At 65.6% G+C, this 111,619-nt stretch carries 98 protein-coding genes, 1 tRNA gene, 1 other RNA gene and 1 pseudogene; 43 read left to right on the top strand and 58 right to left on the bottom strand.

Translation table 11 applies throughout. From position 1 onward, the window contains the following. Positions 1-108 precede the first annotated feature (108 nt). The 6 genes from QNO00_RS04240 (at position 109) to QNO00_RS17355 (ending at position 7,490) form a co-directional block, all read left to right on the top strand. Positions 109-708: a GDSL-type esterase/lipase family protein gene (locus QNO00_RS04240; protein ID WP_229965164.1), complete on the top strand. Its 600-nt coding sequence runs from the start codon at positions 109-111 to the stop codon at positions 706-708. Positions 709-1,092: 384 nt separating this feature from the next. Next, complete coding sequence (locus tag QNO00_RS04245) at positions 1,093-2,847, top strand: ABC transporter family substrate-binding protein (RefSeq protein ID WP_229965163.1); 1,755 nt, start codon at positions 1,093-1,095, stop codon at positions 2,845-2,847. 110 nt (positions 2,848-2,957) lie between these two features. Next, the gene (locus QNO00_RS04250) at positions 2,958-4,490 is read left to right on the top strand and encodes an ABC transporter permease (protein ID WP_229965162.1); all 1,533 of its coding nucleotides are present in this window, start codon (positions 2,958-2,960) and stop codon (positions 4,488-4,490) included. A 12-nt stretch (positions 4,491-4,502) separates the two neighbouring features. Further along, a complete protein-coding gene (locus tag QNO00_RS04255) occupies positions 4,503-5,540 on the top strand; it encodes an ABC transporter permease (RefSeq protein WP_229965161.1) in 1,038 nt (345 codons plus the stop codon). After that, the gene (locus QNO00_RS04260) at positions 5,537-7,324 is read left to right on the top strand and encodes a dipeptide ABC transporter ATP-binding protein (RefSeq protein ID WP_284023736.1); all 1,788 of its coding nucleotides are present in this window, start codon (positions 5,537-5,539) and stop codon (positions 7,322-7,324) included. Before QNO00_RS04255 ends, QNO00_RS04260 begins: the two co-directional genes overlap by 4 nt. A gap of 91 nt (positions 7,325-7,415) precedes the next feature. Then, the gene (locus QNO00_RS17355; protein ID WP_369299106.1) at positions 7,416-7,490 is read left to right on the top strand and encodes a 50S ribosomal protein bL37; all 75 of its coding nucleotides are present in this window, start codon (positions 7,416-7,418) and stop codon (positions 7,488-7,490) included. A gap of 96 nt (positions 7,491-7,586) precedes the next feature. Here the strand turns inward: QNO00_RS17355 and rsrA are convergent, their stop codons facing one another. Then, on the bottom strand, positions 7,587-7,847 hold the full coding sequence (gene rsrA / locus QNO00_RS04265) for a mycothiol system anti-sigma-R factor (protein ID WP_229965159.1): 261 nt from the start codon (positions 7,845-7,847) through the stop codon (positions 7,587-7,589). Next, positions 7,844-8,683 (bottom strand): sigma-70 family RNA polymerase sigma factor, encoded by an 840-nt coding sequence (locus QNO00_RS04270; RefSeq protein WP_269439144.1) that lies wholly within the window; start codon positions 8,681-8,683, stop codon positions 7,844-7,846. The genes rsrA and QNO00_RS04270 overlap by 4 nt, the downstream gene beginning before the upstream one ends. A 201-nt stretch (positions 8,684-8,884) precedes the next feature. Between QNO00_RS04270 and QNO00_RS04275 the strand changes: the two genes are divergently transcribed. From QNO00_RS04275 to QNO00_RS04310, 8 genes are all read left to right on the top strand, one after another. Further along, positions 8,885-9,466 carry a DoxX family protein gene (locus QNO00_RS04275; protein ID WP_229965157.1) on the top strand — a complete coding sequence of 194 codons (582 nt, stop codon included), beginning with the start codon at positions 8,885-8,887 and terminating at the stop codon, positions 9,464-9,466. Positions 9,467-9,470: 4 nt separating this feature from the next. Further along, positions 9,471-10,835, top strand: coding sequence for a 3-phosphoshikimate 1-carboxyvinyltransferase (aroA, locus tag QNO00_RS04280; RefSeq protein ID WP_284023737.1), 1,365 nt, complete (start codon positions 9,471-9,473; stop codon positions 10,833-10,835). Continuing rightward, positions 10,835-11,950, top strand: a complete 1,116-nt coding sequence (gene rsgA / locus QNO00_RS04285; protein WP_284023738.1) for a ribosome small subunit-dependent GTPase A — start codon at positions 10,835-10,837, stop codon at positions 11,948-11,950. The genes aroA and rsgA overlap by 1 nt, the downstream gene beginning before the upstream one ends. 112 nt (positions 11,951-12,062) lie before the next feature. Further along, entirely contained in the window at positions 12,063-12,872 is an 810-nt protein-coding gene (gene hisN, locus QNO00_RS04290) for a histidinol-phosphatase (RefSeq protein ID WP_229965154.1), read from the top strand. Between the two features lie 2 nt (positions 12,873-12,874). Beyond that, complete coding sequence (locus QNO00_RS04295) at positions 12,875-13,690, top strand: class I SAM-dependent methyltransferase (protein WP_284023739.1); 816 nt, start codon at positions 12,875-12,877, stop codon at positions 13,688-13,690. Beyond that, entirely contained in the window at positions 13,687-14,163 is a 477-nt protein-coding gene (locus tag QNO00_RS04300) for a fluoride efflux transporter FluC (protein WP_284023740.1), read from the top strand. The genes QNO00_RS04295 and QNO00_RS04300 overlap by 4 nt, the downstream gene beginning before the upstream one ends. Beyond that, entirely contained in the window at positions 14,160-14,531 is a 372-nt protein-coding gene (locus QNO00_RS04305; RefSeq protein ID WP_229965151.1) for a fluoride efflux transporter FluC, read from the top strand. The genes QNO00_RS04300 and QNO00_RS04305 overlap by 4 nt, the downstream gene beginning before the upstream one ends. A 152-nt stretch (positions 14,532-14,683) precedes the next feature. Next, positions 14,684-15,796: a carboxylate-amine ligase gene (locus tag QNO00_RS04310; protein WP_284023741.1), complete on the top strand. Its 1,113-nt coding sequence runs from the start codon at positions 14,684-14,686 to the stop codon at positions 15,794-15,796. Positions 15,797-15,889: 93 nt separating this feature from the next. On the opposite strand, the gene QNO00_RS04315 is transcribed toward QNO00_RS04310, so the two are convergent. Next, the gene (locus QNO00_RS04315) at positions 15,890-16,336 is read right to left on the bottom strand and encodes a YrdB family protein (RefSeq protein WP_284023742.1); all 447 of its coding nucleotides are present in this window, start codon (positions 16,334-16,336) and stop codon (positions 15,890-15,892) included. A gap of 35 nt (positions 16,337-16,371) precedes the next feature. Then, on the bottom strand, positions 16,372-18,081 hold the full coding sequence (locus QNO00_RS04320; protein WP_284023743.1) for a glycoside hydrolase family 13 protein: 1,710 nt from the start codon (positions 18,079-18,081) through the stop codon (positions 16,372-16,374). Between the two features lie 252 nt (positions 18,082-18,333). Between QNO00_RS04320 and QNO00_RS04325 the strand changes: the two genes are divergently transcribed. Beyond that, positions 18,334-18,825, top strand: coding sequence for a DUF1269 domain-containing protein (locus QNO00_RS04325; protein WP_229965147.1), 492 nt, complete (start codon positions 18,334-18,336; stop codon positions 18,823-18,825). A 201-nt stretch (positions 18,826-19,026) separates the two neighbouring features. Continuing rightward, positions 19,027-19,344, top strand: coding sequence for a hypothetical protein (locus tag QNO00_RS04330; RefSeq protein ID WP_331461757.1), 318 nt, complete (start codon positions 19,027-19,029; stop codon positions 19,342-19,344). Positions 19,345-19,422: 78 nt separating this feature from the next. Here the strand turns inward: QNO00_RS04330 and QNO00_RS04335 are convergent, their stop codons facing one another. From QNO00_RS04335 to prfB, 9 genes are all read right to left on the bottom strand, one after another. Next, complete coding sequence (locus tag QNO00_RS04335) at positions 19,423-20,058, bottom strand: uracil-DNA glycosylase family protein (RefSeq protein ID WP_229965145.1); 636 nt, start codon at positions 20,056-20,058, stop codon at positions 19,423-19,425. Between the two features lie 341 nt (positions 20,059-20,399). Further along, positions 20,400-20,769: a transfer-messenger RNA gene (gene ssrA / locus QNO00_RS04340) on the bottom strand. A 77-nt stretch (positions 20,770-20,846) separates the two neighbouring features. After that, positions 20,847-21,209, bottom strand: a complete 363-nt coding sequence (locus QNO00_RS04345) for a hypothetical protein (RefSeq protein ID WP_229965144.1) — start codon at positions 21,207-21,209, stop codon at positions 20,847-20,849. Further along, positions 21,209-21,682, bottom strand: a complete 474-nt coding sequence (smpB, locus tag QNO00_RS04350; protein WP_229965143.1) for an SsrA-binding protein SmpB — start codon at positions 21,680-21,682, stop codon at positions 21,209-21,211. The genes QNO00_RS04345 and smpB overlap by 1 nt, the downstream gene beginning before the upstream one ends. A 42-nt stretch (positions 21,683-21,724) precedes the next feature. Next, positions 21,725-23,131 carry a peptidoglycan DD-metalloendopeptidase family protein gene (locus tag QNO00_RS04355; RefSeq protein ID WP_284023744.1) on the bottom strand — a complete coding sequence of 469 codons (1,407 nt, stop codon included), beginning with the start codon at positions 23,129-23,131 and terminating at the stop codon, positions 21,725-21,727. Between the two features lie 53 nt (positions 23,132-23,184). Beyond that, complete coding sequence (gene ftsX, locus QNO00_RS04360; RefSeq protein ID WP_284023745.1) at positions 23,185-24,096, bottom strand: permease-like cell division protein FtsX; 912 nt, start codon at positions 24,094-24,096, stop codon at positions 23,185-23,187. Continuing rightward, positions 24,093-24,887, bottom strand: coding sequence for a cell division ATP-binding protein FtsE (ftsE, locus tag QNO00_RS04365; protein ID WP_284023746.1), 795 nt, complete (start codon positions 24,885-24,887; stop codon positions 24,093-24,095). The genes ftsX and ftsE overlap by 4 nt, the downstream gene beginning before the upstream one ends. Before the next feature lie 175 nt (positions 24,888-25,062). Further along, the gene (locus QNO00_RS04370) at positions 25,063-25,926 is read right to left on the bottom strand and encodes a 3-hydroxybutyrate dehydrogenase (protein ID WP_284023747.1); all 864 of its coding nucleotides are present in this window, start codon (positions 25,924-25,926) and stop codon (positions 25,063-25,065) included. 106 nt (positions 25,927-26,032) lie between these two features. Beyond that, positions 26,033-27,151: a peptide chain release factor 2 gene (gene prfB, locus QNO00_RS04375; protein WP_229965138.1), complete on the bottom strand. Its 1,119-nt coding sequence runs from the start codon at positions 27,149-27,151 to the stop codon at positions 26,033-26,035. 175 nt (positions 27,152-27,326) lie between these two features. Between prfB and QNO00_RS04380 the strand changes: the two genes are divergently transcribed. Further along, a complete protein-coding gene (locus tag QNO00_RS04380) occupies positions 27,327-27,650 on the top strand; it encodes a hypothetical protein (RefSeq protein ID WP_284023748.1) in 324 nt (107 codons plus the stop codon). A gap of 13 nt (positions 27,651-27,663) precedes the next feature. On the opposite strand, the gene QNO00_RS04385 is transcribed toward QNO00_RS04380, so the two are convergent. From QNO00_RS04385 to rfbA, 12 genes are all read right to left on the bottom strand, one after another. Then, the gene (locus tag QNO00_RS04385) at positions 27,664-28,149 is read right to left on the bottom strand and encodes a pilus assembly protein TadG-related protein (protein WP_284023749.1); all 486 of its coding nucleotides are present in this window, start codon (positions 28,147-28,149) and stop codon (positions 27,664-27,666) included. Then, positions 28,146-28,616 (bottom strand): hypothetical protein, encoded by a 471-nt coding sequence (locus tag QNO00_RS04390; protein ID WP_284023750.1) that lies wholly within the window; start codon positions 28,614-28,616, stop codon positions 28,146-28,148. The genes QNO00_RS04385 and QNO00_RS04390 overlap by 4 nt, the downstream gene beginning before the upstream one ends. Beyond that, positions 28,591-28,944 (bottom strand): TadE family protein, encoded by a 354-nt coding sequence (locus tag QNO00_RS04395; protein ID WP_502863104.1) that lies wholly within the window; start codon positions 28,942-28,944, stop codon positions 28,591-28,593. The genes QNO00_RS04390 and QNO00_RS04395 overlap by 26 nt, the downstream gene beginning before the upstream one ends. Positions 28,945-29,045: 101 nt before the next feature. Next, positions 29,046-29,270 (bottom strand): hypothetical protein, encoded by a 225-nt coding sequence (locus QNO00_RS04400; protein ID WP_229965134.1) that lies wholly within the window; start codon positions 29,268-29,270, stop codon positions 29,046-29,048. A 25-nt stretch (positions 29,271-29,295) separates the two neighbouring features. Next, positions 29,296-30,237, bottom strand: a complete 942-nt coding sequence (locus QNO00_RS04405) for a type II secretion system F family protein (RefSeq protein ID WP_284023752.1) — start codon at positions 30,235-30,237, stop codon at positions 29,296-29,298. Further along, positions 30,234-31,088, bottom strand: coding sequence for a type II secretion system F family protein (locus QNO00_RS04410; RefSeq protein ID WP_229965132.1), 855 nt, complete (start codon positions 31,086-31,088; stop codon positions 30,234-30,236). Before QNO00_RS04410 ends, QNO00_RS04405 begins: the two co-directional genes overlap by 4 nt. Further along, entirely contained in the window at positions 31,085-32,311 is a 1,227-nt protein-coding gene (locus QNO00_RS04415) for a TadA family conjugal transfer-associated ATPase (RefSeq protein ID WP_229965131.1), read from the bottom strand. The genes QNO00_RS04410 and QNO00_RS04415 overlap by 4 nt, the downstream gene beginning before the upstream one ends. A gap of 175 nt (positions 32,312-32,486) precedes the next feature. Next, on the bottom strand, positions 32,487-33,488 hold the full coding sequence (locus tag QNO00_RS04420; RefSeq protein ID WP_284023753.1) for a D-alanyl-D-alanine carboxypeptidase family protein: 1,002 nt from the start codon (positions 33,486-33,488) through the stop codon (positions 32,487-32,489). Between the two features lie 184 nt (positions 33,489-33,672). Then, on the bottom strand, positions 33,673-34,884 hold the full coding sequence (locus tag QNO00_RS04425; protein ID WP_229965129.1) for a glycosyltransferase family 2 protein: 1,212 nt from the start codon (positions 34,882-34,884) through the stop codon (positions 33,673-33,675). Between the two features lie 31 nt (positions 34,885-34,915). Then, entirely contained in the window at positions 34,916-35,344 is a 429-nt protein-coding gene (locus QNO00_RS04430; protein WP_284023754.1) for a hypothetical protein, read from the bottom strand. 396 nt (positions 35,345-35,740) lie between these two features. Beyond that, positions 35,741-36,832 (bottom strand): acyltransferase family protein, encoded by a 1,092-nt coding sequence (locus QNO00_RS04435; RefSeq protein WP_284023755.1) that lies wholly within the window; start codon positions 36,830-36,832, stop codon positions 35,741-35,743. A gap of 178 nt (positions 36,833-37,010) precedes the next feature. Beyond that, on the bottom strand, positions 37,011-37,877 hold the full coding sequence (gene rfbA / locus QNO00_RS04440; protein WP_229965126.1) for a glucose-1-phosphate thymidylyltransferase RfbA: 867 nt from the start codon (positions 37,875-37,877) through the stop codon (positions 37,011-37,013). 56 nt (positions 37,878-37,933) lie between these two features. Here rfbA and rfbB point away from each other — a divergent pair, with 56 nt between their 5' ends. Genes rfbB through QNO00_RS04460 form a run of 4 tightly spaced genes read left to right on the top strand, consistent with a single transcriptional unit; the run spans position 37,934 to position 41,463 of the window. Further along, a complete protein-coding gene (gene rfbB, locus QNO00_RS04445; protein ID WP_229965125.1) occupies positions 37,934-38,932 on the top strand; it encodes a dTDP-glucose 4,6-dehydratase in 999 nt (332 codons plus the stop codon). A 2-nt stretch (positions 38,933-38,934) separates the two neighbouring features. Further along, the gene (locus QNO00_RS04450) at positions 38,935-40,377 is read left to right on the top strand and encodes a sugar nucleotide-binding protein (protein ID WP_229965124.1); all 1,443 of its coding nucleotides are present in this window, start codon (positions 38,935-38,937) and stop codon (positions 40,375-40,377) included. Positions 40,378-40,381: 4 nt separating this feature from the next. After that, the gene (locus QNO00_RS04455) at positions 40,382-41,047 is read left to right on the top strand and encodes a glycosyltransferase family 2 protein (RefSeq protein WP_284023756.1); all 666 of its coding nucleotides are present in this window, start codon (positions 40,382-40,384) and stop codon (positions 41,045-41,047) included. Positions 41,048-41,052: 5 nt separating this feature from the next. Further along, positions 41,053-41,463 (top strand): DUF2304 domain-containing protein, encoded by a 411-nt coding sequence (locus tag QNO00_RS04460; protein ID WP_229965122.1) that lies wholly within the window; start codon positions 41,053-41,055, stop codon positions 41,461-41,463. 92 nt (positions 41,464-41,555) lie between these two features. Here the strand turns inward: QNO00_RS04460 and QNO00_RS04465 are convergent, their stop codons facing one another. Continuing rightward, positions 41,556-42,440, bottom strand: coding sequence for a glycosyltransferase family 2 protein (locus QNO00_RS04465; protein ID WP_229965121.1), 885 nt, complete (start codon positions 42,438-42,440; stop codon positions 41,556-41,558). A gap of 179 nt (positions 42,441-42,619) precedes the next feature. On the opposite strand from QNO00_RS04465, the gene QNO00_RS04470 reads away from it, so the two are divergent. After that, positions 42,620-43,399, top strand: coding sequence for a glycosyltransferase (locus QNO00_RS04470; RefSeq protein WP_229965120.1), 780 nt, complete (start codon positions 42,620-42,622; stop codon positions 43,397-43,399). A gap of 116 nt (positions 43,400-43,515) precedes the next feature. Here QNO00_RS04470 and QNO00_RS04475 read toward each other — a convergent pair whose 3' ends face one another. Together QNO00_RS04475 and QNO00_RS04480 are read right to left on the bottom strand one after the other, a co-directional pair. Continuing rightward, entirely contained in the window at positions 43,516-44,439 is a 924-nt protein-coding gene (locus QNO00_RS04475; protein ID WP_284023757.1) for a glycosyltransferase, read from the bottom strand. Between the two features lie 60 nt (positions 44,440-44,499). Further along, positions 44,500-45,405 (bottom strand): glycosyltransferase family 2 protein, encoded by a 906-nt coding sequence (locus QNO00_RS04480; protein ID WP_284023758.1) that lies wholly within the window; start codon positions 45,403-45,405, stop codon positions 44,500-44,502. A gap of 177 nt (positions 45,406-45,582) precedes the next feature. On the opposite strand from QNO00_RS04480, the gene QNO00_RS04485 reads away from it, so the two are divergent. Both QNO00_RS04485 and QNO00_RS04490 read left to right on the top strand, forming a co-directional pair. Further along, the gene (locus QNO00_RS04485; protein ID WP_284023759.1) at positions 45,583-46,854 is read left to right on the top strand and encodes a lipopolysaccharide biosynthesis protein; all 1,272 of its coding nucleotides are present in this window, start codon (positions 45,583-45,585) and stop codon (positions 46,852-46,854) included. Positions 46,855-46,976: 122 nt separating this feature from the next. Continuing rightward, positions 46,977-48,971, top strand: a complete 1,995-nt coding sequence (locus QNO00_RS04490; RefSeq protein ID WP_284023760.1) for a DUF6541 family protein — start codon at positions 46,977-46,979, stop codon at positions 48,969-48,971. 166 nt (positions 48,972-49,137) lie between these two features. Here QNO00_RS04490 and QNO00_RS04495 read toward each other — a convergent pair whose 3' ends face one another. From QNO00_RS04495 to QNO00_RS04520, 6 genes and pseudogenes are all read right to left on the bottom strand, one after another. Further along, positions 49,138-49,869, bottom strand: coding sequence for an ABC transporter ATP-binding protein (locus QNO00_RS04495; protein WP_284023761.1), 732 nt, complete (start codon positions 49,867-49,869; stop codon positions 49,138-49,140). 2 nt (positions 49,870-49,871) lie between these two features. After that, positions 49,872-50,741, bottom strand: a complete 870-nt coding sequence (locus QNO00_RS04500; protein WP_229965114.1) for an ABC transporter permease — start codon at positions 50,739-50,741, stop codon at positions 49,872-49,874. A gap of 2 nt (positions 50,742-50,743) precedes the next feature. After that, the gene (locus tag QNO00_RS04505) at positions 50,744-52,780 is read right to left on the bottom strand and encodes a glycosyltransferase (RefSeq protein WP_229965113.1); all 2,037 of its coding nucleotides are present in this window, start codon (positions 52,778-52,780) and stop codon (positions 50,744-50,746) included. After that, positions 52,777-53,970 (bottom strand): annotated as a pseudogene (gene glf, locus QNO00_RS04510) (UDP-galactopyranose mutase); the annotation flags it as partial. The pseudogene glf and the gene QNO00_RS04505, both read right to left, overlap by 4 nt. A gap of 100 nt (positions 53,971-54,070) precedes the next feature. Further along, positions 54,071-56,077, bottom strand: a complete 2,007-nt coding sequence (locus QNO00_RS04515) for an acyltransferase family protein (protein ID WP_284023762.1) — start codon at positions 56,075-56,077, stop codon at positions 54,071-54,073. A gap of 384 nt (positions 56,078-56,461) precedes the next feature. Next, entirely contained in the window at positions 56,462-56,899 is a 438-nt protein-coding gene (locus QNO00_RS04520) for a hypothetical protein (RefSeq protein WP_229965110.1), read from the bottom strand. Positions 56,900-57,147: 248 nt separating this feature from the next. On the opposite strand from QNO00_RS04520, the gene QNO00_RS04525 reads away from it, so the two are divergent. Further along, the gene (locus tag QNO00_RS04525; RefSeq protein ID WP_104052537.1) at positions 57,148-57,396 is read left to right on the top strand and encodes a WhiB family transcriptional regulator; all 249 of its coding nucleotides are present in this window, start codon (positions 57,148-57,150) and stop codon (positions 57,394-57,396) included. Between the two features lie 194 nt (positions 57,397-57,590). On the opposite strand, the gene QNO00_RS04530 is transcribed toward QNO00_RS04525, so the two are convergent. The 4 genes from QNO00_RS04530 to QNO00_RS04545 all read right to left on the bottom strand — a co-directional run bounded on the left by QNO00_RS04530 (position 57,591) and on the right by QNO00_RS04545 (position 66,046). Further along, positions 57,591-59,072 carry a sensor histidine kinase gene (locus tag QNO00_RS04530; RefSeq protein WP_284023763.1) on the bottom strand — a complete coding sequence of 494 codons (1,482 nt, stop codon included), beginning with the start codon at positions 59,070-59,072 and terminating at the stop codon, positions 57,591-57,593. 21 nt (positions 59,073-59,093) lie between these two features. Further along, entirely contained in the window at positions 59,094-63,941 is a 4,848-nt protein-coding gene (locus QNO00_RS04535) for an NAD-glutamate dehydrogenase (protein WP_284023764.1), read from the bottom strand. 84 nt (positions 63,942-64,025) lie between these two features. Continuing rightward, positions 64,026-65,402, bottom strand: coding sequence for a CpaE/TadZ family protein (locus QNO00_RS04540; protein WP_284023765.1), 1,377 nt, complete (start codon positions 65,400-65,402; stop codon positions 64,026-64,028). Then, positions 65,399-66,046, bottom strand: a complete 648-nt coding sequence (locus QNO00_RS04545; RefSeq protein ID WP_284023766.1) for a CpaB family protein — start codon at positions 66,044-66,046, stop codon at positions 65,399-65,401. Before QNO00_RS04545 ends, QNO00_RS04540 begins: the two co-directional genes overlap by 4 nt. Positions 66,047-66,266: 220 nt before the next feature. Here QNO00_RS04545 and QNO00_RS04550 point away from each other — a divergent pair, with 220 nt between their 5' ends. Beyond that, the gene (locus QNO00_RS04550; RefSeq protein WP_229965105.1) at positions 66,267-66,500 is read left to right on the top strand and encodes a helix-turn-helix domain-containing protein; all 234 of its coding nucleotides are present in this window, start codon (positions 66,267-66,269) and stop codon (positions 66,498-66,500) included. A 51-nt stretch (positions 66,501-66,551) separates the two neighbouring features. On the opposite strand, the gene QNO00_RS04555 is transcribed toward QNO00_RS04550, so the two are convergent. After that, positions 66,552-67,103, bottom strand: a complete 552-nt coding sequence (locus tag QNO00_RS04555) for a hypothetical protein (protein ID WP_284023767.1) — start codon at positions 67,101-67,103, stop codon at positions 66,552-66,554. Between the two features lie 296 nt (positions 67,104-67,399). On the opposite strand from QNO00_RS04555, the gene QNO00_RS04560 reads away from it, so the two are divergent. Both QNO00_RS04560 and QNO00_RS04565 read left to right on the top strand, forming a co-directional pair. Next, positions 67,400-68,206, top strand: coding sequence for a LysM peptidoglycan-binding domain-containing protein (locus tag QNO00_RS04560; protein ID WP_284023768.1), 807 nt, complete (start codon positions 67,400-67,402; stop codon positions 68,204-68,206). 147 nt (positions 68,207-68,353) lie between these two features. After that, positions 68,354-68,980 carry an Rv3235 family protein gene (locus QNO00_RS04565; RefSeq protein WP_284023769.1) on the top strand — a complete coding sequence of 209 codons (627 nt, stop codon included), beginning with the start codon at positions 68,354-68,356 and terminating at the stop codon, positions 68,978-68,980. A 22-nt stretch (positions 68,981-69,002) separates the two neighbouring features. Here QNO00_RS04565 and secA read toward each other — a convergent pair whose 3' ends face one another. From secA to mtrA, 8 genes are all read right to left on the bottom strand, one after another. Continuing rightward, on the bottom strand, positions 69,003-71,804 hold the full coding sequence (gene secA, locus QNO00_RS04570; protein WP_284023770.1) for a preprotein translocase subunit SecA: 2,802 nt from the start codon (positions 71,802-71,804) through the stop codon (positions 69,003-69,005). A 91-nt stretch (positions 71,805-71,895) separates the two neighbouring features. Next, entirely contained in the window at positions 71,896-73,104 is a 1,209-nt protein-coding gene (locus QNO00_RS04575; RefSeq protein ID WP_284023771.1) for a winged helix-turn-helix domain-containing protein, read from the bottom strand. 212 nt (positions 73,105-73,316) lie between these two features. Then, a complete protein-coding gene (locus QNO00_RS04580) occupies positions 73,317-74,825 on the bottom strand; it encodes an HNH endonuclease signature motif containing protein (RefSeq protein ID WP_284023772.1) in 1,509 nt (502 codons plus the stop codon). Positions 74,826-75,516: 691 nt separating this feature from the next. After that, complete coding sequence (gene hpf, locus QNO00_RS04585) at positions 75,517-76,233, bottom strand: ribosome hibernation-promoting factor, HPF/YfiA family (RefSeq protein ID WP_229965097.1); 717 nt, start codon at positions 76,231-76,233, stop codon at positions 75,517-75,519. A 170-nt stretch (positions 76,234-76,403) separates the two neighbouring features. Continuing rightward, a complete protein-coding gene (locus QNO00_RS04590; protein ID WP_284023773.1) occupies positions 76,404-77,288 on the bottom strand; it encodes a ComF family protein in 885 nt (294 codons plus the stop codon). Between the two features lie 147 nt (positions 77,289-77,435). Then, entirely contained in the window at positions 77,436-79,199 is a 1,764-nt protein-coding gene (locus QNO00_RS04595) for an LpqB family beta-propeller domain-containing protein (RefSeq protein WP_284023774.1), read from the bottom strand. Beyond that, a complete protein-coding gene (gene mtrB, locus QNO00_RS04600; RefSeq protein ID WP_284023775.1) occupies positions 79,189-80,931 on the bottom strand; it encodes an MtrAB system histidine kinase MtrB in 1,743 nt (580 codons plus the stop codon). Before mtrB ends, QNO00_RS04595 begins: the two co-directional genes overlap by 11 nt. Further along, entirely contained in the window at positions 80,903-81,580 is a 678-nt protein-coding gene (mtrA, locus tag QNO00_RS04605; RefSeq protein WP_229965093.1) for an MtrAB system response regulator MtrA, read from the bottom strand. The genes mtrB and mtrA overlap by 29 nt, the downstream gene beginning before the upstream one ends. Before the next feature lie 263 nt (positions 81,581-81,843). On the opposite strand from mtrA, the gene QNO00_RS04610 reads away from it, so the two are divergent. Genes QNO00_RS04610 through QNO00_RS04635 form a run of 6 tightly spaced genes read left to right on the top strand, consistent with a single transcriptional unit; the run spans position 81,844 to position 88,220 of the window. Continuing rightward, the gene (locus QNO00_RS04610; protein WP_284023776.1) at positions 81,844-83,253 is read left to right on the top strand and encodes a DUF7847 domain-containing protein; all 1,410 of its coding nucleotides are present in this window, start codon (positions 81,844-81,846) and stop codon (positions 83,251-83,253) included. Continuing rightward, entirely contained in the window at positions 83,250-83,921 is a 672-nt protein-coding gene (locus tag QNO00_RS04615) for a DUF4129 domain-containing protein (RefSeq protein ID WP_284023777.1), read from the top strand. The genes QNO00_RS04610 and QNO00_RS04615 overlap by 4 nt, the downstream gene beginning before the upstream one ends. Next, positions 83,918-85,123, top strand: coding sequence for a DUF4350 domain-containing protein (locus QNO00_RS04620; protein ID WP_284023778.1), 1,206 nt, complete (start codon positions 83,918-83,920; stop codon positions 85,121-85,123). Before QNO00_RS04615 ends, QNO00_RS04620 begins: the two co-directional genes overlap by 4 nt. After that, positions 85,120-86,196 (top strand): AAA family ATPase, encoded by a 1,077-nt coding sequence (locus QNO00_RS04625; protein WP_284023779.1) that lies wholly within the window; start codon positions 85,120-85,122, stop codon positions 86,194-86,196. The genes QNO00_RS04620 and QNO00_RS04625 overlap by 4 nt, the downstream gene beginning before the upstream one ends. 12 nt (positions 86,197-86,208) lie before the next feature. Beyond that, positions 86,209-87,501 carry a DUF58 domain-containing protein gene (locus QNO00_RS04630; RefSeq protein ID WP_284023780.1) on the top strand — a complete coding sequence of 431 codons (1,293 nt, stop codon included), beginning with the start codon at positions 86,209-86,211 and terminating at the stop codon, positions 87,499-87,501. A gap of 5 nt (positions 87,502-87,506) precedes the next feature. Then, positions 87,507-88,220, top strand: a complete 714-nt coding sequence (locus tag QNO00_RS04635) for a DUF4166 domain-containing protein (protein ID WP_284023781.1) — start codon at positions 87,507-87,509, stop codon at positions 88,218-88,220. A gap of 18 nt (positions 88,221-88,238) precedes the next feature. On the opposite strand, the gene QNO00_RS04640 is transcribed toward QNO00_RS04635, so the two are convergent. The 4 genes from QNO00_RS04640 to QNO00_RS04655 form a co-directional block, all read right to left on the bottom strand. After that, positions 88,239-89,360, bottom strand: coding sequence for a uroporphyrinogen decarboxylase/cobalamine-independent methonine synthase family protein (locus QNO00_RS04640; protein WP_284023782.1), 1,122 nt, complete (start codon positions 89,358-89,360; stop codon positions 88,239-88,241). After that, positions 89,344-89,724 (bottom strand): chorismate mutase, encoded by a 381-nt coding sequence (locus QNO00_RS04645; RefSeq protein ID WP_229965085.1) that lies wholly within the window; start codon positions 89,722-89,724, stop codon positions 89,344-89,346. Before QNO00_RS04645 ends, QNO00_RS04640 begins: the two co-directional genes overlap by 17 nt. A 94-nt stretch (positions 89,725-89,818) precedes the next feature. Further along, positions 89,819-90,973, bottom strand: coding sequence for a tRNA 2-thiouridine(34) synthase MnmA (gene mnmA / locus QNO00_RS04650; protein ID WP_229965084.1), 1,155 nt, complete (start codon positions 90,971-90,973; stop codon positions 89,819-89,821). Then, the gene (locus QNO00_RS04655) at positions 90,970-92,232 is read right to left on the bottom strand and encodes a cysteine desulfurase family protein (protein WP_284023783.1); all 1,263 of its coding nucleotides are present in this window, start codon (positions 92,230-92,232) and stop codon (positions 90,970-90,972) included. Before QNO00_RS04655 ends, mnmA begins: the two co-directional genes overlap by 4 nt. Before the next feature lie 102 nt (positions 92,233-92,334). Between QNO00_RS04655 and QNO00_RS04660 the strand changes: the two genes are divergently transcribed. The 6 genes from QNO00_RS04660 (at position 92,335) to QNO00_RS04685 (ending at position 97,243) form a co-directional block, all read left to right on the top strand. Further along, on the top strand, positions 92,335-93,084 hold the full coding sequence (locus tag QNO00_RS04660) for a nucleoside/nucleotide kinase family protein (protein WP_284023794.1): 750 nt from the start codon (positions 92,335-92,337) through the stop codon (positions 93,082-93,084). Positions 93,085-93,325: 241 nt separating this feature from the next. Further along, positions 93,326-94,288 carry a J domain-containing protein gene (locus tag QNO00_RS04665; protein WP_284023784.1) on the top strand — a complete coding sequence of 321 codons (963 nt, stop codon included), beginning with the start codon at positions 93,326-93,328 and terminating at the stop codon, positions 94,286-94,288. A 21-nt stretch (positions 94,289-94,309) separates the two neighbouring features. After that, complete coding sequence (locus QNO00_RS04670; protein WP_229965081.1) at positions 94,310-94,777, top strand: tRNA (cytidine(34)-2'-O)-methyltransferase; 468 nt, start codon at positions 94,310-94,312, stop codon at positions 94,775-94,777. Positions 94,778-94,786: 9 nt separating this feature from the next. Then, on the top strand, positions 94,787-95,587 hold the full coding sequence (locus tag QNO00_RS04675) for a class I SAM-dependent methyltransferase (protein WP_284023785.1): 801 nt from the start codon (positions 94,787-94,789) through the stop codon (positions 95,585-95,587). 191 nt (positions 95,588-95,778) lie between these two features. Continuing rightward, on the top strand, positions 95,779-96,441 hold the full coding sequence (gene sigK / locus QNO00_RS04680) for an ECF RNA polymerase sigma factor SigK (protein ID WP_284023787.1): 663 nt from the start codon (positions 95,779-95,781) through the stop codon (positions 96,439-96,441). After that, entirely contained in the window at positions 96,422-97,243 is an 822-nt protein-coding gene (locus QNO00_RS04685; protein ID WP_284023788.1) for an anti-sigma factor, read from the top strand. Before sigK ends, QNO00_RS04685 begins: the two co-directional genes overlap by 20 nt. A 129-nt stretch (positions 97,244-97,372) precedes the next feature. Here QNO00_RS04685 and QNO00_RS04690 read toward each other — a convergent pair whose 3' ends face one another. The 4 genes from QNO00_RS04690 to QNO00_RS04705 all read right to left on the bottom strand — a co-directional run bounded on the left by QNO00_RS04690 (position 97,373) and on the right by QNO00_RS04705 (position 101,728). Continuing rightward, complete coding sequence (locus tag QNO00_RS04690) at positions 97,373-98,158, bottom strand: PIG-L deacetylase family protein (RefSeq protein WP_284023789.1); 786 nt, start codon at positions 98,156-98,158, stop codon at positions 97,373-97,375. 4 nt (positions 98,159-98,162) lie between these two features. Next, positions 98,163-99,107 carry an electron transfer flavoprotein subunit alpha/FixB family protein gene (locus QNO00_RS04695; protein WP_229965076.1) on the bottom strand — a complete coding sequence of 315 codons (945 nt, stop codon included), beginning with the start codon at positions 99,105-99,107 and terminating at the stop codon, positions 98,163-98,165. Positions 99,108-99,163: 56 nt separating this feature from the next. Beyond that, positions 99,164-100,003: an electron transfer flavoprotein subunit beta/FixA family protein gene (locus QNO00_RS04700; RefSeq protein ID WP_284023790.1), complete on the bottom strand. Its 840-nt coding sequence runs from the start codon at positions 100,001-100,003 to the stop codon at positions 99,164-99,166. A 213-nt stretch (positions 100,004-100,216) separates the two neighbouring features. Beyond that, complete coding sequence (locus QNO00_RS04705; RefSeq protein WP_284023791.1) at positions 100,217-101,728, bottom strand: S1C family serine protease; 1,512 nt, start codon at positions 101,726-101,728, stop codon at positions 100,217-100,219. 256 nt (positions 101,729-101,984) lie between these two features. Here QNO00_RS04705 and QNO00_RS04710 point away from each other — a divergent pair, with 256 nt between their 5' ends. Together QNO00_RS04710 and QNO00_RS04715 are read left to right on the top strand one after the other, a co-directional pair. Then, the gene (locus tag QNO00_RS04710) at positions 101,985-104,027 is read left to right on the top strand and encodes a TPM domain-containing protein (protein WP_229965073.1); all 2,043 of its coding nucleotides are present in this window, start codon (positions 101,985-101,987) and stop codon (positions 104,025-104,027) included. A 69-nt stretch (positions 104,028-104,096) separates the two neighbouring features. After that, the gene (locus QNO00_RS04715) at positions 104,097-104,837 is read left to right on the top strand and encodes a PspA/IM30 family protein (RefSeq protein WP_229965072.1); all 741 of its coding nucleotides are present in this window, start codon (positions 104,097-104,099) and stop codon (positions 104,835-104,837) included. 247 nt (positions 104,838-105,084) lie between these two features. Here the strand turns inward: QNO00_RS04715 and QNO00_RS04720 are convergent. From QNO00_RS04720 to QNO00_RS04730, 3 genes are all read right to left on the bottom strand, one after another. Then, positions 105,085-105,161, bottom strand: a tRNA-Met gene (locus QNO00_RS04720). Between the two features lie 63 nt (positions 105,162-105,224). Next, positions 105,225-108,239 (bottom strand): UPF0182 family membrane protein, encoded by a 3,015-nt coding sequence (locus QNO00_RS04725; protein WP_502863100.1) that lies wholly within the window; start codon positions 108,237-108,239, stop codon positions 105,225-105,227. A gap of 235 nt (positions 108,240-108,474) precedes the next feature. Next, positions 108,475-109,689: a YlbL family protein gene (locus QNO00_RS04730; RefSeq protein ID WP_284023792.1), complete on the bottom strand. Its 1,215-nt coding sequence runs from the start codon at positions 109,687-109,689 to the stop codon at positions 108,475-108,477. Between the two features lie 313 nt (positions 109,690-110,002). On the opposite strand from QNO00_RS04730, the gene QNO00_RS04735 reads away from it, so the two are divergent. Continuing rightward, entirely contained in the window at positions 110,003-111,511 is a 1,509-nt protein-coding gene (locus QNO00_RS04735; protein ID WP_284023793.1) for a zinc-dependent metalloprotease, read from the top strand. The last annotated feature ends 108 nt before the right edge of the window (positions 111,512-111,619 follow it).

Genomic DNA, 111,619 nt, shown 5'->3' on the forward strand with positions numbered 1-111,619 from the left:
CCGCCACCCAATCGTTGTAAATCCCCCCCTACCCCCCCCGGCGGCGTTGGGGGGGGGGGGGCGCGGGGGCCCCCCCACCCCGTTTTTTGTGACCGGAGAAGGTGACTAGTGGAACAACGCAAAATCAGGCTTGCAGCCGTTGGGGACGAGCTGCTGGCCGGGCACGGAGACCCGCGGGCCCTGGGCTGGCTGGGCCGAGTCTTGGCCCGCACCACGCCCGAAAACGTGAGCGTTCAGGCGTACGCACTGGCTGCGCCCCAGGAGGGGACTGAATCCCTCGCCAACCGCTGGCTGCAGGAAGCGGGACGCCGGTTCGATGACCGCTGCGAGAACCGCTTGGTAATCGGGCTGTCGGACCGCGACCTTGACCTTGGCTTGTCGACGGCGCGCAGCCGCCTCAACCTCGCCAATATCCTGGACGGTGCGGCGCAGATGAACATTAAAGTCTTCGTTGTGGGCCCCCCGCCCTGCCTGGATGCTGAGCGGAACCGCCGAATTTCGGATTTGTCCGCTGCTTTCGGCGACGTGACGACACGGCGCAAGCATGTGTATGTGGACACCCTCACCCCGCTGCTGAATCACGAGCAGTGGCGCACCGATCTGGCTTCCAACGGCGGCACTCCCGGGCAGGCAGGTTACGGCCTGATCGCCTGGCTGGTCCTGCACCGCGGGTGGTACCGCTGGCTGGACCTGCCGGAAATGAACTGAGCGGCAAGGCTTTACCGGACATCCTGAGAGGACATCCGAATAAGCCGTATTGAAATGAGGGCCCCGGCAGCAGCCGAGGGCCCTCGTTTCGTTAAGACAAACTGTGCCCGTGACACGGCACCCTTGACGCACACCGCGCCGTTGCGACACGCCCGCAGAACAGCGGGTGGAAACTCCGCGGCGCAGGCTCCGGCGACGCCCTGACATGGTCCTGCACCGCTTTTCCCCAAGCCGCTCAGGTAACGATCGGTTAACATCCGCTAACAGTTTGCACACTGGAAACAAATAGTGGCTAGTCTTTCGGACATGTGGCGGTCATCACGGCCGCTTTGGGGGAGCCGCCGATGGTGGTTCCTGACGACTCATCCTCAGTTAGGACTACGAATGCGTACAAAGCGCACGGCAACTCTTGCCGCACTTTCCGTGGGAGCGCTCTTCCTTGGCGCCTGCGGTTCAGCCGGAGGCGGCGAAACCGCCGAATCCGACACCACGGAGGACGCCAACCTCGCGTCGTCCATTTCCGTAGCCATTAGCCAGGCGCCGGACTTCTACAACGGCGGAACGTCCAAGTCCAACAGCGTGTACAACACCTACGTGGACAACCTGGTGCACAGCAACTTCTCGGAGTACAGCCCCGAAGGCGTCATCCGCAACGAGGAGTTCGGCACCTTCGAAAAGGTCAGTGATGATCCCCTGACCGTGAAGTACACCATCAACGAGGACGCCGTATGGTCCGACGGCACGCCGATCGACTTCGACGACGTCCTGCTGAACTGGGCGGCTTTCTCCGGCAAGGTCCTGGAGGGCGAAGCCGAAATCTTCGAGCCCTCCTCCAACAACGGCTACGAATACCTGTCGATGCCCGAGGGCGAAGCCGGGTCCAAGGAGTTCGAGTACGTCTACGAGACTCCGTACGCCGACTGGGAAAACGTGATGATCGGTTCCCTCATGCCCGCCCATATCGCGGCTGAGCAGGGCGGACTGAGCGTTGAAAACGACGGCGAGGCACTCGTCGCCGCGATCCAGGACAACGACCTGGCTTCCCTGAAGCCTGTTGCCGAGTTCTGGAACACCGGCTGGGGTTATGCCGAGGGCCTCCCCTCGCTTCCCGATGCAGCACTGATCCCCTCCTCCGGCCCGTACATTCTGGACAACGCAGCCGGCGGAAACCTGACGCTGACCAAGAATGAGAATTACTGGGGCGAAGAGCGCCAGGGTGCCACGGAGAGCATTGTCTTCAAGACCATCGAGGACACCGAAGCCGTGCAGGCGCTGCAGAACGGTGACGTGGACATCATTGAACCGTCCGGTCCCACCGGTGACACCAAGGACCAGATCGAAGCCATCGGTGAGTCGGTCTCCCTGCTTACCGGTACGGGCATGACGTTCACCCACATTGACCTGGACCAGTCCGAAAACGGCGTGTTCAAGGACCTCAAGGTCCGCCAGGCGTTCTCCAAGTGCGTTCCGCGCCAGGACATCGTGGACAAGTTCGTCAAGCCGGTCGACCCGGAGGCCACCGTGCTGAACCTGCGCGACTTCCAGCAGTCGCAGCCGGAATACGACGAAGTTCTTGAAGCAGCCCCGTCCGCCAGCGAATACGACGAGGTTGACCTCGAAGGCGCCAAGGCGCTGATGGAAGAGGCCGGCAAGACCGAGCCCGTTGACGTCCGTATGCTGTTCTCGTCGGCAAGCCAGGTGCGCGCCGATATCACTGCCCTGATCAAGGATTCCTGCGACCAGGCCGGCTTCAACATCATCGCCACCCCCGACGCCGAGTGGACCGCGAAGCTCGATGAGCTCGGCTCCTGGGATGCCGCACTCTTCGGCTGGTCCGGTTCAGGCCTGGTAGCCAGCGCACAGTCGATCTACGACTCCGAGGGCGTCCAGAACTACGGCAAGTTCAAGAGCGAAAAGGTCGACGAGCTGTGGGACGAAATTGCCCGCACCACTGAAGCCGACAAGGTGCTGGAGCTGAAGAAGGAACTCGAAGAGGAACTGGCCAAGGACGTCTACAACGTCGTTCTTTACACCCAGGCCGACATTGTTGCCCACAACTCCGGCATGGAGAACGTGGAGTACAACCCCACTCAGAGCGGCGTGACATGGAACGCCTTCAAGTGGACCAAGCAGGCCTAACCAAGGCCTCGCGCCTCAACGGTTAGAAGCCGGGATGGGCAGACCAGTGGTCTGCCCATCCCGGCTTTGTGCCGCAACGGCTTTTCGTACCATCCCCATAGGAGCCTTCGGTGTTCTTCTTCATCCTTAAAAGAGCGGTGACCTCGTTCTTCATCCTGCTCGCAGCCACCGTGCTGATGTTCGTCCTGGCCGTCAACTCGGGAGATCCCCTCCAAGAATTCTTCGAACTGCAAAGCGCTGAACGCGACGCACGCATCGCCCAGACCACTGCGGCGCTCCACCTGGACGAACCCGTGGCGGTTCGTTACCTGCTGTGGCTGCAGGAAGTGGGCCGGTGCATCATTCCCGGGGGCGCCGAGTGCACGCTGGGCCTGAACCGGGCCGGCAATCCCGTCATCGAACAGCTGCAGACCGCCATCGGCTCGACGTTCCGGCTCGTTGTTGTCGCCACCCTCGTCGCCCTTTTCCTCGGTGTTGCGATCGGCCTGGTCACCGCCCTGCGCCAGTACAGCGTCTTCGATTACTCCATCACCTTCGTTGCTTTCCTGCTCTTCTCCATGCCGCTGTTCTGGCTCTCCACCCTGCTCAAGCAGTACCTGGCGATCAACCTGAACACCTGGCTCTCCAATCCCCAAATGTCGTATCTGGGCATAGCAGGCATAGGACTGGTTGCCGGAATCGTCGGGGCCGTAGCCCTCGGCGGAGACCGGCGGCGCCGTCTGCGTGTCTTCGCCATTGTTGCCGTTGGCACCTCGGTCACGTTCTATCTGCTGCTCATCTCGAACTGGTTCAAAACACCGGGGCTGGGCCCGATTGGCCTGTTCTTCACGGCTTTTGGCCTGGCACTTGGCATCACGGCCATGCTGGCGGGCTTCCGCCGGCGCCGCATCCTGGTCGCCGCACTTGCCACGGCAGCCGCCGGATTCATCGGATACCTGGTGACCCAGCCTCTGATGGAAGACCCGAGCTGGACCATCATCGCCGGGCTTGCGGTCCTGACGGTGCTCGTATCACTGGCCATCGGCCACTTCGTCGGCGGACCCTATGCCAAGCAGACCCGCAACCTCACGGCAGTCATCGGCCTGAGCATCGGCTTCTTCGTCTTCATCGACGCACTCCTCGGTGCCTACCCCTCCCTGTCCCGTAAAAATGGCGGCCGTCCTATTCCCACCACCGGCTCATCGACGCCGAACCTGGAGGGCACCTTCTGGGAAATCAACCTGGATTACGCCCTGTACCTGGTACTGCCCACGATCGCCATCATGCTGATCTCTTTCGCCACGTACACCAGGTACACGCGTGCCAGCATGCTCGAAGTCATGAACCAGGACTACGTCCGGACGGCACGGGCCAAGGGCCTGAACGAACGGTCAGTGGTTGTCAAGCATGCCTTCCGCAATGCGATGATCCCCATCACCACCCTGATGGCGTTCGATTTCGCCGGAGTCCTCGGCGGTGCCGTGATCACGGAAGCCGTGTTCGGCTGGAGCGGCATGGGCAGGATGTTTACGGATGGCCTGCACGACGTCGATCCGAACGTGATCATGGCGTTCTTCCTGGTGACCGGCGTAGCCGCGGTGACCTTCAACATGCTGGCCGACATCGCGTACGCGTTCCTCGACCCGCGCATTAGCCTGAACTGATAGGCGGACATCATGACTGAAAAAATCCCGTCCGGAACCACCGGCAGCAGTCCGGAACTGACGAGCATGACTCTGGAAAGCCAGCGAACGAACATCGCAGACTCGCCCGCAACCCGGGCAGTGACTGCCGATCCGGAGATTACCGCCGCAAAAAGCCAGGGCCAGCTGGTCAGGGAGAGGTTCTTCCGCCACAAGGGTGCCCTCGCCGGCATGAGCGGACTGATCTTCATCGTCCTGCTGGCCTTCACCTCGATCGGACTCTCCGTGGGGCCGATCCGCATCCCCGGCTGGTGGCCGCATACCTTCTCGTCGGTCATGCCGATGGAAGACGGCGGAGCCCCCACACTGTCCTGGACCGGACTGGGAAACCATCCTTTCGGCCAGGACACCCTGGGACGAGACTACTTCGCCATGACCATGCGCGGGGCCCAGATTTCCCTGACCATCGCCTTCATCGTCGGCATTGTGGGCACCGCAGTCGGGACCGTCATCGGCGCCCTGGCCGGCTACTTCCGCGGCTTTACTGAAGCGGTCCTGATGCGCTTCACCGACGTCATCATCACCATCCCCCTGCTCGTCGTGGCCGCAGTGCTTGCCAGCATCGTCTCGGACTTCGGCATCGTGGTCTTTGCGGTCTTCCTTGGCCTGCTGACGTGGACCAACCTGGCCCGCATCGTCCGCGGCGAGTTCCTCTCCCTGCGGGAGAAGGAGTTTGTCGAGGCGGCCAAATCCGTCGGCGCAAGCTCGAGCCGCATCATCTTCAAGCACATCCTGCCCAACACCGTGGGCGTCATCATTGTGTCCGCGACGCTGGCGATTTCCGGCGCCATCCTGCTGGAGACCGCGCTGAGCTTCCTAGGTTTGGGCGTGCAGCCGCCGGACACCTCACTGGGCAAACTCATCAATGAGAACCGGGCGGCCATGACCACCCGCCCCTGGCTCTTCTTCTGGCCAGGCCTCTTCATCGTGGCCATTGCCCTCACCGTGAACTTCATCGGCGACGGCCTCCGGGATGCGTTTGATCCCCGACAGACAAGGAACAAGGCATGAGCTCGGCACCCCTGTACAGCGACGTCAGCCCCCTGGCATCCACGGCCCCGATCCTGGAAGTAGCGGGCCTCGGGGTCGAATTCAACGTGGACAGCAAATGGGTCATGGCGGCCGAGGATGTCTCGTTCACGGTCCATCCCGGCGAGATCCTGGCGATTGTGGGCGAGTCGGGTTCCGGCAAGAGCATGTCGTCCATGGCCCTGCTGGGCCTGCTGCCGGGCAACGGCCGGTCCACCGGCAGCGCCAAGCTGCAGGGCAAGGAGCTGATCGGTGTCCCGCAGTCCGCCCTCCGGAAAATCCGCGGAAACGATATCGCCATGATTTTCCAGGAACCCATGACGGCGCTTAATCCTGTCCTGACGGTGGGCGAACAAATCAAGGAGATCATCGAACAGCACACTGATGCTTCGCCGGCCCAGGCAAAGGCCCGGGCCCTTGAGCTGCTGCGCATGGTGGAAATCCCCGAACCGGAGCGGCGCTACGATTCCTACCCGCACCAGTTCTCCGGCGGCCAGCGCCAGCGGGCCATGATTGCCATCGCCATTGCCAACGATCCCATCCTGCTCGTGGCCGATGAGCCGACCACCGCCCTGGACGTTACGGTGCAGGCGGAAGTCCTGGAGCTGCTCCGGAACCTGAACAGGCGCCTGAACAGTGCCGTCATGCTCATCACGCACGACATGGGTGTGGTCGCCGACCTTGCCGACAAGGTGGTGGTGATGGAAAAGGGCCGCATCGTTGAGGCGGCCCCCGTGGCCGAACTCTTCAACAATCCGCGCGAGGACTACACCCGGCAGCTGCTGGCTGCCGTCCCCCATCTGGGTTCCAAAGTGGGCGGAGTGCTGTCCGCGGTGGAGGTGGAAGACGACGGTTCGCTGCAAATCACCGATGCCCCGCGGGCCGTGCTCAGGGAGTCGGCGGACCTTGCCACCCCGGATGCGGGCGTAGTCCCCGCCCTGCAGCTGACGGGTGTTTCGATTGAATACCCCGGCCGCTTCCGCCAGCCGGGCTTCAAAGCCGTCTCGGACGTCTCCTTCGTCATCAACCCCGGCGAGGTTATGGGCCTGGTGGGCGAGTCCGGATCGGGGAAATCAACCATTGCCCGCGCCGTCACGGGATTGCTTCCGGTCAGCGCCGGCAGCGTGGACATCAACGGCACCAACATCGCCGGCCTCTCCCCCAAGGAGATGCTTCCCCTGCGGCGCAAATTCGCCATCGTATTCCAGGATCCCGCGGCTTCACTGAACCCGCGCATGTCCATTGGCGAATCCATCGGTGAGCCATTGTTCCTCCACGAGAAGCTCTCCCGCACTGACCTGGACCGCCGTGTTGAAGGCCTGCTGGACGACGTCCAGCTGCCAACCAACTTCCGCAACCGTTACCCCCACGAACTCTCCGGCGGGCAGCGCCAGCGCGTCGGCATTGCCCGTGCCCTCTCGCTGCGCCCGTCGCTGCTGGTGGCCGACGAACCCACGTCAGCACTGGATGTTTCGGTTCAGGCACGCGTGCTGGCCCTGCTCCAGGACCTGCAGCAGCAGTACGGCTTCGCCTGCCTCTTTGTGAGCCACGACCTGGCCGTGGTGGAAATCCTGGCCAGCCATATCGCCGTGCTGAACAAGGGGATCATGGTCGAACAGGGGTCAACGGAACAGGTGCTGAAGTATCCGCAGGACGCGTACACGCGCCGGTTGCTGGCCGCAGCGCCGGTCCCGGATCCCGCCGAGCAGGCACTGCGCCGGGAACAGCGCAACGCCATCATGGCCGCGGGCAGTTCCGTCTCGTAACCCGAAAGCATCCGGGCCCCGGTTTAGGTTGTCGGGCTCACCCTGTGGGACACTGGAGGGCAGAACTTTCAGCAAAACGAAGGAGGCAGCTATGAGCAAGCGTGCACGCAAGCGTCGTGATCGTAAGCGCGGCGGCGCCAACCACGGTAAGCGTCCCAACACTTAAGTCTTGGACTCAGCCGTGTGGCCCATCGCCACTAAGGAAGAACCCCCGGAGCCTTGCGGCTGCCGGGGGTTCTTCTTTTTGGGCCCTCGCCGCCAACTAGTGGTCGGCGGTCTGGATCTGGCTGATTCGAGCCAGGATGCTCGCCTTGAGCGTCTCCGGTGCAGCCTCCGTGCAGGAGCGCTTGACCACCGAGCGGATGACGCACTCAAGGTCGTGTTCCTCGGCGCATTCGGGACACCCGTCCAGGTGCTCCTGGATTTCCACGATGTCGTCATGGGACAGAGCCCCGTCAAGGTACTCGTAGAGCCGTTCGATGCGGGCGTCCTCGCAATCGCCCAGGCTTTGGCAATCGCTCATAGCGTGTTCCCCTGTTTCTTTGTCTGGCCAGCACCGGCGGCGGCAGGTGCCGCCTTGCCGCGGATACCGCGTTCGTGTGCATATTCGGCGAGCAGTTCGCGGAGCATTTTGCGGCCCCGGTGCAGGCGGGACATTACGGTACCGATGGGCGTGTTCATGATTTCCGAGATTTCTTTGTACGCAAATCCCTCCACATCGGAGAAATACACGGCTAGGCGGAATTCCTCCGGGATGGACTGCAGTGCGTCCTTCACATCGGAGTCCGGAAGATGGTCGAGGGCCACTGCCTCAGCCGACCGCAGTCCGGTGGAGCTGTGCTCCGCGGCGCGGGCGAGCTGCCAGTCTTCCACCCCGTCCGAATTTGCCTGCAGCGGTTCACGCTGACGCTTTCGGTACAGGTTGATGTAGGTATTCGTCAGGATCCGGTAGAGCCAGGCCTTGAGATTCGTTCCGGGACGGTACTGGTGGAAGGCGGAGAACGCCTTGGTGTAGGCCTCCTGGACCAGGTCTTCGGCGTCGGAGGGATTGCGGGCCATACGCATGGCCGCGGAATAGAGCTGATCCACGTACTGCATGGCATCGCGCTCGAAACGTATCTTGCGGGCCTCTTCCGATTCGGAAGCGACATCCAGCTCGGAGTCTTCCACCTGGGGGCTGCCTTCCGGCGCATCAGTTCTCATCAATTTCAAGTCTACGGTGCGGCGACCCGACTCCACTCGCAGCTGAACCAATGATGCTGCATCCGGCGGTGCTCCGGCTGTTACCGGCGCATCTGCCGTGACCAAGGCAACTGGCACGTTCACTCTCCTCACTGCATTCGGGGACGCCGCAGCCATGGCCGCGGTGTCCCTTGAAGCCGGCAGATCCTCACTTGGCGGAAATGCCGTATGTTCGCTCAACGCTTCCGTACGGGAGCTTATTCCGCCGCACCGTTCCTGCCCCTCCGGCGGCATAAGATGTGCCGGCTCCGTAAAAGTGCAAAACTAAGAGTATTCTGCCCGGCTATTCCGAGACCGGGCGGCAACCAGGAGGTCAATATGTCCGTTGTCCGTTTGCTCGCCCGCCCGCTGCTCGCCACGGGGTTCATTGCGGCCGGGGTTGACCGCCTGCGGGACGCCGACCAGACTGCCGAGCAGCTGCGTCCCACCCTGAACCGCGTTGGCAGCATGGTCCCTGCTGCGGCCTCCGTCACCGCCAACCCCCAGCTGGTTGCCAAGGTCCTCGGCGCAACCCAGGTAGGTGCCGGTGCGCTGCTCGCCTTGGGCAAGCTTCCCCGCCTGTCCGGCCTGCTGCTTACGGGTACCGCGGTGCTGAATGCGGTGGTTGAGTACAAGAATGCGGAGACCGACACCTCCGATGAACGCCAGGCGCGCCGTGCGGGCCTCCTGAAGAACCTCTCACTCATCGGCGCCGTCCTGCTGGTGGCAGTCGACACCAACGGCCGCCCCGGCCTCGCCTGGCGTGCCGGGCACCTCGCTGACGACACCCGCCGCAGCGTTTCGTCGCTGGGCAAGGACGCGGGCCGCAAGACACGCGCCATTCAGAAGGACGCTGCCAAGCAGCTGAAGAAGGCCAACCGCACCGTCCGCACCACCACAGCCGGCATTGTGGGTTCCTAGCCACATGTCCTCCCCCGCCGAACCGCAGCTCATCTCTCCCTGGCCCGCTCCCCGGGTCTCCGCTCCGCTGGACGCCGATGTCCGTGTGCCTGGTTCCAAGTCCCTGACCAACAGGTACCTGGTGCTGGCGGCACTGGCCGACGGGCCCAGCAGGCTTCGGGCCCCCCTGCACTCGCGTGACACTGCGCTCATGATCGCGTCCCTGCGGGCGCTGGGTGCGGAGGTGCGGGAGGTCGAGGGCGAAGGAGCCTTCGGGCCGGACCTGGAGGTGCATCCGATGGAAACCGGGAGCACCTCCAGTACGGAGATTGACTGCGGCTTGGCGGGGACCGTGATGCGGTTCGTGCCGCCCCTGGCGGCCCTGAAGAACGGCACCACGGCCTTCGACGGCGACCCGCACGCCCGCCGTCGCCCCATGTCCGCAACCATCGACGCCCTCCGCGGCTTGGGTGTGAGCGTGCACGACGACGCCGCCGGCGCCCTTCCGTTTTCAGTGCGCGGCACCGGGGAGGTGGCCGGCGGACGGCTGGACATCGATGCCGGTGCTTCCTCCCAGTTCGTTTCCGCCCTGCTGCTGGCGGGAGCACGCTTCCGGAACGGACTGCACCTCGTCCACGTGGGCGCCGCCCTGCCCAGCCGCGAGCATATTGCCATGACGGTGCAGGTCCTGCGCGGTGCCGGCGTGCACGTGGATGACTCAGTGCCGAACGAGTGGCGGGTGGCCCCCGGCCGCATCCGCGCCTTTGACGTCACCATCGAACCGGACCTGTCCAATGCCGGACCGTTCCTGGCGGCGGCACTGGTCGCCGGCGGCACTGTGCGCATGGCCGGCTGGCCCGACTCGACAGCCCAGGTGGGCGATCGGTGGCGGCAGATCCTGCCGCAGCTCGGCGGCCGGGTGACGCTGTCCGGCGGAACCCTGACCGTCACCGGGACCGGCCGCATTCACGGCGCCGAGCTGGCTGACACCAGCGAACTCGCGCCGACCGTTGCCGCACTGTGCGCCCTGGCGGACTCTCCCTCGGTCCTCACCGGCATCGCGCATCTGCGCGGCCACGAGACGGACCGCCTCGCTGCCCTGGCCACCGAAATCACCCGGCTGGGAGGCGACGCCGAAGAGACGGCCGACGGCCTGGCGATCCGCCCGGCGTCCCTGCACGGCGGGACCTTTGAGACCTATGCAGACCATCGAATGGCAACCGCTGGTGCCCTGATTGGCCTGGCCGTTCCCGGCGTCCTGGTCCAGGACATCGGCACCACGGCCAAGACGCTGCCGGAATTCCCGGAGCTGTGGCAGGAACTGGCCGCCTCGGGCACCTCCCCGGCTTCTCCGCCCGCGGGCTCCGAGCCGAACGGAGGCACCCGCTGATGGGCCGCTCCACCGGCAGCTGGGACGAGTCCGACGTCCGCATCCGCCCCAACAAAAAAGGCTCACGCCCCCGGACCAAGGACCGGCCGGCCTACGATGAGGCGGTCACCGGGCGCATCATCACCGTTGACCGCGGACGCTACACCGCGGTCGTTGACGAAGACACCCCCACCGAACGCATCGTCACCGCCGCCCGGGCCCGTGAACTGCGCCGCAACCCCGTGGTCGCCGGCGACCTGGTCTCGCTGGTCGGTGACGTCTCCGGCGGGCCGGACACCCTGGCCCGCCTCGTCCGCATCCAGGACCGCCGCACCCTGCTGCGCCGCAGCGCCGATGACACCGATCCGGTGGAACGCGCCGTCGTCGCCAACGCCGACCAGCTGGTGATCGTGGTGGCCGCGGCGAATCCGGAGCCGCGCACCGGCTTCATCGACCGCGCCCTCGTCGCGGCCTACGACGCCGGCATCTCTCCCCTGCTGTGCATCACCAAGGCTGACATCAAGGATCCGGCGGAGCTGCTGGCCAATTACGAGCATCTGGACCTGGACGTCATCATCAGCCGCACCGCCGCCGATGACGCCTCCGGCATCGATGCCCGCTCCGACGACGGCCTGTCCGCCCGGCTGCAGGGCGATGCCGTCCAGCAGCTGCACAGCCACCTGGAGGGCAAAGTCTCGGTTTTGGTCGGGCATTCCGGCGTCGGCAAGTCCACCCTGGTCAATGCGCTCACCGGGTCCGCGCGCGCCACCGGCGGCGTCAACGCCGTCACGGGCCGCGGCCGCCACACCTCGTCCTCCGCCCTGGCGCTGAAGGTCCTCGACGCCCCCGCCGGCAGCTGGATCATCGACACGCCCGGCATCCGTTCCTTCGGCCTGGCGCATGTGGACCCGGACCGGATCCTGCAGGCCTTCCCCGATCTTGTGCCGGGCACTGAAACCTGTGAACGCGGCTGCCGCCACGATGATCAGGCCCGGGACTGCGGCTTGGATCCGTGGGTGGCATCGGGACAGGCCGGCGCTGCCGGCCCGGCCCGGCTGGCATCGCTGCGGCGGCTGCTGGGATCCGGCACCCGGACCGAGAACCGGGCCTCCGCCAAGGAATTGGGCGCCCAGTGAGGCGTGCAGCACCGGTGCCTGCACGCAGCTGCACTCCCGAAACGGCACCGCAACAGGCCCACAGCCGAGTAATCGTGGGCGCTGCCCACCGAATAAGGATAAGTTGAACCGTATGCCGTTCGCTCAGAGTTACAACGATGACCTGCGACTCGCCCATGTCATGGCCGACTCCGTGGACGATCAGACGATGTCCCGTTTCAAGGCCCTGGACCTGAAAATTGAAACGAAGCCGGACCTCACCCCCGTCACCGACGCGGATAAGGCTGCCGAGGACGCGATCCGCGGGCAGCTCTCCCGTGCCCGTCCCCGGGATGCTGTCCTGGGTGAGGAATTCGGCTCCACCGGCTCCGGGCCGCGCCGCTGGGTGATCGACCCCATCGACGGCACCAAGAACTTCATCCGCGGCGTTCCGGTCTGGGCCACGCTGATTTCCCTGGTCGACGACGGCGTTCCCGTCCTTGGCGTGGTCAGCGCGCCCGCCCTGGGCAAGCGCTGGTGGGCCGCCACCGGAACCGGCGCCTACATGGGCCGCTCGCTGGCGTCCGCCACCCGGCTGCGGGTCTCCAACGTCTCCAACCTCGCTGACGCGTCACTGTCCTACTCCAGCCTGGGCGGCTGGAAGGACCGCGGCAACTTCGACGAGTTCATCGGACTCACCGAGTCCGTCTGGCGCACCCGGGCGTTCGGCGACTTCTGGTCGTACTGCATGGTGGCCGAGGGCGCCGTCGACATCGCCTGCGAGCCGGAGCTGAACCTCTACGACATGGCCGCCCTGGTGCCCATCATCACCGAGGCCGGCGGCCGCTTCACCTCGCTGGAGGGCGAGGACGGGCCCTTCGGCGGCAACGCCCTCGCCACGAACGGCGCCCTGCACAGCGAGGTGCTCAACCGCCTGAACCCGGGCCTGGACGACCTCCTCTAACGGTGGCAGGCACAACGCCGGGTCCGCGGCTGGAGGCAGTGCGGCGCCGCCAGCTGGCGCGAAGTTACGAGGACGGCGGGGAGCACTACGACCGGATCCGGCCCGGATATCCTTCCGAAGCCGTCCAGTGGCTCTTCGCCGGTGTTTCCGGCCCGGCCGCTGCGCCGGGGGCGCAGGTGGCCGATATCGGTGCCGGTACCGGCAAATACACGCGCTGCCTGGTGTCCGCCGGATACCGGCCCACCGCCGTCGACCCCTCGGCCGACATGCTCAGCCAGCTGCAGCAGGCGCTGCCCGGGATTCCCGTCGTCGTGGGTACGGCAGAGGACACCGGGCTGCCGACCGCCTCGATGGACGCTGCCACGGTGGCGCAGGCCTGGCACTGGTGCGATCCCCTGGCTTCGAGCACTGAGCTTGCCCGGGTGCTGCGCCCGGGCGGTTTTCTGGGACTCATCTGGAACCAGCTGGACGTCAGCGTCCCCTGGGTGCACCGCTACTCCCGCATCATCCACGCCGGCGATGTGCTGCGGCCCGGTTTCCGGCCGGCCGTCGGTCCGGAGTTCGTCCCTGACGCCTCCCACACCACGCACTGGTCCCAGCAGATGACCCCGGAAGACCTGATGGAACTGGCCAAGTCCCGGTCCTACTACCTCTCCGCCGCGGCGCCGGTCCGGGAGAAGGTCATGGCCAACCTGACCTGGTATCTCTTCGAACATTTGGGCCACCGTCCCGGCGAACCGCTGGATCTGCCCTACCTCACGCTTTCCTGGCGCATGGTCCCCGCCGCACGCCCCGCTGCAGGCCTGCCGGGCCAATGACCCCGCAGCCCGGCACCGGCCGCCCCGGAGCACCCCGGCTGGGCTGGCCGGTTTGGGCCGCCGTCGCCGCCGGAGCCTTCGCCGGTGCGGAGGTTCGATACGGGCTGCTGCAGGTGTTTGCTCCGGAGCCGGGATCCGTGGACTGGGCCACCCTTGGGATAAATGCCGGAGCCAGTCTGGCCCTGGGGTTCCTCACCTCGTGGTGGCTGTCCCGCCCGCAGACGCCCTTCTGGCTCAAGGCCGGCCTGGGTCCGGGATTCCTGGGTTCTTTCAGCACTTTCTCGGCGCTGGCCCTGTCCCTCGAGCTCCCTCTCAGCGCCGGCCGGCACGGTGTCTGGATCAGCAGCCTCGCCCTCAGCCTGGCGGGCGGCCTGGCCGCCGCCGCTGCCGGACTGTGGCTGGGGTCCCGTGCCGGAGCGGCCGCTGCCGTTCGCCGTCGCAGCGTCCGTCGTCATCCAGGGGACGCGTCGTGACAGCCCTCTGGGTGGGGGCGGCAGCAGTGCTGGGGGCGCTGGTGCGCTTCGCCCTGGATTCCTGGTTTGCCCGGCGGCAGCGCCCCGGGAAGGCCGCTTTTCCACTGTCGACCCTGCTGGTGAATGCAGCCGGATCCTTCCTGATCGGCTGGTGCTTTGCGCTGCTGACCCGAGGTGCCATCGGTCCCGGGGAATATCCGGTTGCCGCCGCCGGACTGGCCGGCGGCCTCACCACCTTCAGCTCCTGGACCGTGGGCACGCTGACCCTGTGGCTCGATGGCCGGCGGATGGCTGCGGCAGTGAATGTGACCGCCAACCTGGTACTCGGTGTCGCAGCCGCCGGCGCCGGACGACTGCTCGCCGCCTGAGAGCCGCTACCTGTCCTCCAACCCCCGGGCACATGTAATCTGGGGCTCCGACCCCGCGGGGTCCTTCAGCCAGTCCAGTCCCACCAGTCCAGTCCCACCCGTCCATTCCATTCAGTCCAGCCGCCGCTCCACTGCGGAACAGGGGTACTTACGTGGTCACATTCGGTATCGAAGAAGAATTCATGCTCATGGATCCGGCAACGGCGGCGCCGAGTGCCCGTGCCGCAGAGGTCATCGGAGCGCTGACCCCCGGCGACGGCGACAGCTTCACGAGTACCGCTGAGTTCCTGGCCTGCCAGGTGGAAAGCACCACACCCATCTGCACCGAACCTGAAGAGGCGCTGGCCTCGCTGCTCGACTTCCGCGGACGGCTCGCCGCTGCCGCGGCGGCAGCAGGGCTTGCCGCCGCCCCCACCGGTGCCGCACCCCTGGTCGCGGCCGGCCCCGCACTGGTGAGCGGCACTGCGCGCTACCAGCAAATGAGTACGATCGCCGGGGGCGTCGGCGATGAGCAGTATGTCAACGGCACGCACGTCCATGTTGCGGTCCCCAGCCGGGGCGAAGGCGTGCAGGTATTGAACCGCCTGCGCCCGTGGCTCGCCACCCTCGGAGCGATCAGCACCAACTCCCCGTATTGGCAGGGACGGGACAGCAGGTTCGCCAGCTGGCGGATCATCCACTACCGCCGGTGGTCGGTGCAGGGTTTTCCGCCCCATTTCTCCGACGCAGCGGATTACGACGCCCGGATCGCGCGGCTCACTGCCACCGACGTCGTTCTGGATCCCGGCCACGTCGGCTGGATTGCCCGCCTGTCGGACAATTTTCCCACCGTGGAAGTCCGTGTCGCCGATGCCCAGCTGGAAGCCAGGGACGCTGTCCTGCTGGCGCTGATGATCCGCGGACTGGTGACGACGCTGCTGGCGGAAGGGGACACCGATCTCGAGGGCAGCACCGATCTGCTGGCCGATCCGGAAATCCTGGACGCCGGCCTGTGGCAGGCTGCCCGATTCGGACTGCGCGGAAACCTGCTGGACCACGGAGCCGGGGGCGGGCATCTGGGCCGCGCCGCAGCGAACCAGGTGGGTGCCCTGTTGGAGTATATTCGTCCCGCGCTGGAGGAATCCGGTGACTATCCCTATGTGCGGACCGGCATGGCACATGTGCTGGCGGCAGGAACCGGCGCCCAGCGGCAGCGGGAGGCCGTCCGCCGCGGCGGCTTTGCCGGCCTCGGTCCGCTGTTCGCACAGTCCCTGACCGCCCAGTAAAGCCCGCGGATCCTCGGGCTGCGCCGAGGCCGGCTTTTATTCAGTGCCGGTGCTTGCTTGGGGTCTGGTGTGTGCTCAGCGTCTGGTGCTTGCTCAGCGTCTGGCCGAGCGCCGGCCGGCGGGCCGGGCCGGTGCCGCAACGGCCGGATAACCGGAGACCAGGTCCCACACCAGGTTGACGACGGCGCCTGCCGCCAGGAGCAGCCCCGCCAGTGCCAGTCCGCTGAGCATCAAGGCCCCTGCGCCGGCAAGGAACACTCCGGCAGCGACCAGGGGCAGCGCCGGCCAAGGCAGCCGGTGTTTCGCCCGGGGCGCCATCAGCAGCCCCCAAAACAGCACCGCAACCGTCAGCGCACCGGCGGCGGCAAGAGCCTCATATCCGGGGAAGACGGCTATGGCCCCGTACGCCACAGCGAAAAGCAGCGCCGTCTCGAGCGCGAAAGCCAATACCTGCCGTGCGATTCCGGGCCGTGGCCGGCGCCCGACGTCAGTGGCAGCCTGCGCGGAGCCGCTGTCCCGGGAGAATTCTTCCTCTGTCACAGGAGACACTTTAGACCCAGCCGCGGCGAAACCGCCTACCCGGTCTCATAGGTTGAAATATCCACAATCCGCGCCTCCCAGGGACGCAGCCGGTGCGGGTCTCCCGGTTCGCCGTAATTGCCCAGGATGAGGTCGCCCGAGCCCAGGTTCGAGGGCAGTTCCAGCTCCTCTCCGGACACATTGGCCGCCACCAGAATCTGCTGGTCTCCGCGGCTGCGGCGGAAGGCATACAGCACGGGATGCTCAGGATCGAGCAGGTGAAAGTCCCCCAGTGCCACCACCGTGGATTCGTGCCGGAGGCGGATCAGCTGCTGGTAGTAGCGGTAGATGGAGCGGTCCGAGACCCGGTCCGTCGCTGCGTTGATCTCGGGGAAGTTCGAGTTCACCGGTATCCAGGGGGTCCCGGTGGTGAAACCGGCATTGGGTTCCCCCGTCCAGTGCATCGGGGTGCGTGCATTGTCGCGGCTCATCGCGGCCAGGGCGCGCAGCGCCGTCTCCGGGCCGGTCCCGCGGAGAACCGCATCGGCATAGAAGTTCAGCGATTCCACGTCGCGGTAGTCGTTGATGGAGGTAAAACCGGCGTTGGTCATGCCCAGCTCCTCGCCCTGGTAGACGTAGGGCGTGCCGCGGTGCAGGTGGAGCAACGTTGCCCACAGGGTTGCCGATTCATACCGGTACCCGCCGTCGTTTCCGAACCGGGAGACGTGCCTCGGCTGGTCGTGGTTGCCCAAATACAGGCTGTTCCATCCGGTCGTTGCCAGTCCGCGCTGCCAACGGTTCCAGCTGGTCTTGAGGTCGCGCAGGTCCAGTTCCCGGTAGTCCCATTTGTTGCCCGGGCGCTGATCCAGGCTGACATGCTCAAACTGGAAAACCATATCCAGTTCGCCCCGGTGCGGATCGGTGAACAGCAGTGCCTGTTCCACGGTGGCCCCCGGAGTCTCCCCCACCGTGAGGTAGTCCCCGGTCCGGTCCGCAAACACGGCGCGCCGCATTTCCTGCAGGAACTCGTGGATCCGTGGTCCGGAGGTGAAATGCGGCGCCCCGTCACCCCAGACTCCCCCGGGTTCGACCACGCCGTCGGGCAGGGCCGGGTCCTTGGAAATGAAGTTGATGACGTCCATCCGGAACCCGTCCACTCCCCGGTCCAGCCACCAGTTCATCATGTCGTGGACTTTGGCCCGGACCCGGGGGTTCTCCCAGTTCAGGTCCGGCTGCTGCGGGGTGAAGAGGTGCAGGTAGTACTGCTCCGTGGCGGCGTCGTAGGTCCACGCCGAACCGCCGAAGTGGGAGCCCCAGTTGTTGGGCTCGGCTCCGGGCTCGCCCGGATCAAATCCGGGCCGCGGATCCCGCCACCAGTAGGAATCCCGTTCCGCGTTGTTCCGGGAGGATGCTGAAATGCGGAAGGCCTCGTGTTCGCTGGAGGTGTGGTTCACCACCAGGTCCATGATGAGCTTCATGCCGCGGGAGTGAATGCCGGCGAGCATTTCGTCGAAGTCAGCCTCGGAACCGTACATGGAGTCAATCCGGCGGTAGTTGCTGATGTCGTAGCCGTTGTCGAACTGCGGTGACTCGTGAACCGGCGACAGCCAGATCACGTCCACGCCCAGCTCCGCCAGGTAGTCCAGCTTGCCCGTAATCCCCTTCAGGTCCCCGTTGCCGTTGCCGGTGCTGTCGGCGAAGCTGCGGGGATAGATTTGGTAGACGACGGCATTTGTCCACCAGGCCGGCAGATCGGGATCCCTCATGCTGGCGCCTTTCGCTCGGCCCCGCTGGATACCGGGCTCCTGCCGCGGCCGCCTGCACGCGGGTTGCGAGCATTTTACGCCGACCCCCTGCACCTCGGACAGAGGCTCCGGCAGCTGAGCAGCTCTCTTCCTCCGGGTGGTTCCATTTCCTTGCCACCGTCTTCGCCCGGTCATTAGTGTGGGCGCTACTTCGCCGGGCAGGTCCGCATCTGCGGACGTTTTCCGGCAATCGACCGTTTGGAGACATGTGCCATGGCAACATTGACCGTTTGGAAATTCCCGGACTCAGGCGCTGCCGAGCAGGCCACTGAGACACTGTCCAGCCTGCAGTCGCAGGGCCTCATCAACGTGCAGGATTCGGCATTTGTCACTTGGCCGCAGGACGCGAAAAAGCCGCGCACCGTTCAGGAGCACAACCTCCTTGGGGCCGGCGCTCTCGGCGGCGGGTTCTGGGGTCTCCTGTTCGGCTTGATCTTCTTTATTCCGCTGATCGGCCTGGTGGTTGGTGCTGCCGTGGGTGCTCTTTCCGCCTCCATGGTGGACGTGGGAATCGACGATAACTTCATCAAGCAGGTGCGGTCGGAAGTTACGCCGGGAACATCGGCCTTGTTCGTGCTGTCCTCGGATGCCGTGGAGGACCGGGTCCTGGATGCGTTCCGCAGCAGCTTCCCGGACGCCAAGCTCATCGCCACCAATCTCTCCAAAGAGCAGGAAGCGAACCTGCGCCAGGCGTTCGCTGACTAACTCCCCCGCGCGGTCCCCGTTTCCCGGGAACTGCCGTTGTCTGGCTCCCGGAGGCCGGACCGTCGAGGACGGTCCGGCCTCCGGTCATGAGTGAACCCGCTGCGTCCCGTATCGTTGATGGGGATGATTACCAGACGCCAGGCTGCACTTGCCTTAGATATCCCCGTTGAAATGGCCACCCGCCATGGAATCCCTCCCCGCATGACGGAGCAGGAACTCGCTGACCTGCAGTCCGCACCGCCCCAGTGGCTCGTCCAGTCGCGCGCCAACCGAACGGGAAAGCGTCCCGTCTGGGTTGAGCTGGAGTGTGCGGTCTGCGGCTACCGTGAGAACGCCCGTCCGAAGAAGTGGTGGCCTGACTTTGCCTTCCTTGCCTGCGCCGACCACCCCAGCGCTGACTACCCGGAGCTGCCGGCCGGGCGCGTCCGAGGCGAGTACGACGGCATCGGAACCCGGTTTATCGGCTTTGTGGATGTTCCCCTCGCCGATGTGCCGTCCAAATCAGCGACGGCGGAGTAGCACCCCGAGACAGACAAACCAGGCGCCCTGCATCCGCAGGGCGCCTGGTTTTTTATGCAGCTCTCTTGGGCGTGCCGCTTAGCTTTCGGGAAGGGCCAGCCCGGTGCGGGCCATGGCGTCCTTGTAGGCGATGCGCATCGTGGCCAGGCCGTCTTCCTGCCGCTCAGCGGTTGCGCCGAAAGCGCGTCCGTCAACGGAGCGGGCCTTGTAGATCTTGAAGCTGCGCCGGTAAATCATCCGGTTCTCGGTCTTCAGGAACGCTGCGCACAGCCGCTGGGCCTCAGTGCCGTGGGCGACGATCGCGGAGGCACGCGGCACCAGGGCCAGGAAGCGCAGGAGCGGCTTGAGGCCTTCCTGGATCTGTTCCTTGGTCAGCTTTCCGTTGGGCTCACCGGGGACGAACCACGGGTAGGTGTTCCACGGCATGACATACTCCGGACGCAGGCCCACCTGCCAGTGGACCCCCAGAAGACGCGCGACGGCGTCGTCGTCGCCGGCGGTAATGAATCCGGACGGATGGGCGGTGCCAATGTTGGAGAACAGGCTCACAATGCGGGTGTCTCCCACGTCGTGCATCGGGTCGACGTAGGGCACCTCGGTGCCGGGTTTCAGCGCCTTGAGCGAGTCACAGAGCTGATTGACTTCAGCGACGTTGTCGTCGTAGCGGCGGTTCCAGAGTTCTTCGGATTGTGTTCCATGGTCCAGGCTTTGCATAAAGTGGTGCGTCTCCTACAGGGGTCTTATCGACCGGTTATAGCTCATGTGCCCGGACGGAGCGCGTACGGGCGGATGCTGCCGAGCCGCAGCGCCGGTGCGCGGCGGTATCCAACGGACCCGCCGACAGCGGAAGGCCGAATGCGCTGCCTTGCGAACAGCTCTCCGACTCCTGCCAGTCTAGCAATTCCTACCGGCTGTCCTCCCCCGGACCGGAGGATGGACCCCGGAATTCAGGGAACGTGTGACCAAGGACTCCCGGGAGGGCAGTGCCTGAGGCACACAAAAAAGCAGGGAAAGTGCCCGAAGGCACTTTCCCTGCTTAGTGGAACAATTTTCAGCTGTGGAGATGGGGGGAATTGAACCCCCGTCCGATGTCGTGTTGTCAGGGCTTCTCCGGGCGCAGTCTGCGTTGGATTTTCTCGGCCCCAGCTGTCTTGCAGACAAGCAGCTGATCCGGGCCCAGCCGTCTAAGAGTCCCGAACACGCCAACGGCGAGCATGTTCAGCAGTGGCCCTCTAAATGACGCCAGGATCCGGGACGAGAGCATTCCCGGGCTGACGGACTATGCCCGCTGCTTAGGCAGCGAGAGCGAAGTCAGTGCGCTTTGAATCGGCACTTATTGTTTTGCAAGGAGCGTTTACGAGATAACCCTGCATCCTCGGCCCGCTTCACCTGTCTCGACTAACACCGTCGAAACCTGTCATCCCCATGTGTAATTATCAAACACCGATCCGGGGACCGGTTGGTTAATTGTAGCCCATCTGCGCCGGAGGCTGGAGCTGGAACTAGAACCGGATGCCAAGGACGATGATTGGCATCTCCCACAGCTTGAGGACCACCCAGGAGATCACGGCAAAGAAGACGCCCAGGATGCTCAGTGCCGCTTGGCCGGCAGCCTTGTGCTTCAGCGCCCACACGAAGAGAACAGCGTTGGCAGCAACCAGGACCGGAGCGATCCAGACCAAAAGCGACGCGAGGTAGATGTAGTAGACGAAGAAGAAGGGGACAACAACCAGGATCACAACCGGGATCACGGCCAGCGCGATCAGCAGGTTGACGGTGGTTACCGCCCAGGCCCACAGCGGGGTCCGCCGTTTTTCCTCGATGACGTTCTCTTCGGGCTGCAGCGCCCAGAAGGTGCCGCTCATCAGGCGCCCCGGTTTTTCTCCCGCATGTCACGCAGGGCTTCACGGTTGTCCTGCTTCTCGCGAAGGGTCTGCCGCTTGTCGTAATCGCGCTTGCCTCGGGCTACGGCAATCTCGACCTTGGCACGGCCGTCCAGGAAGTACAGCTGGAGGGGAACAATGGTGAAGCCGGTCTCGCGGGTCTTCTGCATGATCTTGTCCAGCTGCTCCCGGTGCAGCAGCAGCTTCCGGCGGCGGCGGGCCGAATGGTTGGTCCAGCTGCCGTTGAGGTACTCGGGAATGTACGTCGCTTCAAGCCAGAGCTCATCGTTGTAGAACGTTCCGAAGCCATCCACCAACGATGCCCGGCCCTCACGCAGCGACTTCACCTCGGTGCCCATCAAAACCATGCCGGCTTCATAGGTGTCGAGGATTTCGTAGTTGTGCCGGGCCTTGCGGTTGGTGGCCACTACCTTACGGCCACTTTCTTTGGGCACGGTGCAACTCCTTTACGATGAACGGAAAACTCTATTGTAGGCCTACAACAGGCCCATCGGATCAACCAGGGCGCCGTTCAGCACCGTCTCAAAGTGGAGGTGGCAGCCGGTCGAGTTGCCGGTCGTCCCAACGTAACCGATCAGCTGGCCGGCGTTCACCCACTGGCCCACGGATACGACATAGTTCGTCAGGTGGTAGTAGTTCGTGGCCAGTGCGCTGTTGCCGATGACGCCGTGGTTCAGCACCACGCGGTTTCCCGTTCCGATCATTCCGTCCGACTGGCCCTGGTCTGCCCGCCAGACCTCTCCCGAAGCCGGGGCGTAAACCGGGGTTCCACAACTGGCACCAAAATCGATGCCCGAGTGCAGGTAACCGCCGGTGCCGAAGAAGTCGATGCTGCCCGGAGGCGTGGCGCGCCAGCCGAAGCCGGAGGAGATCGGTGCGCTGACGGGAAGGGTCAGGCCAAAGGCGGACGGGTTGGTCGGCGCAGTGGACGGCACCTCAGCCGGCGGAGTGGGCCGGTTGTTGCGTGCGGCCTCTTCGGCTGCCCGGCGGTTCGCCTCGACTACCCGGGCTTCCTCTTCCTTCCGTGCCTTCTCAAGGAGGGCACGCTGCCGTGCCGCAATGTCCTCGGTTGCCTTGACTTTGGCGGTTTCCAGCGAGGCCAGCTGAGCCTGGATAACAGGCTTTCGCGCTTCCAGGTCGGCATTTGCCGCCGCCGTCTGCTCGATCAGGGAGTCGACTTTGGACTTTTCAGCCGCTGCGGCGTCCCGGGCTTCCTGTTCCAGCCTCAGGGCATCCTCTGCCTGCTCCTTGAGACTGGAAATTTCCTCTTCGACCGCCGCCAGGCGTGCTTCCGAGTTTACGTTTGTGGCGCTTTGCTGCGAGAGCTCCTGCATGGCGGCATTCTGGCCGCGCAGGACCTGCTCCGCCAGGCCCATGGAATCCGTGAGGCTGTCAGCACCCTCGGCGCCGAGGATCAGTGAAAAGCTGGAGGGCACCCCGCCGTTTTTGTAGGCCTGGGCCGCGATCTGTCCGATCACTTCCTGCGATTCGTCCATGGCCGCTTGGTCCTGCTCGATCTGCGCGGTAATGGTGCTGCGGGTTTCCTGGGCCAGCGCCACGCGGCCGGTCAGCGCCGTAACCTTGCCGGTGGCTGCTGAAACGCGGCCCTCGGCATCGGTCAGCGCCTGCTGGGCTCCGGGCAGCTGCTGCTGGTAGATCGCCAGCTCGGCGACTTTCCTGCTGGTTTCGGCGTCGAGGTACTCGTAGGTTTCCTGAACCTTCAGCTGCTCGGCCTCAATGGCTGCCTTGCGGTCGTCGAGTTCGTCGGCTGCGGCCGTTCCGCTGAAGGCGAGCGTCAGCGCCAGCATGGCGGATGCCACCACGCCGGCCGTGGTTTTGCGCAGGGCAGGCTTCGGCGCCTGACTCGAATGCGCGCTAACCATTGATGGAACCGTCCATGGAGTTTGTCAGCTTTCTTTCCAGAGTTTGCAACACTCTAAACCCTTAAGTACCTGCGAAGCGTCAGCAGCGAGGATATTCCTGCCAGGAGTGCCCCAACAACGAGTAATACCGGGCTGAGGACCAGTACCTGCTGGGCGGAGATAAACGCTGTTGCGGGATAGGCCTTGGCCAGCGCACCGATGAAAAAGTGTGCCACTGCCCACAGCGTACCTGATGCCAGGACGGCGCCGATGACCGCAGCGATGACGCCCTCGAGAACGAACGGCAGCTGGATGACTGCCTTGGAGGCTCCCACCAGGCGCATGATGCCTGTCTCCCGGCGGCGGCTGAAGGCCGAGAGGCGGATGGTGGTGGCAATCAGCAGAATGGCACACACCAGCATCACGCCGGCAATTATCAGCGCAATCAGCGAAGCCAGGTTCATAAAGGAGAAGACCTTCTCCAAAAGTTCACGCTGGTCGCTGACTGTTTCCACTCCGGGCATGGAGGAAAACGCTTCATTAATGACTTCATACTTTTCCGGATCCACGAGGGAAACGCGGAAGGACTCCGGCAGCTGGTCTGCCGTCACCGAGTCGACCAGCGGGGAATTGGCGAACTGGTCCCTGAAGTGGCTCAGCGCGGTTGCCTGGTCTTCGTAGTCCACGGAAGCCACGTACTGGGCAAAGGCCGGGGAACTCAGCTGCTCCTCGATGGCCTGCCGCTGCTCATCCGTCACCGGGCCGGAGGCACATGAGGGCGTGGTTGAGGAGTCGACGCAGAGGAAGACCGCCACCTGCACCTTGTCATACCAGTAACCCTTCATCTGCCCGATCTGCAGCTGCAGCAGGCCGGCCGCACCGACGAAGGTCAGTGACACGAAGGTCACGAGGATAACGGAGACCACCATGGACAGGTTCCTGCGGATACCCGAGCCGATCTCGCCGAGGATGAATGCCAGCCTCATTTGGCTGCCCCCGCTCCTGCTGCGCCGTTTCCGCTGCCCGGCGATTCGACGTCGGCCGCTTTGGCTGCATCGTCCTGCCTGATGACGGCTCCCTGCTGTGTCTGCGGTGCGCCCAAGTAGATGCCTTCACGCTCGTCACGCACGATCTTTCCGTGGTGCAGTTCGACGACGCGCTTGCGCATCGCGTTCACAATGTCGTCGTCGTGGGTTGCCATCACCACGGTGGTGCCGTTCTGGTTAATCCGGTCCAGCACCTTCATGATTCCCTGCGAGGTGGTGGGGTCCAGGTTTCCGGTGGGCTCATCGGCGAGCAGGATCCCGGGTTTGTTGACGATGGCGCGGGCGATGGCGACGCGTTGCTGCTCGCCGCCGGAAAGCTCATGCGGCAGGCGGTCTTCCTTGCCTTCCAGTCCGACAGTCTTCAGGACCTCGGGCACTGAGTCGCGGATGACGGCGCGGCTGCGGCCGATGACCTGCATGGCGAATGCCACGTTCTGGAACACCGTTTTGTTGGGCAGCAGGCGGAAGTCCTGGAAAACGACGCCGATTCCACGCCGCAGGCGCGGTACGCGCCAGCTGGGAATCTTGGCGACATTTGATCCGGCCACGTAAACGGTCCCGCGGGACGCGTGCTCTTCCTTGAGGATGAGCCGGATGAAAGTCGATTTGCCCGATCCGGAGGCTCCAACCAGAAACACGAACTCTCCGCGGTCCACTTCGAGGTTCACGGAGTTCAGGGCAGGCCTGGAATTGCGGTCATAGACCTTGGTGACGTTGTCGAAAGTGATCATGTCTGCTTAGCGCCCATCGGTGCGGCCGGAAGACGGGCCTTGGTTTGGGATAAGGGCGCCGGCTGTTCGACTATATCGACGGTTCTACTCGAACGTGCAGATTCCGCCCGGTGTGTCGCCGCCCGCCGCCGCGCCCGTCGGGCCGGCGCTGGGGCGCACCTTTTTGAGCCCTCCTTCACCGGCTGGACCATCCCCCGTCCATGGGGTAGGAGGACCCGGTGGCCATACCGGCACTCGGTCCGGCCAGCCATCCGGCAAGGGAGGCAACCTCTTCCGGTTCCACCAGCCGCTTCACTGCGGGCTCCGTCAGCAGGACGGAAGTGAGGACTTCCGTTTCGGAAATGCCGTGGATTCGGGCCTGGTCGGTTATCTGCGCTTCCACCAGGGGTGTGCGGACATACGCAGGGCAGATGCAGTTCGAGGTCACGCCGTGCGGGCCGCCTTCGAGCGCCGTCACTTTGGACAGGCCCTCCAATCCGTGCTTGGCGCTGACATAGGCACTCTTGAACGCCGAGGCGCGCAGCCCGTGGACGCTGGAAATGTTGATGATGCGTCCGAAGCCGCGGGCGTACATTCCGGGCAGTGCCGCCCGGATCAGCAGGAACGGCGCCTCAAGCATGAGGCGGTGGATCAGCCGGAAAGTCTCCGGGTCGAACTCCTCGATGGCAGCGATGCGCTGGATTCCCGCGTTGTTCACGAGAATGTCGGTGTCCAGCACCAGGTCTTCCAGGGCCGAAGTCTGGCTCAGGTCCACATGCCAGGCCGTGCCGCCGATATCGTCGGCGACCCGGGCGGCGGCCGCCGCGTTCAGGTCCGCCACGGTGACCTTGGCACCCAGAGCGGCAAAGTGGCGGGCGCAGGCTTCACCGATTCCGCTGGCGCCGCCGGTTACGACGGCGGTGCGCCCGGCAAGCTCCGCACCGCCGGTTCCGCGCTTCGCCGCGCTGGCCTGCCCGGTCCCGCCGTCGGATATTTTGGCGCCGGATGTTCCGCCGCTGGTGGTTATGCCGCCGGTTGTCTTACCGCCTTGCTGGGCCATGGCACTGCTCCTGACCGTTCGGCTGCACCGGTGCGCAGCCTCGGAGCAGCATCATCGCACTCGACGGCCCGCCCGGCGAGCTCCCGGCGGCAGCTTGGACCCGGGGCTACTTGCGGGCCGAGACGCTGCCGTTCGCGCGCCAGCGGATCCCTGCATCGATGAAGTCGTCGATCTCGCCGTCGAAGACCGCTGAGGTGTTGCCGACTTCGTGTTCGGTGCGCAGGTCCTTAACCATCTGGTACGGGTTCAGTACGTAGGAGCGCATCTGATCGCCCCAAGATGCCTTCACGTCTCCGGCGAAGGCCTTCTTCTCGGCGTCCTCCTGCTCCTTCTTCAGCAGCAGCAGGCGCGACTGCAGGACGCGCATGGCCGCAGCCCGGTTCTGCAGCTGCGACTTTTCGTTCTGCATGGAGACCACTGTGCCTGTGGGGAGGTGGGTCAGGCGCACAGCGGAGTCAGTGGTGTTCACTGACTGTCCGCCGGGGCCCGAGGAACGGAAGACGTCCACCCGGATGTCATTGTCGGGAATGTCGATGTGGTCGGTCGGCTCAATCAGCGGAATGACCTCGACGGCGGCAAAGGAGGTCTGCCGGCGGCCCTGGTTGTCGAACGGGCTGATGCGGACCAAGCGGTGCGTGCCGGCCTCCACGACCAGGGTGCCGTAGGCATAGGGGACCTTGACCTCGAAGGTGGCCGACTTGAGTCCGGCCTCCTCTGCGTAGGAAGTGTCCAGGACCGTGGTGGGATAGCCGTGGCGTTCGGCCCAGCGCAGGTACATCCGCAGCAGCATTTCGGCGAAGTCGGCAGCGTCCACTCCCCCGGCGCCGGAACGGATGGTCACGACGGCTTCGCGCTCGTCGTACTCGCCGGAGAGCAGCGTCACCACCTCCAGCTGGGACAGCGACTTGCGGAGGGATTCCAGTTCGACGGCGGCTTCTGCCTTGGAATCGGCGTCGGCCTCATCCTGGGCCAGCTCCACCAGTACCTCAAGGTCGTCGATGCGGGATTCCAGCTTTTCCAGCCGTTCCAGCGCTGTCTGCCGATGCGAAAGCTTGGACGTGATCTTCTGCGCCTCTGAGGGGTCGTCCCAGAGATCCGGAACTCCCGCCATTTCACTCAGTTCGGCGATGTCCTCTTTAATCGCTGCGACATCCGAGACCTGCTCGATGGAGGCAAAGGTGGACCTGAGGGCGCGGATCTCCGCGGGAAAATCGATTTCAGCCATGGTAATTACAGCCTACGCCATGAGTCCTCGCCGCTGCTGTCCCGCGAAGCGTGCCGCCCGGCTGCCGCGGGTTTACGGCCCTCCCCGGCCTGCCGTTTCCCGGATTCCGCGTGCCCGGACGTATCTTGGTTCTGACAGCGAACAGTTCCCGGGAGATCCCCGGAAGGAGCCCAATGTGAGCAACCGGAATGCCGAAGAAACCGCCGCGTCCCTGCCCGTCCGCCACCCGGAACCCGGACGCCGGTACTCGCTGGAAGAACTCGAGGCCCTCGCCCGTGAGGGAGATCCCTGGGCCCTGACCAAGACCGACGAATGGGACCAGCATTTTTCCAACGAGTACCGCGTCACAATGAAGGACCGGTGCCCGGATCCGGACTGCGACCAGTTCGGTGAGCCCGCTACCTTCTGTTACGGAGATGACGGCGAGCTGCTGGACATTGACCACGGCGGATGGGCGCATCCCCCTGCTGCCGCCGAACAGCAGGCCAAAGCGTCCTGACCGAGCCGGCCTCCTACTGGCTGAGGCGCGCGCGGGCCTCGGCGACCGCGGTGATCGGGATTCCATCCGGCACCAGGAAGTTCACCAGCGGCGGATGAACGACGCCGGTGAGCACCACCCGGGCCGTGCGGCCGTCGGCTGTTCCGGTTTCACCGGCAACGGTGAGGCCCGGAAGGCGGTCCCCCGCGTTAGTGGCCGCCAGGTACCTGTTCACCTCGGCCTGAACCGCCGCGGGGGCCAGCACGACCGCCGGCCCTCCGGCGGATCCGGCCGCGGGCCCCAGCGAGAAGGTATCCGCTGCCGCCAGCGCCGCACCGTCCGCGGTGGACAGGAGCTTCTTGTGCCCGAGGTAGAGGGCGGAGGCACCCATCACCACGGTGACCACCAGCAGACTGACCAGAAGGTATCCGATGATCAGGATCGTGACCTGGCCGTCCTCGCCGCCGGACCGGGAACGCAGGCAGGCACGGAACCGGGCTGCCCCCGGCAACCGGCTCATCCGTACCGCTCCACAATCTGGGTGGAAGTGGCGTCCACGGTGACAGGGGCGAAATCCGTTCCGGGGAACCCGGGCCCCAGCGGCAGCGGCACATCGAAACGCACCAGCACAGTCACGGTCGAGCCGGGCGCCAGGCACTCAGCGGAACAGGCAATATCCAGCAGCAGACCCGCCGGTTCGAATCCGAAATCGGTGAACGCCAGTTCGGCGGCCATCCTGGCCTGCTGCTCGCCGATGAACGGGTCTCCGGAAGCGACGTACACCTTCGCCGCCGATTCCGCGGCGCCGGTTGCGGCGAAGGCGGCACCCTGCACCTGGCCGGCCGTAACGATGAGGTAGATAACCGGCACGAGCAGCACCAGTCCGAGGAAGATGAACTCCACCAGTGCGCTGCCGTTCTCGGCATCGCCGGTTTTCAGTGCCGCTGTTCCGGCGGCCGGGTCAGTCGCCGGCACCGGCCGTGTCATAGCCCCAGACTCCATGTCCGGTCACCTCCAATCCCCCTCTGGGCCCCAGGAACCCCACCACCGGCAAGGGTGCCCGGACCGTGACCTGCAGCATTCGCACTCCGCCGTGAGTGGTTTCGGAAAAGCTGACGTCCTCCGCCAGCGAGTCATTGAGCGCAAGGCGGATCAAGTCAGCTGTGCGGTCTGCGCCGTCGGCCGGGGTCCGGTCCGCCAGGGTGCCGTAGCGTGCGCCCGACGCGGCTGCATCGATCAGGGTGTTCCGGACATGCAGCACCAGCGCCAGCTGGATGATCGACATGAACAGCAGCGTCAGCAGCGCCCCGACCATGACAAAGTCCACCACCGCAGACCCGCTTTCGCGGCCGGTGGCGCCGGTGTGCCCGGCCGGGCCTGAACCGACCGGACCAGAACCGGTCTGGCCTGAACCGGTCAGGGGCCGTTGACCTTGCTCATCGCGGACTCGAACATGGTCCTCAGCGAGGTTTCCGCCAAGACCATGATGACCGCGACCAGCGTCGCCGACATGAGCGTGATCATCACCCATCCCGGTACGTCGCCGCGCTCGCGGTCCCCGCCTGTCACGGTTTGGGACAAGCGGACGATCAGCGCGGTGCCGAGCAGAAGCAGGATGCGGCGTGGGTTGATGGTGCGCATGGGAAGTTCCTTTCATTGGAGGGGCCTAGAGTCCGATTCCCAGCAGGGATATGCCGGGAAAGATCGAGAAAAGCACAGTCAGGGGAAGCACGCCGAAAACCAGTGGAACCATCATGGCGATCTCCTTCTTGCCGGCGCTTTCCATCAGTTCGCGCTTGGCCAGGTCCCGGACGTCCTGGGACTGTGCACGCATGACATCGGCCAAGGGAGTGCCGCGCTCGATTGCGACGGTCAGTCCGTCGACAAACCTGGACAGCGGCGCCAGCCGGACCCGGTCGGAGAAGTGCTGCAGCGCACTGGAAAGGGGCACTCCGGAGCGGGTTTCCGCGAGGATCCGTGCAAACTCGCCGGCGAGTTCACCGTGGGCCGTCCGGGCGATCCGTTCCAGGGCGCCGTTGGCGCTTTCCCCGGCTCCGACCGCGAGCGCCATCATTTCCGCGAGGCTTGGGAATTCGGCAAGCATGCGGGTTTCGCGGTTCTTGATTTGTGCGCTCAGCCGGTAGTCCCTCAGGGTGAAGCCCAGGACCGCACCCAGAATGGTGCCTGCTATGACGCCGGGAACGCCTGCCTTGTCCGCGCTGGCCATCCACACCGTGATCGTGCCGCCGGCAAGAAAACCGCCTCCGGTCCAGAGCACCTGTTCCGCCCGAAAATCCAGGACGCTCGTGTTCCGTCCGGCGCGTTCCAACCGGCGTTCCAAGTCACGCGTCACCGGATTTATCCGGTTCAGCCGGCGGACCACCAGGTGCAGGGCCGGCCGCAGGATCCGTTCCAAGGGGCCGAACGGGGTGAGGTCGCCTGCCGGTGCAGCCAGCAGGCGCGATCCGTGTCCTCCGGTTCGCAGCTGCGGCCCGATGCGTTCGCTGAAGGTGACCGGTCGCAGTGGAGGCAGCCGGAGAGCCGCGAACCAGAGCGATGAGCCCAGGGCAACACCGAAGAAAACGGCCAGGAACCAGGGGCCGCTCATCGGAGGACCCGCTCTTCCTCAGGCAGGGCACCGATTCCCAGCATCAGCCGGTAACAAACCACCGAAATCACGATGCCGGCAACCAGCACCGTCGCCCCGGCCGCTGAGTTGTAGGCCACGATGGCTTCCGGCCGGGAGGCGAGGAGCATCAGGACGATCCAGGGGGCGGCGACGGCCAGGCGCGCGGCATTGACAGTCCACGACTGGCGGGCCAGCAGTTCGCTGCGGGTCCTGGCATTGTCCCGCAGGAATTCGTTGAGGGTCCCCAGCAGCCGGCCCAGATCCGATCCGCCGACCTCGCGGGTCAGGCGCAGCGCTTCCACGATGCGGTCAGCGACGGGATCCGCGAGATTGGCTTTCAACCGCGACAGGGAATGGTCGAACTGTCCGCCGGACCGGTAATCCGCAGCAAATTCCCGGAACGGCTGCCGCAGTTCTTCGGGTCCGTTCTCGCCCAGCTGGATCAGGGCTTCGGGCAGGGACAGCCCCGCCCGGATCGCCGAACGCAGGTGGTCGACGGCATCCGGCCAGAGCTCGGCCCGGGAGGTCCGCTGCTTCCGGGCCTGCCAGCGGACCAGAAACAGCGGCACGCCCGCTCCGAACAGCCCAAAGCAGGCGGCCACCGGCACAGCCCCGGTACCAGCCAGGACCAGCAGCGCCACGAGAAGTCCCGCGGCGATGCTGGCGGCGACCACGGCGCGCGGCGTCACCCGCTGGATTCCGGCCTGCATCAGTTCGTCTTCCAGCCGGCTGGTGCGCGGCTTGCGGGCAGCCGCCGGCGGAACCGCCCAGCAGGCCCGCCAGATCAGGAACAGGCCCAGCCCCAGCAGCAGCCCGACGGCCGCGCTCACGGCTGCACCTCAAGGAGCTCCGCTACGTTGAACCCGGCGCGGGCAAACTTTTCGGGTGCCGGCATTGACGCAGCGGTGACCTCGAGCCGCCCGTCGGTGCGCTGGAAGATGGAGGAGGTTTCAATGATGCCGTTTTCGACCCGGCTGCCCAGTGCCAGGATCTCCATCACCTGCCGTTTTCCGGCGGCGTTCCGGGCGCAGTGGACCACCAAGTCGATGCAGGAGGCCACGGTGGGAACCACGAAGGCGCTGGAGATGTTCTCGCCGGCCAGCAGTGGAAGAGTGCAGATTTTCGTGACTGCATCATGGGCGCTGTTGGCGTGCACGCTGCACATCCCGGGCAGGCCCGAGTTCAGCGCAATCAGCATGTCCAGGCTCTCCGCCTCCCGGACCTCCCCCACGATCAGCCGGTCCGGGCGCATGCGGAGGGCTTCCTTAACCAGTCTCCGCAGCGGAATCTCCCCCATTCCTTCCAGGTTCGATTGCCGGCACTGCAGTCCCACCACGTCACGCAGCGGCAGCTGCAGCTCGAAGATCTCCTCGACTGTGACGACCCGCTCCCGCGGCCCGATCGAAGCACCCAGGCAGTTCAGCATGGTGGTCTTCCCGGCCTGAGTGGCTCCGGAGACAAGGACGTTAAGGCCGCTGGAGACGGCGGCACCCAGGAACCTGGCCGCCTGCGGGGTCAGCGTGCCAAGTTCGACCAGGTGCTCCAGCCGGCTGGCCCGGGCAATGAACTTGCGGATGTTCACCGCCCAGTGGCGCCGGGTAATGTCAGGAATCACCACGTGCAGGCGGGAACCGTCCGGCAGCGACGCGTCCACGAACGGCGAGGAAAGATCCAGCCGGCGGCCCGAGCTTTTCAGCATCCGCTCCACCAGGTCCCGTATCTGGTCTGCGGAGAGAACCAGGGAGGTTAGCTCCGACCGTCCGTCGCGGGCGGCATAAATTTCGGTGGGTGAATTGATCCAGACTTCTTCCACGGTGGGATCGTCCAGCAGCGGCTGCAGGGCTCCGAACCCGGCGACGGCGTCGAACACGCGCCGGCGGGCCTGCTCCAGGATGCCGAGGGGCGGCAGCGAACCGAGGAGGGAACGCTCGTCGTAATCGGTCACCGCGTCTTCAACCAGGCGACGGACTTCCGCGAGCTGGCTCGCAGGGTCCAGACCGCGGACGCGGATCAGTTCCCGTACCTCGTCCTCCACTATCGCAACCGCATCCACCGCTGTCCCCCGGACTTAGCACGGCAGGGACCTGTGGATCATCCGCGCCGTAAGACTGGCGTGGCCTGTTTGCGGCCACGGCGGTCAGCCTAGGAGTGCGGGCGGGCTTTTGCGAGGGTAGCCCCGGATGTGTGGATAAACCGGGTAGCCGTACCCGCCTTGCGCACAGCCGGACTCAGTAGTTCTCCGCTGCCGGCAGGCCCAAGTACTCCTCGAGGGTGGCTGTGGCGTGGCGGTGCATGCTCTGCGCCACGTCCGCCCCGACAAAACGCAGGTGCCAGGGCTCGTACGCGTACCCCGTCACAGCCGATGCGTCGGCCGGATAGCGGACGATAAAGCCAAAGCGGTGGGCGTTTTCCGCTGCCCAGGCTCCCGCTGCCGTCTCCTCAAAGCAGGCTTGCAGCGAGCAGGTGCCGTCGGGAGCCGCAATATCCACCGCGAGTCCGGTCTGGTGCTCGCTGTGGCCGGGGCGGGCAGAGATCGTGTCAGCCGTCTCCCGGCCATACTGTGCCACGTAGCTGTTGTACAGGCCGGCCTGCTGCTCGTAGGACCGGTAGCCGCTGACGATGCTCATGGCGACGCCGTCAGCTGCCGCTCCGTCCTTGAGCTTCCCGAAAGCGGAGGCGGCCTCACTGCGCAGCGGGTGTCCGTCCACGTCAACCAGGTTTTCGGGCACATGGGTGGCCGGGTTCAGGGGCCGCTGCTTGTTAACGACGACGGCGGTGTCCGTTGCATCGTCAATGGCGCGGTCGACCACGAGCGCACCCCGACGTGCAGTGGAGATCGTGCCCCGCTCGAAGTGCTGCGTGCAGCTTCCCTCCAGGCAAACCTGGGCGTCGACCGGATAACCGAGGGTGCCTGATTGGGAGCCCTCGGCAGCCCACGCTGAATGGATGGCCCCGCGAACCGGGTAGGTACCGGTGTTCGGCGACCAGATCGTGGCGCCGTAGTAATGGTTACGGACGCATCCGCCGTCGCGCAAGCCGCAGCTTGCCTCACGGGAGGGCAGCGCCAGGGGAACGGCCGCATCCTTCGGCGCCGGGGACACTGTGTCCAGGCGCGACGGTTCGGCCGCGCCAAGGACCGCCAGGAGCGCCGCGGCAGCGAGCAGGACCGGAACGGGCTTGCAGTAGCGCCGGTTCATGGGTCTCCTGGTTTTCGCTTGCGATTCGTACATGGCTTGGTTGGCAGTTTACGCGGTTCGCATCCCGCCCATTGTGCCTGATACGGGAAACCGCATCGGCCGCACCGCATTCAGCTTGCGGATCCGAACAGCCCAGGCCAAGATCCGTGGGCACCGGCCGTACACCTGGCCCAACATTTGGGACCACTCGATCCGCGAACACCGCGCGTGCCGCGGCCTAGGGCCGGTTGGACGAATCCCTCTTCAGCAGCGTGAACAGACCTATTACAACGAATATTCCGCCTAGGATAAACAGTGCCATCGAGCCTACCGCCAGCCCGGTTGCCGCGATCCCGGCAACAAGACCGGCCGCCACATTTACTCCCAGCATCGCCTCACCCTCCGCTTTGTATTGCGCGGCCCACAAGTCGCGCTCTTTGTGGGTGATCTTTTTACGGAGGATTTCCATCCAGGACGCGAGAATCCATCCGCCACGTACGCAAGCCAAGATCTCCTTGGGGACTATAGTCACGGCGATAAGGATGTCCCACTTGTCCTTGAACGGAACGCGAAGGGCAATCTTGAAGTTAATGGCTATGAATAAGAGGGGCACGAGCAGTCCCCACCAAATTATTGTCAAGGCGTCCAGGTATAGTGCCAGGGAAACTACCATCACCCAGAGCGCCCGTATTACAGGTCCGGCCAGATTGAGCATCTGGCTAACCCAATCCCTGATGGTCAGATGGTTGACCCCGAAGCGAAGCAGATCCTGCAGGGTACCCGCCTGCCACTTCATACGCTGCCCCCACAGGGACTTCAGGTTCTTCATCCCGTCGGTATATGCCCTGACGGTGGTGGATACATAGGTCTTGTATCCCGCTTCCCGAAGGCGGTAGGTCAGCTCGTAATCCTCCACAGCGCTTTCGTACGACCACGGTCCTTCCCGGTCGTCCCTGGCGGCAATCTCCCTCAGTGCCCTACCGGAGAATGCAGACCCGGCGCCCGCCAGGACATTGGTCCACCCATTATTCAGCCCCTGCTGGATGTTGTAAGCGTATTCCGATTTCTGTAGCCTGCACCAGAAACCGGGCTGCTGTATGGTGAACTTGGAAGTCGATCCTCCGAAGAGGCGCTTCCATGATTCCTTCTCCCAGTCTTCAATGGCATTGGGGGCAAGCACAGTGTCTGCGTCCATGGACACCACCAGATCAGAGTCACGGCCATAGAGATTCCACCCCGTATTCATGGCCTCGGACTTGCGGTGTTTTAGGCGGGGCAGGTCCATTACGATTACCGGGTACTTCTTGGCTACCTCCACCGTTTGGTCAGTACATCCATTGGCGATAATGATGATCTGGTCCGGCAGCCGGGTCTGCGCGAGAAGGGACTCTATGGTTTGCCCTATAGTTTGCTCCTCGTTATGTGCCGGTACTAGTACTGTGATATCCATTCCCTCCTCCTTCCCGTGCCGGGTGCCGGAATCATCGCTGCGCCCGCGTGACATCGGCCAGCGGTGCACCCCGTCCAACGGCGGCTGCCCGCCCGTCAAGAAACCGGGACAGGAAACCTGCGGTCTGGGGGGTCAGGAGGCCCAGCTCCACCAGGTGCTCCAGACGGCTGGCCCGTGCCGCATAGATCTCCGTCGGTGAGTTGATCCAGTTTTCCTCCCCAGCGGGGTCGTCCAGCAGGGGCTGCAGGGAGCCGAACCAGGCTGCGGCGGCGTATGCCCGCCACGGTGCGTGCTCCATCGCTCCAAGGGGAGGAAGCTGCCCGAGGAGGGAGCGCTCGTCGTAATCCGTGACCGTGTCCTCGGCCAGGCGCCGCGCTTCGGCGATTTGGCTGGCCGGATCCAGTCCGCGCACGCGGATCAGCTCCCGAACCTTGTCCTCGGCAATTCCCACTGCATCCATTCGCTGACCTCCGGTAGGCTCCGGAAGGGTCGGCGGCTTCGTCCCTCCCGCGACGGTGGTGCAGCCGGTTATGGGCTGCGGCATCAGGTTATGGGCGCGGGAGAGCTTTGGCGAGCGTAGTGCAACGCGCGAAAAACCGGGTAGGAGTACCCGTACCTGTGTCAGGTAGGCGGAGATCAGTAATCCGCAGCCGGGGTTTCGGCCTGCAGGCCTATGCCACAGCCATTACCTGTGCCGGGCTTCAATCCTCGTACTCGTTGCTCCGGGCGCGCTGGAGACAATGGGCAACCTCGCCAACGCCGGACCGGGTTGAGATGCGGCAGGCACCGCAGGGGTGGGCCACCTCAATCCGTGTGCGGATCCAGGGCGCAACGCGGAATGGTGCCCGTTCCGGAATTATGCCGGCACGGGAAGAGGCCTTGGAGAACTCCGCCTCCGGCCTTTCAGCCGCATGGCCGGAGCCTCGACACAAATGTAGCTGGCCAGCGCCAGCGGCAAAATGCCGGCGAATGCCAGGAGGAGGCAGGCGGGCAGCGAGAGCGCCGGCAGCCAGACTTCCAGAAGGTTCTGCACCGGAACCCCGTAAATGTAGACACCGTAGGACAGATCCCGCTTTGCGCCGATCTTCCGCAAAGGGAGCACCGCCCCCACCACGAAGACAACCAAAGCAAACGGCAGCGGAGCCAGGACAGCAGCGGTTCCGGTCAGTATCGATGCGAGGAGCAGGGCAAGGGACACTGCCAGCGCCGGAACGACCGTTATTCGCTTCGCATTCAGATAAAGAAGTGCTCCACCCGTAAACGCTGCGATAAGAGGCGGTGCCATGGTGAGTTCGCTGGGCGGTACCAGGCCGGCATGGGCAGCCAGGGATGCGCCGGTGGCAGCCAGGAACACCGCCGCCGTGAGGACGTTGCGGCGGGCCCGAGTCGCGGCGATGCCGACAATCCCTATTCCGAGATAGCAGCAGCCCTCCCAAAACAGGCTCCACAGGGCTCCGTTCCAGATTTCACCCTCAGCCAGTGTGGACCCGATGCCCGCCTGCGAAATGAACGGGGGATAAAGAAGGAAATTCCGGAGGATATAGGTCAGGGCTTCCGCGGGGACAAAGGACCCCGCGGACCCGAGAGCAACTGACAACGGTGCAAAAACAAATGCCACCATAATCAGGGCGACCAGGAAACCCGGAAAGATTCGCAGGAAACGGGCCCGGAAAAACCGGGATGCCGGTTGACCATTGAACCTGCTCCGGGTAATCAAGTAGCCCGAGATTCCGAAGAACCCGAGAACCGACCACGCGCCAAGCGTCCGTCCGCCCAGGGAGGGTTCATCACCGTGCCCGCCGATCACCCATGAGTGGGACACCACTACCAGGCACGCCAGTATTAGGCGGATGGCATTGAGGGAATTGGTTTTGGGATCGAACAGTTCCCCCAACGTCATTCGTAATGGCGAGCGGCTGGGCAGCAGAGGTGGCGCAGATAGGGACATGGACCGATCTTTCGAGTTATCCATCGGGATTGGGAGCCGGCCGAGTAATTTCACGACACGGCTACTCGTGAGCGACCACAAGACTACTTGCATTTCTTTCCAAAAGTGGCCGGCCGGAAACCCGGCCGGCCACTTTATAATCACCGCATTTCCCGCACCTGCGGCAACGCGGGCACTGCTATTTCTGCGCGAGGAGCTCCATGAGGTACTGGCCGTACCCGCTTTTGACCAACGGCTCGGCCAAACGGCGCAGTTCGTCGTCGTTGATGTTGCCCAGTCGCCACGAGATTTCCTCGGGGCAGCCGATGGACAGGCCCTGCCGCTTCTGGACGGTGCGGATGAATTCCGAGGCCTCGTTCAGGGAGTCGAAGGTTCCGGTGTCCAACCATGCCGTGCCGCGCGGAAGGATCTCCACCTGGAGCTTTCCCTTCTCCAAGTAGATGCGGTTCACATCGGTGATCTCCAGCTCGCCCCGCGGGGAGGGCTTCAGGTCGCGGGCAATTTCGATGACGTCGTTGTCATAGAAGTAGAGTCCCGGCACCGCATAGTGGCTCTTGGGCTTGGACGGCTTCTCCTCCAGGGAGATGGCACGGCCTTCGCCATCGAACTCGACGACGCCGTAGGCGGTGGGGTCCGCCACCCAGTACCCGAACACCGCTCCGCCGTCGATGTTGGCGAAGCGCCGAAGCTGCGTCCCCATTCCGGCACCGTAGAAGATGTTGTCGCCCAGGACCAGGGCAACGGGTCCGGTGCCAATGTGCTCAGCGCCGAGGACGAACGCCTGCGCCAAACCGTCGGGAGAGGGCTGCTGCTTGTAGGTGATGCTGACGCCGAAGCGGCTTCCATCCCCCAGCAGGCGCTGGAACTGATCCGCGTCATGGGGTGTGGTGATGATCAGGATGTCCTTGATCCCGGCGAGGATCAGGGTCGACAGCGGATAGTAGATCATTGGCTTGTCATAGACCGGCACCAGCTGTTTGCTGACGCCAAGGGTGATGGGGTGCAGCCGTGAACCGGTACCGCCGGCCAGTATTATTCCTCGCATAGACCTCATCTTTGCCGGTCTGCTATAGGACGGCAAATCCGGTAGTGTTGATCTACATGCAGAAACTCCTCGTGACCGGCGGCGCCGGCTTTATTGGCTCGAACTTTGTTCGCTACACCCTTGCCAACACCGACCATCACGTCACAGTGCTCGATGCGCTGACCTACGCCGGCAACCTTGAGTCCCTGAACGGGTTGCCCGCTGAGCGCTTCACTTTCGTCCACGGAAACATCTGCGACGCAGAGCTGGTGGACCGGCTGGCAGCAAACGCCGACGTCATCGTGCACTACGCCGCCGAATCCCACAACGACAACTCGCTGCATGACCCGCGTCCCTTCCTGGACACCAACATCATCGGTACGTACACCCTGATCGAAGCTGCCCGGAAGCACGGCGTCCGGTTCCATCACATCTCCACCGACGAGGTCTACGGCGACCTGGAGCTCGACGATCCGGAGCGGTTCACGGAATCCACCCCGTACAACCCCTCCAGCCCGTATTCCTCGACGAAGGCCGGCTCGGACCTGCTGGTGCGTGCCTGGGTTCGCTCATTCGGCCTGCAGGCCACGATCAGCAACTGCTCCAACAACTACGGGCCCTACCAGCATGTGGAGAAGTTCATTCCGCGGCAGATCACCAACGTGATCGACGGCGTCCGCCCCAAGCTCTACGGCGCCGGGGAAAACGTGCGGGACTGGATCCACGCCGACGACCATTCCTCAGCGGTCCTGCGGATCATCGACAAGGGCGAGATCGGCCAGACCTACCTCATCGGTGCCGACGGCGAGAAGAACAACAAGGAAGTTGTCGAACTGATCCTGCGTTCCATGGGCCAGCCCGCCGACGCGTATGACCAGGTGATTGATCGGCCCGGCCACGACATGCGGTACGCCATCGACTCCTCCAAGCTGCGCAATGAGCTGGGCTGGAAGCCGGCATTCTCGAACTTTGAGCAGGGGCTCGAGGACACGATTGCCTGGTACCGGGAGAACGAGGCCTGGTGGCGGCCGCAGAAGGACGAGACCGAAGCAAAGTACAAGGTTCAGGGACAGTAAATATGACACTGGAGTTTTCCAAGCCGCTCGTCCCCCATGAGACGCCGATTCCCGGAGTAGTCCTTTATGACCTCCCTGTTCACGGGGATAACCGCGGATGGTTCAAGGAGAACTGGCAGCGGGAGAAGATGCTCGCGCTCGGGCTGCCCGATTTCGGTCCCGTGCAGAACAACATTTCCTTCAACGAAAAGTCCGGCACCACCCGCGGCATCCACGCCGAGCCTTGGGACAAGTACATTTCCGTGGCGACCGGCCGGATCTTCGGCGCCTGGGTCGACCTGCGCGAGGGCCCCTCGTTCGGAACCGTATTCACGGCCGAGCTGGGCCCGGACTCGGCCATCTTCATTCCCCGCGGCGTGGGAAACGCGTTCCAGACGCTCGAAGACAACACTGCGTACACGTACCTGGTCAATGACCATTGGAGTGCCGATGCGCAGGGCCAGTACACGTTCCTGAACCTGGCCGACGAGACCGCCGCCATCAACTGGCCGATCCCGCTGGAGCAGGCCGAACTCTCGGCGAAGGACAAGGCGCATCCGAGGCTGGCCGACGTCGTGCCCATGGCTGCGAAGAAAATCCTGGTCCTGGGTGCCGACGGACAGCTCGGGAAGGCCTTGCGCGCCGCCTATGCCGGCGAGTCCAACGTGGAGTTTGCCACCCGCGCCGACTTCGACCTCACCGATCCGTTGGCCTTCGCCGACCGGAACTGGAAGAACTACTCCACGATCATCAACGCCGGCGCCTACACCGCGGTCGATGCCGCCGAGACTCCCGAGGGGCGTGCCGCTGCCTGGGAGATCAACGTGAACGCAGTAGCCCGCCTGGCCCGCGCCGCGACGGAGAACCGGATAACCCTGGTGCAGGTTTCCTCCGACTACGTCTTTGACGGTACGGCAGCCGAGCACCCCGAGGATGAACCGTTTTCACCGCTCGGCGTGTACGGGCAGACTAAGGCTGCCGGTGACGCCGTTGTGTCGGCAGTTCCGGCGCACTACATCGTGCGGACCAGCTGGGTCATCGGTGAAGGCAACAACTTTGTCCGCACCATGGCTTCGCTGGCGGAGCGGGGCATCAGCCCCGCGGTGGTCAATGATCAGATCGGCCGGCTCACCTTCACCGAGGACCTTGCCGCCGGCATCCGGCACCTCGTGGAGACAGGCGCCCCGTTTGGCACCTACAACCTCACGAACGACGGCGATCCGGTCTCCTGGGCCGATGTCGCCGCCGATGTCTACGAGACCCTCGGCCGGGCACGCACGGATGTGACCGGGGTGAGCACGGCAGAATATTTCAAGGGGAAAGCCGGCGTGGCCCCGCGGCCCCTGAACAGTGTCCTTGCCTTGGACAGAATCCGTTCCACCGGTTTCGCACCGGTCGAAGCCTCAGTCCGGCTGGGTCAGTACCTTTCTCCAAAAGCTTCAGCAACCAGCAATATGGGATACTAAACGAGTGAACCGAACATGGATCGTTATTCCGATGTACAACGAAGCCACTGTGGTTGGTTCGGTTATCGAGGATCTCCGCCGGGTCTTTCCGCATGTGGTCTGCGTTGACGACGGCAGCCGCGACGGCTCCCAAGACGCAGCCCGCGCTGCAGGTGCCGTGGTGGTGCAGCATCCGATCAACCTGGGCCAGGGCGCGGCCCTGCAGACCGGCATCGAATATGCGCTTTCCGACCCCGGAATGACCAGCATCGTTACGTTTGATGCCGATGGGCAGCATCGGGTTGTCGACGCTCAGGCCATGGTGGCCCGGCTGGAAGCCAGCGAAGCCGACATCGTGCTGGGTTCCCGTTTCCTGGACAACCGGACCCAGATCTCGAAGGCCAAGCGCCTGGTGCTGAAGACCGCGGCCATCCAGTCGCGCCTGGCCACCGGCATGAACCTGACGGATGCGCACAACGGACTGCGGGCCATGAACCGCGACGTTGCCTCCCGACTGCATTTGACCCAGAACCGCATGGCCCATGCCTCGGAGCTCGTCAACCAGTTGGCCGTGATGAAACCGCACTGGGTGGAGCACCCGGTGGAAATCATCTACACGGACTACTCGAAGTCCAAAGGCCAGTCCTTGCTGAACTCGGTCAACATCCTGGCAGAACTCTTCTTTAGGTGAGCTAAGTGCTACTAATCGTCCAGATCGTCCTCGTCCTGGCAGTCATCCTCGTCTCGCTGGTGCTTATGCGCGGCGGGGCAAACGCCCGCCACCTTGCCGTGCGCCGGATCATGCTGATGGTCTTCGCCCTGGCTGCGGCGCTGTCCATCTTCTTTCCGGACGTCCTTACCCGCGTAGCCAGCTTCCTGGGAGTGGGCCGCGGCACGGACCTCGTGCTGTATGCCACGATCGTCTGCTTCTTCGTGTTCATGGCCACCACGTACCAGCGTTTCCGGACCATGGAGAACTCTGTCACCGCCCTCTCCCGGCGCATTGCCCTCGATGAAGCACCCAAGCCGTGGGTGTCCGCAGACTTTGAGCTGACGGAGTCCCGGACCGATGGGGACCAGCAGCCGAAGGAAGCTCCGCGCTCCTGACGGCACGCACGAATTGCACCGCCACAGCACCGCAACAAGAAGCGGGGCGGCGCCCGCTTTTCTGCCAGCACTGCGGCAGGAACCGAATCCGCCTAGCGGAAGAGGTGCTTCGCCAGCTTGGGGATCGCCTCTGTCTTCCGGCTCACCAGGGCGCGCCCGATCATGGTGGCTGCGTTCAGTCGTGAAGTGATGTGGAGGCGGGCGGACCGTGCGGCCCGGTTCCAGCCCATCCGGGAGAAACGCTCGGCTTCGCCTTCAAAGAACCGGCGCTCTTCGTCAAAGCGGCGGCCGTCCAGGGCACGAACCGAGGAATCGGATCCGGAATGGCGCCGGTACAGGAACGCGAGTTCCGGCGTCAGGACCATGGCTCCGCCGTCGGCGGCGATATCCAGGATCAGCGCCAGGTCCTGGACGACGTCGAATTCGCTCCGGAAGCCGATGCGCTTGATGACATCGGAACGCCAGGCGATGGACGGGAAGTAGTGCCAGCCGGCGTGCAGCAGGCTGGTGGCCAGCGCTTCACCTTGAAGCGCCCGCCGGTCATTTCCGCGAGGCGAGGCGGCCTTCTTCACCTGATCAACGAGCGGCTGCGTTGCCCGCCCCGCCTCATCGATAACCTGCACTCCGGGCTGGACAGCGGCGGCCTCGGGGAACTGCTCGAACGCCTCCACCACTACCGAGAGGTAGTTGGGCAGCATGACGTCATCCGCACCCATGATGACCACGATGGGGGCCTCCACCAGGCCCACGGCCTTGCGGTAGTTGCCGTTAGCGCCGAGGTTCACCTCATTGCGCTGGTAGGTCACCCGGGGATCGTCGATGGTGCCGAACCAGCGTGCGGGTTCAGGGTCCGGATAGCCGTCGTCGATGACCACGAGGCGCCAGTCCTGATGCTGCTGCCCCATCACGCTCCGGGCGGCTTGCTTCATGAGTTCCACGTCTCCGTAGTACGGGAACATTACATCAACGGCTGTCACGGCTAGTGGCTTCTTTCACTTCATACTGCAGGCTGCCCAACAGCGGCCGCAGATGGCAGCGCGGCTGCAGGCAGTGTGGAGACATGGGACATGTCCACTATATGGAAGCCGTCCGGCTAAGTCGAAACAGGCCACCGGGTAAACTTGTTGCGTCCGTGCCGCAGATCCTCGAGGAACCCATGACTTCCAGCAGTGCCAGGAACATTCAGACGCCCCAGGTTCGTGTCAGCGTCTGCATGGCGGCGTACAACGGAGCCGCCCACATCGCCGAACAGATCGATTCAATTCTTCCGCAGCTGGGCCCGGCGGACGAACTCGTGATCGTGGACGACGCCTCCACCGACGACACCGTAAAGGTGGTTTCCCGGATCGCCGATGACCGCATCCGCCTGATTTCCTCCAGCGACAACCGCGGATACGTACGGAATTTTGAGGCGGCCCTGACGCAGAGCCGGGGCGAGTACGTTTTCCTCGCTGACCAGGACGATGTCTGGCTCCCGGGCCGCGTGGAGGCAATGATCGCAGCGCTGCAGGACGCCGACGTCGTTGCCAGCAACTTTGGATTCTTCGGTCACCAGCCGCGCCGGATCGAGTCAATCCGGCTCCGGGCCGCGGACAGCTCCCGCCGCTGGGCAAACCTGTTTGCCCTCTGGATCGGTTATCGGCCCTACTTCGGCTGCGCCATGGCGTTCCGCCGCCCGGCGCGGGACCTCATCCTTCCCTTCCCCGATTTCCTGGACGAAACCCACGATCAGTGGATCGCGCTGGTGGGCAACCTCGCGGGGAGGATGGCTCATCTGGAACAGGACACCCTGGTGCGCCGGCTGCACGAGAACAACACCACTCCCAAACAGTGGCGCAGCCTGCGGCTCATCCTGAAAGCCCGGTTCATGCTCGTCCGGGCATTCTTCGAGGCCCGCGGCCGAATCCGCCGCTCGCGCCGCCAGCTGCACCCCTAGCTGTACTGAGACCGGCTAGCTGTACTGAGACCGGCTAGTTGTACTGAGACCGGCTGCGGAGCCGGCCGTCAGCGACTCCCGCCGGGGGGGGGGGCATCCCCGGCGGGGATGCCCCGTCAGCGGCGCGGTGTGACCAGTTTGCTGCCTGCCGGGGAGATCTTTCCCATCCGTCCGGTCAGTGCATCCCGGATTCCCAAGCCGATCGCGGCGATCTGGCGGAGGCGGTGCGGCCCGTAAACCACGCGCACACCGTAGAACACCACTTCCAAGCCAATCCTGCGCAGCACCCACACCGGCTGCTTGGTCGCGTACCGGCGGTACATGACGATGCCGTTGCGGGTGATGTAGTAGACCCTGAACGGGGCATGGGAATGGACGAATCGTTTCTGTCCGCCGACGGTGACGTGCCAGGTTCCCAGGCGCATCGGCCTGGCGTCTCCGACGGCGTGAGTGATGTTGCACCCCGGCGCGATGATGGCTTTGAGTCCGTGCTGGCGGATCCGGGCCGTGTACTCGGAATCGACGCAGTCGATGAACAGGTCGTCTTCCAGCATTCCGACCGCTTCAAGCGTTGATGCCGGAATCAGAGTCCCCGACTGCATCGGGTCAAAGGCTTCAGGGAAGTCCTCCCCCGGCTTCTGGAGCATCACCGGAAGCCGGTTGTGGGATTCGGCGCAGACCATGCCCACGGGCACAGCCGCCCGCTTGGCGGCTTCCGCTGCCTGCAGCGCGCGCTCCACGTAATCCGGATCAAGCTCCGAATCCTGGTCCAGGGTCAGATACCATTCGGGGCTGAAGCGGCGCGCGGCAGCGATGCCGGCGTTGAGCGCCGCGGCAATGCCCATGTTGCTTTCCTGCCGGAGAACCAGGGCGCCGGCTGATTCGAGTCCGGCCAGCACCTCCGATACATCCTTCGGAGAACCATCGTCAACGACAACGACGTGGTCGACCTGCTTGAGCAGGCGTTCAACCTTCGCCACCAGGTCTGCCGGCGGGTTGAAGGCGGAGATAACGGCTGTTACTCCGATGGAAACAGACATGCGGGACACCTCTCGCTGAGCGAGTAATCGTTCGGAAATTGCGGCGGTGAATAAGGGGTGTTACGAGCCCAGGCGCACCGCGCCGCTGATGAGCTGCCCGGGATGGATGGTCCGCGGACGTTTGGCCAGGCCCTCGCACAAGCCGCGGAAGGCCGAGGAGGCCCAGACCTTCCGGTCCTTGGCCTGGGCACCCTGGCGAAGGGCGAGGACCGCCATGCCGGCACCCCAGCGCACCGGGTTCTGCAGCAGCGTGCGCGGCTGCGGGTCGAGGCGCCGCAGCCACAGGTTGTTGCGCAGGTAGTAGAAGAGGCGTCCACCCATGTCAGCCTGGTTTTTCTTCTCGGGGTGGTAGATGCGGCTTCCGGGGATCGCCACGCCGAAGGTGGCCCGGGAGAGCCTCCGGGTGTATTCGGCGTCATCGAACCAGATGAAGAAGTCGGCGTAGGGAAGCGGCATGCCGGCAGCGGCGCGGAGGTCGATCAGGACACCGACAAAGCTGGCGCTGTTGACGGCAATGCCGCCAAGCGCCGCCGCCTTGAGCTGCTTGGACACGTCGCTCGACAGGTCCGGAAGATGGCCCTCGTTGGGCTCACCGGCATCATTGACCACCAGCGAGGTGATGAATCCGGGTCGCTCGTCGGCGTTCTCCATGGCCTGGACCAGCGGACCCAAGCTGCCCTGCAGCGGTTCGGCGTCGTCATCCATCAGCCAGGCCGCATCGTGCCCGCGGGCGATGGCGTGCTCCAGCCCCCAGGCGAATCCACCGGCGCCGCCAAGGTTGTTTCCGGTTTCAAAAATCGTGATGTCCGGGAATTCGCTGCGGACCATGTCCGGGCCCCCGTCCGTTGATCCGTTGTCCACGAGAATGATCTCGTCCGGCCGGTGGTCCTGGTTCTGCAGCGCCGTAAGGCATTTGCGGAGCAGCTCAATGCGGTTGAAGGAGACGACGACGGCTGCTACAGACAAGGAATTCCAATCGTTGATGCAGCACTCCAACGACGGCTTGCGACAGTCAGAGTGCAGGCGGGCACTAGCTCGATGATACCAAGCCAAAGAGCGCCCTGCGTTAGACTTCAATGCGGGACGGGGCAGCGACGGACGGCCGCTGAACTCCGCGCAGCCCGGCAAACGGAGGATATTTCTTTGGGTCAGCGAACGGTGCTGCGGCACGTCCGGCGGTTCGGCGCGTTTGGCGCCTCAGTGGGGATTACCACGCTGGTCGGTGTCTTCGCCATTCCCATTGTCATCGGCAACGCCGGCCAGGAAACGTGGGGCATCATCGCCGTCGGGCAATCGATCGCCCTGCTGTTCGGTGTCCTGGTGTCGTTCGGATGGGGAACGACGGGTCCGGCGATGGTTGCCGGAATGCCCGCGCCGGAGCGGCCGCAGATGTTTTTCGACTCGCTGGTCAGCCGCCTGTACCTCTTTATCCTGGCCCTTCCGTTGGTCGCGCTGACTGTCCTTCTCGTCGCCTCCGACGACGTCGCTGTCAGTTTCACTGCGGGCGTCACCTACCTGGTGCCCTTCCTCGGCGCCTCCTGGTACTTCGTCGGCGACGCCCGGCCGGGACGACTGCTGGTCTTCGACACTCTGCCGGTAACCCTCGGAACCGTCCTGGGACTGGTCGGGCTGATGCTGACCGGAAATGTCTTTGTCTACCTCTTCAGCCAGCTGGCGCTCAGTGTGATCGGGGTGTGCGCCAGTGCACTGCTGATCCGGCGAAACGCCGATGAGGCGCCCCGCGTTGACCTCAACCTGCGTCGGGCGGCCGCCCGGCTCGCGGGCCAAAGGCACGGCGTCATCACGGCGGCAACGTCCAGCTTGTATGTCAACACTCCCCTGCTGGTGATCTCAACGGTCATCCCGGCCGGGCGCCCGCTGTTTGCCATGGCGGACAAGTTCTTCCGCTACGGCCTGACAGCGGTCGGGCCGCTGGTGCAGGTCCTTCAGGGCTCCATTGCCGATCCCGTCCCCGCGGTACAGGACCGCCGGATCCGCGTGGCAACGCGGCTGGCCCCTGCCGTGGCCATCGCCGGTGCGGCAGTCATGGCGCTCTGCATCCCCTGGGCCAGCCGGCTGCTCTCCTCCGGCGAGATCGCTGTGGGCTACGGTCTCGCGATCCCCATGGGCATCGTCTTCGGCGCCGTCACCATCTCTCAAATCGTGGGGCTGGCCTGCCTGATCCCCATTGGAGAAGGCAAGGCTCTGGCGTCCTCCACGGTTTTGGGTGCCGGCATTGGAATTCCGCTGATTATTGTCGGTTCGCTCACCGTTGGCGTGGATGGGGTCGCCTGGGCCCTGGCAGCATCGGAAATAACAGTGGCCGTCTACCAGCTCGCCGTCGTCCGGCGCTATTTCCGCCGCCGGCAGGCAGAACCGAAGGACCAGCAGCACAGCTCGCCCGACGCTTCCTGACCGCGGCAGTGTGCGCGTTTGCTCTCACCGACCCAAGTATTTGACCCCGCTCGCGGGGCTGAGGGATAAACTGAGTGCTGGCCGTTTACAGCGGCGCGTTTTAAATTCACCAAGGAGGCCAATTGTCCTGGATACCCGCTCTGCCCGCTCTTCTGACGACGGCGGGGCTGGTGGTCATTCCAGGCTTTGCAATTGCCTTGTGCCTCCGCTTCAAGGGTTTTTCGCTCCTGGCCCTGGCTCCGGCGTTCTCATCAGCCGTCGTCGGCGTCTTCGGAGTCCTCGCCGGCCTTATCGGCGTTCAGTGGAATATCTGGACCTATCTGGCCGGCACGGCAATTACGGCTCTGGCTGCCTTCCTCCTGACTCTCGGCGGCCGGCGCCGGAACACCCCGGCCGCTGAGACTGCGTCGACCGGTGCCCGCAGGGAAAACCATTGGCGCACTGTCTGGGTGCCCGTGGCAGCAGTTGTCATCGCCGCGGCCATGGTGGCCCGGCGCCTCATGCAGCTGATCGGCCAGCCCGACAACTTCGCGCAGAATTTCGACAATGTCTTCCATCTCAATGCCATTCGCTACATTGTCGAAACCGGCTCCGCATCGTCGCTGACGCTCGGACAGGCACAGGGCGAGGGTGCCCTTGGCCTGTATCCGGCCCTGTGGCATTCTTTTGCCGCGATGACGGTCCAGCTCACCGGGGCATCGGTGCCCCTGTCGGAAAACTCAATCAACATTGTTGCCGCAAGCCTGATCTGGCCGCTTGCCTGCGTGTTCCTGGTCCGGAAGGTTTTCGGCACCAATCCCGTCATCACCCTGGCTGCCGGCGTGCTCTCCGCCGTACAGGTAGCCTTCCCCTATATGCTGCTCGTCTGGGGACCGGTGTTCCCCACCATGCTGGCGGTCACCATGCTTCCGCTGCTGATCGGCGTTGTAGTGATGCTGGCCCGCGGATCCGCTTTGGACGCCGACCAGCCGCTGCGCCGTTCCTGGTGGTTCGCCCTCCTCCTGGGACTTGCCGGGATCTCCACGGCGCACATGAGCGCAGTGAACGCCGTCCTGATCTTCGCTCTCCCGGTAATTCTGGTCGCCTGGGGCCGGGCGGCACGTCCGCTCCTCCGCAAGCCCGTCAACGGCAGGAAAGTCGCGCTGTTCGCAGTGGTCACCGTGGCCGGAGCAGCAGTGGCGGCTGCCCTGTGGATGTTCCTGCGCCCGGGGTTCTACGACCACTGGGGACCGACCTCGACGATGGGCGGCGCCATCGGCGAAGCGCTGACCAACGGGCCGATGGGGATGTCCGTCAACTGGCTGGTAACGATCCTGGCCGTAGCCGGCACCATCTATCTGTTCCACATCCGGCAGCACCGCTGGCTGGTCGTCAGTTACGCCATCGCCGTCACCCTCTATGTGGTCGATGCTGCTGTGGAACGTGGCTTCCTGCGCAACTTCCTGACCGGCAACTGGTACCAGGACACGAACCGCATCGCCGGGTTCCTTCCGGTTTTCGCCACGGCGCTGGGCGCCGTTGGCGCGTGGGCCATCGTGGAGTCCGTAATGAAGTTTGCGACCGCCAACGCTGGGCGGCTGCGTTCGGGTCTCGGCCGGTACGGAAAGCCGCTGGGCGCCGCAGCTCTCGCCGTTGGCACGGTGGGGCTTGCTCTGGTGGGCTACTTCGGTCCGGTCCAGCAGTACATCAAGGAGAAGGCCATGCTCTACTCCTTCACCGAGGCTTCGCCGCTGCTCACTCCGGCCGAACTCGAATTGGTCGACCAGCTTGACGAGTACGTTCCGGAGGACTCGGTGATCGCAGTCAATCCGTGGAACGGCAGTTCCATGGCCTACGCGCTCAACGGCCGCGAGGTCCTGACGCCCCATCTCTTCGCACCCCCGGACCCGGAGCGGGTGCTGATCTCCGCGGAACTCGACACTTTCACACCGGAGGTCTGCGCCGCGGTCGAGGACAAGAATGTCGACTATGTCCTGGACTTCGGCAATCAGGTCCTGGCCGAACTCGGCGGGGTTGAATATGTCGGTGTAACGGATCTGGCCGGCGACCCGGGGTTCGAATTGGTAGCCTCCACCGGTCCCGCCTCGAGCCTGTACCGCGTCACCGGCTGCGACTAGGAGCCCCGGGGCGCCCAGCCCCTGGGCCTTTACAGCCTCCGGGCATTACACCCGGCCCCTGGGCATTACAGTCCCGGGCAGCAAAGAAGCCAGGATCGACAAGTCGATCCTGGCTTCTTTATGCGGCTGGCTTTTATTGCTGCGCTCAGCTCAGTTCACGGGGTGCTTACTCCTGGCCCCGCATGCGGGCCACCACCTGGCCGACCGGAGCGTCCATGACGATCTGGCCGCGTTCCAGCAGCACGCCCCGTTCGCAGATCTTCGCCACCAGGTCCAGGTCGTGGCTGACGACGACGAGGGTCTTGCCCTCCTCCGCCAGTTCCCGGATCTTGGCGATGCACTTTTTCTGGAACGGCTCGTCACCCACCGCAAGGATTTCATCAACGAGGAAAACCTCAGGATCGGTGTGCACCGCAACCGAAAAAGCCAGGCGCAGGTACATGCCCGAGGAGTAGAACTTCACCTCGGTGTCGATGAACTGTCCGATCTCGGAGAACTCGACGATGGAGTCGAACTTCTCGTGGATCTCGGCCTCGGACATGCCGAGGATCGCACCGTTGAGGAAGACGTTGTCACGCCCGCTGAGGTCCGGATGGAATCCGGCCCCCACCTCGATCAGTCCGGCCACCCGGCCGCGCGTCCCCACGGTACCGGAATCCGGCAGCATGACGCCGGAGATCTGCTTGAGCAGGGTCGACTTTCCCGAACCGTTGAGTCCCAGCAGGGCCACCGATTCGCCCTGCTTCACCTCCAGGGAAACATCCTTCAACGCGAAGAACTTCTCCGAGAGGTCGCCTTTGCGTCCCTTGACCAACCAGACGAACGCTTCCTTGATGGACCGGGTGTGGCGAAGGACGAATTCCTTCGAAACGTTGTGCACTTCAATTGCCGTGGACACGTCTAGAGCTCCTGAGCGAAGCGGCCTTCCAGCCGCCGGAAGGTGAATTGCCCCAGAATCAGGACAAGGACGGACGTGACCAGAGCCACGGGCATCCAGAGCGTGAGGAGTCCCGGCGGGGTCTCGGCAATCACTGCCGCATCATCCCAGCCGGTGGTCGGCAGCCAGAATGCATGGTGGAACAGTTCCACGGCGGTGGTCAGCGGATTCATCTGGTAGATGGTCAACGCCGTCGTTCCCAGTGAATCGCGGACCATCTGCCAGTGGTAAAGCACCGGGGAGGCCCAGGTGGCGATCATCAGCAGCATGTCCACAAAGTTCTCGGAGTCCCGGAAGTAAACGTTCACGGCGCCGAAGAACAGTCCCAGCCCGGTGGCCAGCAGCGCCACGATCACGAAGCCAATGATGGCAGCACCGATTTCGGACAGGCCCGGCCGCCACCCGGTGATGAGCGTTGCCACCAGGAGAATCAGCAGCTGCGGCAGGAAGTGCACCGCTGAGACCCAGACCGATGCCACGGGAAACAGTTCCCGGGGCAGGTAGATCTTCTTGATCAGGCCGCCGTTGCCGACGATTGAACGGGACGCGTTCCCCAGCGCTTCGCTGAAGAAGTTGATCAGGATAATGCCCGAGAACAGGTAGATGGGGAAGTTCGGCGTTGACTCGTTCAGCCCGAGGAAGACTCCCAGCGCAAACCAGAACACCAGGAACTGGACCCCGGGCTTGACGTAGGACCACAGCAGGCCCAGCACCGACCCGCGGTAACGGACCTTGAGTTCCTTGGAAACGAGCAGCTTCAACAGATAGCGCGACCGCAGCACGTCGCGCAGCCCTCCCCCGGAACCGGGGGTAACGAGTTCTCCGGTAGACAAGCTTATTTACTCTCTTCCGAGTGCTTTTCGAATGTCGCTTTCCACGCTTCCATGGACGTGATTTCCGGCAGCGCCTTGCGGTACTTCTGGCTCAGCTTGTGCCAGTCCTTCAGGATCTCCGCATTCAGGCGGGCGCCTTCAGCCAGCAGGGCGCGCAGCTTCTTGGGGTCGCGCTGGTACCAGGACGCGGCCGTGCCGTCGGCGTTGGTAACAACAGCGCTGTCGTACTGGGACATGCGCCACCAGCGGTTGTCGATGTGCGCGACGCGGGCCTGCGGACGCTCGATGCTGGCCTTGGCAACAGGCTTGGTCAGCTGCCGCACGATGGTCTTGGCGGCCCACGGAACGAGGGTCACGTAGGACGGGGCCTTGAAGCCCTGGCCGTGCCGCGGGGGCTTGCCCATGCCGGGGCGGGGGAACGCTTCGGGGTCGGCCTTGAACTGCGCCTCCGAGAACTCGTTTCGCATTGCCTGGATGGCGGGCAGCCTGGAGGGCAGGATCTCGTGCAGCTGCTCCGGTCCGGCGATCAGGTCCTTCAGGGCCATGACGCGGCCCTGGGCCGTGAAGTACTGCATGGAGATCAGGTGCTTGACGTCGATGAAGCTGCCCTCCCGCACCACGCGCCCGCCGCGGGGGTAGGGGCTGTGCAGCAGGGCCGTGATGATGCGGTTGCGGCTGTGGAAGTACGCCTGCCAGTCGACGGCGTCATCCTTGTCCGCCCAGGTGATGTGCCAGACGGCGGCACCGGGCATGGACACCGTGTTGTAGCCCGCGGCCTTCGCGCGCAGGCCGTACTCGGCGTCGTCCCATTTGATGAAGACCGGGAGGGAGAGCCCGATTTCACGGATGACCTCGGTGGGGATCATGCACATCCACCAGCCGTTGTAGTCCACGTCCACCCGCCGGTGCATCCATGAGGTGGTGCGCAGGTTTGTGCGGGCAAAGTCGTGGCCCAGGACCTGTTCCTTGAAGGGATGGTCGGGCTGGAAGCGGAACAGGTTCACCGTCTCGCCGAAGGTGTGCAGGACCGACCGGTTGTAGAGGTCGAACATGTGCGCGCCAACGATGGTCGGGGTCTTGCAGTGGTCCGCGAAAGTGAGCATGCGGGTGATGCTCTCAGGCTCCATGACGATGTCGTCGTCGAGCAGCAGGGCGTAGTCGCTGCCGTTTTCCACCGCTTCGTACATGCCGCGGGCAAATCCGCCGGAGCCGCCCAGGTTGCCCTGATGGATCATCCGGAGCTTGCCGCCCAGCGCAGCCTTGGCTTCTTCGAAGCCCTCGGCGTCAACAAGCTTCTTGGTGCCCTGGTCAACGATCAGCACTTCGGCGACGTTTTCCAGCGCTTCCGGGTTCTCGGCCAGGATCTTCAGGTTGTTGAGGCAGAACTCGTTCTTGTTCAGCGTCGTGATTTCGAGCGTGATCGAGCCGGGCTTTTTGGCTTCGCCCGGCGCGCGCCAGTCGGCGTTGACCAGGGCCATGGGCTCGGAGCCGGACACCAGGTCAAACCAGTACCAGCCGCCGTCGCCGAACGGCTTGAGCGTGAGGTCGATGTTTGTCTCGGCGTCGCCGCTCACCCGCCGGGTTTCGACGTGCTGCAGCGAACCGCGGGCATTCGACTTGTAGACGCTGATGGCGCCGGCACCCTTGGTTTGCACATGCAGCCTGACGCTTTCAACGTCCGTCCAGCGGCGCCAGTAGCTTGCCGGAAAGGCGTTGAAGTAGGTGCCGAAGGACAGCCGCTGTCCGGGCCGGGAAATCGTGGAGGTGCGGGAGAGGAAATCCTCGACATGCACCTCGCCGCTGACTGCGATCGCCTCGGTGTTCTTCGTCGAGGTCGACTTCATCATGGAGCCGTCCATGGTGTTGAACTGAGCACCCATTGCGGAGCCGCTGTCCACGTACAGCAGGGCGGTATCCATCTGGCTCTGGTCGGGGAAAATAATCCGCTGCAGCGTGTGCCACTGGGTTGATTCCCCGGCTGCTGCCTTGGCCGCTTCCTTGGCTGCGCCGGGCTTCGATTCGGTTGTCGGATGGCTCATGCGTCCACTCCTCCGCTTTCAAGCTTTGCCCCGCCGGTGAAGTGGGGCTTGATCTTGTTGTCGTACATCGACAATGCCGATCCGATTGCCATGTGCATGTCAAGGTACTTGTAGGTTCCGAGGCGGCCGCCGAACAGCACCGACTTTTCGCCCTTGGCCAGGTCCCGGTAGGCCAGCAGCTTTGCGCGGTCTTCCGCGGTGTTCACGGGGTAGTACGGCTCATCGCCCTTCTCCGCGAAACGGGAGTACTCGCGCATGATGACCGTTGCGTCCTTGGTGTAGTTCCGTTCCGGGTGGAAGTGGCGGAACTCGTGGATCCGGGTGTAGGGAACGTCTTCGTCCGGGTAGTTCATGACGGAGGTGCCCTGGAAGTCCTCGACGGGCAGGACCTCTTCCTTGAGGTCGATGGTCCGCCAGGACAGGTTGCCTTCGGCGTAATCGAAGTAGCGGTCCACTGCGCCGGTGTAGACCACCGGCACCTGTCCCAGCGTGGAATTCCGGGAGAACTCGTGGCCTTCGTCGAAGAAATCGGTCTTCAGGTGCACCTGGATGTTCGGGTGGTCGGCCATCCGCTCAATCCACGCGGTGTACCCGTCCTTGGGCAGGCCCTCATAGGTGTCGTTGAAGTACCGGTTGTCATAGGTGTACCGGACGGGCAGTCGGGAAATGATTTCCGCCGGCAGGTCCTTGGGGTCCGTCTGCCACTGCTTGCCGGTGTAGTGCTTGATGAACGCCTCGTACAGGGGCCGGCCGATCAGCTGGATTCCCTTGTCGTTGAGGTTGGCCGGATCAGTGCCTGCCAGTTCCCCGGCCTGCTCCTGGATCAGGGCGCGCGCTTCTGCCGGGCCCATGGAGGAGCGGAAGAACTGGTTGATGGTTCCCATGTTGATGGGCATCGGATACACCTCGCCCTTGTGGCTGGTGTAAACCTTGTGCACGTAGTTGGTGAACTCGGTGAACCGGTTGACGTACTCCCAAACCCGCTCGTTGGAGGTGTGGAACAGGTGCGCACCGTAGCGGTGCACTTCAATGCCTGTCTGGGGTTCATTCTCACTGTAGGCGTTGCCGCCAATGTGATGGCGGCGGTCCAGCACTGCGACCTTCAGGCCCAGTTCCTTGGCAGCCCGCTCGGCTACAGTCAGGCCAAAAAAGCCCGACCCAACGACGACGAGGTCAACGTTCACTTGGTTCTCCTGTTTGTTTCGGTACGGCCTATCCGGGCACGTACCCGACGGTCTAGGTTATCTGACATTCCAGTGGGGGGCACATTTTCCGTGAACGTCCCGGCTGCTACCAGCCGAGGGCTGCATGGAACCTGCGGTCGAATTCATCGGCCATCGACGATGTGTAAGTGGTCGTGAGGTGGTTGCTGTCCATATACACGTACACATTGCCGACGAGGGGCACGCAGTTTCCGCCGGGGCAGATCATGTCGGTCATGTCCACCAGCTCCACCCCGGGCAGGGAGTCGAAGTAGGAGACCACTGTGCCGGGATTCGAGAGCTTCTCCGACACCTCTGCGGAGCACTCGGCCGACACGGCACCGTGCGTTTCCGCGCACTCAAGCACATCAAAGTCATAGCGCGGGTTGTCCCGGACGCCCACCACCGGGATACCTTCCTGCCGGAGCAGTTCGGAGGCCTCCGGGAGACCGGCGACGGGCAGATCGGCGGCGTCCGCAGACTGGGCCGCTGTCGCCATGGCGACGACGGCATCCGGCTTCAGCTCCAACGCGTAGTCCAGCACTGCGCTGTTGAAATCGTTGCATGCCGGTCCGCGGCTTTCCGAATACGCGCCGAAGGAGCATCCGCCCAACAGCAGGGCAACCACCCGGTAGTCGTGATTCTCTGCCATCGGTTCGATGGCCCCCAGCCACTGTTCGGTGTGCGAGTCGCCCACCACCAGGATGGTCTTCTCCGGATCCGTGACGGGTTCGGTGCTCATGCAGCGTTTAGCGAGCAACGGGTCCGTTGGTCCGTCGCCGTATTCCGTGCAGTCGCCCGGAAGCCCGCCCCACTCCTGGTTCATCATGCTGGGGGCCGGAATCGGCTGTGCTTGTCCGCTGCTGACATCGTCGAAATCAGCCAGCAGCACGCGCGCTCCCGGGTTTTCCTTGATTGCCTGCTCGGCCAGGTGCTCGGCCTGCAGCCGCAGGCCCTGCTGCCATCCGGCGAGTGGAGCCGCAACTACGGCGAGGCACACCGCTATGACTCCGACGGCGCGGAGGGAAGTGCGGTTGACCCAGTCCGAGGACCGCAGAGGACGCTCGACAAGCTTGGTTGTGAGGTAGGCCAGAATGAGTGACAGGCCGATGATTGCCGTTCCTCCCAGCGGGCCCACTTCCTGGCGACCGCGCCAGATCAGGTAGATCACAAGGACCGGCCAGTGCCACAGGTAGAGGGCGTAGGACATGTCGCCCAGACGCATCAGCGGCTTCCATGACAGCAGGCGGTCGGCACCAATACGGCTGCCCGTCTGGCCGGCAAGGATCACCAGGGCTGCGGCCAGGAGCGGGCAGAGAGCCACATATCCGGGGAACTGGCCCTGCACGTCCAGCAGGAACCCGACACTGAGCATGGCGGCGAGCCCCAGCCAGCCGGCGGCAACCCGAAGGCCGCGGGGCAGCTTCAGGTACGGCAGCGCGAGGGCAAGCAGGGTGCCGAGGGCAAATTCCCACAGCCGGGTGCGGGTATCAAAGTAAGCGTGCGCCTGGTTTCCGTAGGTCTCCAGTACGGAAAAGCTCAGGGAGGCAATAAATACGGCGCCGAAGACCGCCAGCACGACGCGGCGGAAGCGGATCCGGCAGGTTCTCGCCAGGAACGCCGATGCGGCGAACAGCAACGGCCAGAGAAGGAAAACCTGGCCCTGAATCGACAGCGACCAAAAGTGCTGCAGGGGGCTGGCCGTGCTGTGGTCGGCGGCGTAATAGTCCACGGATTCGGCGGCCAGGACCCAGTTCTGGAAGTACAGGAGCGAGGACCAGCTCTGCGAGAGGATGTCCGTCCATCGGCTCTGCGGAACGAACAGTGCCGTGGCGGTCAGTGTTCCGATCAGGACTACCGCGACCGGCGGCAGCAGGCGCTTGAATTGGCGCAACCAGTAGCGCCCAAGGTCCAGTGCCCGGCCGGCTTCCACCTTGCGGACAAACGACAGCGTCAGCAGGAAGGCGGAGATCAGGAGGAAGACGTCCACCCCGCCCGAAACCCGGCCAAACCAGATGTGGTAGGTCACGACCATCAGTACGGCCAGGGCCCTCAGACCCTGTACTTCCGGGCGGTAACTGGATTGTGGTGCCACTGGAGGTGTGCTGTCGGCGGAGTGCCCGTGGGTATCCGTTTGTTGCTGCGACACAAAAACCTCTCATTGGTACAGGTATTTCAGCCATAGACTCTACCCCCCAACCATGGGAGCTCCGGATGGCGGCCGCCGCGGCCGGTCCCTCCGCGAACCCGCTGCCACATAGTTTAAGGAACGGCCGCCTGCGGTGCCGAATCCGCCGTCCTGACGCTCCACCGAGCGTCCGGGCGCGCTTCCCGGTCAGGCTTCCGGTCTGCGATCACGGCTCGCGGGGCTCACGGAAGGAGCCGCTGGAAGGGGTTTGCGAAGCAGAAGCGTGTGGCTGATCCGACAGCGGAACCGCGTCTGCACCGCACCGGGATGTTCCGCACGGGGATGTTCCGGCTAGAACGCCTTGGGGTCTCCGGACACTTTGCTGGTGTGTTCGAGCACGGGTCGCGTAAACAGCAGCAGCAACACTGTTGCTGCCGGCAGCAACAGCAGCAGCCCGGTGAGGATGACCCCGCCCTGGAGGGTGGGCACGGCGATCACGACGGCGAAGAGCTGGAAGACCAGCGCACCGGCACGGGTCCAGCGGTATCCGCGGAAGAAGAAGTGCCCGAGGGCCAGCAGCCAGATACCGGCTGCCGCGATCAGGACCGTGGTGAAGACTGCCCCGCCCATGGAAGCAGGGGTGGCAGTGAAGAGGTTGTAAACGAACCAGCCGGCGATGCCCAGCAGCACGAGGGCTTCCAGGACCAGGACGGCGGAGATGATGAGAACTGCCGGCGGACGGGACACCGGATGACCGGCGCCCGGGTGCGGCTCATTGGGTCTTGACACACTGGCACACTACCGGAGATAGTCGGAGGACGCCCACGTCTCCGGCCCCCCACCCGGAACGCTGTGACGCATCCCTCATGGTTTGGCGGAAAGTAAGAGCGAACTAACCCTTGTCTGAGTTTCCGTATCGTGGAATCCTAGTAGTTGGGGAAATCAGGGGCCTGAACTGGCCCCTTTCGTTTGCAGTTGCTCGTGAATGTTTTCACAAACACGTGGGAGTCAACTATCTAGAGGAGATTGTGATTAGCATGGATTGGCGGAGCCGCGCAGCGTGTCTGGATAAGGATCCGGAGCTGTTCTTTCCTGTGGGCAACACCGGCCCGGCTCTTCTTCAGATCGAAGAAGCCAAAAGTGTGTGCCGCCGATGCCCGGTCATGGATACCTGCCTCCAGTGGGCTATCGAAACCGGCCAGGACGCTGGCGTCTGGGGCGGTATGAGTGAAGACGAACGCCGCGCCCTCAAGCGCCGTGCCGCTCGTGCACGACGCGCGTCCTAACTGACGCACTAACTGCGGACCCAGGTCCGAGAGACTTCGAAGGGCCGCTGCCCAGGGCAGCGGCCCTTGGTGTTTAACCGACACGGTATTTAACAGGCGCAGCGTTCAACCGGCACGGTGTTTAACCGGCACGGTGTTTAACAGGCGCAGTGTTCAACCGGCGCTGCGTTTAATAGGCGCAGTGTTAGCCCCGGTCAGCTCTTGCGCGATTCGGCGTCGAGACCCATCTCGATGCGCACCTCGGTGCCGCCGCCCGGCCGCGAAGACCAGTCGATGGTGCCGTCCAGTTCGCTCTGCACCAAAGTGCGCACGATCTGGAGTCCGAGTCCTTCCCGGCGCGGCCCCGGCGGCAGCCCCACGCCGTCGTCGGCCACGGTTACCGTGAGGATCTCCTCGGCGTCGGGCCCCATTTGGCGGGCGGCACTGAGCCAAACCGTGCCCTTGCGGTCCGAAAGTCCGTGCTCGACGGCGTTAGTCACCAGTTCATTGATCACCAGTGCCAGCGGCGTGGCGAAGTCACTGGGAAGCTCTCCGAAGGACCCCTCCTTCTCCGTGCTCACCTGCTGGGTGGGCGAGGCAACCTCGGCCGCCAGACGGAACTGCCGGTCGATCAGGTCGTCGAAATTCACATTCTGGGTCAGGCCTTGGGAGAGCGTTTCGTGGACCAGGGCAATCGTGGCGACGCGGCGCATGGCCTGGTCCAGCCCCTGCTTGCCCTCCTCGCTCTCCATCCGGCGGGACTGCATCCGCAGCAGCGCAGCGACGGTCTGCAGGTTGTTCTTCACCCGGTGGTGGATTTCGCGGATCGTGGCGTCCTTGGACACCAGCTCCATTTCCCGGCGCCGAAGCTCGGAAACATCCCGGCACAGCACCAGGGCGCCGAAGCGTTCCTTCTCGTCCCGCAGCGGTATGGCCCGCAGGGACAGGCTGACCCCGCGCGACTCGATCTCGGTGCGCCACGGCATCCGCCCGGTCACGACCAGCGGCAGCGTTTCATCCACCATCCGCCGGTCCTTGAGCAGCGCCGTCGTAATTTCCGCGAGGGAACGTCCTTCGAGGCTTTCCATGTCCCCCAGTCGCCGGAAGGCGGAAACCCCGTTGGGAGAGGCATACTGCACGACGCCGTCGGCATCCATGCGGATGAGCCCGTCGCCGACGCGCGGCGCACCCCGGCGCGACCCGGTGGGCGTGGCGAAATCCGGCCACAGGCCCAAGGTTCCCATCCGCAGCAGGTCGTAGGCGCATTGGCGGTAGGTCAGCTCCAGGCGCGATGGCATGCGGGAGGAGGAGAGGTCCATGTGGCTGGTCACCACGGCCAGGGTGCGGCCGTTGCGGACGAAGGGAATGGCCTCCACCCGCATGGCCGTGTCAGTCGTCCAGTTGGTTTCGCTGGAGCGTTCGATGACCTGGCTGGTCCAGGCCTTGTCCACCAGCGGCTGAAGGTCCGCACGGATCCGCTCCCCGACGAAGTCACTGTGGAAAACAGTGTGCGACGTCGAGGGGCGGGCGTGCGCCAGCGCCACGTAGCTGCCGTCGGGCAGCGGAAACCAAAGCGCCAGGTCGGCGAAGGCCAGGTCGGCGACCAGCTGCCAGTCGCCGACCAAAAGGTGCAGCCACTCCGCATCCCCCGGTCCGAAATCGGCATGGTCCTTGATGGGATCGGTAAATATGGCCACTGTCTCTTTTTCTTGTTGTTTCTAGCGTCGAACGATGGAGCGCAGCAGGCGCAGGGCAACCGAGAGGGAAGCCATGTCGTCGTGCTCGAGCTTGTTGACATCTTCGAACATCACCCGGGCGCGTTCCAAATTGTCGGCGTTCTGGTCTTCCCACAGTTCAACCCGCTTCAGCGGGTCCTCCCCCGCCTGTCCGACCGTGGCCTTCAGCGCTGCCACCGTCATGTCGGCCACGGTGGAGTAGAGGTCATCACGCAAGGCTGCCCGTGCGAGGGCCTGCCAGCGGTCGCCGCGCGGCAGCTTCGTGATCCGTTCCAGCAGGTCGTCAATGCCGAACCGCTCGTAGAGGGCAAAGTACACACCGGCAACGTCTGCCGCCGGTTCGTCCACCCGCTTCGAGGCCAGGAGGGCGACGTCCAGCAGGCCGAAGCTCTCGAACAGCTCGGCCCAGTAGACGCAGAGCTCTTCGGGAACCTGCCACTCGCGCGAGCGTTCCAGCTCGGTGCGGTACCGTTCCTGGTCCGCTCCCTGCAGATAATCCAGCAGGTTCTCCCGCAGCGGACCGATGATCGGCTTGAACGCTTCGATGTCCTCCTCGATGGAGCTGCCGCGCCCCACATGGTTGACGAACCAGCGCACGGCGCGGTCCAGCAGGCGGCGCATGTCGAGGTGGATGGTCGTCCAGTGTTCCGTGGGGAAGCTTGCCGGCAGGTCGTTCAGGGCCTGCACCGCGCCGTCGATCTCGTAGATCTCGCGCAGGGCGGTGAACGCACGCGCCACCATGGACTCGGTGGCGGACGTTTCCTCGATCACGCGGAACGCGAAGGTAATTCCACCGATGTTGATGATGTCGTTCGCCACCATCGTGGAGATGATTTCCCGGCGCAGCGGATGGGTGTCGAGCTGGTCGGCGAACCGCTCCACCATCTGCTTCGGGAAGTACCGGCGCAGGGTGCCGCTGAAGTAGGGATCATCGGCCAGGTCGGAGTTGGTCAGCGCCTTGGTCAGTTCGATCTTGGCGTAGGCGGCCAGCACCGACAGTTCCGGCGAGGTGAGGCCCTCGCCCGCTGCCACCCGGGAGCGGAGCTCGGCGTTGGTCGGCAGCGCCTCGAGCTCGCGGTTCAGGTCGGCGTGCTTTTCAAGCCAGTCCATCAGCCGCTCAAAGCTGGGGCTCCACTCGATCACGTGCCGGCGGTCGTTGAGCAGGAGCATGTTCTGGTCCTTGTTGTCCTGCAGGACCAGGCGGCCAACCTCATCGGTCATGGAGTGCAGGAATTCGGCGCGCTCAGCCGGATCGAGGCGTCCGGCAGCAACCATCCGGTCCACGAAGATCTTGATGTTGACCTCGTGGTCGGAGCAGTCAACGCCGGCCGAGTTGTCGATGGCGTCGGTGTTGAGGATGACGCCGGCCCGGGCAGCCTCGATGCGTCCGCGCTGGGTCATGCCCAGGTTTCCGCCCTCGCCGATCACCTTGACCCGCAGGTCGCAGCCGTCCACGCGGATCGCGTCATTGGCCTTGTCCCCCACCTCGGTGTTGGTCTCCGTGGAGGCCTTCACGTAGGTGCCGATGCCGCCGTTGTAGAGCAAATCGGCCGGTGCCTTGAGGATGGCCCGCAGCAGATCCGGCGGGCTCATCTTGGTTACCGATTTGTCCAGGCCCAGGACCTCGCGGACCTCCGGGCTCAGCGGAATGCTCTTCGCCTGGCGCGGATAGACTCCGCCGCCGGTGCTGATCAGCGAGGCGTCGTAGTCGGCCCAGGAGGACCGGGGCAGTTCGAACAGCCGGCGCCGCTCCGCATGGGAGAGGGCCGGATCCGGGTTCGGGTCCAGGAAGATGTGCCGGTGGTCGAAGGCCGCCACCAGCTTGGTGTGCTCGGAAAGGAGCATGCCGTTGCCGAACACGTCTCCGCTCATGTCGCCCACGCCGACGGCCGTGAAGGACTCGGACTGCGTGTCCACGCCCAGCTCGCTGAAGTGGCGCTTGACCGATTCCCAAGCGCCGCGGGCGGTGATGCCCATGGCCTTGTGGTCATAGCCCACGGAGCCGCCGGAGGCGAAGGCGTCACCAAGCCAGAAGTTGTATTCAGCCGACAGCTCGTTGGCAATGTCGGAGAAGGAGGCCGTTCCCTTGTCCGCAGCAACCACCAGGTAGCTGTCATCGCCGTCGTGGCGCACGACGCGCTGCGGCGGCACCAGCTGCTCCTCGCCGTCGTCGGACAGCACCAGGTTGTCGGTGATGTCCAGCAGGGCGCGGATGAAGGTGCGGTAGCTTGCCTTGCCCTCTTCCATCCAGGCGGCACGGTCCGCGGCGGGATCGGGCAGCTGCTTGGCGTAGAAGCCGCCCTTGGCCCCGGTGGGCACGATGACGGCGTTCTTCACCGTCTGTGCCTTGACCAGGCCGAGGATTTCGGTGCGGAAGTCCTCGCGGCGGTCGGACCAGCGCAGACCGCCGCGTGCCACCTCGCCGAAGCGCAGGTGCACGCCTTCCACCCGCGGGGAGTAAACCCAGATTTCGTACTTGGGCCGCGGGAACGGCGCGCCCTCGATGGCCGCGGTGTTCAGTTTGAAGCTGACGTACGGCTTTTCCTGGTAGAAGTTGGTGCGCAGGGTGGCGTTGATCAGGTTGGCGACGGTCCGCAGGACCCGGTCGGCGTCGAGCGTGGGTACCTGCTCCAAACCGGTTTCGAGGGCCTCCCGGGCTTTCTCTTCCGCGGCGTTGCGCTCCTCCTCCGACAGGTCGGGGTTGAAACGGGACTCAAACAGGCCCACCAGGGCGCGCGCCACGTCCGGGTTGCGCCGGAGCGTGCCGGCAACAAATCCGTAGGAGTTGGTGTTGCCCAGCTGGCGCATGTACTTGGCGTAGCTGCGCAGGATGACCACCTGGCGCCAGGAAAGTCCCAGCTCCAGGATGAGCCGGTCGAAGTAGTCGGATTCGCTGGCGCCGGAGGTGCCGGCGCGGAACGCCTCGGCCAACAGTGAGCCCGTCTTCACCGGGTCCATGCCGGCCGGGTATTTCAGCCCCAGGTCGTACAGGTAGAACGAGGTGCCGTCTTCCCTGCTGATTTCAAAGGGACGCTCGTCAAGAACTTCCAGGCCGAGGTTGTGCAGGATGGGCAGGATCTGGGTCAGGGAGCGCGGCTGCAGCAGGTACAGCTTCAGCCGCGCGTCTTCGCCGCCGCTGCGGCGGGACGCTTCCGGCACGTAGACGAAAAGTTCGGGGGCAGAGTCCGGTGCCGAGACGCGGGCTTCGAAGCGGGCGATGTCCTCGAGGGCATCTTCGACCTCGTAGCTGACGCGGTAATCGGCGGGGAAAGCTTCAGCCCACAGGGCCGAGAGTTTTCCGGCCTGCTCCCGGTTGAACTTGGAGCGCAGGACTTCGCCGATGCCTTCGCTCCAGGAGCGGGCGGCCTGGACCAGGCGCTGCTCCAGCGCGCCGGCATCCAGCTCCTCGATTTCGGCGCCGCGGGGCAGCCGGATCCGGAAGAAGATCCGGGCCAGGGCCGACTCGGTCAGCCGCGCCTCGAAATCAATCGATTCGGCGTTGAAGCTCGACCGCAGCTCGTCCTGGATGCGCAGCCGCACCGATGTGTTGTACCGGTCCCGCGGCAGGAAGACCAGTGCAGACATGAAGCGGCCGTACACGTCGGGGCGGAGGAACAGCCGGGTGCGGCGGCGCTCCTGCAGGCGGAGAATGCTCCGGGCAGTCTCCAGCAGGGCGTCCACGTCAATCTGGAACAGCTCATCCCGCGGATAGGTTTCCAGGATGGAGAGCAGGTCCTTGCCGGAGTGTGAATCGGCGGGGAAACCCGCCCGGCGCATGACGTCGCGGATTTTGTCCCGGACGATCGGCACGTTGCGCACCGAACCGGTGTAGGCACCGGTGGAGAAGAGCCCGATGAACCGGCGCTCACCGTTCACGTTGCCCTGCGCGTCGAAGCTCTTGATGCCGATGTAGTCAAGGTACGCCGCTCGGTGAACGGTGGAGCGGGAGTTGGCCTTGGTGATGACCAGTGCGCGCTTTTCGCGGGCCTTCGCCCTGCCTGCGCTGGTCAGGTGCTGGACCCGGCCGGCCACGGAGGCACGGCTCAGCAGTCCCAGTCCCTTGTCTTCGCTGACGCGCAGGACGTCCTCGCCGTTTTCGTTAATGAGGTCGTATTCGCGGTAGCCCAGAAAGGTGAAGTTGCCGTTGTCCAGCCAGGACAGCAGTTCGCGGGCCTGCTGCAGGTCGGGGATGTCGCCGGCGTTCGCGGCCTCGCCGAGGGAACGGGAAACCTCGTGGACCTTGGCGCGCATGGCGGGCCAGTCCGTAACTGCCAGCCGCACATCCTCAAGGACCTTGCGCAGCCCTTCGGTGAGCTCATCCCGCCGTGTTTCGTCGGGGAGGCGTCCGATCTCAACGGAAATCCAGGACTCGATGCGGGTGGTTTCATCCTGCCGCCCCAGCAGGGCTGACAGATTCGGCAGTGCCGCGGTGTCGCCGCTGGAGACCCCGGCGGCAGCCGGCACGCGGTGCACGGCCTGCAGTTCTCCGCTTTCCCGGTCGCGGCTGACCAGGAAGGTGGGATGCACAACGAGCCGGATCGCGGCATTTTGCCGGACAATTTCCGCTGTCACGGAATCCACCAGGAACGGCATGTCGTCGGTGACGATCAGGACTACGCTGGCATCGCCCTGATCGAAGACGGATACGGAGGCCTGGCCCTCGGGCCGCAGCGACCCCAACGCACGGTGACGTTCGGCCCTTTCGCGCAGGGTTGAGCGCGGATATCCGTCTGCGTCTTCCCCTGCCAGATGCTCGTAGTAGTTCCCTGTGAATTCGTCCAGGGAATCGTCGGTACCTGATAGATCCGGAATACGGGATCCAGACGACATGTAATACGCCTCCGTTATAGCCTTCTTACCTCCCGCTTCTTTGCGGTTGGCCTCACTCGAGCCTATCCCGCAAGAATGAAAAGGTCACTTTGCAGCGGACATCACCCGCTTGGAACGGCGCCGGGAGGACACCCTGACGTTGGCGAGCGCAGCGATTGCGTGCCGAAGGGGCGAGGACGGCGCCGTTTCCAGCAGTGCGGAACCCGCAAGCAGGGCGGCGTCCACGGTGGAGAAGTCAGCGGGCAGGAACGCGGTAACCGGTATTCCGGGTCCGAACCTCTCCCAGGCGTCACTCAGCTGCCGCTCCGGGGAGCGCCCGACGGCGGCGGAACGGACCTTGTTCAGCACCACCTTGGGTGCCGAGCCCGGTACTGCCGCTTCCAATTCGGCGAGCGCCCGGACCAGTCGTGGAACGCCCACCGAGTCTGCCGCCCCGACGGCATACACGGTATCGGCCAGTTCCAGGGCCCGCAGCGTGGCGCCGTTCCGGCGAGGCGCCAGGGTGTCGAAGCTCAACTCCTCGTCGGCTTCCAAGCTGAATCCGCAATCGATGACGATCAGGTCGGCCACCTTGCGTGCCTGCTCCAGGACCAGGCCCAAGGCGGTGGGTCGCAGCTCGATCCAGCGGTCCGAGCGCGTGATCCCGGTGAGCACCAAGAGCCGCTGCCCTTTCAGCGACACGCTAAGCGTGCTGCGGAGCAGTGACTGCGGGTCGAGGAGGCCCTGGTCGGCCAGCCGGCAGGCCTGGGCCACGCCTGCGGATTCGTCCAGCAGCCCCAGGCTCGCGGCGACGGAGGATCCATAGGTGTCGGCGTCCACCAGCAGCACTGTCTTTCCGTCCGCTGCGGCTTCCGCTGCAAAGTTCACGGCCACCGTCGTTCGTCCCGGCGCGCCCGTCGGCCCCCAGACTGCGACAACGGTTCCCGCAGCCCGGATGTCATCCCCGGACTCCTGTCCCCGGTCGCCGTCCTCTCCGCCGTCGGTCCTGGCGTTGGTCCTGCCGGCGGCGGCGTCGCCCCGCCCCGCACCGCGGTCTGGGGCTCCGGCGGCATCGAGCGACCAGGTGCGCAGTGCTGCCGAGGGATCGGCCAGCAGCGTGGAGGCACTGCGGCCGTCCATCCGGCCCACTGCGTCTGACACCAGGTCCGAGAGCAGTTCGGCGGCGGATCCGCGGGGAGCGTGGGCGATGCTCAGCGCATCGAGGCGCTGTTGGGAGCCTTCCTCATCCGCCAGCACGAGCAGGGCCACGCCGGTGGCGGCAAGACGCTCGGCAAGGGCGGCGGTGACCTCGCCGGCGTCGTCGGCCACGATCGCCGCCCGGGCGATGCCGCTCTGGCAAGCTGCGATCAGTTCTGACAGCTCGGCGCAGCGGCGGACCACAGTGACCGGCCCGTGAAGTCGCTCCAGGTCTCCGACCAGGTTGGTGACACCGTTGCCCACCGTCACGACCGGAATATTCATGATCCTGCACCTGGATTCAGGACCACGGCTATTTTGGCGCCGTTCGACTGGGCGCTAAGGAGTCCGGCCAAGTCGTCGTCCTCCACCAGGACCAGGAGCTGCGTGGACCGGCTGGCACCCAGCACCGACTCGTCGACCGTAAGTTCTGAGATTTCGGCAGCGGTAAGGATCTGCCGTGGTTCCTTGAAGCCGTTGCGCTCATTCGGCAGCGCCACCCAAACGTCAACCCGCGACCCCGCTTCGGTTCCGCTGGGAAGAATGTCGTCGACACGCAGTCCCACGGGCTTCCGGTCCAGGTCATCCGCGGTGCCGAGGTCGGTGCGGGCCACCAGCTCGCCTTTCCGCAGCAGCCCCGACGCCACGGCGTTTTCAGGTATTCCCTCGGCCGCCGGCAGGTAGGAACCGGCGACGTCACCCAGCCGGACGGGAACCACGGCGAGATCCTGGGCGCTGACCGACGAACCCACCGGAATGTTCTCGTCAACGACGAACACCTCAGTGGTTTGGTCCGCCGAGCCCACGAGTGCAACGACGCCCGCGGTGGAGGCCAGCACCAGCATTATGCCGAGCAGCAGGCGCGGATCTTTCCACGACGGTTTTTTCAGGCGCGGTGCGGACGGCTGCACGGTTGTAGTGAGACTCATTTTTCCCCCTGGTAACACCGGAGTCCGGGGCTGCATGGCACCGGACGGGCAATCGCTGCCATTGTTGACCACAATTCGGCGGAAGGAAACGGTGATTTTTCGGAAACTTCAAAGTGTGGATAACTTCGCCGGTCCGGCTGCCGGAGTGGGAGACTGAATGCGACAGTGCGTCGGATGGATCCGGCGGATGGATAGGGTGGATGGATGTTGAGGTGGATACGTGGGTGAGAAGCGGTTCCTGACACTGGCCGATGTCGGCGAGGTGTTGAACATATCCTCGTCACAGACATACGCCCTGGTGAGGTCGGGGGAACTCCCAGCCATCCAGATTGGCGGGCGGGGGCAGTGGCGGGTGGAATCCCGTGTCTTGGAGGAATTCATCGCCGACGCCTATCGCCGCTCTGCTGCCGTACAGCGCGACGACGCATCCGAAAGGGCCGCCTCCGAGCAGTAGCCCCGCTGGTTTCCCGCCTGGGCGCTGCCCGTGCCGGCCCGCGCCCAATCGTTAGACGGCCGAGCAGACCGCCGCCACCGCTCGCAGGGGGACGGTGAAGACTCCGCGGACGTTGCCTTGCCGCCGAGGTTCGCCGCGGGGAGTCAGCGACAATTCGAAAAAATCCTTTCCGACCCGGTCCACGCTGCCATCCAGGGCAGAGGCGGGCGGCTGCCCTGCCAAGTACACCTGCACGGCCGCGCGGTCACGGGACAGGCCCCGCAGCGCGGACGCCAGCCCCAGCCGTGCCGCTGGTGCCTCCACTGTGGAAAAGCGGTCCATTCCGCCGATCAGCACCACGTGGTCAAGCGCTATGACCGACGAGCGCCGTTCGCCGTCCAAGCCGATCCACCCGCGGCCCACATGGCTGAGTTCCCCTTCGAAGGCCCCGCATGGACCGACGTCCACCTTCAGGTACCGTCCGGTCTGGCTGTGCAGCCGGCCCGCCAGGTCCATGCCGGCAAAATCGGTCCGAAGCCGCTCGGAAACCTCAGCGTCCTGCACCAGCTGGTGAGCAGAGGCCATTTGGGCCTCCATGTCGGCAAAAAGGGCGTCCCATCGCATGTGCACAGGCTAGCCGCTGCTCTCCGCACCTACTACCGCGGGCCCAGGCAAACAATCTCAAAATCACCCTAGACACCGGGGCAACCGCACTGTAGACAAGTCCCACCAAACGATCTAGAAGCCATCAAACAGCGTTATCCATTATCAAACGGCAACAAACTGCATCAAACTGCATCTTCCCGGCAGCGAAATCCACCGATCGGTAGCGGCGACCGGGCCGCCGAGGTGGATAGATACCCAGGATGAAGGAGACGCCGCGTGGACAAGGCTGGCGCCCGAGACGAAGGAGGACCCGAATGAAACACCTGCTGCGGGACCTCCTCGTTCTGGGTGCCGGAATCGCCGCCTCCGCCGTCCTGCTGTGGGCCGGGCTGGCGACGCTGCCGGATTCGGTAAGCCTCCTCCAGGGATCGGTGTCATCCCTGCAGGGGCTGGCGGGCTTCGCTGCCGCTGCGGCGGGTCTTCTCATCGCCCTTTGGTGGAGTCTGGGGCTGGTCCTGGCCGTCCTATCCGCCCTGCTGCAGAAAGCCGGACATGCGGCAGCCGCTGCAGCTGCCGGCGCCTTGGCTCCCGCCTTTATGAAGCGACTCGCTGCCGCTGCCATCGGCCTGAACCTCGTGGCCGGTGCCGGTGCCGCCCAGGCAGCCGATCCGTTGCCTGCGAATCCGGGGCAGAGCGTCTCCCTGCTGCAAAACCCGCTGGATGCCGCGGTGCATCCCCAGTGGGACCCCACACTGGTGCCGCCGGAACGCGGCTTGGGTCCGGCAGGCACCGGAACGGTTGCCGGCAACTCAGCGGAGCCGTCACCCACTGACAGTCCGGCGAATCCGCAGTGGAAGCCTCGGACGCAGGAAGTGACGCCAAACGTTTTTATCCGTCCCGGACGCACCGATGCATCCGGGCGGGCCGTGGTCCGCTCGGGAGACTCCTTGTGGAGCCTCGCCGCCGAACAGCTTGGCCCTCTAGCCACGGACGTTGAAATCGCTGCCCACTGGCCGCGCTGGTACGAACGGAACCGGGACGTTATTGGCGCTGACCCGGACCTGATTCTGCCCGGCCAGATCTTCGCGGTGCCCGAGGTGCCCGAAGTGCCCCGCCAATAACGAAGTCTCCAACCTCGCGCAGCATCCGGGCACCGGCACTGCTGCTGCAGTGCGCCTTGTCACCCCGGCGTTTCACCGACCGTGCCTTCGTCATACCTCCGGTACCGCCGCTCATTCCACAGCGGACTTCCAGGAAAGGACAGCACCATGACCACCGTCATTACATTTCCAGTCCAAGAGGCAGCGGACGAGCTGGCCACCGCGTCGGGGGCTCCGCGTCCGCTCACCGTGCACCGCATTCCGGTTACAGGCTATTCGCCGGCCGGAGCTCCACCGGTCAAGCTGCGCCCCCGGCAGCCCGCCCCGCAGGCGGCTGAACCCGCCGAATCCAGCCCGGCGACGCAGGACCAGGCTCACTGGCACAGCGCCCCTGAGGACGACGCGCGGGTGAACGCCATAGCCCGGTCCGTCACCCAAGCGGCGCTGGAAGTACTCGGCGGAACCCGGCCGCTTCAGCAGATGGCCCGGTGGCTCGATCCCCCGAGCTTCGAGCGTCTGCAGCTGCGCGCCAATCTGGTCCGCAGCAGGGAACTGGGTGCCGCAGGAGGGACCGGGTCCAGGGCTGGAACCGGGGCAGCCGGACCGGGAACGCCGGCGGTGCCGGTGCGCCTGCACCGGCAGGTCGTGATCCGCTGCTGCCGAATCTGCCCCGTCTCGGAAGGCATCTACGAAGCATCGGTCGTAGCGGCCGAACAAAGCAGAGTCCGCGCCGCGGCTCTTCGTATAGAGCTGCGGCGCGGACTCTGGAAGGTCACGGCCCTGGAGATCGGTTAGATCCCGTTACTGCGGAGCACGGTTACTTGCGGCGCTTGGACTTCTTCGGAGCCGCATTCGGCGTCTTTCGACCCTGGGCATCCGCAGCCGGTGCAGAACCCGCGGTCCTGGCTGCGCCTGTCTTGCCGCCGGCTTTCGCCGGTTTGGCGGATGCAGCCCGCTCCACCCGGGTCTCCACGCCGCCTTCGGTGTTGGGTGCAGAGAACTGCAGGCTCGCGGGACGCTGCGGTGCTTCAAGACTAGCAGCCGTGATGGTCGGCTGGCCGACCACGCTGCGGCCGTCCTTCAGGCCGGCAAGAGCCGGAGGAACGTCAGCGGCCGGCGGGTTCACCTTCACTTCTGCGTTGAACAGGTAGCCAATGGACTCCTCGCGGATGGCTTCGGTCATGGTCTGGAACATGACGAAACCTTCGCGCTGGTACTCCACCAGGGGATCGCGCTGCGCCATGGCGCGCAGGCCAATACCCTCCTTGAGATAGTCCATCTCGTAGAGGTGTTCCTGCCATTTGCGCCCGATCACGGAGAGCACTACGCGGCGCTCCAGTTCGCGCATAGCGGGAGCGCCCAGCGCGGCCTCCCGTGCCTGATAGGCCAGCTTCGCGTCGGAGAGGATTTCCTCCTGCAGGAATTCCCGGGTGACCTTGGCGCGTCCTCCGGCTTCGTCGACCACTTCGTCAATGGTCAGGCCCACCGGGTACAGGGTCTTGAGGTTGGTCCACAGCTGCTCGTAGTCCCAGTCGTCCCCATGCCCCTCGGCAGTGGCTTCGTTGACGATTGACGTGACAACGTCCTCCAGGAAGAAGCCGATTTTCTCCTGCAGATCATCGCCTTCCAGGATCCGGCGGCGGTCGCCGTAGATGGCTTCGCGCTGGCGGTTCAGGACGTCGTCGTACTTCAGGACGTTCTTGCGCTGCTCGGCGTTCCGGCCCTCGACCTGCCCCTGGGCATTCTGGATGGCTTTCGAGACGAGCTTGGATTCCAGTGCGACGTCGTCGGGCATGGACGAGCTGTTCATGATCCGCTCGGCGGCGCCTGAGTTGAACAGCCGCATGAGGTCGTCGGTCAGCGACAGGTAGAAGCGTGACTCCCCCGGGTCTCCCTGTCGGCCGGAACGGCCGCGGAGCTGGTTGTCGATGCGGCGGGACTCGTGCCGTTCGGTGCCCAGCACGTAGAGGCCGCCAAGGTCAATGACTTCCTGCTGTTCAGCGGCCACGGCCTTGCGTGCCTTTTCGAGGGCGTCCGGCCAGGCGGCTTCGTACTCATCCGGGTTCTCGCTCGGATCCAGTCCCCGTCGTTCCAGTTCGGAGATGGCATTGAACTCGGCGTTGCCGCCGAGCATGATGTCAGTGCCTCGGCCGGCCATGTTGGTGGCGACGGTGACGGCGCCCTTGCGTCCGGCCTGGGCCACGATGGCAGCTTCACGGGCGTGGTTCTTGGCGTTAAGGACCTCGTGCCGGATGCCGGCCTTGGCCAGCTGCTTGGAGAGGTACTCGCTCTTTTCCACGCTGGTGGTGCCCACCAGGATCGGCTGGCCGGCGGCGTGGCGCTCGGCAATGTCCTGGACGACGGCGTCGAACTTGGCGATTTCGTTCTTGTAGATCAGGTCCGGCTGGTCGATCCGGGCCATCGGCCGGTTGGTGGGAATGGGCACCACTCCGAGCTTGTACGTGCTCATGAACTCGGCCGCTTCAGTCTCAGCCGTTCCGGTCATGCCGGCGAGCTTTTCGTAGAGCCGGAAGTAGTTCTGCAGCGTCACCGTGGCCAGCGTCTGGTTCTCGGCCTTAATGGTCACGCCCTCTTTGGCCTCAATGGCCTGGTGCATGCCCTCGTTGTAGCGGCGTCCGGCGAGGATGCGTCCGGTGTGTTCGTCAACGATCATGACTTCGCCGTTGAGGACCACATAGTCCTTGTCCCGCTTAAACAGTTCCTTTGCCTTGATGGCGTTGTTCAGGAAACCGATGAGGGGCGTATTCGCCGACTCGTACAGGTTGGAAATGCCCAGGTAGTCCTCGACCTTCTCAATGCCGGACTCCAGCACGCCCACGGTGCGCTTCTTTTCGTCCACCTCGTAGTCGGTGTCCAGGACCAGGCGCTGCACTACCTTCGAGAACTCGGTGTACCAGCGGTTGACGTCGCCGCTTGCGGCTCCGGAGATAATGAGCGGGGTCCGGGCCTCGTCGATGAGGATGGAGTCCACTTCATCAACGATGGCGAAGTGGTGGCCGCGCTGGACCAGTTCGGCGGCGCTCCAGGCCATGTTGTCGCGCAGGTAGTCGAAGCCGAACTCGTTGTTGGTTCCGTAGGTGATGTCCGCGTTGTACTGCTCTCGGCGGACTGCGGGGTCCTGGTTCGACAGGATGCAGCCACTGGTCATGCCCAGGAAGCGGAAGACGCGGCCCATCAGGTCCGACTGGTACTCGGCCAGGTAGTCGTTGACCGTCACGATGTGCACGCCTCGCCCGGTCAGCGCGTTGAGGTATGCGGGAGCGGTGGCGACGAGGGTCTTGCCCTCACCGGTCTTCATCTCGGCGATGTTGCCCAGGTGCAGGGCCGCGCCGCCCATCATCTGGACGTCGAAGTGGCGCATGCCCAGCGTGCGGCCGGCAGCTTCACGGACTGCGGCGAAGGCCTCCGGGAGCAGATCGTCCAGGCTCTCGCCGTCGGCGTAGCGTTCCTTGAAGCGGTCGGTCTCGCCCCGAAGTTCGGCGTCGCTCATGCCCCTGTACTCGTCCTCGAGCACGTTGATCGCATCGGCGTAGTTGCGCAGCGTCTTCAGCGTCTTCTTATCGCCTGTACGAAGAACCCGTTCGAGTAGTGATGCCACTGATTTGCTCCCAATCTAGTGTTGCCTAATTCTGGCGTCCCCAGTCTACGTGAGAGACGTTTGGTGGTGTGCAGGGGTTCCCGCAGCGGATCTATTCCCGGCATACTGCCAGTTTTAATGCCTCCGCCAAATCACCTGATGGTTTTACAATAACGTCGTCGAGCCCCAGCCAATCTGCCATCATACGTAGTTCCGCGGCAAGCTCAACGGCGGTGCGGGCCGGAGCGCCGTCCTCGCGGTGGGCGGCCTGGACCAATAGGGCCTTGTTTGACCGGTCAGCTTTGAGATCCACCCGTGCCGCAAATTCCTCCCCCAGCAGGAACGGCAGAACGTAGTAGCCGTACCGGCGCGCCGCGGGCGGAGTGTAAATTTCGAGGCGGTACCGGAAACCGAAAAGCGCTTCCAGCCGTTTCCGTTCGAACACCATGGAGTCGAAGGGGCTAAGGAGGGCACGGGCCGAGGAGCGGCGCGGGATAACCGTTTCCGCGTGCAGGTAGGCAGGCGAACGCCAGCCAGCGACCCGCACCCGGCGCAGTTTCCCCATGCGGACCAGTACGGCCGCCGCCGACGCGGTCTCCCGCTGGGGCAGCCGAAAGTAATCTGCCAGGCAGCGGACGGTGGCCACCCCGTGTGCGCGTGCGGCCAGTTCCGTCAGACGCAGTACTGCCTCCTGCGGATCGGACGACTCCAAAGCGGCAGGGCCCGCAGGGTGCACGGCAGCCGTGGGAGCGTAAAGACGCTCAAACTGCGGAGTCCGTCCGGCCGAGCTGAGCAGGCCTGACGCAAACAGGTCTTCGAGCACCCGCTTCGAGGCGTTCCAGTTCCATCCCCAGTTGTCTTTGGTCCTCACCTCACCGCCCCCCAGCCTGTCGGCTATTTCCCTCGCGGTGAGTGGCGGTCCGCCGGCCAGGAGCCCCAGGATCTGTTCGCTCAGCCGGTTCTTCACCTCGGTGGGAAGTGAGTGCGCTGTCATCCACACACGGCGTTGGACTGTCCGCAGATCGGGGAAAAGCTCCGGGCGGACGTAGCTGGCTTCATGTGCCCAGTACTCCACCATCTGACGCGGAGCCTTGGAGGCCAACCTGTCGGGAACGGCAGTATCGTACGGACCCAGCCTGGAAAACAGCGGCAGGTAGTGGCTCCGGGAGAGCACGTTCACTGAATCAATCTGCAGGAGGTGCAGCTGTTTCAAGACCCGGCCAACCGATCTTGAAGTGACGGTGGCGGGCCGCCCCTTGACCAGGCCCTGTGCGCCCAGCGCGGTGAGCCGCGCCTGCCGGGCGGTGAGGGTTGGTTCCATAATGCCCATCCTAGGTCCGAGGCTCCCCCGCTCTGACACGTGCCACGCACGGCAGATGGGCGCGGGGACTCCGACGTCCCTGCCACAGCCGAACGTCTCAGGGGCGAGAGCCGCATTCTGCTGATCCGCTGGTCGCTGCTGGTCGAAAGGGTTGCCGTACTCTTTGACTTCCGGCCGTACTCTTTGACTCCCGGCCGTACTCTTTGACTCCCTCAGAAAGGCGGCGGATCGTCGCCGTAGTCATCCGGATCGTCTGGAGCACTTGGTCCGCCGGCATCATGGGCCGGTGATGGATCAACGCCCGTTGCGTTGCCTCCGCGATTCGCCTGGCCACCATTCGCCTTGATGTCTGGTCCCGCCGATATCTCCGGCCGCAGTTGGCCGCCATTATCGCTACAGGTTTCCCGGGACAGGCTCAGCTGCGGTTCGGTGCGGTAACACCTGCCGCCCGGCGAGGTCCACTCAATCACCCCGGGACGAGGCTGTCGGGCTTTCCAGAACCCTTCGGTTTTGAACATGTGATGCCGCCGGCACAAATGCTCCAAATTGTCATGATCCGTCGGCCCGCCCCGAGCCCACGGCTTGGTGTGGTCAATCTCGGAAATCACCGCATTGGTCCGGCACCCCGGGAACCGGCACGTCCCGTCCCGCACCCGCAGGACCCGCTTTAATCCGTCGGGGACCTTCCGCCGTTTCCCGACCCGCAGGATCTCCTCGGTTTCGGGGTCGCGTTCCACCGGTGTCCATTTCGCCGCTTCCCGAGCCATCCGCCGAGCCGTTACGGGACTGATCGGTCCGTATCCGTTCAGTTCCGCCGGCCGGTCATCGGCACCGAAGAGGGTTTCGGCGTTGATCAGCACCAGAATCTCCGTCCGAGCCCTGGGACCATGGCCGAACCGGCAGGACCCGGCCCCCTTGCCGGAACCTGCATCAGAACCGGAGCCCTTACCGGAGCCGGCATCTGAGCCAGAACGCTTGCCGGTGCCCGAACCCTTACCTTCGCCGCTGGCACCCCTGCCGGAGCCGGATCCCTTACGACGGCCCTTGTGCTCGTGGCCGCCGAGCAAGTCCGTGAGGATATCCGTGCGCAACTGATCCACCGTGCGCGTGTCCCCGGCGGCCTGCTCACCCCGGGCCGCAACACTGAGCTGAGTAAAAATGGCTTGGGCTTTCTCGGCAGGCAGCAACGCCGAGAGCCAAGACATCCCGTCCGGCTCCGGCCGCACCCACACCGTCCGCTGCTCAAACGCCGTCACCTGCCGCTGCACGATGGTTTCCGGATAGTACTTCTCCCGCAGCCGCTGCGCCTTCACCCGAAACTGGGTTCTGGTCTGGCCCGCAGCCAGACCCAGCAGCTCGGCCTCGAACCCGGGCAGCTCCGCCGGCACCACGCCCACACACTGCTCCACCAGAGTCTCCACGTGACCGTAACTGATCTGCCCGGACTCCAACGCCTTCAGCGTGGCCGTGTTCCTGGTGCAGAGATCACCGGCCTGACTCATCAACGCCTTTCCGCTACCGGTAGGCACCCCCAGAATGGTCGCGGCTTCCTCCGCAGCGAGGCTAAACGCCATCTCCGCGTCCCGCAACCCGGTAACGGACAGCGCCTCGTCCTCGTAAACGGTCTGCAACCGGGACAGGACCCGAGCCTGCTGCGCCTGCACCCACCGCGACAAATGATTGAGGCGGGCCAACACTGTCCCGGTTTGCTCCTCGGTCAACGACTCCACGTTCTGCAGAACCAGAGACCCGTTCAACCCATCACCCGGCTCACCTCCGGCCCTCCCGGGCTCGGCGGCAAAGACGAATCGGCTGCAAGCTGCAGTCTCATCACCGGTGCCGGGAGTCCCGGTCGAAGATCCGTTCTGATCCATGACTAAAGACTTTCACCCGGCACTGACATTTCGGGTTCTAAGAAAGTCCAAAAGGATCCCAAAACAGGCCAAAACGCCCCCAAACAGGACGATTTGGGGACCCACAAATACCTGTCTTTTTCGATGGACTACCCACGCACCACAGCCGATACCTGTGCATGTAGCACGACTGCATCTGTCGGTCACGGCTCCTGCACCCTGCGCGCAGTCGACCCCATCGCACTACTGGCCGGCAGTCGCACAGGTTCCCCCGCAATGTTCCGCTCCGGGGCTGGCGTGACTCCACCAGGCAACAGGGGCAACAGAGAGTGGGAACCAGTGCGGCGCCGCCCCTAAGAGACTGGTTTCGCACTGAGGTGAAGGTGCCGCAGCCGAAAACCAGAAAGGCCCCCGGGCGGGTGAACTTCTAACAAGTTCTTCCCTGCCCGGAGGCCTTCCACAATAACCTCAACGGTTTCGCTCGTGATGCCTGCTGACCGGTCCCTATTCGCACCGGTTCACAGCCGGTGCAGGCTACCTCCGCAGTCCACGAGAGAACCTACGCGATCTTTGCTGCCCCTTCCGAAGGCCGGTAGGCCCGCGTTTCATCCCGCAGGTCTTCGGTGCCTTCGGCACAGCGGGAGTCCAAGGTGATGACACCGTAGGTCCAGCCCCGCCGCCGGTAGACAACGGAGGGGGCTCCGGTAGCAGAATCCACAAACAGGTAGAAGTCGTGGCCGACCAACTCCATGTTGTCCACGGCGGCGTCAAGGCTCATGGGGGCACCCGGGAAAACCTTGCGCCGGATCAGGACTGGGCTGTCATCTGTGGGTTCTGCGGTATCGGATTCGTCGACCGTCGATTCGGCCGCAGCTGCTGCGTTCTCCATCTGCACGTACAGGGGTTCGTCGCTGCTGACCGTATCCAGGTCTGCGGTAGCAACCCGCACGGCGACCGGGGTGTGCCGGCCGTGGTGGACTTTCCGGCGGTCGCTTGCCCGGCGCAGGCGCTCAATGAGTTTGGCGTAGGCCAGATCAAAGGCTGCAAACTTGTCGCCGGACGTGGCTTCAGCCCGTACCACCGGACCTCTGCCGATAACGGTAAGTTCCACGGTAAGAGAGCTGTCGGCCTCACGGACGTTGGGCTGCTTGGTGATTCGTGCGTCTACACGCTGGACCTTGTTCCCAAGGTTCTCCACCTTGGCGATTCGTTCCTCGGCATACTCCCGGAACCGGTCGGATACTGCAACGTTGCGTCCGCTGATCATGAATTCCATGGTGCCCTCCAATAGATTTCGGTGACACAGCAACGGCCGCTGCCAAAACCTCTGCGACCGCTGCCGCAGGAAAGCTCCTCTTCTTGAAGCTGTCCATACCAACACGTTAGATCACCCAACAGCGTTATTCACCTTCGGACATTCCGATTACCTGACCTGTTCGGCTTGGACTAGGCTCCTCCTTTGGTGTTATTTGCGTCACTTGCCGGAGCCGCTGTTGCAGCTATCACCGCGGCCCCTTCAACCCTTGCTCCGGCCGCCCTCAGCGCGCGGGCGGCCTCGGCGATAGTGGAGCCGGTGGTCAGCACGTCATCGACCACGAGGGTGCGGATCCCGGCCAGTGAGCCCGGATTCCCGGCCGTCATAGTTCCGTAAACATTGGTCCGGCGCCCTCTCCGCCCGAGGTTCTTCTGGCTGCTGGAGGCCCGCCCGGAAACTGCGGCGCTCAAAGCTTCGGGATGCAGGCGACTCCGCAGCCCCGCACCTGACAGCCGGACAATCGGCTTCACAGTGGTCTGCGCCGGAAGGAGACCACTGGCCTGAAGAGAGCCAAGGAGCAACCCCAGCGGGCTGTAGCCCCGCCGCTGCAGCGCACGCCGAGTGCCCGGGACCGGAACCAGGACGAGGCCGCGGCGTCCGGCGTCGGCGGCGGCCTGATGAAGCACGCCTGCCAGCATCGGACGCAGGACAGCGGCCAGGTCAGTGTGCCCGTGGTTTTTATAGGCGAGGACGACTCGCGCGAGGCTGCCGGCGTACCGCCCGGCAGCCAGCACCGGCAGCACGCTGTCCGCCGACGAATCACCGTCCGTTTCGGCACCGGGGAGCAGCTCGGCGGCATCTTGGGCATACCAGGGATGGGTGCCGCTGCGCCGGACCGCCCGCCGGCACCTGGGGCACAGCGAAGAGTCCGCCGCGCCGCAGACCACGCATGACGTCGGCAGCAGCGCCGCTGCCAACTCCGCCACCGCTGCGCCCATGGCGGCGGGCACGGGCTGCAAACGGCAGCGGTCCGCGGCCCTGCCCAGTCCGGACGCTGAGAGATCCACCATGCGCATACGGACAGCATGTCCAACGTCCGGCGCACAGGCTGCGGATCCGGACCGGCAGTGGACAAATTTCCCGGCACATCCGCCGCGCCTCCGCGGTGCAGGAGGAGTGCAGGAGAAGCCAAGGAGAAGTGGAGGACGAATCCAGGAGTAGTGCTACCCGGGGAACGCCGGATCGGTCAGCCCCTCGCTGACCTGATACCAACTGTTGCCCATCCGCTTGAACATCGCCGAGGGCGTCTGGACATAGATGTCCTGCCCGCCCTTTCCGGCACTCAGGCCGGTAATGCCGGCAAGTCCGGCCAGGGGCTCGGGCCTGGCACCCAACCCCAGGATGATCGGGGTGACCCGATCATCCTGCGAAGTCTGGACGACGACGATGGAGTCTTCGGTGACCCACTTGGCCCGGTCCACCGGAAGGGTCTCCGGGATGCCGGAGCCCGGATCACCCGTGACGGCCAGCTCCAGCGGGGTCGTCAAGGTGCGCGGGACGCCGGCGGCGTCCCGCACGACACCGGCCACCAACACCTGGCTGCTGCCGCCGTGGCTGGTGACCAGCAGGGCGCGTGACCCGTCGCGGGAGATCCGCAGCTCGGAAACGTTGACCTCGGCCAGCCACGGGACGGGCAGGGACAGGATGTCCTCGGCTCCGCCGCCCGGGGGCAGGGCCAAGATGGTGGCGCCGCCGCCGGCTTGGGAAGCCGTCCACGTCCACTTCCCCGGATCAATGCTGGGGGCCGTCAGCAAGCTGCCCTCCACAACTCTGCGGACTTCCTGGTTCGGTCCGGTCATGAACAGGGACGATCGGTTTCCGTTCAGGAAGGCGATGGTCGCCAGGTCCAGTGAGAGGGCAGGGTCCCGGGGCGCGTGCTCGGCAACGCTGGGAATCCCCTCGATCGGTTGCGGCTGTCCGTCCTTAATGTAGGCCAGTTCGTTCTGATAGGCGCCGATCTGCGTCCCGCCCACCTCGGGGTCTGCCACCGCCTCAACGAGGGCGCTGCTTTCCTTCCCCAGATCCACGGAACGCTGGTTGACGGTCATGTTCACCGAGTTCACGTTGTTGAGGTTGACCAGGTTCTGATGCAGCTGCAGCGCCATTTGCTGCCGGTTCAGGTCACTGGAATCCTGCAGGACGTCGGCGGACAGATCGACTGTCGCGGCTCCGGACACCACCGGCACGGCATCCCGGGCCAGTGCGGTGCCGGCCGGAAAGGCACTGCTCACGGCTCCCTGCAGATACGGTGCCGGTCCCTCGAGCATGGCTTTGACCACGTTGGCCACGAGCCCGGATTTCTGCGCGAACCAGCGGGTGTCGGGAACCCAGAAGTCGAAGCCGCTCGAGTAGAAGTAGAGGTTGTGGGAGAGGAACAGCAGCGAAAAACTGACCTCGGAGACGATGATGCCGTTGGGCACGGCACTGATTCGCCACTGCCCGTCCACCTGTTCCAGGTTGGCGGTCAGCGTTTCGGTGGTGCCCGAGGCCCGGTCCGTACGGATCCCGCGGTTATCAACCGAACCAACCACTTCGAGCTGGATGGAATAGGTGTCCCCCTCGGGGGACGGCACGATGTTCGGATCGGCGCCGTAGATCAGCACGCGGTCGGTGGGAATCCAGGTTTCGGCTGCGGAGTCCGTCAGGAATTCCCGCGCCACGCTGTAATCGTCGGCGGCACCCGTCCCCGCTGTGATGAATCCCTGCAGTATCTCCCCCGGCGTTTCTCCCCCGTCTTCGCTGGGGCCGGGCGGCGCGACGGCAAAGCTGTCCACGACCAGGTTTCCGTCACTGTCGGCGGACGCCGTGCCCACCGGACCTGTCGTGGGAATGGAGGAACAGCCGGAAAGCACCAGCAGCACAGCGGCAACCATAACAATCAGCCGGGAGAACGGACGCGCAGCGGCGGAGTGCGTGCTAGCTGGCATCGGTCTTCTCCTCAACTGGTGGTGGTGCCGGGGCGGCCAATGCCCGGGTACCCGGTGCGCCGTCGTACGGGGACAGAGGAACGGGCGAATCCGTGAACGGTACCCCATGCCGGCGCGGCAGCGTGAGCCGGAAGCAGGCGCCGTCCCCCGGGCGCCCCCAGACCTGGAGCAGGCCGCCGTGCAGCAGCGCATCCTCGACGGCGATCGACAGCCCGAGACCACTGCCTCCGGTGGTTCGCGCCCGGGCCGGGTCGGCTCGCCAGAAGCGGTCAAACACGCGGGACGCTTCCTCCTCGGTCATGCCGATCCCGTGATCCCGCACGGCCACTGCGACGGCGTCCATGTTGGATCCGATGGCAATCTCTATCGGCTCGCCTTCCCCGTGCTCCAGCGCATTAACGACAAGGTTCCGAAGGATCCGCTCGATGCGCCGCGGGTCCGCGTCAACCATGCAGCTGGTTTCCTTCGAGACGATGGTGACCGTGGAACCGATGTTCAGGGCCAGCGGTTCCGTGGCTTCGATGACCTCGCGGACCACGGCGAAGATGTCGGTGGGTTCCAGATCGGGGGTGGCCGCACCGGCGTCGAACCTCGAGATTTCCAGCAGGTCAGCCAGCAGGGCCTGGAAGCGCTCGACCTGGTGGTACAGCAGCTCCGTGGAGCGGCGGCTGATCGGGTCGAACCCGTCGCGGGCGTCGTAGAGCACCTCGGCTGCCATGCGGACGGTGGTCAGCGGGGTGCGCAGTTCGTGGGAGACGTCGGAGACGAAGACCTGCTGCATGCGTGAGAGCTGGGCAAGCTGGGTGATCTGGTCCTGCAGCGTGGCCGCCATGTGGTTGAAGGAGGCCGCCAGGCGTGCGACGTCGTCCTCGCCCTTGACCACCATGCGTTCCTGGAGCTCGCCGGCAGCCAGCTTCTCGGAAACCGCTGCGGCATCGCTGACAGCGCCGACACCGGCCTTCGCGACGATCCACGCGATGGTGCCGATGATCACCATCAGCAGCCCGCCGGCGATCCACAGGATGCGGTGGATGTCGTCCAGGGTCTGCTGCATGGAGGACAGGTCATAGATGAGGTAGAGCGCATATTCGGCGCTGTCCGGCGGCAGCGTGACCTTGGTGCCGAATGCCAGTCCCGGTTCGCCGTGGGCCAGGGCCAGCGGGGACCAGTGGATGGTGTCCTGGTCGCTGTTCACGTCGATGCTCCGGACGGATTCGCTCAGGACGGAAGGAATGCTGCCGGCAGTGATGCCCTCGCCCAGGGTCTGGGAGACAAACAGGTTCTGTTCCTGGTCCGGCATGGGAGGAGTGAGCAGGTACAGCCGGCGTGCGTCGGCGCCCTGCCCTTCCAGCAGCGAAAGGGTATTCGAGACCAGCCGCTCGGTTCCTTCACGGTCCGTTGCCGCCGTGGTGCGGAAGTTTTCCTTCGCCGAGTTGAGTCCGGCGGTGGCCTCGGACTGGAACTGGCTCAGACGCTCCTCGTAAAGGGCGTCCGCGATCTGGTGGGATAAGAACGCGCCAACGCCGGCACAGGCCAGCGTGACCAGCAGCAGCGTGGAGACCACCGTCTTGAACAGCAGGGACCGCCGCCACCGGCGGGCGATCCGCTGAAATGTTGCCCTGCGCAGGGTGTCGCGGAACCGCTTGAGCGTCCGCACCGTTGCAGGCAGGACTTCGGCCGTCAGGGCCGAAGTCCGCGAGCGCCTAGCTCTGGCCCGCTTTGTAACCGACACCGCGCACCGTCAGAACTATTTCGGGTGCTTCGGGGTCGCGCTCGATCTTGGAACGGAGCCGCTGCACATGGACATTGACCAGCCGGGTATCCGCCGCATGGCGGTAGCCCCACACCTGCTCCAGCAGCATTTCCCGGGTGAACACCTGCCAGGGTTTGCGTGCCAGGGCCACCAGCAGGTCAAATTCCAGCGGGGTCAGCGAGATGGTATCGGCACCGCGCGAGACCACATGTCCGGCGACGTCGATGGAGACTTCCCCAATGCTGAGGGTCTCAGGAGACTTGGTGTCGCCGGGACGCAGCCGGGCGCGCACCCGCGCCACGAGCTCAGCGGGCTTGAACGGCTTGGGGACGTAGTCGTCGGCTCCGGATTCCAGCCCGCGCACGACGTCGGAGGTGTCGGACTTTGCCGTCAGCATGACAATGGGAACATCGGACTCGCCGCGGATTTGCCGGCACACCTCGATCCCGTCGATTCCGGGCAGCATGAGGTCCAACAGGATTAGGTCGGGCTTGGTATTGCGGAAGATCTCCAGTGCCTTGGAACCGTCAGCGCAGAAGACAGGGTCGAACCCGTCGTTGCGGAGCACAATGCCGATCATCTCGGCCAGTGCTTCGTCGTCGTCCACGACCAATATGCGTGCCTTCATAACTCCCTGTTCCCAGTTGACTGCTCAAGCGGTTCTTCGTTGCGGTGCCTGTCCTGCCGGCTTCCGGCTGCCCGGGTACTCCGCCGGGCTTCCTGCCAGCTGTTGAGGATGCGAGGCGTCCGGAATGTCCTGAGACACGGCAACAGCCGACGATAACCCTCCCATCCTAGAGGACAGAGTTTCCGGTGCTTTCCCCGCGGGACGCCGGGCGACGTCTGGAACTATAGTCGGAGCAGGGCAAACAACTCTTTTAGGGGCATACCTTGGGTCAGGACAATCACAACGGCAAATCCCCGCAGGAGCGGGATGAGCCTTACGGCTCCCGGCCGGAGCAGGCCGACGGCGAGGGCAGCCGCGACGCCGCAGCCGACCAAGGTGGCGGCGAGGCTGCCAGTGACGGACGGAACGCAGGCACCGGTCCGCCGCCGCCTCCCGGAGCCTCTCCCGAAGCCTCTCCCGGCCCGCTGCAGCCCCCTTACGGCCAGCCGAATCCGCAGCAGCCGGTGCCCCCGCCGTCGTCCCAGCCGTGGGGCCACCCCGCAGCACCCCGAAACCCCTGGGAGCAGCGGGGCCAGCAGTGGGCCGCTCCGGGGTTTCCTCAGCCGGGCCAACCCGGCCAACCCGGCCAACCCGGCCAACCCGGCCAGCCCGCCCAGCCCTGGGGTTCCCCCGGCTTTCCCCAGCAAGGCGGCTGGTCGCCTCCGCCAAAGCCCGGCGTCATTCCGCTGCGGCCGCTGGGTTTGGGCGAGCTGCTGGACGGCGCCTTCCAGGCCTGCCGCCGGAACGCCGCGGCAACCTTCGGCACGGCACTGCTCATTCAGGCCGTAATCTCCCTCCTGACGCTGCTGTTGGCCCGCGGGCTCCTGTCCCCGGACGCCTTCAGCGCGGATTTTGACGCCGCCCAGGGAACAATTGGCTCGACGCTGACCTCGGGAACCCTTCTGCTCATAGCCTCGGTTGCCGGGGTCCTGCTCTTGCAGGGAGTGCTCGTCATACCCGTGGCGCGGTCCATCCTGAACCTCAAAACGGGCTTCGCCCAGACCTGGAAGCTCAGCCGCAAACGGCTCCTGCCGCTGGCCGGACTGGGGGCCCTGCTGCTGCTGATGATGATTGTCGGTGCAGTGGCCTTCTCCGTCGGTCTTGCCGCGATCCTGGCAGCGCTGGGACCGGCTGGCATCCCCGTGCTCATCCTCGGCATCCTGGCCCTGGTCGCCGTCGCTGTCTGGCTGGGCGTGAAGCTTTCCCTGGCTCCGGCGGCCCTGGTCCTGGAACCCGCCGGAGTCTTCGCATCGCTGGGCCGTTCCTGGCAGCTGACGCGACGCAATTTCTGGCGCAGCTTCGGCATCCTGGCGCTGACCGCCCTGCTGGTGAGCATTGTTTCCTCGGTGATCAGCACCCCGATCGTCTTTCTTTTGAGTCTCATTGGCGCGTTTGGCAGCGGCGGTGAACCCGGGCCGGAGGCTACGGCGGCACTGGTTGCCGTCAATCTGGCCGTCACCGCTTTTTTCGGTGCCATCGGATATGCCTTCCAAGCGGCCGTCACCTCGCTCCTGTACGTTGACCTGCGCATCCGCCGCGAGGGCTTCGACATCACGCTGATGAAAGACCAGGAACTGGTCGGCACCGCCGGTGCGGATCTGGTGCCCGGCCGGAACCGGAGCGCCGGGTTGTGACGCCCCTGCTGTCCGCGCACCCGACGGCAGATGTTCCGGTTCTTCCGGATGATCTGCAGGGGCGCGATTGGGCCGAGCAGGAACTCTCCCGGTCCGTCTATCAGGAGGCCAAGCCGAGCCTGCTCGACCGGTTCTGGCAATGGGTGCGGGAGTTCTTCTCCGATCTCCTCGACGGCATCACCGGTGTTGACCCCTCTCTCGGTGTGTTGCTGCTGGCCGTCGGCGCGGCCGCGGTGCTGGCCGTGGCCATTGTGCTGGTGCGCCCGCGCTTGAACGCCCGCAGCCGCAGGGAACTCTTCGATGCCGAGGAAACCCGGGTCGCGGTGGACCACCGCAGGCTGTCAGAGGAGGCCGCCGCCCGCGGCGAGTGGGACACGGCGCTGGCTGAACGGCTGCGCGCCGTGATCCGGTCTGCTGAAGAACGCGTCATCCTTGAGCCGCGGGCCGGCCGCACCGCGGCGGAGGCAGGGCACGAGCTCGCCCTTGCCTTCCCGGCGGCGGCTCCCGACATCCGATGGCTGGCACGGCGGTTTGACGAGGTCCGGTACGGGCATCTTCGCGCCACTGCCGCCGATTCCGAGCAGGCCGCAGCCCTGGACCGGCTGTTGGAAGGCTCTGCTCCCCGCACTCCGGCCACACTTCCCGCAGCACTGGCGGTGCCGCGGTGACCGCTTCCGGAACAGCCTCAGCAACTCCGCCGCAGGCCGCAGCTCCGTCCGGCATCCGGGGCGGGCTGCGGGCGCGCCTGCGCGCCTGGCGGCTGTGGATCATCCTGGCCCTGGTGCTGTGCCTGGTTGTCATCCTGGGTGTCCTGGCCGGCTCGGAAACCGACGAGACAGCACTCTCCCCCGCAAGTGCCGCCCCGGACGGGGCCATGGCCGCAGCCCGGATCCTGGACGAGCAGGGGGTGGAAGTCCTCCGCCCCGGGTCCCTTGACGAGGCACAGGCACTCCTCCGGGACAAGCGCTCAGACACCACGCTGTTGCTCATCGATCCCGACAACTTTCTTAACGCGGACCAGCTGGCCGAGCTGGACGGGATAGCCAAGCGGCAGGTTCTGGTGGAGCCCTCCTTTGAACAGCTGGGCGCGTTGGCCCCGGGCATCCGCTCCGCCGGCCTGCTTCCTGAAAACAGCGGCGACTCCGCCCTCAGCGCTGACTGCGATGTGCCCGACGCCGCGGCCGCGGAGAGCATCGATGCCGGCGGCCTTGCCTACCGGGCGCCGGTTGTCTGCTTTCCTGCCCCGGGAGGCCCCGACTCCGGCGGTGCCTACGCCGCTGACGACGACGGCGCCGTCGTCGTTCTGGGCAACGCCGCAGTGCTCGCCAATGAGACGCTCGCGAGCCGCGGCAACGCCGCACTAACGCTGCGCACGCTGGGTTCCACCGGCACACTCGTCTGGTACCAGCCGACGGCTGCAGACATATCCGCCCCTGATTTGCCCGTCGATCCGCGGGCCCTGTTGCCCGAGTGGGTGAATCCGCTGCTGCTGTGGCTGCTGGTGGTGGCCGGCCTGGCGATGTTCTGGCGCGGACGCCGCCTGGGACCGCTGGCCGCAGAACCGCTGCCGGTGGTGGTACGGTCCGCAGAGACAGCTGAAGGCCGTGCCCGGCTTTACCAGGACGGACGGGCCTCGGACCGTGCGGCGGCGACGCTTCGTGCCGCGGCACTGACGCGCCTTGCTGCCCGCCTGCGGCTGGGCCCGCAGAGCACCGCCGACATGGTGGTGCGGGCGGCAGCGCACGCCACCGGCCGTTCGGTGGACGACGTCGACCGGTTGCTGAACCGCCCGCTGCCTGGCGGCGATGCGGAACTCGTGCAATGGTCCCAGGATTTGCAAGCCCTAGAGGAAGAGGTCACCGCATCATGAGCCAGCAGTACCAGCCACAGGCAGCACCCGGCCCGGTTCCGCCCCCGGCGGAGTCCGCGGACCCCTTCGTCCCCGTTCCTGCCGGCGCGCCGAACCCTGCCGGCCTTGGCGGACAGGGCCGGGCAGACCCTGTCCGCCAGGCGCTGCTCAATGTCCGGCTGGAGGTCGCCAAGGCCGTGGTTGGACAGGACGCTGCCGTGACCGGGCTGATCATTGCGCTGCTGGTGCGGGGTCATGTCCTGCTCGAGGGTGTTCCCGGCGTCGCCAAGACGCTGCTGGTGCGGAGCCTCTCTGCGGCCCTGGACCTGGATACCAAGCGCGTGCAGTTCACCCCCGACCTGATGCCCGGAGACGTCACCGGATCGCTGATCTATGACGGACGCACCTCCGAGTTCTCCTTCCGGGAGGGACCGGTTTTCACCAACATCCTGCTGGCCGACGAAATCAACCGCACGCCTCCGAAGACGCAGGCCTCGCTGCTGGAAGCCATGGAGGAACGCCAGGTTTCCGTTGACGGCGTGTCGCGGCTGCTGCCCGATCCCTTCATGGTGGCTGCCACCTCCAACCCGGTGGAATACGAAGGAACGTATTCGCTGCCCGAAGCCCAGCTGGACCGGTTCCTGTTGAAACTCACACTGGATCTGCCCGGCCGCAACGAGGAGATCGAAATCATCCGCCGGCACAGCAGCGGATTCGATCCGCGGAACCTGGCCGCAGCGGGAGTCCGCGCCGTGGCCACCGCCGCTGACCTTGAAAAGGCCCGGCAGGCAGTGTCCAGGGTGGCAGTGTCCCCGGAGGTCCTCGGCTACATCGTGGACCTGGTCCGCGCCACCCGGGCGGCGCCGTCGTTCCAGCTCGGGGTCTCTCCCCGCGGCGCGACGGCGCTGCTCAACACCTCGCGCGCCTGGGCATGGCTCTCCGGCCGCGCGTTTGTGACACCGGACGACGTCAAGGCGCTGACACTGCCCGCGCTGCGACACCGGGTCTCGCTGCGCCCCGAAGCCCAGATGGACGGCGTGAACGCGGACGACGTGCTGGGCAGCATCCTGGCCACCGTCCCGGTACCCCGCTAGGACGCGGAAGCGATGGCAATTTCCGGCCGGCTGGTCCTCCTTGCCGCAGCAGGTGCCGTGCTGGTCCTGCTGTTTCCCGGCTCGGGTGCAATCTGGCTGTGGGTGCTGCTCCTGTCCGCTGCAGTCGCCGCGGACCTGCTAACGGCCGCCTCGCCCCGCGCCCTGACCCTGACGCGCACCGTTCCGGCCGGGGTGCGCCTGACCGAGCCCGCCCCCGCGGTGCTGACCGTCCGCAACACCGGCGGGCGCGCCCTGCGCGGCAGCTTTCGGGACGGCTGGCAGCCCTCCGCCGGCGCCCGCAACCCCGTGCAGCGGCTGCGGATTCCGGCCGGAGAAGCCCGGAGGTTCGAGGTGCAGCTGATGCCGGAGCGGCGGGGCGAACTGCACAGCAAATGCGTCACGGTCCGCAGTTTCGGTCCGCTCGGCCTGGCGGCACGCCAGCGCACGCTGCAGAGCCCGGCCGTCCTGATGGTGCTGCCGCCCTTCCATGCCAAGCGCCACCTGCCGTCAAAGCTGCGGCGGCTGCGGGAACTGGACGGCAACGCCTCGGTCCAGCTGCGGGGAGCCGGAACGGAATTCGATTCGCTGCGCGACTACGTGCGCGGCGACGACGTCCGGTCCATTGACTGGCGCGCCACCGCCCGCCGGCGGGACACCGTGGTGCGGACCTGGCGTCCGGAGCGCGACCGGCGGGTGGTGCTGCTCCTGGACACGTCCCGCACTTCAGCGGCACGGATAGCGGATGAGCCGCGCCTGGACACCGGGATCGAGGCCGCCCTGCTGCTGGCCATGCTGGCCCACGGCGGAGCGGACCGGGTGGACTTCCTGGCCTTCGACCGGCGGATCCGCGCCCGCGTGCAGTCCGGTGCCCGGGGCAATCTCCTGAACCGGCTCGTCACGGCCGTGGCACCGCTGGAAGCCGAGCTAATCGAAGCCGACTTCACCCTGGTGCCCGGAGCCGTCCAGTCGGTTTCCACCCGCCGTTCCCTGGTGGTGCTCATCACCGCACTGGACTCCGGCGCCATCGAAGAAGGCCTGTTGCCGGTGCTGCCGCAGCTGCTGGACAAGCACGTGGTGGTGATTGCCTCGGTGCGCGACCCCGAGCTGGAGGAACTGCGCCGGCAGCGCACCACCGCCACCGAGACCTTCCGTGCGGCGGCGGCGGAACGCGCCCTGCTGGACCGGGCGGCGGTAACCGCACAGCTGCGGTCAATGGGCGCGGAAGTCGTTGACGAGACGCCTCATGAACTGCCGCCCAAGCTCGCCGACCTCTACATCCGGCTCAAGGCCACGGGCAGATTGTAGGAACCATGGACAGCTTCCCGGCACCGCCACCCGCATCCAGCGGCGAGGATTCCATCTACCGCCGGGTCCTGGGACCTGACTTTGAGCGGCTGCAGCCGCAGCTGCAGGAATACTTCTCCGGCACCCCGGGCTCGGGGATCTGCGGCGAAGGCACCGGTGTTTTCGAAACCGCCGGCTGTCCCCGCGCCTGGCTGCGCCCGCTGCTGGCGCTGATTCCGGTGTCGAACGCGTTCTTTCCCGACTACGGAACACAGATCCCGTTCAGCATCCGCAATTATCCGCACCTGGATCCGTGGGGCCGCCCCTCCCTGACGGCGGTGCGGACGTTCCGCTTTCCCCGCGGAGAGCGGATTTTCGAGGACACCACCAGCCTGACCGGACCCGGTGAGCTGACTGATTATCTGGGCCGGAAACGGAACCTCGCCACTAACCTGGTGCTGTCAGTGACCGAGGAGGGCCATCTGCTGATGGACTCCCCCGGCAGCCGCCTCTTCCTGGGCCCGCTGCGGCTGCCGCTTCCGGCCTTCGCCGCCGCTGATGCGCACGTGGAGCAGTGGTACGACGCCGCCACCGGAACCTTCCGGATTAGCACCCGCGTAGTGCAGCGGCAGGCGGGAACGGTCTTCGTGTACGACGGCAGCTTCACGTACGGCCCCCGGGACTGGAACGGCACGCTTCCCGCCGATGCCGTTCCTGCCCGCTGGGAGCGGCGGCACTGAGCCTGCCCGGCCCGCGGCTTAGCCTTCGGCAGCGACCTGGGTCAGGGCCTCGGCCGCCTGCGTGAGCCGGGCCAGGACCTTGCGGGCCACCGACGGCGACGCGTCCGCCAGGTCAGCTGCCGGCGTCAGGCGCAGCGCGGGCAGCGACCCGGCACCCAGGCCGATCTTGGTCCAGGGCCGCAGCACGTCATCGACCAGTGCCGTCACCTGCCGTGGGTCCGCGGTGTTCGCCGGGACCGGCAGGATGCCCAGCCAGATGCTTTTTCCGGCTTCCACGGCCTCGGCCAGAGCTTCCCAGTCGGCTCCGGTCAGGCCGGCGGCCGGCAGTGCCGCGCCGTGCGCGCCGGCCCCGAGGGCCAGTGCGAACGGTGACTGCGCACCGGCGCGCAGGGCTCCGGAACGGGCAGCTTCCGGCAGCTTCAGCACCGTCTGGGCAGCTCCGGCGTCGGACAGGGCGGAGATGATCTGGTGCCAGGCCTGCGACACTTCGGTGGAGGACACCGAACGCAGGGTGCGGTAGCCGCTGGCCGTGGGAATGGTTCCGCCCAGCACATCGGCAATCTCCGGCTCGTCGAGCTGAACGATGATGTCCGCGCCGGGTGAAGCCTCACGGGCACGCGAGACAAAGCCGGCCGCCCCGGCGGTAAGCGACTGCAGCAGCTCGCGCCGGGCGCCGGCGTCGGACAGTGCCCGCTCGCCGTTGTGCAGATGGAGCCCCGCGGCCAGGGACAGCGGTCCGCGCAGGGAAATCTTCAGCGAAGGAGCGGGGCTGTCCTCTCCGCCGACGACGTCGGCCAGGGCGTTGAGGTCCTGGCCGAGCAGGGAAACGGCCCGCCGGTGGTCCTTGCCGGGCCGGGGCACCAGACGCCAACCGTGCGGCTGGACGTCCACTGCCAGGTCCACCAGCAGGGCAGCGGTCCGGCCCAGCGCGTCGGCGCCGGGGCCTCGCGCGGGCAGCTCCACCAGGAACGGCAGGTGCGGGGCTCCGAGCTCGCCGCGGATAATCCGGGTGGCCTCCAGCGGGTCGGTGCCGGGCCAGGATCCCAGGGCAGTGGCCGTGACAGTCGTGGAAGCCGCCTGCTTGGATGACTGCTCGGGTGCCTGCCGGGCCGGTGCCTGCGCTCTAGAGTCCTGCTGCATTGCTGTTGCCGCCGTTGTGGTTGTCGGAGATCGCCTGATGATGCCGAATGACCTCGCTGATGATGAAATTCAGGAACTTTTCGGCAAACGCCGGGTCCAGGTGCGCGTCCTCTGCGAGGCGGCGCAGCCGGGTGATCTGCGCGGCTTCACGGCCGGGGTCCCCTGCCGGCAGGCGGTGTTCGGCCTTGAGGAAGCCCACCCGCTGCGTGGCCTTGAACCGTTCGGCCAGCAGGTAGACCAGCGTGGCGTCGATGTTGTCGATGCTGCTGCGCACCGCCAGCAGTTCCTGCATGACGTCATCGGAGACTTTCCCGGAGAGGGAACTGGCCGTGGGATCAAACTCGTCTGCGGGAGTATCAGTCATGGGTCCAGTCTAGGGTCCGGCCGCCGGCAGGAGAGCGCACGTTACGCCGCCCGCCCGGTGGGACGGGCGGCGCGTCACCAGCCCCGCGAGTGCGTCAGGAGACCGCCGCCGGATCCCATTCCAGCGAACGGGCCTTGTCGATCGTGGCCTGCCCCAGCACCCGCGTCCCCTGGTAAACGACCATGGACTGGCCGGGGGCGACGCCGCGCATCGGCTCGTTCAGCCGGACCACCAGCTCTTCGCGGATGCCGCCGTCCGCCTCTTCGGAAACCACGTCCTCCATCCAGCCGCGGGCCGCCACGGGGTCGCCGTGCGCCCGGACCTGGACCATGCAGTCGAATTCGGTGCGGGCAGCGATCTCGGGGATCGGCAGGCCGGCCCAGGAAATCTTGATGCCGCGCATCTGGTCGATGTTCAGCAGCTTCTCCGGTCCGACAATGACCTTGTTTTCCTTGGGCCGGATCTCGAGCACGAAGCGGGGCTTGCCGTCGTCGGCCGGGCGGCCCAGCTTCAGGCCCTTACGCTGGCCGACGGTGAAGGCGTTGGCTCCGGGATGGGTGCCGATCTTCTCGCCGGAAGCATCGACGATGTCGCCCTCGGACAAGTCGATGCGCTCTTCGAGCCAGCCGCGGGTGTCGCCGTCGGGGATGAAGCAAATGTCGTGGCTGTCGGGCTTGTTCGCCACGGACAGGCCGCGCCGCTCGGCTTCGGCCCGCACCTCGGCCTTGGACGGGGTGTCCGCGAGCGGGAACATGGAGTGCTTGAGCTGTTCATGGGTCAGCACGCCGAGGACGTAGGACTGGTCCTTGGCCCAATCCGCGGCGCGGTGCAGCTCCGGGTTTCCGTCGGCGTCGGTGAGCACCTTCGCGTAGTGGCCGGTGCAGACGGCGTCGAACCCGAGGGCGAGCGCCTTTTCCAGCAGCGCGGCGAACTTGATCCGCTCGTTGCAGCGCATGCAGGGGTTCGGGGTGCGGCCGGCGGCGTATTCGGCGATGAAATCATCAACCACGTCCTCCTTGAACCGCTCCGAGAAGTCCCAGACGTAGTACGGGATGCCCAGAATGTCGCATGCCCGCCAGGCATCGCGGGAATCTTCAATGGTGCAGCAGCCCCGGCTGCCGGTGCGCAGCGTTCCGGGCATGCGTGAAAGCGCCAGGTGGACGCCGACGACGTCGTGCCCGGCTTCCACTGCCCGTGCTGCGGCTACCGCGGAGTCGACTCCGCCGCTCATTGCTGCCAAAACCTTCATGAAGTAAAACCTGTTCCTGCTGTTTGGATGCTGCTGACGTGGGAAGCCATGCCGGCCTTTTTCGCCCGTTCGTAGGCTTCGGGCAGGGCTGCCAATAATGTGTCAACGTCTGTAGCGGTGGTTGTATGCCCGAGGCTGAAACGCTGCGCCCCGCGGGCCTGCGTTTCGGTCAGGCCCATGGCCAGCAAAACGTGGGAGGGCCGCGGCACTCCTGCCGTGCAGGCCGAGCCGGTGGAGGATTCCACTCCGGCCAGGTCCAGCAGGAACAGCAGTGAATCTCCTTCGCAGCCGGGGAAGGTGAAGTGCGCGTTGCCCGGCAGCCGGCGGGGCATGCCGTTGCTGTAGCTGCCGCCGGCCGAGCCCGCTTCGCCGTCGGCGTCGCGGGCGCCGCGGAGCACCGCGTCGGGGATGGCGCGCTCGACGCCGGTGATCAGTTTCTCGCGCAGGCTCCGCAGCCGGGCCGATTCGGCCGGCAGGTTCTCGGTGACCTCGCGGGCTGCGGCGGCGAAGGCCGCGATGCCGGGGGCATCGAGGGTGCCCGAGCGGATGTCCCGTTCCTGGCCGCCGCCGTGCATCACCGGAGTGAGTTTGACCGCCCGGCCGACGACAAGCGCGCCGATGCCCACCGGCCCGCCAATCTTGTGGCCGCTGATCGCCATCGTGTCCACGCCGGAAGTGCGAAAATTCACCGGCAGTGCGCCGAAGGTCTGCACCGCGTCGGTGTGCACGGGCACGCCGTAGGAATGGGCGAGCGCCGTGATGGCAGGGATGTCCTGGACGGTGCCCACTTCGTTGTTGGCCCACATGATGGTCAGCAGCGCGGTGGTGTCCGCATGCGCTTCCAGTTCCGCGCGGATGGCGTCAAGGGGCACGACGCCGTCGCCGTCCACCGGCAGCCAAACAACCGTGGCGCCCTCATGCTTTTCCAGCCACTGGACCGTGTCCTGGACTGCATGGTGCTCAATCGGCGAACAGAGGATGCGGGTGCGGGCCGGATCGGCATCCCGGCGTGACCAGTACAGGCCCTTCACGGCCAGGTTGTCGGCTTCGGTGCCGCCGGAGGTGAAGATGATCTCCGAGGGGTGGCAGCCCGCGGCCGCAGCCAGCGCCTCGCGGGATTCTTCCACCACCATCCGGGCGCGGCGGCCGGAGCCGTGCAGCGAGGACGGATTGCCGCTGCGGCTGAGTTCTGAGGTGAGTGCGGCGAGGGCCGATGCCGAGATAGGCGTGGTCGCCGCGTGATCTAGGTACACGGGCACCTCCCAATTCTAACGGCGATCGCTGTGGATGCCGATTCTTCCCCGGTTTCTTCCTCCGGACCTTCCCTGAACCGCCGTGGGGGATGGCAGACTGCTCCTGTGATGCCGCCGCCGGAACCCGCCGCTGTCCGCCAACCCGTGCCGGCCGCCGAACCTGACGGGCGGTCGAGCCTCCTGAGTGCCCTCGCCGCACGGTTGGCCGGCATGCACCCCGAGCGGCGTATTTTCGCGGCGGTTGACGGCGTGGACGGCTCCGGCAAGACGACCTTCGCCGATGCCCTGGCCGCAGTGCTGACGGCCGCCCCGCACCACCGCCCGGTGCTGCGGGTGTCCCTGGATGACTTCCATTTCCCCAGCGCTGTGCGCTACCGGCTGGGGCGCGGGTCAGCGGAAGGATTCCGGTTTGATTCCTACGATCTGGAGCAGTTCCGCGCCTACGTGCTCGATCCGCTGAGACCCGGGGGCAGCGGCTCCTACCGGCCGGCCGGGCACGACTTCGCGACCGACGCGGTGCTGTCTCCGCCGCCGGTGCCTGCCGCAGCCGCCGCCGTCGTCCTGGTGGACGGGTTGTTCCTGCACGGGGACGAGCTGGCAGCGGAGTGGGACTTTTCGGTGTTCCTGGACGTGCCGTTTGCGGTGAGCGCGGCCCGGATGGCGGTGCGCGACGGCTCGCCGGCGGACCCCGACCACCCGGCGATGCACCGGTACGTGGGCGGACAGCGGCGCTACTTCGCGGATTCAATGCCCGCGCTGCGGGCCTCCATGGTGGTCGAGAACAGCGACCCGGCGCGCCCACGCATCGTTGCCTGCTCCGAAGCCAGCTGCAGCAGGGACTCTTGCGGATCCGGCTAGAATCATCCTTCCGCATCCAGAATTGATCAGAAGCCGTCCGCGCGGACAAACTGCACGGGAAAGCGGCGGAAACGCAGCGCCCCGCTGCGTCGTTGTACCTGCTGCGGATCCGTGGTGTTTTGCGGAGCTGCAACATTTTGGAGCTGCGACATATGGCGCTGCAACATCGTGGAGCTCCAACCGGGCGCTGCAACACTTGTACTGCCAACGAGAATTGTCCTTCCCTACGAGAGGAACTGCTGTGAGTCCGTCACCCAGGACGCTGTATGAGGTTTTGGGTATTACTCCCTCGGCCACAACAGAGCAGATCAAAACGGCATACCGGAAGGCGGCCCGTGCCACGCATCCGGACTCGGGCGGCAGCAGCGAGACTTTCCACATCGTTGCCCAGGCCTACGAGGTCCTGTCCGATCCGCGGCAGAAGGCCGCATACGACCTGAGTCTCGGCCGAGGCCCGGCAGCGGGGTCCGCAGCTCCGGCTCCGCGCGGCGCCGGCACGCGCACCGCCGGTCCGCGCGGCGGAGCCGTCCCGGCCGAAGATGCCCTGGACACTCCCCCGCGCTTTGTTCCCGATTTCTCCCCGGGCTCTCCGCCCGTGCTGCCGCTGGCCCTGGCGGGCCAGCAGATCCACGGTTCGCCGCGGCGTCCCGGCTTTTTCGCCCGGCTCGGGTCCGGCGCGGCCGCCCGGTACGACGGCGAGAACCTCACCATCGGGCTCCTGGAACGCAGCCTGCTCGAGGACTATCCGGCCGGCCGGCTCGTCAACGGACTGCATCTGCCGGACCGCTCGCCGCGCGGCGGGAACCTCGACGTCGGGCATGTCCTGCTGGGCGGCTACCGGATGGCAGTGCTGGAATCCCAGATGGCCTCGGCGGGCAACTACAACTGGGACGGCAGGCACCTGCGCAACGGCGGCCGCGAGGTCAACATCGGCCGGCTGCCTGACGCCGTGCGCACCCTTCAGGACCGTTTCCCGGAGTGCAACGTCAGCGGCTGGGTGGTGCTGCACAGCTTCAACGCCAATCCGTTTGAACCCGTGATCGACTATCCGCCCTCGCTCAGCCGCAGTTCACCAGCCACGGTTCATGTGGCGAACGCCGGAACGCTGCAGCGGGAGCTCCGGCGGTTCTTCAACGACGGGCCGCAGCCCAATGTGGTGCAGCTTCCAGTGCTCGGCGGCCTAATCGATGCATCGGTGCGGTAGTCGGCGGCATAGGATGGGGGTGTGTTCCGCATCCTCTTCCACACCCCCGAAATTCCCGGCAATACCGGAAACGCAATCCGCCTCGCGGCGATCACCGGCGCCGAACTCCACCTCGTTGAGCCCCTGGGCTTCGAGCTGGAGGATTCCAAGCTGCGCCGCGCCGGCCTTGATTACCACGACCTCGCCGTCCTGCACGTGCACCCCACGCTTGAGGCCGCTTGGAAGGCGCTGGCTCCGGAACGCGTCTACGCGTTCACTTCCGACGGCGATACGTCCTACACTGACATCGCCTATCAGCCCGGTGACGTATTGCTTTTCGGCCGCGAATCCGTGGGGCTGCCCGACGACGTCAAGGCGGACCCGCACGTCACCGCCCGGGTCCGCCTGCCCATGCTGCCGACCCTGCGCTCCCTGAACCTGGCCAACTCTGCCTCCATTGCCGTCTACGAAGCCTGGCGCCAGCACGGCTTCGCAGGTGCACAAATCTAAGGATTCCGCATGCCCGAGACCTCCATTGGAACAACGTTCGACGACGGCGCCGCCGACTTTGAACGCTTGGCCCCCTCGCTGTGGAACCCGATGGGCAACGCCTTGGTAGCTGCCGCCTCAGTTGGCATGGGCGACAGCATCCTGGATGCAGGCTGCGGAACCGGTGCCACCACCATCCCCGCAGCACAGTATGCGGGACCCGGCGCCCGCGTGGACGGCGTCGACCTCTCGGCCGAGATGCTGGCCCTGGCCCAGGCGAAGGCCACCACCCTGTCCCTGGACAACGTCGCCCTGCACATCGGCGACGTCTCTGAGTGGACCGCTGACGAAGCGTACGACGTCGTGCTGTCCGCCTACTCCGTTTTCTTCCTGCCGGACATGGATGCCGGGGCCGCGAACCTGGTTGCCAATCTGCGGCACGGCGGACGCCTCGCGCTCAGCACCTGGGCTGAAGGTTCGCTGACGTCGTTCACCGAGCTGCTGCTGCAGGCGTGCCGCAAGGAGACGTCCGACCCGGCCGAGGGCATCTCCAGGACGCGGAAGAACTCCGAGCGCCTGAATACCCCGGAGAAACTGACCGCCTGGCTGGAAAGCCTCGGACTGCAGGACATTAAGGTCCTCGCCACCCCGGCGCAGGTCCAGCTCAGCCCGTCGCTGGCCTGGTCCCTGGTGTTGGGCAGCGGACTGCGGTATCTCCTTCCCGCCGATCCCGAGGCCGCCGACCGGGTCAAGAACAGCTTCCTGGACCTGCTGGGCGAGGAATACAACCTGAACGCCGACACGCTGATCGCGTCCGCGACCCGTCCCTAACCCGGGCGGGCCCGGCCCGGGTGGCCGGGCCCGCCCATCCTTTTCCCCCGCCGCACCGAATACCGGGTATGGAAGCACAGGGACAGGCGGCGGTGGCAAACCTTCCGGCTCGCGCGGAAGCCGCGGATGGCAGCGGCTTCCTTAAGGTGCCCGCACCCGCAGCGGCTGCCGGCCGCTTATGCTGGAACCCTATGGACAGGTCCAACACGGGACGGCCCTCCGCCGCGCAGGCCTCCACACCGGAGGGCGCCGCCGATGCCGCAGAGAAATCCGGATCCCACGCCGGCTCGCAAGCCCCGCTGGCAGCACTCTTGGCGGGTATTGCCGGCGGCAGCCAAGATGACTTTGCTGCCTTCTACGCGCTGACCTCACGGCGGGTTTACGGCCTGGCCCGACGGGTGCTGATCGACGCGGAGCTCAGCGAGGACACCACGCAGGAGGTCTACCTGCAGGTTTGGACCAGCGCCGCCCGCTTCGATCCGGCCGTCGGCTCGCCGCTGGCGTGGCTGCTCACCCTCGCCCACCGCCGGGCTGTGGACCGGGTCCGCTCCGAACAAAGCTCCGCCAACCGCGAGGCCCGCTTCGGCGCCGCCATGCAGGAACCGGACCATGACAACGTGGTTGACACCGTCACGCAGCAGCTCGAAGCCGACGCCGTGGTCCGGTGCCTGGACTCGCTGACGGACACCCAGCGGGAATCGGTCCGGCTCGCCTACTACGGCGGGCTGACGTACCGCGAGGTCGCCGAAAAACTGTCGGCCGCCGTGCCCACGATCAAGTCGCGGATCCGCGACGGACTGATCCGACTCAAGAAATGCCTGGGGGTGAATTCAGATGCCGGACAACAGCTTTGATGCCGCGTCGGACGCCCTGAACCGGGACCTGTCCGAGGGACGGCTGCTGGAGTGGGCAGAAGTTTATGCCCTGAATGCCCTCCCCCGGGAGGAGCAGCAGGCAGTCGACGATGCCCTCGAGCAGGCTGATTCCGCTGTCCGCCAGGCGTTCCTCACACGCGTCTGGAGCACGCGGGAAGCACTCGCCGGAGGTTACCGGGCGGAGGCTCAGCCGCCGGCCGACCTCTTTGCCAAGATTGTGTCCCGGCTGCCGCAGCAGGACGCACCGCCGAACCGGGACGCCCCGGACGCCTCCGCCGATCCGCCGCGGCCGGAGGACGAGCTTGCGGCCCGCCGCAGCCGCCGGTCTCCGCTGAAGTCCGCCGCCGGCCGCTGGATCCTCGCCGGCGCCGCGGCCGCGGCCATCGTGGTGGGCGGTGTGGCCATCGGCAGCAATCTCGGACCGGATACGGTTCGGGAGGAAGTCCTTCAGGCCTCGGACGTGCAGCAGCGCACCATCGACCTGCCCACGGGCGGCACCGCAGAGGTGGCCACCTCTGCGGGCGAGAATGCCGCCGTTGTGACGCTGAGCGGGGTTCCCGCGCCGCCTGAGGGATCGGTCTACCAGATGTGGCGTGTTCCGGCGGACGGCTCCGAGCCGGTGTCGGTGGGTACGATGACCGGCGAGGAAGTCGCCGGCACCAAGGCCACTGAGCTCACCGACATCGACCCGTACAGTGCAGTCGCCGTCACCGTGGAGCCCGACGGCGGATCGGCGACGCCCACCCTGCCCGTCGTCCTGGTGATTCCCTTCAGCGCCTGAAATCCCGCTTGACCTTGACGCTGCGCCAACCCCTGCGGCGGGTGGTATGGCCGGAATCCGCCGGCCGCCCGGTGGGGAAGGAGCCGGAATATGTGTTGACCCTCCGGGAACTCCAGTACTTCCGGACGGTCAGAATCCGGCGATGGTCCGGTCCGTGTTGACGCCCACTGCGTGGAATGTTTCAGCGCTTGCCCCGTCGGCTAGTCCGAAGCGGCGGGCATTTTCCTGCAGCATTCCGCGCACCGCAGTCTCCATCCCGGCAATGTCCGGGTGCTGGCTGGCGTGGATCCGGATGGCCGCGAGCTTTTCCTCCACAGTGGCGCTGACGTCCACCGCGTGGTTTTCCCGCTCGCGCGGGGCTCCGTAAAACCAGAGCCACGGCACTTTGTAGGCATCCAGGCCCTGTTCGGCCAGGTGCGGAAAGGCAAACGGATTCTCCGCGGCGGGATAGACCGCCCGGGTCACGATTTCCCCGCACGCCAGGTGGTCCGGGTGGCTGGCCTGGATCCGGTCCCAGTTCCTCTCCGGGTGCATCGAAAGCACGACGTCGGGGCGGATGCTCCGGATCAGGGCCACGGTTTTTTCCACCACTTCCGGCGTGACCGCCAGGAAGCCGTCCTTCTCGCCCAGGAAGTGGAGGTCCAGGACCCCCACCAGTTCGGCGGCTGCCCGCTGCTCGCGTCGGCGCAGCTCGGAGACGGCGTCCCGGTCGCCGGCTTCGAACCCGCCGGCGTCGCCGGAGGTCATCACGCAGTAGGATACTTCGGCGCCGGCCGCAGTCCAGGCGGCCACGGTTCCGGCGGCACCAAAGTCAATGTCGTCAGGATGGGCGGCGAAAGCGAGCACCCGCCGAACGGTCGCTCCGGCCGGGAACGGGGACACCGGCTGCGGTGACGGGTTCAACGAGGAATCCACGGCGCTAGGACCTGCGCTTCTGAATTTCCTCGGTGGCCTGCGGCAGCACGGAGAACACATCTCCCACAATGCCGAAGTCCGCGATCTCGAACACCGGAGCGTCCGGGTCCTTGTTAATCGCCACGATCACCTTTGCGGTCTGCATGCCGGCCTTCTGCTGGATCGCCCCCGAAATCCCCGCGGAGATGTACAGCTGCGGCGAGACCGTCTTGCCGGTCTGGCCGACCTGCGCCGAGTGCTCGATCCAGCCGGCGTCGGTGGCGGCGCGCGATGCACCCACGGCACCGCCGAGCACGTCGGCGAGCTCCTCCACCGGACCGAAGTTCCCGTCCATCCCGCGGCCGCCGGCCACAATGACCCGGGCCTCGGACAGCTCGGGGCGTCCGCTGACCCGCTTTTCGGTGCGTCCGGTGACCCGGGCAGCGGGTCCGGCATGGGACACGGCCAGCCGGCGGCGTTCCGGAGCGGCGGGCGCATCCGCGGGAGCCGGCTCCACGCTGTTGGCTTTGACGGTGATCACCGGGACGCCGGACTGCACGCGGCACGTGGAGGTGTAGGAACCGGCCAGGACCGATTTGGTGACCGACAGGTCCGGTGCCACGGCAACCGCGTCGGTAATCACGCCGGAATTCAGCTTCACGCCAACGCGGGCCGCCACCTCCCGGTCCTCGAAGGAGTTGCCGAGCAGCACTGCGGCCGGCTCGGCGGCGCGCACGGCGTCGGCCAGAAACGCGGCCTTGGCGGCGACCAGGACATCGGGCAGCACGCCCTCGGGCTCGTACACGGCGCCGACGCCGTAAGCGCCCAGCGCCTGCAGCACGTCGTCATCCAGGGCGCGCGGGCTCGCCACTGCGGGTTCCCCCAGGCCGCGGGCGATCGTCAGCAGCTCTCGGCTTGCCCGCGGCAGCGGCAGGCCCGGGACGTCGATAAAGACCAGGACAGAGGCCATGGGAGGCTCTCCTTAGTGCTTCGGGCGCGGCCGCAGCAGCGCCGGTGGAAAGATTGTCAGATCAGTTTCTGGGCGGCAAGGTAGTCCACCAGCGCCACGCCGGCGGTGCCGTCGTCGGTAATGATGGTGCCGGCCGAGCGCGGCGGACGGGGAGCGGAAGCGGCAACCGTGGTCCACGAACCGTCCTGTCCCACCTGCGCGGGATCGATTCCCAGGTCCTGGAGCGACAGCACCGTGACGGTTTTCTTCTTGGCCGCCATGATGCCCTTGAAATTGGGGTAGCGCGGGTCATTGGCCTGGTCGGTAACGGAGACCAGGGCCGGCAGCGGCGCCTCCAGCGTTTCGGAGTAGGAGTCACCGTCCCGCCGGGCGCGGACGACGACGGCGCCGTCGTCGTCGTGCACCTCCAGCTCGGAGGCGAAAGTGATCTGGGCCAGCTGCAGGCGTTCGGCCAGCTGCGCCGGTACCAGCGATGTCTCACCGTCGGTGGAGGACATGCCGGCCACCACCAGGTCGGGCAGTCCGGAGCCGCCGCCGACCGCATGCCGGACCGCGGCGGCCAGCACCAGGGAAGTCGCTGCCGCATCGGAACCGGGCAGGGCGGCGTCGTTAATGTGCACCCCCTGGTAGACGCCCATCTGCAGGGCCTTTTTCACGGCGTTGACCGCCGCGTCCGGGCCCATCGTGAGGGCGGTGACCATGTTCCCGGCAGCCTGTCCCCCGCGGGCCTCGGCCAGCTGAAGGGCAGCCTCGAGGGCGTACTCATCGAGTTCGGACAGGATGGAGTCGGATCGGTCCAGGGTGTGGCCGGGTCCGGAAAGATGCCTGTCGAACTGGGCATCGGGCACGTGCTTCACCAAAACGACGATGTTCAGCGGCCTCTTGGATTCCTGCATGCGGGGCCTTTCTGGCGTTGTAGATCTTCCCGGGCGCGGCTGCACCGGGTCCGTGGCCACCCGCGCAGGGCGACTGAACAAGCTAATCACATTGCGCGGACGCACCGTGCCGGCATCCGGCAGCAAACAGTGCAGGGACTGCCCCTCCCGGGAGAGGAGGCAGTCCCTGCGATCCTTCTGCGTTCCTGGCACGCCGCCGGGGCGGGCGTTGTCCTACTGGTCGGCGGAGTCGCCCAGCGTCACCTCGACGCTGTCGGTATCCCCGCCCCGGGTGTAGTCAACGGTGACTTTGCTGCCCGCCGCCTGCATCCGGATGGCGGCTGTCAGGGACTGCGCATCGGTGACGGGGATACCGTTCACGGCAGTGATGACGTCGCCCTGCTTCAGCCCTGCCCGGGCAGCCGGGGTTCCGCCGGCCGGATTCTCTGCCACCTCGGCACCCACGGTGAAGGTGGAGGAGCTGGACGCTGTCGCGGGGGTTACGGACACGCCAAGGAATCCGTGGGTTGCCGACCCGGTTTCGATGATCTCGTCAGCCACCCGCTCGGCGTAGCTCATGGGAACCGCAAAGCCGACGCCGATGCTTCCGCTTTCCTCGCTGGCCGAGGCAATCGCCACGTTGACGCCGATCACGTCGCCGTCGGTGTTCACCAGGGCGCCGCCGGAGTTGCCGTGGTTGATGGCCGCATCGGTCTGGATGACGTCCAGATAAATCGAGCTGGACGCTGCACTCTGTTCCTGGCTGGACCCGTCCGGCGGAGCGAAGCGGAAGCCGAAGCCGTCATCCTCGCCCGATCCGTCGGACTCCGATTCCGGAGCCGCCGAGGACTGCACGCTGATGGTGCGGTTCAGGGTCGAGACGATTCCGTCGGTGACGGTGCCGGCAAGACCCAGCGGAGCACCGATGGCGATGACGGTGTCACCGACATTAAGATCGTCCGAATTTCCCAGGGTGGCGGGCGTGATGTCATCGGCGTCGACCTTGATGACGGCCAGGTCGGAAACCGGATCGGTCCCGACGATGGTCGCCGTGAAGACCCGTCCGTCGTTCGCCTGGACCTCGATGGTCGGGTCGGCGACGGTACCGCCCAGGGTGACCACGTGGGTGTTGGTCAGGATGTGTCCGTCGTCGTCCAGGATGATCCCGGACCCGGTGCCGGAACTGCCGCTGGCCGCCACGTCGATGGTGACGACGCTGGGCGAAGCCTTCACTGCGGCGGCCGTGACGGCATTGACGCTGTCTTCGTTGTTCACGACAACGGTCTGCGCCTGGCCGGTGCTTTGGGGAGCCGAATCATCATCCAGCCAGTAATTGGCGGCTACTGCAGTGCCGCCGCCCAGGAGTCCGGCCAGCAGCATGCCGGTCACCAGCGTTCCGGTGCCAAATCTGCGGGCGGGCGGAGCAGCGGCGGGCCGGTAATCCGGGCCGTAGGGGGCCTGGCCGTAGCCTGAGCCGGAATAGCTGCTGCTTCCCGAAGCGGGGCCGTAGGTCGGCGGTGCCGCGACGCCCGGAGCGCTGTCCTGGTGCGTCGAGCCGTAGAACGGCTGATTGGAGGGCGGCGGCGTCTGGGCGTGCCGGTCGCCGGCTTCCGGCTGGACGGGGACCTGCTGCGTCTGCCCTTCGCCGTCGGCCGCAGTTACGCCGTCGGAGGAAGCAGGCGGGGCAGGCGGGCGGGGAGGCAGTGGACGCTGCGGGTCCCCGGCGCCTCCGTATTGCTCAGACATGTGCTGTCCTTTCCAGATCGGTGTGCCCATGAACGTTGCTCACTCAACTATGACAGCACTTGCTGTGACGCGCTCTGGAGATTCCTGAACGGTTCCTGAGAGTTCGCCGAAAGCTGCATGGCCACGAACGTGGTGGACTGGGTATCCGGCGAACCATAGAATCGATGCAACTGCTTGCCCGCCCCGAAAGGGATTTGACGGGTCCGGCGGAGCGCGGCGGATCAGTCAGATGCCATTACGAACCTGAGGACAATTTATGCGGTTGAAGACCAAGCGGCTAGCGGCCGTGCTGGGTTTGAGTGTCACGGCGGTGCTGGGTACGGCCACGGCTGCTTCTGCCGTGCCGCCCGTGACCATTCCGCCGGGACAGTTTGTGGTCGACGACGCCGGTGTACTGGGTTCGGACGCAGACGAGGTCCGCAACGCGATTTCCGAGACGCGGCAGGACAGCGGCTACACCCTGTTCGTGGTTTACGTGGACGAGTTCAGCAATCCCTCTGATCCCGCCGCCTGGGGCAACCAGGTGGTCGCGCAGAGGAACATGGGTGAACGCGAGGTCCTGCTCAGCATCGCCACGGAGAGCCGGCAGCTGCAGGTTTCTGCCCCCCAGGACACCGTCCTGACGCAGAAGCATGAAGAGGCGATGGTGGCCGCGGCCACCGACGAACTGTTCGGCAAGGAGACCATCACCTCGTCCGACTGGGCCGCAGCGGCGGTCAACACCGCCGACGCGCTGGAGACCGGCCGGAGCGGAAGCTCATCCGGCGGCTCGGCCGGCGCCAGCCTCGCCCCGGTCCTCCTCATCGGAGGCATCATCCTGCTCGGCGGCGGCGCCGCATTCCTGTTTGTCCGGAGCCGACGCCAGGGTGCCGTCACGGCGGGCCCCGCCCGCGCCGAGGATGCCCCGCCCACCGATCCCCTTGACGAGCTGAGCGTGGAGGATCTCCGCAAGCGCGCCGGCAGCCTCCTGATTGCCGCCGACGACGCCATCAAGTCCAGCGAGCAGGAGCTTAACTTCGCGATGGCCTCCTACGGCGACGAGGCCGTGAAGACCTTCACCGAAGACCTCGCCGCGGCACAAACCCACATGAGTGAATCCTTCAAGATGCAGCAGCAGCTGGACGACCACATTCCGGACACCGAGGCCCAGCAGCGGACCTGGCTCAAGGACATCATCCGGCGGTGCGAGGCAGTGAACTCCTCCCTGCAGGCGCACAAGGAAGACTTCGACAAACTGCGTGAACTGGAGAAGAACGCGCCTGCCGCCCTGGCCGACGCGCGCCGGAACGCCCAGGCGGCGGCCAGCCGGCTGGGGGCGGCCGAACGCTCCCTGGCCGAGCTTCGCCAGCGCTACGCGGATTCGGCCCTCACCCAGGTTTCCGACAACATCGAGCAGGCCCGCGAGCGGCTGGAATTCGTGGACAACGCGGCGGAAGCCGCCTCCGCGAAGCTCGACGAGGGCGACACGGCGTCGGCAGTGGTTGCCGTCCGCGCCGCCGAAGAGAGCGTGCACCAGACCAACGTGCTGCTCGACGCCATTGAAAAGACCGGGCGGGAACTGGACTCGGCCCGCGGCGAACTGCAGCGCGCGGTGGCTGATGCCCGGCAGGATCTGGCCCAGGCCCGTGCCTTCGCCGCAAACGGAGGCAACAACGGCCTCGCGGGTCCGGTTGCCGGCGTCGAGGCGGCCCTGTCCGCCATCGACAGCGAATCCTCGACCAAGAACAACCCGGTTGAACTCCTGCGGCGCCTGGAGACTGCCAATGCGCAGCTGGACCGCGCGTTGGAGGGCATCCGCGACCGGCAGGAGCAGGAACGCCGGGCCAGGGATGCTCTCCAGCATGCAGTCATGTCTGCCCAGGCCCAGATCTCCGGCACCTCCGACTACATCCGCGCCCGGCGCGGCGGGGTCGGCAGCGAGGCACGGACCCGGCTCGCTGAGGCAGAGCGGAACCTCCAGCAGGCCATCGCGCTGCAGTCCTCGGATCCCGTGAGCGCCCTCGCCTATGCACAGCAGGCGAATGCGCTGGCGGCGCAGGCAGCTGACATGGCCCAGCAGGATGTCGACGGCTTCGGCGGCATGGGTGGCGGCGGCTTCGGCGGCGGCGGCATGTACGGAGGACGCGGCGGCGGTTCGGGTCTTGGCGGAGCCATCCTCGGCGGCATCCTCATCGATTCCATCCTCCGTGGCGGAGGAGGAGGCGGCGGCTGGGGCGGCGGCGGTTTCGGCGGCTTCGGCGGAGGCGGCGGCTTCGGCGGGGGCGGCGGCGGCTTTGACGGCGGCGGCGGAAGTTTCTAGGATCACGTTCCGCTGATGGCTCCAACACTTTTTTCCAAATTCGTAACCAAAAACCGAAAGGCAGACATCGTGGTAAAGCAGTCAATCTTTGGACGTATCACCCAGCTCGCCAAGGCGAACATCAACGCCATCCTCGACCAGGCCGAGGACCCGCAGAAGATGCTCGACCAGATGGTCCGGGACTACAGCAACAACATTGCCGAGGCTGAAAGCGCTGTCGCCCAGACCATCGGCAACCTGCGCATGCTTCAGGACGACTACAACGAAGACATCCAGAACGCGCGCAACTGGGGCAACAAGGCGCTGGCCGCATCGCGGAAGGCCGACGAATTCCGGTCTGCCGGCAACACCGCCGACGCCCAGAAGTTCGACAACCTCGCCAAGGTGGCCATCCAGCGGCAGATGGCTTCTGAAAACGAAGCCAAGGGCGCCGAGCCCACCATCGCTTCGCAGGAAGAGATCGTGGAACGGCTCAAGACCGGCCTGGATCAGATGAAGGGCAAGCTGAACCAGCTGCAGAGCAAGCGCGACGAATTGATCGCCCGTGCGCGCAACGCCCACGCCCAGACCCAGATGCACGAAGCCATGAAGAGCATCGACGTCATGGATTCCACCTCTGAGGTGGGCCGCTTCGAAGAGAAGATCCGCCGCGAAGAAGCCCGCGTCCGCGGTGCCAATGAACTGGCCTCTTCCAGCTTGGACGCACAGTTCGAAAGCCTGGAGGACCTGGGCGAGCAGACCGAGGTCGAGGCCCGCTTGGCCGCGCTGAAGAGCTCCGGCTCCGGACAGTCGGCCCTCGAACAGAACTAGCACCGGCTAAGCCGGCGGCGCCGGTCTAGCCGGCCTAGCCGGCCGAACGGGCGGCACTCCATTGGAGTGCCGCCCGTTGCTGTTTCCCGGCACGGCTCCCCCGCTGGGCTTCAAGGACCAGAGCACGGCAGAGGAGACTGCGGCAGAGAGGGCAAAGACGCCCAAGGCAAGAAGTCCCGGCAACGCAGAAAGTCCCGACCGGCATTTCTGCCGATCGGGACTTTCTGATGATGCCAATGCCGCTATGTGGTTGCGGGGGCAAGATTTGAACTTGCGACCTCTGGGTTATGAGCCCAGCGAGCTACCGAACTGCTCCACCCCGCGGCGTGATAGTTAACTCTACCTGCCGCGGGGCTGAGCCGCAAATCGTCTGCTTCCGCCTCCCGGTTAGTCGCCCTGGGTGCCCTCGGTGGGTGCGGGGGTTGCGCCCTCCGCGCCCTCTGTGGCGGCGCCGTCGGTCTCCCCGGCGGCTGCTTCCATGGCTTCCTGGGCCGCGATGGCCTTCTGGATGGCCGCGTTGAGCTTGTCCTGCGCTTCGCCGTAGGCGGCGAAGTCGTTGGCTGCCAGTGCGGACTGGCCCTCCTGGATGGCGCTTCCGGCATCAGCCAGTGCGGCGGCCAGGTCGGCCTCGGCACTGGTGTCGCCCGGTACCTCTCCCGGGCCCGGAGCGGGCGTCTGGCCAACATTCTCGGAGTCACCGGTGATGGCACCTGAGTCGCCGCCGAAGACCTGGTTCAGGGCTTCGTCCAGTGTGGGGGCGAACCCAACCTTCTCACCGAAGTTGACCAGCACGCGCTGCAGCGTCGGATAGGAGGCGTCGCCGGAGGACTGGACGTAGACCGGCTGCACGTAGAGCATGCCCTCGCCCACGGGCAGGGAGAGCAGGTTGCCGTTGATGACCTCGGAGGCGCCCTGGCGCAGCAGGTTCAGTGCGTTCGAGACCGTCGGGTCGGAGTTGAACCGGTTCTGCGCCTGGCCCGGACCCGGAACCACGGTGTCGGTGGGCAGCGAGAGCAGCCGGAGCTTGCCGTAGTCCTCGCTCTTGACCCCGTCCTCGCCGGTGCCGGCATCCGCTTCTGCGGCCAGGAAGCCGTAGAGCACGTTGCGGGCCTCGCCGTTGGGCGAGACAAACGGAATGAACGGCGTGGTGAGCGAGAACGCGGTCTCGTCCTGGCCCGGCATCTGCAGGGACAGGTAGTAGGGCGGCTGCTTGACCTCGGAGTTGGTGACCGTGGGGTCGTTCGGAACGCTCCAGGCGTCGTCGTTCTTGAAGAACGAATCAGCGTTGGTGACGTGGTACTTGCCCATGAGCTCGCGCTGGACCTTGAACTGGTCCTCCGGGTAGCGCACATGCGCCATCAGGTCAGCTGACATCTCGCTGTACGGCTTGAGCGTGGACGGGAAGACACTCTGCCAGGACTGCAGCAGCGGGTCCTGGTCATCCCAGGCGTAGAGCGTGACGGAGCCGTCGTAGGCGTCCACCGTGGCCTTCACCGCGTTGCGGATGTAGTTGACCTGGTCGGCGGGCAGCGCCGCAGCACCGGTGGTCAGGGAGTCAGTGGTTGCGGCCTGAAGTTCCTGCTGGGTGGAATACGGGAAGTACTTGCTGGTGGTGTAGCCGTCCACGATCCACTGGACCCGGCCGTCCACGACGGCGGGGTAGGCGTTGCCGTCCACGGTCAGGTACGGCGCAACCTTCTCCACGCGTTCGCGGGGATCGCGGTCGTAGAGGATCTGGGATTCTTCGTTGATCGCGTCCGAGAGCAGGAGCTCGGTGGACTGGAACTTGATGGCGTAGACCAGCTGGTTGAAGAGGTTGCCCACGCTCGGGCCGCCCTCGCCGTCGAACGTGGTCTGGGACTCGGTGTCCGAGTCTCCGGTCTGCGGGCGGTCGATTTCCTGCGGTGCGGACCCTTCGGGCGCTCCGACTACCGAGTAGTCGGGTGAGGATTCGCCGAAGTAGATCCGCGGCTCGTAGTCCCCCAGCACACCGCTGGACGGAATGCCGGATTCCATGAAACTGGGTTTGCCGTCGGCCTGGACGGTGGAGCCGCGGGCGGCAACCACGCCGTAGCCGTGGGTGTACAGGATGTGTTCGTTGACCCAGCCGTCGGGCACGCCGTCGGTGTTCAGCTCACGGACCGCGATCACGGTGTCCTGGATCTCGCCGTCGATGTCGTAACGGTCAACGTTGAGCGTCTCCGGGAACTGGTAGTACTGGCGGAACTGCTGCAGCTGCGAGAAGGCCGGGGACACCACGTTCGGGTCCAGCAGGCGAATGTTGGAGGTGGTGCCGGAATCTTGGGCGAGCGCTCCGGCGTTGGCTTCAACCGTGGCCTTGTACTCGGTGACCTCGGTCTCGTCCAGGCCGTAGGCCTCGCGCGTCAGCTCGATGTTGCGCTGGATGTACGGCTCTTCCTTGCTCAGTTCCGAGGGCTTGACCTGGTACTGCTGGACGATCCACGGGTAGACGCCGCCGGCCACGATGGCCGTAATGATCAGCATGGCCGTACCGATGATCGGCAGGCGCCACCGGCCGATGAAGGCGGACACAATGAACAGCAGGGCCACGATGACCGAGGCCACGGTCAGGATGGTCTTGGTGGGAATGACCGCTTCGACGTCCGTGTACAGGGCGCCGGTCCAGGTGCCGGAGGTGCTGAGCAGGGTGTTGTAGCGGTCCAGCCAGAAGTTGGCAGCCTGCAGGAGCAGGAAGGCCGCGGCGATGACGGCGATGTGGATGCGTGCCTGCCGCGAAGTGAAGATGCCCTTTTCCTCAAGGCGGATGCCGCCGTACAGGTAGTGGGTCAGCAGCCCGGCGATGCCGGAGATGACCACAACGCTGATCAGGAAGCCAACGATGAAGCCCAGGAAGGGCAGGGTGTTGAGGTAGAAGCTGAAGTCCAGGCCGAATTCCGGATCCTGCCGGCCGAACTCGCGGCGGTTCAGGAACAGCAGCACCTGCTGCCACATGGACATGGCCGCCGTGCCGGCAAAGCCGCCGACGACGACGGGGATGCCGATCATCAGGAGCTTGCGGACGGGTTCAAGCTGCGCCTGGTAACGGTTCAGGTTGTCCTGCAGCGCACTGTCGGGTGCATACACGGGCCGCGATGCGTAGGCCGCCCGGATGCTGAAGAAAACGCAGCCGGCCATGATGATGAAGGCACTGAGGAACATCGCGATGCGGGTCAGGTTTTCCTTGACGAAGACCTCGAGGTAGCCCAGCTGGTTGTACCAGAGGACATCCGCATAAACCTGCGAAAAGTACACGAAGCCGATCACAAGGATCGCCACCACGATCAGCGTGGCGATCAGGGGGCTCGGGCCGCGCCGCTTGCCGGGGCTGGTGCCCGTACTGGGGCTTGGTCGGGAGAATGGGCCGTTTGGTCCGGAAGTCACTGTTACCTCATCGTTCGGTGCGTCGGTCCACGGCCCCTGCAACGGGTGCTGCAGGACATTTTTGCTGTCCCCTCCGCAAGTTGCCGTGCTTTCTCATTCTGCCTTGTCTTCCTCGCACGGGGCCACTAACCCCGCCTTTGCGAAAGAACCTTTTCACGATCGTGATGGGCCGCGGCCTGGCCCGAGTCCTTTTTCCGGCCGGATCCTGGTCGCTGGCTCATGCAGGCGCCTCGGGTCAGGGTTCCTGGTCCGCGGTGCACTGTGCGAGCTCCGCGGGGCTCGTTCCGCCGGCGAGGGCCTCAACCGCGGTGCGTGCCTCGTCCAGCGTGGCGACGCGTACGACGTCGAGCCCCTCCGGAATGTGCCCGACAACTTCACCGCAGTTGTCCGCCGGAGCCAGGAAGAACTCAGCGCCGGCGTCGGACGCGCCCACCATCTTCTGCTGGATGCCGCCGATGGCTCCGACATTTCCGGCCGAGTCAATGGTTCCGGTTCCGGCAAAGTGCTTGCCCCCGGTCAGTTCCCCGGGGGTCAGCCGGTCAATAATTCCCAGCGCGAACATCATGCCGGCGGACGGGCCTCCAACGTCGTTCAGGGCGATCGTGACCTCGAAGGGGAATTCGAAGCTGGTGGCCAGGAAGATTCCGAGCTGGTAGCTGCCGGTATCGCCGAGCACCGGCGTCACGGTTCCCGTCTGTTCCCGGCCGTCCCGCCGGAACGTTATCTCCACCGGAGCCCCGCCGCTGGCCTGCAGTTCCTCGCGCAGGGAGTCTATTCCGTCGATGTCAGTGCCGCCCACGCTGAGCAGGGTGTCTCCGGCCTCCAGCACCCCGGCGGCGGGCGAACCATCCACCAGTTCGGCCACGGACAGGTCCTCGCTGAAGGGCACGTCCAGTTCGCTCAGCGCCGCCGCGACTGACGCCTCCTGCGAAGAGGTCATGGCGGCCGCGTTCTGTTGGTCGATGTCTTCACCGGTGGTTCCGCGCGGATAGACGAATTCCTGCGGCACGACGGCGTCCTCCGGGTTCAGCCACGCGCCGACGGCTTCCAGGAAACTCATGGCGGTGCCCGGTCCGCCGGCCACGTAGACAGTGGTCAGGTCAAGCTCTCCGTCGGTGGGGTACGTGGGCGCCCCCTCAATCTCGATCAACGGCGCCTCCTCCCCCTCAGCCGTCTCCACGGTGCCCACCGTGTTAAAGGTGGGACCGGGAGATTCCACCACATACGGCGCCGGAAGAAACAGTGCAACGGCTCCCAGCACCAGGGTCAGCGCGCCCGTCACCAGCAGCGCCCGCGAGCGCGGGTCCGGACGGTGTCCCCCGCTGAAGGGTCCGGAAGCTCCGTCCGGCAGCGGCGCCGGAACCGCGGGAAGCCCGCCCTGCCCCGGGTACGGACCCGCGGCCCGGGCGCTGGAAACGGAAGGGTCGTGCGGATGGTCTGAGGGGCGCAAGTGGCCAACCTTTTCTGAAGGTGGGAACCCGAGGCAGCTCGGTAAGGCTGAAACGGCTAACGAGGCTGATACGGCGGATACTGGCCCCAGCTTACGCCCGCGGGCCCTTTCCCCGCGGGCGCCAGCGCGCTTAGGGCTTTGCCATCAGCGAACGAACCGGTGAATACAGGACAGGCGTCCCGGGCTGCCGGTAACGTAAGGAAACCATGGTCCGTGATTCAGCGGCCCGTGGTCCGGAGCAGCCAGGGCCGCCAACCGCGGGCTGCCTGTTCCGCGTTATGCACGTCAATCTTCCACAGGACCGGTGGTATCCATGAGCTCCAACCCTTCCGATCCCGGGGACACGCCCCAGGATCCGCTCTCCGAAATGCTTGCCCGACTGTTCGGCGGAGCCGGCGCCGGCGCCGGCGGCATGGATCCGCAGGAGCTGGCCAAAGCAGCCGGCCTGCCCTCCGATCCCAACGCCATGGCCATGATCTTCCAGCAGGTCCAGGCCATGTTCAGCGCCCCCTCGGAAGGCCCGGTCAACTGGCAGCTTGCCAAGGACAATGCCCGCAGGGTTGCCGCCACGGACAGCGATCCCTCGGTGCTGCCCGCGCAGAGCAAGGAGGTGGACGAGGCGCTGCACGTCGCCCAGCTGTGGCTGGATCCCGTGACCGATTTCGCTTCCATTTCGGCGCTGGGCCAGGCCTGGAGCCGGGCGGAATGGGTGGAAGCCACCATGGATTCCTGGAAGCGGCTCACCGAACCCGTTGCCGTCAGCATCTCCCAGGCGCTGTCGAACGCCATCAGCACCCAGATGCCTGAAGAGATGAAGTCCATGATGGGCGGAGCATCCTCCATGCTCGCCAACATGGGCGGCGCAATGTTTGCCATCCAGCTCGGCCAGGCTGTCGGCGCCCTGTCCAAGGAAGTCGTCAGCTCCACCGACATTGGCCTCCCCCTCGCGGGCGGAACCATGGCGCTGCTGCCGGCCAACGTCGCCAAGTTCGGCGAAGGCCTGGACATCCCGGAAACGGAGATCCGGCTTTACCTGGCCGTCCGCGAAGCTGCGCATGCCCGGCTCTTCACCCACGCTCCCTGGCTGGCGGGACACCTTTTCGGCGCCGTTGACAGCTACGCCCGCGGCATCCACATCGACATTTCCAAGATCGAGGAAGTTGCCCGGGACCTGGATCCGTCCAACCCTGAGTCCATTCAGGAAGCCCTCTCCGGCGGCGTTTTCCAGCCGGAGCGGACGGCGGCGCAGGACGCAGCCCTGGAACGCCTCGAAACAGCGCTTGCCCTGGTGGAGGGCTGGGTCGACGAAGTCACAGCAGCCGCAACGGTCAATCTGCCGTCGGCCGCCGCACTGCGCGAAATGATCCGCCGCCGCCGGGCAAGCGGTGGTCCCGCCGAGCACACCTTCTCCTCGCTGGTGGGCCTGGAGCTGCGTCCGCGCCGGCTCCGGGACGCGGCGACCCTGTGGTCGCAGCTCCGGGAGGAGCGCGGCATCGAGGGCCGCGATTCCGTGTGGGAACACCCGGACCTCATGCCCACGGCCAAGGACCTGGATGATCCGAAGGGCTTCAGCAAGCGGCGTGAGCTGCTGGACGCCTCGGATTCCGACGTCGATGCCGCCCTGGAGCGCCTCCTCAACGGCGGGTTTGATACGCCGGAGCCTGACGCCGCCGACGGCGAGAAGGGAACTGCCGACACCACAACCGACGGCAACGGAACTGACGGCAGCGATACTGCCAACGGCACCGATTCCGAGAACGGGGACGGCAACGAGAACGGTGACGACACCGATCCGGGTGCCGGCGGACAGCCTCGGCCCTAACCGCACCGCTTGACCGCACCAGCGTAAGCCCGCAGCGGGGCCCGCCGCCCATGGGCGGGCGGGGCCCCCGCGGTTAACGGCCGGCCCAAAAAGGGGGGCCGAGGCACA

The organism is Arthrobacter sp. zg-Y1219, assembly GCF_030125545.1.
Lineage (GTDB): Bacteria > Actinomycetota > Actinomycetes > Actinomycetales > Micrococcaceae > Arthrobacter_B.

Bases quoted from the DNA above. Each gene is read 5' to 3' on its own strand.
- QNO00_RS04320 (WP_284023743.1), bottom strand. From the start codon at position 18,081: ATGAGGGATCCCGATCTGCCGGCCTGGTGGACAAATGCCGTCGTCTAC.
- QNO00_RS04450 (WP_229965124.1), top strand. From the start codon at position 38,935: ATGACACTGGAGTTTTCCAAGCCGCTCGTCCCCCATGAGACGCCGATT.
- QNO00_RS04735 (WP_284023793.1), top strand. From the start codon at position 110,003: ATGAGCTCCAACCCTTCCGATCCCGGGGACACGCCCCAGGATCCGCTC.
- hpf (WP_229965097.1), bottom strand. From the start codon at position 76,233: ATGGAATTCATGATCAGCGGACGCAACGTTGCAGTATCCGACCGGTTC.
- QNO00_RS04425 (WP_229965129.1), bottom strand. From the start codon at position 34,884: ATGGATATCACAGTACTAGTACCGGCACATAACGAGGAGCAAACTATA.
- QNO00_RS04555 (WP_284023767.1), bottom strand. From the start codon at position 67,103: ATGCGATGGGACGCCCTTTTTGCCGACATGGAGGCCCAAATGGCCTCT.
- QNO00_RS04540 (WP_284023765.1), bottom strand. From the start codon at position 65,402: ATGAATATTCCGGTCGTGACGGTGGGCAACGGTGTCACCAACCTGGTC.
- QNO00_RS04275 (WP_229965157.1), top strand. From the start codon at position 8,885: ATGTCCGTTGTCCGTTTGCTCGCCCGCCCGCTGCTCGCCACGGGGTTC.
- QNO00_RS04545 (WP_284023766.1), bottom strand. From the start codon at position 66,046: ATGAGTCTCACTACAACCGTGCAGCCGTCCGCACCGCGCCTGAAAAAA.
- sigK (WP_284023787.1), top strand. From the start codon at position 95,779: ATGGACAGGTCCAACACGGGACGGCCCTCCGCCGCGCAGGCCTCCACA.
- QNO00_RS04405 (WP_284023752.1), bottom strand. From the start codon at position 30,237: ATGAGCGGCCCCTGGTTCCTGGCCGTTTTCTTCGGTGTTGCCCTGGGC.
- QNO00_RS04685 (WP_284023788.1), top strand. From the start codon at position 96,422: ATGCCGGACAACAGCTTTGATGCCGCGTCGGACGCCCTGAACCGGGAC.
- rfbB (WP_229965125.1), top strand. From the start codon at position 37,934: ATGCAGAAACTCCTCGTGACCGGCGGCGCCGGCTTTATTGGCTCGAAC.
- mtrA (WP_229965093.1), bottom strand. From the start codon at position 81,580: ATGAAGGCACGCATATTGGTCGTGGACGACGACGAAGCACTGGCCGAG.
- QNO00_RS04395 (WP_502863104.1), bottom strand. From the start codon at position 28,944: ATGGTCGGGGCGCTGCTGACGCTGCTGTTCATGTCGATCATCCAGCTG.
- ftsE (WP_284023746.1), bottom strand. From the start codon at position 24,887: ATGATCACTTTCGACAACGTCACCAAGGTCTATGACCGCAATTCCAGG.
- mnmA (WP_229965084.1), bottom strand. From the start codon at position 90,973: ATGAAGGTTTTGGCAGCAATGAGCGGCGGAGTCGACTCCGCGGTAGCC.
- QNO00_RS04505 (WP_229965113.1), bottom strand. From the start codon at position 52,780: ATGAGCCATCCGACAACCGAATCGAAGCCCGGCGCAGCCAAGGAAGCG.
- QNO00_RS04630 (WP_284023780.1), top strand. From the start codon at position 86,209: ATGGCAATTTCCGGCCGGCTGGTCCTCCTTGCCGCAGCAGGTGCCGTG.
- QNO00_RS04245 (WP_229965163.1), top strand. From the start codon at position 1,093: ATGCGTACAAAGCGCACGGCAACTCTTGCCGCACTTTCCGTGGGAGCG.
- QNO00_RS04400 (WP_229965134.1), bottom strand. From the start codon at position 29,270: ATGCGCACCATCAACCCACGCCGCATCCTGCTTCTGCTCGGCACCGCG.
- rsgA (WP_284023738.1), top strand. From the start codon at position 10,835: ATGGGCCGCTCCACCGGCAGCTGGGACGAGTCCGACGTCCGCATCCGC.
- QNO00_RS04300 (WP_284023740.1), top strand. From the start codon at position 13,687: ATGACCCCGCAGCCCGGCACCGGCCGCCCCGGAGCACCCCGGCTGGGC.
- rfbA (WP_229965126.1), bottom strand. From the start codon at position 37,877: ATGCGAGGAATAATACTGGCCGGCGGTACCGGTTCACGGCTGCACCCC.
- QNO00_RS04700 (WP_284023790.1), bottom strand. From the start codon at position 100,003: ATGCAGGAATCCAAGAGGCCGCTGAACATCGTCGTTTTGGTGAAGCAC.
- QNO00_RS04435 (WP_284023755.1), bottom strand. From the start codon at position 36,832: ATGTCCCTATCTGCGCCACCTCTGCTGCCCAGCCGCTCGCCATTACGA.
- QNO00_RS04645 (WP_229965085.1), bottom strand. From the start codon at position 89,724: ATGACTGATACTCCCGCAGACGAGTTTGATCCCACGGCCAGTTCCCTC.
- QNO00_RS04255 (WP_229965161.1), top strand. From the start codon at position 4,503: ATGACTGAAAAAATCCCGTCCGGAACCACCGGCAGCAGTCCGGAACTG.
- QNO00_RS04345 (WP_229965144.1), bottom strand. From the start codon at position 21,209: ATGAGCGGCACCTTCTGGGCGCTGCAGCCCGAAGAGAACGTCATCGAG.
- QNO00_RS04590 (WP_284023773.1), bottom strand. From the start codon at position 77,288: ATGCGCATGGTGGATCTCTCAGCGTCCGGACTGGGCAGGGCCGCGGAC.
- prfB (WP_229965138.1), bottom strand. From the start codon at position 27,151: ATGGCTGAAATCGATTTTCCCGCGGAGATCCGCGCCCTCAGGTCCACC.
- aroA (WP_284023737.1), top strand. From the start codon at position 9,471: ATGTCCTCCCCCGCCGAACCGCAGCTCATCTCTCCCTGGCCCGCTCCC.
- rsrA (WP_229965159.1), bottom strand. From the start codon at position 7,847: ATGAGCGATTGCCAAAGCCTGGGCGATTGCGAGGACGCCCGCATCGAA.
- QNO00_RS04470 (WP_229965120.1), top strand. From the start codon at position 42,620: ATGACTTCCAGCAGTGCCAGGAACATTCAGACGCCCCAGGTTCGTGTC.
- QNO00_RS04525 (WP_104052537.1), top strand. From the start codon at position 57,148: ATGGATTGGCGGAGCCGCGCAGCGTGTCTGGATAAGGATCCGGAGCTG.
- QNO00_RS04370 (WP_284023747.1), bottom strand. From the start codon at position 25,926: ATGGCCCAGCAAGGCGGTAAGACAACCGGCGGCATAACCACCAGCGGC.
- QNO00_RS04640 (WP_284023782.1), bottom strand. From the start codon at position 89,360: ATGCAGCAGGACTCTAGAGCGCAGGCACCGGCCCGGCAGGCACCCGAG.
- QNO00_RS04430 (WP_284023754.1), bottom strand. From the start codon at position 35,344: ATGGATGCAGTGGGAATTGCCGAGGACAAGGTTCGGGAGCTGATCCGC.
- QNO00_RS04330 (WP_331461757.1), top strand. From the start codon at position 19,027: ATGACGGAGCAGGAACTCGCTGACCTGCAGTCCGCACCGCCCCAGTGG.
- QNO00_RS04355 (WP_284023744.1), bottom strand. From the start codon at position 23,131: ATGGTTAGCGCGCATTCGAGTCAGGCGCCGAAGCCTGCCCTGCGCAAA.
- QNO00_RS04575 (WP_284023771.1), bottom strand. From the start codon at position 73,104: ATGGAACCAACCCTCACCGCCCGGCAGGCGCGGCTCACCGCGCTGGGC.
- QNO00_RS04675 (WP_284023785.1), top strand. From the start codon at position 94,787: ATGCCCGAGACCTCCATTGGAACAACGTTCGACGACGGCGCCGCCGAC.
- QNO00_RS04625 (WP_284023779.1), top strand. From the start codon at position 85,120: ATGAGCCAGCAGTACCAGCCACAGGCAGCACCCGGCCCGGTTCCGCCC.
- QNO00_RS04565 (WP_284023769.1), top strand. From the start codon at position 68,354: ATGACCACCGTCATTACATTTCCAGTCCAAGAGGCAGCGGACGAGCTG.
- QNO00_RS04535 (WP_284023764.1), bottom strand. From the start codon at position 63,941: ATGTCGTCTGGATCCCGTATTCCGGATCTATCAGGTACCGACGATTCC.
- QNO00_RS04260 (WP_284023736.1), top strand. From the start codon at position 5,537: ATGAGCTCGGCACCCCTGTACAGCGACGTCAGCCCCCTGGCATCCACG.
- QNO00_RS04705 (WP_284023791.1), bottom strand. From the start codon at position 101,728: ATGTCTGAGCAATACGGAGGCGCCGGGGACCCGCAGCGTCCACTGCCT.
- QNO00_RS04595 (WP_284023774.1), bottom strand. From the start codon at position 79,199: ATGCCAGCTAGCACGCACTCCGCCGCTGCGCGTCCGTTCTCCCGGCTG.
- QNO00_RS04635 (WP_284023781.1), top strand. From the start codon at position 87,507: ATGGACAGCTTCCCGGCACCGCCACCCGCATCCAGCGGCGAGGATTCC.
- QNO00_RS04420 (WP_284023753.1), bottom strand. From the start codon at position 33,488: ATGTACGAATCGCAAGCGAAAACCAGGAGACCCATGAACCGGCGCTAC.
- QNO00_RS04710 (WP_229965073.1), top strand. From the start codon at position 101,985: ATGCGGTTGAAGACCAAGCGGCTAGCGGCCGTGCTGGGTTTGAGTGTC.
- QNO00_RS04695 (WP_229965076.1), bottom strand. From the start codon at position 99,107: ATGGCCTCTGTCCTGGTCTTTATCGACGTCCCGGGCCTGCCGCTGCCG.
- QNO00_RS04660 (WP_284023794.1), top strand. From the start codon at position 92,335: ATGCCGCCGCCGGAACCCGCCGCTGTCCGCCAACCCGTGCCGGCCGCC.
- QNO00_RS04475 (WP_284023757.1), bottom strand. From the start codon at position 44,439: ATGTCTGTTTCCATCGGAGTAACAGCCGTTATCTCCGCCTTCAACCCG.
- QNO00_RS04335 (WP_229965145.1), bottom strand. From the start codon at position 20,058: ATGCAAAGCCTGGACCATGGAACACAATCCGAAGAACTCTGGAACCGC.
- QNO00_RS04390 (WP_284023750.1), bottom strand. From the start codon at position 28,616: ATGACACGGCCGGTGCCGGCGACTGACCCGGCCGCCGGAACAGCGGCA.
- QNO00_RS04325 (WP_229965147.1), top strand. From the start codon at position 18,334: ATGGCAACATTGACCGTTTGGAAATTCCCGGACTCAGGCGCTGCCGAG.
- hisN (WP_229965154.1), top strand. From the start codon at position 12,063: ATGCCGTTCGCTCAGAGTTACAACGATGACCTGCGACTCGCCCATGTC.
- ftsX (WP_284023745.1), bottom strand. From the start codon at position 24,096: ATGAGGCTGGCATTCATCCTCGGCGAGATCGGCTCGGGTATCCGCAGG.
- QNO00_RS04270 (WP_269439144.1), bottom strand. From the start codon at position 8,683: ATGGCTGCGGCGTCCCCGAATGCAGTGAGGAGAGTGAACGTGCCAGTT.
- QNO00_RS04385 (WP_284023749.1), bottom strand. From the start codon at position 28,149: ATGAGCCGGTTGCCGGGGGCAGCCCGGTTCCGTGCCTGCCTGCGTTCC.
- QNO00_RS04560 (WP_284023768.1), top strand. From the start codon at position 67,400: ATGAAACACCTGCTGCGGGACCTCCTCGTTCTGGGTGCCGGAATCGCC.